Source organism: Pseudomonas sp. BNK-7, assembly GCF_048072025.1.
Lineage (GTDB): Bacteria > Pseudomonadota > Gammaproteobacteria > Pseudomonadales > Pseudomonadaceae > Aquipseudomonas > Aquipseudomonas danubii.
In genome coordinates this window covers 5889158-5999584 of record NZ_CP182252.1, presented here as the reverse complement: position 1 = coordinate 5999584, position 110427 = coordinate 5889158, and the positions used below count along the sequence as shown (strand labels likewise).

General features: G+C 59.2%; 107 protein-coding genes and 3 pseudogenes (2 of these 110 only partly in view). 60 read left to right on the top strand and 50 right to left on the bottom strand.

The features are described 5' to 3' along the window. From gmd to ACMGF8_RS26865, 13 genes and pseudogenes are all read left to right on the top strand, one after another. Positions 1 to 325, top strand: the final stretch of a protein-coding gene (gene gmd, locus ACMGF8_RS26925; RefSeq protein WP_102860854.1) for a GDP-mannose 4,6-dehydratase. It extends 800 nt beyond the left edge of the window; the window shows 325 of its 1125 coding nt (coding positions 801-1125); its start codon lies off the left edge, out of view; it ends in the stop codon at positions 323 to 325. A 1-nt stretch (position 326) separates the two neighbouring features. Continuing rightward, positions 327 to 1304, top strand: coding sequence for a GDP-L-fucose synthase (gene fcl / locus ACMGF8_RS26920; protein WP_102880473.1), 978 nt, complete (start codon positions 327 to 329; stop codon positions 1302 to 1304). Positions 1305 to 1365: 61 nt separating this feature from the next. Continuing rightward, the gene (locus ACMGF8_RS26915) at positions 1366 to 1926 is read left to right on the top strand and encodes a DapH/DapD/GlmU-related protein (RefSeq protein WP_242553879.1); all 561 of its coding nucleotides are present in this window, start codon (positions 1366 to 1368) and stop codon (positions 1924 to 1926) included. Further along, the gene (locus tag ACMGF8_RS26910; protein ID WP_416757841.1) at positions 1923 to 3110 is read left to right on the top strand and encodes a glycosyltransferase; all 1188 of its coding nucleotides are present in this window, start codon (positions 1923 to 1925) and stop codon (positions 3108 to 3110) included. Before ACMGF8_RS26915 ends, ACMGF8_RS26910 begins: the two co-directional genes overlap by 4 nt. Beyond that, positions 3107 to 4261: a glycosyltransferase family 4 protein gene (locus ACMGF8_RS26905; RefSeq protein ID WP_102860858.1), complete on the top strand. Its 1155-nt coding sequence runs from the start codon at positions 3107 to 3109 to the stop codon at positions 4259 to 4261. The genes ACMGF8_RS26910 and ACMGF8_RS26905 overlap by 4 nt, the downstream gene beginning before the upstream one ends. 6 nt (positions 4262 to 4267) lie before the next feature. Further along, the gene (locus tag ACMGF8_RS26900; protein WP_207166355.1) at positions 4268 to 5353 is read left to right on the top strand and encodes a glycosyltransferase; all 1086 of its coding nucleotides are present in this window, start codon (positions 4268 to 4270) and stop codon (positions 5351 to 5353) included. A 39-nt stretch (positions 5354 to 5392) separates the two neighbouring features. Next, positions 5393 to 6802 (top strand): mannose-1-phosphate guanylyltransferase/mannose-6-phosphate isomerase, encoded by a 1410-nt coding sequence (locus ACMGF8_RS26895; RefSeq protein ID WP_102860860.1) that lies wholly within the window; start codon positions 5393 to 5395, stop codon positions 6800 to 6802. 9 nt (positions 6803 to 6811) lie between these two features. Next, the gene (locus tag ACMGF8_RS26890) at positions 6812 to 7579 is read left to right on the top strand and encodes a glycosyltransferase family 2 protein (protein WP_207166354.1); all 768 of its coding nucleotides are present in this window, start codon (positions 6812 to 6814) and stop codon (positions 7577 to 7579) included. Beyond that, a complete protein-coding gene (locus tag ACMGF8_RS26885; protein WP_207166353.1) occupies positions 7579 to 8523 on the top strand; it encodes a UDP-glucose 4-epimerase family protein in 945 nt (314 codons plus the stop codon). The genes ACMGF8_RS26890 and ACMGF8_RS26885 overlap by 1 nt, the downstream gene beginning before the upstream one ends. Positions 8524 to 8937: 414 nt before the next feature. Then, complete coding sequence (locus tag ACMGF8_RS26880; RefSeq protein WP_416757837.1) at positions 8938 to 9954, top strand: MraY family glycosyltransferase; 1017 nt, start codon at positions 8938 to 8940, stop codon at positions 9952 to 9954. Between the two features lie 84 nt (positions 9955 to 10038). Further along, positions 10039 to 12033 carry a polysaccharide biosynthesis protein gene (locus tag ACMGF8_RS26875; RefSeq protein WP_102860864.1) on the top strand — a complete coding sequence of 665 codons (1995 nt, stop codon included), beginning with the start codon at positions 10039 to 10041 and terminating at the stop codon, positions 12031 to 12033. Positions 12034 to 12144: 111 nt separating this feature from the next. Beyond that, positions 12145 to 12474, top strand: coding sequence for a ComEA family DNA-binding protein (locus tag ACMGF8_RS26870; RefSeq protein WP_102860865.1), 330 nt, complete (start codon positions 12145 to 12147; stop codon positions 12472 to 12474). A gap of 172 nt (positions 12475 to 12646) precedes the next feature. After that, positions 12647 to 13087 (top strand): annotated as a pseudogene (locus ACMGF8_RS26865) (SDR family NAD(P)-dependent oxidoreductase); the annotation flags it as partial. A 23-nt stretch (positions 13088 to 13110) separates the two neighbouring features. Here ACMGF8_RS26865 and ACMGF8_RS26860 read toward each other — a convergent pair. After that, positions 13111 to 13671, bottom strand: coding sequence for a TetR/AcrR family transcriptional regulator (locus ACMGF8_RS26860; protein WP_102860866.1), 561 nt, complete (start codon positions 13669 to 13671; stop codon positions 13111 to 13113). 192 nt (positions 13672 to 13863) lie between these two features. On the opposite strand from ACMGF8_RS26860, the gene ACMGF8_RS26855 reads away from it, so the two are divergent. Then, positions 13864 to 14517, top strand: a complete 654-nt coding sequence (locus ACMGF8_RS26855; RefSeq protein ID WP_102860867.1) for a GntR family transcriptional regulator — start codon at positions 13864 to 13866, stop codon at positions 14515 to 14517. Positions 14518 to 14532: 15 nt separating this feature from the next. Then, entirely contained in the window at positions 14533 to 15384 is an 852-nt protein-coding gene (locus tag ACMGF8_RS26850) for an urea carboxylase-associated family protein (RefSeq protein ID WP_416757834.1), read from the top strand. Positions 15385 to 15429: 45 nt separating this feature from the next. On the opposite strand, the gene ACMGF8_RS26845 is transcribed toward ACMGF8_RS26850, so the two are convergent. Next, positions 15430 to 15597 (bottom strand): DUF2897 family protein, encoded by a 168-nt coding sequence (locus tag ACMGF8_RS26845; RefSeq protein WP_020796133.1) that lies wholly within the window; start codon positions 15595 to 15597, stop codon positions 15430 to 15432. A gap of 132 nt (positions 15598 to 15729) precedes the next feature. Continuing rightward, positions 15730 to 17094 carry an ethanolamine permease gene (gene eat / locus ACMGF8_RS26840; protein ID WP_110594591.1) on the bottom strand — a complete coding sequence of 455 codons (1365 nt, stop codon included), beginning with the start codon at positions 17092 to 17094 and terminating at the stop codon, positions 15730 to 15732. A gap of 344 nt (positions 17095 to 17438) precedes the next feature. Between eat and kdpF the strand changes: the two genes are divergently transcribed. The 6 genes from kdpF (at position 17439) to ACMGF8_RS26810 (ending at position 25436) form a co-directional block, all read left to right on the top strand. After that, positions 17439 to 17528 (top strand): K(+)-transporting ATPase subunit F, encoded by a 90-nt coding sequence (kdpF, locus tag ACMGF8_RS26835; protein ID WP_016964080.1) that lies wholly within the window; start codon positions 17439 to 17441, stop codon positions 17526 to 17528. Positions 17529 to 17539: 11 nt separating this feature from the next. Then, entirely contained in the window at positions 17540 to 19234 is a 1695-nt protein-coding gene (gene kdpA / locus ACMGF8_RS26830; RefSeq protein ID WP_115580644.1) for a potassium-transporting ATPase subunit KdpA, read from the top strand. 10 nt (positions 19235 to 19244) lie between these two features. After that, positions 19245 to 21329 carry a potassium-transporting ATPase subunit KdpB gene (gene kdpB, locus ACMGF8_RS26825; RefSeq protein WP_102880457.1) on the top strand — a complete coding sequence of 695 codons (2085 nt, stop codon included), beginning with the start codon at positions 19245 to 19247 and terminating at the stop codon, positions 21327 to 21329. A gap of 36 nt (positions 21330 to 21365) precedes the next feature. Continuing rightward, positions 21366 to 21911: a potassium-transporting ATPase subunit KdpC gene (gene kdpC / locus ACMGF8_RS26820; protein WP_102860871.1), complete on the top strand. Its 546-nt coding sequence runs from the start codon at positions 21366 to 21368 to the stop codon at positions 21909 to 21911. Positions 21912 to 21985: 74 nt separating this feature from the next. Further along, positions 21986 to 24637: a sensor histidine kinase gene (locus ACMGF8_RS26815; RefSeq protein ID WP_102860872.1), complete on the top strand. Its 2652-nt coding sequence runs from the start codon at positions 21986 to 21988 to the stop codon at positions 24635 to 24637. Positions 24638 to 24740: 103 nt separating this feature from the next. After that, positions 24741 to 25436, top strand: a complete 696-nt coding sequence (locus tag ACMGF8_RS26810; RefSeq protein ID WP_102860873.1) for a response regulator — start codon at positions 24741 to 24743, stop codon at positions 25434 to 25436. Positions 25437 to 25465: 29 nt separating this feature from the next. Here the strand turns inward: ACMGF8_RS26810 and ACMGF8_RS26805 are convergent, their stop codons facing one another. After that, positions 25466 to 26500: a patatin-like phospholipase family protein gene (locus tag ACMGF8_RS26805; protein ID WP_102880454.1), complete on the bottom strand. Its 1035-nt coding sequence runs from the start codon at positions 26498 to 26500 to the stop codon at positions 25466 to 25468. 221 nt (positions 26501 to 26721) lie between these two features. On the opposite strand from ACMGF8_RS26805, the gene ACMGF8_RS26800 reads away from it, so the two are divergent. From ACMGF8_RS26800 to ACMGF8_RS26790, 3 genes are all read left to right on the top strand, one after another. Beyond that, positions 26722 to 27000 carry a hypothetical protein gene (locus tag ACMGF8_RS26800; protein ID WP_102860875.1) on the top strand — a complete coding sequence of 93 codons (279 nt, stop codon included), beginning with the start codon at positions 26722 to 26724 and terminating at the stop codon, positions 26998 to 27000. A gap of 143 nt (positions 27001 to 27143) precedes the next feature. After that, positions 27144 to 27911, top strand: a complete 768-nt coding sequence (locus ACMGF8_RS26795; protein WP_102860876.1) for a CHAD domain-containing protein — start codon at positions 27144 to 27146, stop codon at positions 27909 to 27911. A gap of 109 nt (positions 27912 to 28020) precedes the next feature. After that, positions 28021 to 28818, top strand: coding sequence for an acyl-CoA thioesterase (locus tag ACMGF8_RS26790; RefSeq protein ID WP_102860877.1), 798 nt, complete (start codon positions 28021 to 28023; stop codon positions 28816 to 28818). A 4-nt stretch (positions 28819 to 28822) separates the two neighbouring features. Here the strand turns inward: ACMGF8_RS26790 and ACMGF8_RS26785 are convergent, their stop codons facing one another. The 3 genes from ACMGF8_RS26785 to ACMGF8_RS26775 all read right to left on the bottom strand — a co-directional run bounded on the left by ACMGF8_RS26785 (position 28823) and on the right by ACMGF8_RS26775 (position 31703). After that, on the bottom strand, positions 28823 to 29185 hold the full coding sequence (locus ACMGF8_RS26785; protein WP_102861005.1) for a terminase: 363 nt from the start codon (positions 29183 to 29185) through the stop codon (positions 28823 to 28825). 144 nt (positions 29186 to 29329) lie between these two features. Beyond that, positions 29330 to 30811 (bottom strand): methyl-accepting chemotaxis protein, encoded by a 1482-nt coding sequence (locus ACMGF8_RS26780; protein WP_416757826.1) that lies wholly within the window; start codon positions 30809 to 30811, stop codon positions 29330 to 29332. An 85-nt stretch (positions 30812 to 30896) separates the two neighbouring features. Beyond that, positions 30897 to 31703, bottom strand: a complete 807-nt coding sequence (locus ACMGF8_RS26775; protein ID WP_102860879.1) for a TatD family hydrolase — start codon at positions 31701 to 31703, stop codon at positions 30897 to 30899. Positions 31704 to 31938: 235 nt separating this feature from the next. On the opposite strand from ACMGF8_RS26775, the gene ACMGF8_RS26770 reads away from it, so the two are divergent. From ACMGF8_RS26770 to ACMGF8_RS26760, 3 genes are all read left to right on the top strand, one after another. Beyond that, positions 31939 to 33360 (top strand): transglycosylase SLT domain-containing protein, encoded by a 1422-nt coding sequence (locus ACMGF8_RS26770; RefSeq protein ID WP_416757824.1) that lies wholly within the window; start codon positions 31939 to 31941, stop codon positions 33358 to 33360. A gap of 102 nt (positions 33361 to 33462) precedes the next feature. Then, complete coding sequence (locus ACMGF8_RS26765) at positions 33463 to 33897, top strand: DoxX family protein (protein ID WP_102860881.1); 435 nt, start codon at positions 33463 to 33465, stop codon at positions 33895 to 33897. Between the two features lie 298 nt (positions 33898 to 34195). Beyond that, complete coding sequence (locus tag ACMGF8_RS26760; RefSeq protein ID WP_102860882.1) at positions 34196 to 34504, top strand: hypothetical protein; 309 nt, start codon at positions 34196 to 34198, stop codon at positions 34502 to 34504. 144 nt (positions 34505 to 34648) lie between these two features. Here the strand turns inward: ACMGF8_RS26760 and ACMGF8_RS26755 are convergent, their stop codons facing one another. After that, the gene (locus ACMGF8_RS26755; protein WP_102860883.1) at positions 34649 to 35278 is read right to left on the bottom strand and encodes a response regulator transcription factor; all 630 of its coding nucleotides are present in this window, start codon (positions 35276 to 35278) and stop codon (positions 34649 to 34651) included. Positions 35279 to 35580: 302 nt separating this feature from the next. Between ACMGF8_RS26755 and greB the strand changes: the two genes are divergently transcribed. Beyond that, the gene (gene greB, locus ACMGF8_RS26750) at positions 35581 to 36054 is read left to right on the top strand and encodes a transcription elongation factor GreB (protein ID WP_102860884.1); all 474 of its coding nucleotides are present in this window, start codon (positions 35581 to 35583) and stop codon (positions 36052 to 36054) included. A 33-nt stretch (positions 36055 to 36087) separates the two neighbouring features. On the opposite strand, the gene ACMGF8_RS26745 is transcribed toward greB, so the two are convergent. Together ACMGF8_RS26745 and ACMGF8_RS26740 are read right to left on the bottom strand one after the other, a co-directional pair. Continuing rightward, positions 36088 to 38592, bottom strand: coding sequence for an ABC transporter permease (locus tag ACMGF8_RS26745; protein ID WP_416757821.1), 2505 nt, complete (start codon positions 38590 to 38592; stop codon positions 36088 to 36090). After that, complete coding sequence (locus tag ACMGF8_RS26740; protein ID WP_102860886.1) at positions 38592 to 39275, bottom strand: ABC transporter ATP-binding protein; 684 nt, start codon at positions 39273 to 39275, stop codon at positions 38592 to 38594. Before ACMGF8_RS26740 ends, ACMGF8_RS26745 begins: the two co-directional genes overlap by 1 nt. A 10-nt stretch (positions 39276 to 39285) precedes the next feature. On the opposite strand from ACMGF8_RS26740, the gene ACMGF8_RS26735 reads away from it, so the two are divergent. The 3 genes from ACMGF8_RS26735 to ACMGF8_RS26725 all read left to right on the top strand — a co-directional run bounded on the left by ACMGF8_RS26735 (position 39286) and on the right by ACMGF8_RS26725 (position 41350). After that, positions 39286 to 39891, top strand: coding sequence for an arylesterase (locus ACMGF8_RS26735; RefSeq protein WP_102860887.1), 606 nt, complete (start codon positions 39286 to 39288; stop codon positions 39889 to 39891). 56 nt (positions 39892 to 39947) lie between these two features. Further along, positions 39948 to 40241: a hypothetical protein gene (locus tag ACMGF8_RS26730; protein WP_007931378.1), complete on the top strand. Its 294-nt coding sequence runs from the start codon at positions 39948 to 39950 to the stop codon at positions 40239 to 40241. A 134-nt stretch (positions 40242 to 40375) separates the two neighbouring features. Further along, positions 40376 to 41350, top strand: a complete 975-nt coding sequence (locus tag ACMGF8_RS26725) for a L,D-transpeptidase family protein (RefSeq protein WP_207166345.1) — start codon at positions 40376 to 40378, stop codon at positions 41348 to 41350. Positions 41351 to 41477: 127 nt separating this feature from the next. Here ACMGF8_RS26725 and oprI read toward each other — a convergent pair whose 3' ends face one another. Further along, positions 41478 to 41729: an outer membrane lipoprotei OprI gene (gene oprI / locus ACMGF8_RS26720; RefSeq protein ID WP_003448337.1), complete on the bottom strand. Its 252-nt coding sequence runs from the start codon at positions 41727 to 41729 to the stop codon at positions 41478 to 41480. A 633-nt stretch (positions 41730 to 42362) separates the two neighbouring features. Here oprI and ACMGF8_RS26715 point away from each other — a divergent pair. Beyond that, positions 42363 to 42644, top strand: a complete 282-nt coding sequence (locus ACMGF8_RS26715) for a GNAT family N-acetyltransferase (RefSeq protein WP_011062548.1) — start codon at positions 42363 to 42365, stop codon at positions 42642 to 42644. A gap of 61 nt (positions 42645 to 42705) precedes the next feature. Here the strand turns inward: ACMGF8_RS26715 and ACMGF8_RS26710 are convergent, their stop codons facing one another. Both ACMGF8_RS26710 and ACMGF8_RS26705 read right to left on the bottom strand, forming a co-directional pair. Beyond that, positions 42706 to 43782 (bottom strand): 3-deoxy-7-phosphoheptulonate synthase, encoded by a 1077-nt coding sequence (locus tag ACMGF8_RS26710; protein WP_016967428.1) that lies wholly within the window; start codon positions 43780 to 43782, stop codon positions 42706 to 42708. Between the two features lie 140 nt (positions 43783 to 43922). Then, positions 43923 to 44357: a PilZ domain-containing protein gene (locus ACMGF8_RS26705; protein ID WP_102860889.1), complete on the bottom strand. Its 435-nt coding sequence runs from the start codon at positions 44355 to 44357 to the stop codon at positions 43923 to 43925. Between ACMGF8_RS26705 and ACMGF8_RS26700 the strand changes: the two genes are divergently transcribed. The 5 genes from ACMGF8_RS26700 (at position 44356) to cysB (ending at position 48311) form a co-directional block, all read left to right on the top strand. Continuing rightward, positions 44356 to 44742 (top strand): thioredoxin, encoded by a 387-nt coding sequence (locus ACMGF8_RS26700; protein ID WP_207166344.1) that lies wholly within the window; start codon positions 44356 to 44358, stop codon positions 44740 to 44742. The two genes, ACMGF8_RS26705 and ACMGF8_RS26700, sit on opposite strands and share 2 nt — an antisense overlap. Beyond that, the gene (locus ACMGF8_RS26695) at positions 44742 to 45698 is read left to right on the top strand and encodes a putative 2-dehydropantoate 2-reductase (RefSeq protein WP_102880445.1); all 957 of its coding nucleotides are present in this window, start codon (positions 44742 to 44744) and stop codon (positions 45696 to 45698) included. The genes ACMGF8_RS26700 and ACMGF8_RS26695 overlap by 1 nt, the downstream gene beginning before the upstream one ends. A 25-nt stretch (positions 45699 to 45723) precedes the next feature. Then, positions 45724 to 46629 (top strand): 5'-nucleotidase, encoded by a 906-nt coding sequence (locus ACMGF8_RS26690; protein WP_102860892.1) that lies wholly within the window; start codon positions 45724 to 45726, stop codon positions 46627 to 46629. A 95-nt stretch (positions 46630 to 46724) separates the two neighbouring features. Continuing rightward, positions 46725 to 47225: a universal stress protein gene (locus ACMGF8_RS26685; RefSeq protein WP_102860893.1), complete on the top strand. Its 501-nt coding sequence runs from the start codon at positions 46725 to 46727 to the stop codon at positions 47223 to 47225. 111 nt (positions 47226 to 47336) lie between these two features. Further along, complete coding sequence (gene cysB, locus ACMGF8_RS26680) at positions 47337 to 48311, top strand: HTH-type transcriptional regulator CysB (RefSeq protein ID WP_102860894.1); 975 nt, start codon at positions 47337 to 47339, stop codon at positions 48309 to 48311. A 6-nt stretch (positions 48312 to 48317) separates the two neighbouring features. Here the strand turns inward: cysB and ACMGF8_RS26675 are convergent, their stop codons facing one another. Continuing rightward, entirely contained in the window at positions 48318 to 48800 is a 483-nt protein-coding gene (locus ACMGF8_RS26675) for a GreA/GreB family elongation factor (RefSeq protein WP_102860895.1), read from the bottom strand. Positions 48801 to 48802: 2 nt separating this feature from the next. Then, positions 48803 to 49198, bottom strand: coding sequence for a hypothetical protein (locus ACMGF8_RS26670; protein ID WP_207166343.1), 396 nt, complete (start codon positions 49196 to 49198; stop codon positions 48803 to 48805). A 124-nt stretch (positions 49199 to 49322) separates the two neighbouring features. Here ACMGF8_RS26670 and earP point away from each other — a divergent pair, with 124 nt between their 5' ends. Both earP and ACMGF8_RS26660 read left to right on the top strand, forming a co-directional pair. After that, positions 49323 to 50456 (top strand): elongation factor P maturation arginine rhamnosyltransferase EarP, encoded by a 1134-nt coding sequence (gene earP, locus ACMGF8_RS26665; RefSeq protein WP_207166342.1) that lies wholly within the window; start codon positions 49323 to 49325, stop codon positions 50454 to 50456. Between the two features lie 48 nt (positions 50457 to 50504). After that, on the top strand, positions 50505 to 51077 hold the full coding sequence (locus ACMGF8_RS26660; protein WP_007931398.1) for an elongation factor P: 573 nt from the start codon (positions 50505 to 50507) through the stop codon (positions 51075 to 51077). A gap of 71 nt (positions 51078 to 51148) precedes the next feature. Here the strand turns inward: ACMGF8_RS26660 and ACMGF8_RS26655 are convergent, their stop codons facing one another. From ACMGF8_RS26655 to ACMGF8_RS26645, 3 genes are all read right to left on the bottom strand, one after another. Beyond that, a complete protein-coding gene (locus ACMGF8_RS26655; RefSeq protein ID WP_102860898.1) occupies positions 51149 to 51568 on the bottom strand; it encodes an organic hydroperoxide resistance protein in 420 nt (139 codons plus the stop codon). 214 nt (positions 51569 to 51782) lie between these two features. Next, positions 51783 to 52244: a MarR family winged helix-turn-helix transcriptional regulator gene (locus ACMGF8_RS26650; RefSeq protein ID WP_102860899.1), complete on the bottom strand. Its 462-nt coding sequence runs from the start codon at positions 52242 to 52244 to the stop codon at positions 51783 to 51785. Between the two features lie 75 nt (positions 52245 to 52319). Next, positions 52320 to 53270, bottom strand: a complete 951-nt coding sequence (locus tag ACMGF8_RS26645; RefSeq protein WP_102860900.1) for a LysR family transcriptional regulator — start codon at positions 53268 to 53270, stop codon at positions 52320 to 52322. Positions 53271 to 53375: 105 nt separating this feature from the next. Between ACMGF8_RS26645 and ACMGF8_RS26640 the strand changes: the two genes are divergently transcribed. Continuing rightward, positions 53376 to 54125 carry a sulfite exporter TauE/SafE family protein gene (locus tag ACMGF8_RS26640; RefSeq protein WP_102860901.1) on the top strand — a complete coding sequence of 250 codons (750 nt, stop codon included), beginning with the start codon at positions 53376 to 53378 and terminating at the stop codon, positions 54123 to 54125. On the opposite strand, the gene ACMGF8_RS26635 is transcribed toward ACMGF8_RS26640, so the two are convergent. Then, positions 54115 to 54969 (bottom strand): LysR substrate-binding domain-containing protein, encoded by an 855-nt coding sequence (locus tag ACMGF8_RS26635; RefSeq protein WP_102860902.1) that lies wholly within the window; start codon positions 54967 to 54969, stop codon positions 54115 to 54117. The genes ACMGF8_RS26640 and ACMGF8_RS26635 overlap by 11 nt on opposite strands. A 97-nt stretch (positions 54970 to 55066) precedes the next feature. Here ACMGF8_RS26635 and ACMGF8_RS26630 point away from each other — a divergent pair, with 97 nt between their 5' ends. Further along, entirely contained in the window at positions 55067 to 55288 is a 222-nt protein-coding gene (locus tag ACMGF8_RS26630) for a DUF1127 domain-containing protein (protein WP_102861006.1), read from the top strand. A gap of 65 nt (positions 55289 to 55353) precedes the next feature. Further along, on the top strand, positions 55354 to 56568 hold the full coding sequence (locus ACMGF8_RS26625) for a winged helix-turn-helix domain-containing protein (RefSeq protein ID WP_102860903.1): 1215 nt from the start codon (positions 55354 to 55356) through the stop codon (positions 56566 to 56568). A gap of 67 nt (positions 56569 to 56635) precedes the next feature. Here the strand turns inward: ACMGF8_RS26625 and ACMGF8_RS26620 are convergent, their stop codons facing one another. Next, positions 56636 to 57982, bottom strand: coding sequence for a class II 3-deoxy-7-phosphoheptulonate synthase (locus ACMGF8_RS26620; protein WP_102860904.1), 1347 nt, complete (start codon positions 57980 to 57982; stop codon positions 56636 to 56638). Positions 57983 to 58142: 160 nt separating this feature from the next. Here ACMGF8_RS26620 and ACMGF8_RS26615 point away from each other — a divergent pair, with 160 nt between their 5' ends. Further along, the gene (locus ACMGF8_RS26615; protein WP_102860905.1) at positions 58143 to 58898 is read left to right on the top strand and encodes a spermidine synthase; all 756 of its coding nucleotides are present in this window, start codon (positions 58143 to 58145) and stop codon (positions 58896 to 58898) included. Positions 58899 to 58950: 52 nt separating this feature from the next. Here ACMGF8_RS26615 and ACMGF8_RS26610 read toward each other — a convergent pair whose 3' ends face one another. Beyond that, positions 58951 to 59742 carry a crotonase/enoyl-CoA hydratase family protein gene (locus ACMGF8_RS26610; protein ID WP_207166341.1) on the bottom strand — a complete coding sequence of 264 codons (792 nt, stop codon included), beginning with the start codon at positions 59740 to 59742 and terminating at the stop codon, positions 58951 to 58953. A 95-nt stretch (positions 59743 to 59837) separates the two neighbouring features. Continuing rightward, on the bottom strand, positions 59838 to 60053 hold the full coding sequence (locus tag ACMGF8_RS26605) for a hypothetical protein (protein ID WP_162884077.1): 216 nt from the start codon (positions 60051 to 60053) through the stop codon (positions 59838 to 59840). Positions 60054 to 60129: 76 nt separating this feature from the next. On the opposite strand from ACMGF8_RS26605, the pseudogene ACMGF8_RS26600 reads away from it, so the two are divergent. Further along, positions 60130 to 61837 (top strand): annotated as a pseudogene (locus ACMGF8_RS26600) (DEAD/DEAH box helicase). A 138-nt stretch (positions 61838 to 61975) separates the two neighbouring features. Here ACMGF8_RS26600 and ACMGF8_RS26595 read toward each other — a convergent pair. Then, positions 61976 to 62743: a DODA-type extradiol aromatic ring-opening family dioxygenase gene (locus tag ACMGF8_RS26595; RefSeq protein WP_207815055.1), complete on the bottom strand. Its 768-nt coding sequence runs from the start codon at positions 62741 to 62743 to the stop codon at positions 61976 to 61978. Positions 62744 to 62844: 101 nt separating this feature from the next. Here ACMGF8_RS26595 and ACMGF8_RS26590 point away from each other — a divergent pair, with 101 nt between their 5' ends. Next, positions 62845 to 63513 carry a thiopurine S-methyltransferase gene (locus ACMGF8_RS26590; protein WP_102860908.1) on the top strand — a complete coding sequence of 223 codons (669 nt, stop codon included), beginning with the start codon at positions 62845 to 62847 and terminating at the stop codon, positions 63511 to 63513. Between the two features lie 65 nt (positions 63514 to 63578). Here ACMGF8_RS26590 and htpX read toward each other — a convergent pair whose 3' ends face one another. Both htpX and ACMGF8_RS26580 read right to left on the bottom strand, forming a co-directional pair. After that, the gene (gene htpX, locus ACMGF8_RS26585; protein ID WP_016965069.1) at positions 63579 to 64466 is read right to left on the bottom strand and encodes a protease HtpX; all 888 of its coding nucleotides are present in this window, start codon (positions 64464 to 64466) and stop codon (positions 63579 to 63581) included. Between the two features lie 304 nt (positions 64467 to 64770). Then, positions 64771 to 65982 carry a pyridoxal phosphate-dependent aminotransferase gene (locus tag ACMGF8_RS26580; RefSeq protein WP_016965070.1) on the bottom strand — a complete coding sequence of 404 codons (1212 nt, stop codon included), beginning with the start codon at positions 65980 to 65982 and terminating at the stop codon, positions 64771 to 64773. Between the two features lie 223 nt (positions 65983 to 66205). On the opposite strand from ACMGF8_RS26580, the gene msrB reads away from it, so the two are divergent. From msrB to ACMGF8_RS26565, 3 genes are all read left to right on the top strand, one after another. Beyond that, the gene (msrB, locus tag ACMGF8_RS26575; RefSeq protein WP_102860909.1) at positions 66206 to 66598 is read left to right on the top strand and encodes a peptide-methionine (R)-S-oxide reductase MsrB; all 393 of its coding nucleotides are present in this window, start codon (positions 66206 to 66208) and stop codon (positions 66596 to 66598) included. Positions 66599 to 66701: 103 nt separating this feature from the next. After that, entirely contained in the window at positions 66702 to 67187 is a 486-nt protein-coding gene (locus ACMGF8_RS26570) for a glutathione peroxidase (RefSeq protein ID WP_102860910.1), read from the top strand. Further along, positions 67184 to 67645 carry a MarR family winged helix-turn-helix transcriptional regulator gene (locus ACMGF8_RS26565; RefSeq protein WP_115580629.1) on the top strand — a complete coding sequence of 154 codons (462 nt, stop codon included), beginning with the start codon at positions 67184 to 67186 and terminating at the stop codon, positions 67643 to 67645. Before ACMGF8_RS26570 ends, ACMGF8_RS26565 begins: the two co-directional genes overlap by 4 nt. On the opposite strand, the gene ACMGF8_RS26560 is transcribed toward ACMGF8_RS26565, so the two are convergent. After that, positions 67629 to 69950 carry a hybrid sensor histidine kinase/response regulator gene (locus ACMGF8_RS26560; RefSeq protein ID WP_207815053.1) on the bottom strand — a complete coding sequence of 774 codons (2322 nt, stop codon included), beginning with the start codon at positions 69948 to 69950 and terminating at the stop codon, positions 67629 to 67631. The two genes, ACMGF8_RS26565 and ACMGF8_RS26560, sit on opposite strands and share 17 nt — an antisense overlap. Positions 69951 to 70115: 165 nt before the next feature. Here ACMGF8_RS26560 and ACMGF8_RS26555 point away from each other — a divergent pair, with 165 nt between their 5' ends. Then, positions 70116 to 71006 carry an ATP-binding protein gene (locus tag ACMGF8_RS26555; RefSeq protein WP_102860913.1) on the top strand — a complete coding sequence of 297 codons (891 nt, stop codon included), beginning with the start codon at positions 70116 to 70118 and terminating at the stop codon, positions 71004 to 71006. Beyond that, complete coding sequence (locus ACMGF8_RS26550) at positions 71003 to 71485, top strand: GAF domain-containing protein (protein ID WP_207815050.1); 483 nt, start codon at positions 71003 to 71005, stop codon at positions 71483 to 71485. Before ACMGF8_RS26555 ends, ACMGF8_RS26550 begins: the two co-directional genes overlap by 4 nt. A gap of 6 nt (positions 71486 to 71491) precedes the next feature. Here the strand turns inward: ACMGF8_RS26550 and ACMGF8_RS26545 are convergent, their stop codons facing one another. The 10 genes from ACMGF8_RS26545 to ACMGF8_RS26500 all read right to left on the bottom strand — a co-directional run bounded on the left by ACMGF8_RS26545 (position 71492) and on the right by ACMGF8_RS26500 (position 88700). Further along, positions 71492 to 74440, bottom strand: a complete 2949-nt coding sequence (locus ACMGF8_RS26545) for an HD domain-containing phosphohydrolase (protein WP_416757802.1) — start codon at positions 74438 to 74440, stop codon at positions 71492 to 71494. A gap of 185 nt (positions 74441 to 74625) precedes the next feature. Then, a complete protein-coding gene (locus ACMGF8_RS26540; protein ID WP_207166336.1) occupies positions 74626 to 76341 on the bottom strand; it encodes a response regulator in 1716 nt (571 codons plus the stop codon). 43 nt (positions 76342 to 76384) lie between these two features. Next, a complete protein-coding gene (locus ACMGF8_RS26535) occupies positions 76385 to 77011 on the bottom strand; it encodes a response regulator transcription factor (RefSeq protein WP_102860916.1) in 627 nt (208 codons plus the stop codon). Positions 77012 to 77260: 249 nt separating this feature from the next. Continuing rightward, entirely contained in the window at positions 77261 to 82219 is a 4959-nt protein-coding gene (locus ACMGF8_RS26530; protein WP_416757799.1) for a hemagglutinin repeat-containing protein, read from the bottom strand. A 101-nt stretch (positions 82220 to 82320) separates the two neighbouring features. Further along, positions 82321 to 84045: a ShlB/FhaC/HecB family hemolysin secretion/activation protein gene (locus ACMGF8_RS26525; RefSeq protein WP_102860918.1), complete on the bottom strand. Its 1725-nt coding sequence runs from the start codon at positions 84043 to 84045 to the stop codon at positions 82321 to 82323. A gap of 765 nt (positions 84046 to 84810) precedes the next feature. Then, complete coding sequence (locus ACMGF8_RS26520) at positions 84811 to 86142, bottom strand: deoxyguanosinetriphosphate triphosphohydrolase (RefSeq protein ID WP_102860919.1); 1332 nt, start codon at positions 86140 to 86142, stop codon at positions 84811 to 84813. A 139-nt stretch (positions 86143 to 86281) separates the two neighbouring features. Then, a complete protein-coding gene (locus ACMGF8_RS26515; RefSeq protein ID WP_102860920.1) occupies positions 86282 to 87445 on the bottom strand; it encodes an EAL domain-containing protein in 1164 nt (387 codons plus the stop codon). A gap of 211 nt (positions 87446 to 87656) precedes the next feature. After that, a complete protein-coding gene (locus ACMGF8_RS26510; RefSeq protein WP_102860921.1) occupies positions 87657 to 87998 on the bottom strand; it encodes a hypothetical protein in 342 nt (113 codons plus the stop codon). Then, complete coding sequence (locus ACMGF8_RS26505; protein ID WP_102860922.1) at positions 87995 to 88384, bottom strand: phage holin family protein; 390 nt, start codon at positions 88382 to 88384, stop codon at positions 87995 to 87997. Before ACMGF8_RS26505 ends, ACMGF8_RS26510 begins: the two co-directional genes overlap by 4 nt. Position 88385: 1 nt before the next feature. Continuing rightward, the gene (locus tag ACMGF8_RS26500; RefSeq protein ID WP_011062506.1) at positions 88386 to 88700 is read right to left on the bottom strand and encodes a DUF883 family protein; all 315 of its coding nucleotides are present in this window, start codon (positions 88698 to 88700) and stop codon (positions 88386 to 88388) included. A 333-nt stretch (positions 88701 to 89033) separates the two neighbouring features. Here ACMGF8_RS26500 and ACMGF8_RS26495 point away from each other — a divergent pair, with 333 nt between their 5' ends. After that, positions 89034 to 90242, top strand: coding sequence for an ammonium transporter (locus ACMGF8_RS26495; protein WP_416760382.1), 1209 nt, complete (start codon positions 89034 to 89036; stop codon positions 90240 to 90242). Positions 90243 to 90292: 50 nt separating this feature from the next. On the opposite strand, the gene ACMGF8_RS26490 is transcribed toward ACMGF8_RS26495, so the two are convergent. After that, positions 90293 to 92248 (bottom strand): monovalent cation:proton antiporter family protein, encoded by a 1956-nt coding sequence (locus ACMGF8_RS26490; RefSeq protein ID WP_102860923.1) that lies wholly within the window; start codon positions 92246 to 92248, stop codon positions 90293 to 90295. A gap of 299 nt (positions 92249 to 92547) precedes the next feature. Between ACMGF8_RS26490 and ACMGF8_RS26485 the strand changes: the two genes are divergently transcribed. From ACMGF8_RS26485 to ACMGF8_RS26470, 4 genes are all read left to right on the top strand, one after another. After that, on the top strand, positions 92548 to 92784 hold the full coding sequence (locus tag ACMGF8_RS26485) for a glutaredoxin family protein (protein WP_102860924.1): 237 nt from the start codon (positions 92548 to 92550) through the stop codon (positions 92782 to 92784). Positions 92785 to 92896: 112 nt separating this feature from the next. Further along, a complete protein-coding gene (locus ACMGF8_RS26480; RefSeq protein ID WP_102860925.1) occupies positions 92897 to 93343 on the top strand; it encodes a S24 family peptidase in 447 nt (148 codons plus the stop codon). 40 nt (positions 93344 to 93383) lie between these two features. Next, the gene (locus ACMGF8_RS26475) at positions 93384 to 93704 is read left to right on the top strand and encodes a transcriptional regulator (RefSeq protein WP_416757794.1); all 321 of its coding nucleotides are present in this window, start codon (positions 93384 to 93386) and stop codon (positions 93702 to 93704) included. 78 nt (positions 93705 to 93782) lie between these two features. Then, a complete protein-coding gene (locus tag ACMGF8_RS26470) occupies positions 93783 to 94673 on the top strand; it encodes a pseudouridine synthase (RefSeq protein ID WP_416757792.1) in 891 nt (296 codons plus the stop codon). 72 nt (positions 94674 to 94745) lie between these two features. On the opposite strand, the gene ACMGF8_RS26465 is transcribed toward ACMGF8_RS26470, so the two are convergent. Continuing rightward, positions 94746 to 94967 (bottom strand): YgdI/YgdR family lipoprotein, encoded by a 222-nt coding sequence (locus ACMGF8_RS26465; protein WP_102860928.1) that lies wholly within the window; start codon positions 94965 to 94967, stop codon positions 94746 to 94748. Between the two features lie 284 nt (positions 94968 to 95251). On the opposite strand from ACMGF8_RS26465, the gene moaB reads away from it, so the two are divergent. Together moaB and glp are read left to right on the top strand one after the other, a co-directional pair. Beyond that, on the top strand, positions 95252 to 95791 hold the full coding sequence (gene moaB / locus ACMGF8_RS26460; protein WP_102860929.1) for a molybdenum cofactor biosynthesis protein B: 540 nt from the start codon (positions 95252 to 95254) through the stop codon (positions 95789 to 95791). After that, complete coding sequence (glp, locus tag ACMGF8_RS26455) at positions 95775 to 97001, top strand: gephyrin-like molybdotransferase Glp (RefSeq protein WP_102860930.1); 1227 nt, start codon at positions 95775 to 95777, stop codon at positions 96999 to 97001. The genes moaB and glp overlap by 17 nt, the downstream gene beginning before the upstream one ends. 54 nt (positions 97002 to 97055) lie before the next feature. Here the strand turns inward: glp and ACMGF8_RS26450 are convergent, their stop codons facing one another. The 3 genes and pseudogenes from ACMGF8_RS26450 to ACMGF8_RS26440 all read right to left on the bottom strand — a co-directional run. Next, on the bottom strand, positions 97056 to 97310 hold the full coding sequence (locus tag ACMGF8_RS26450; RefSeq protein ID WP_102860931.1) for a hypothetical protein: 255 nt from the start codon (positions 97308 to 97310) through the stop codon (positions 97056 to 97058). A gap of 245 nt (positions 97311 to 97555) precedes the next feature. Further along, positions 97556 to 99013 carry a mannose-1-phosphate guanylyltransferase/mannose-6-phosphate isomerase gene (locus tag ACMGF8_RS26445; protein ID WP_416757789.1) on the bottom strand — a complete coding sequence of 486 codons (1458 nt, stop codon included), beginning with the start codon at positions 99011 to 99013 and terminating at the stop codon, positions 97556 to 97558. Then, a pseudogene (locus ACMGF8_RS26440) lies at positions 99014 to 99180 on the bottom strand (sugar transferase); the annotation flags it as partial. A gap of 227 nt (positions 99181 to 99407) precedes the next feature. On the opposite strand from ACMGF8_RS26440, the gene yegS reads away from it, so the two are divergent. Next, positions 99408 to 100307 carry a lipid kinase YegS gene (gene yegS, locus ACMGF8_RS26435; protein WP_102860933.1) on the top strand — a complete coding sequence of 300 codons (900 nt, stop codon included), beginning with the start codon at positions 99408 to 99410 and terminating at the stop codon, positions 100305 to 100307. A gap of 1 nt (position 100308) precedes the next feature. Here the strand turns inward: yegS and ACMGF8_RS26430 are convergent, their stop codons facing one another. The 3 genes from ACMGF8_RS26430 to ACMGF8_RS26420 all read right to left on the bottom strand — a co-directional run bounded on the left by ACMGF8_RS26430 (position 100309) and on the right by ACMGF8_RS26420 (position 102830). Further along, entirely contained in the window at positions 100309 to 100968 is a 660-nt protein-coding gene (locus ACMGF8_RS26430; RefSeq protein ID WP_102860934.1) for a response regulator transcription factor, read from the bottom strand. Continuing rightward, positions 100965 to 101858, bottom strand: coding sequence for a sensor histidine kinase (locus tag ACMGF8_RS26425; protein ID WP_102860935.1), 894 nt, complete (start codon positions 101856 to 101858; stop codon positions 100965 to 100967). Before ACMGF8_RS26425 ends, ACMGF8_RS26430 begins: the two co-directional genes overlap by 4 nt. Before the next feature lie 534 nt (positions 101859 to 102392). Beyond that, positions 102393 to 102830 (bottom strand): hypothetical protein, encoded by a 438-nt coding sequence (locus ACMGF8_RS26420; protein WP_102860936.1) that lies wholly within the window; start codon positions 102828 to 102830, stop codon positions 102393 to 102395. A 563-nt stretch (positions 102831 to 103393) separates the two neighbouring features. On the opposite strand from ACMGF8_RS26420, the gene ACMGF8_RS26415 reads away from it, so the two are divergent. Both ACMGF8_RS26415 and ACMGF8_RS26410 read left to right on the top strand, forming a co-directional pair. Continuing rightward, on the top strand, positions 103394 to 104329 hold the full coding sequence (locus tag ACMGF8_RS26415; RefSeq protein ID WP_102860937.1) for a chemotaxis protein CheV: 936 nt from the start codon (positions 103394 to 103396) through the stop codon (positions 104327 to 104329). A gap of 94 nt (positions 104330 to 104423) precedes the next feature. After that, positions 104424 to 105227, top strand: a complete 804-nt coding sequence (locus tag ACMGF8_RS26410) for an MOSC domain-containing protein (RefSeq protein ID WP_416757785.1) — start codon at positions 104424 to 104426, stop codon at positions 105225 to 105227. An 81-nt stretch (positions 105228 to 105308) separates the two neighbouring features. On the opposite strand, the gene ACMGF8_RS26405 is transcribed toward ACMGF8_RS26410, so the two are convergent. The 6 genes from ACMGF8_RS26405 to atuC all read right to left on the bottom strand — a co-directional run. Further along, a complete protein-coding gene (locus ACMGF8_RS26405) occupies positions 105309 to 105593 on the bottom strand; it encodes a pyrimidine/purine nucleoside phosphorylase (RefSeq protein WP_416757783.1) in 285 nt (94 codons plus the stop codon). A gap of 74 nt (positions 105594 to 105667) precedes the next feature. Beyond that, positions 105668 to 106207, bottom strand: a complete 540-nt coding sequence (locus ACMGF8_RS26400; protein WP_102860940.1) for an exonuclease domain-containing protein — start codon at positions 106205 to 106207, stop codon at positions 105668 to 105670. A gap of 62 nt (positions 106208 to 106269) precedes the next feature. After that, complete coding sequence (locus ACMGF8_RS26395; protein WP_416757781.1) at positions 106270 to 108255, bottom strand: acetyl/propionyl/methylcrotonyl-CoA carboxylase subunit alpha; 1986 nt, start codon at positions 108253 to 108255, stop codon at positions 106270 to 106272. Positions 108256 to 108312: 57 nt separating this feature from the next. After that, positions 108313 to 109110 carry an enoyl-CoA hydratase/isomerase family protein gene (locus ACMGF8_RS26390; protein WP_416757779.1) on the bottom strand — a complete coding sequence of 266 codons (798 nt, stop codon included), beginning with the start codon at positions 109108 to 109110 and terminating at the stop codon, positions 108313 to 108315. Next, complete coding sequence (gene atuD / locus ACMGF8_RS26385; RefSeq protein WP_102880409.1) at positions 109107 to 110264, bottom strand: citronellyl-CoA dehydrogenase; 1158 nt, start codon at positions 110262 to 110264, stop codon at positions 109107 to 109109. The genes ACMGF8_RS26390 and atuD overlap by 4 nt, the downstream gene beginning before the upstream one ends. Before the next feature lie 41 nt (positions 110265 to 110305). Beyond that, a protein-coding gene (gene atuC / locus ACMGF8_RS26380) for a geranyl-CoA carboxylase subunit beta (RefSeq protein WP_305948732.1) crosses the window boundary here: on the bottom strand, positions 110306 to 110427 show its 3' portion. Its footprint extends 1495 nt past the window's final position; the window shows 122 of its 1617 coding nt (coding positions 1496-1617); its start codon lies off the right edge, out of view; the stop codon is at positions 110306 to 110308.

The following is a 110427-nucleotide window of genomic DNA, read 5'->3' as shown; positions in this document are numbered from 1 at the left end:
TGCCGCCGAGCTAGGAATAAAAATTCGTTTTGAGGGAAGTGGCCTAGAAGAAAAAGGCTTCATTGAGTCTATCGTGGGGGATAGCGCTCCGTCGTTGAAGCCAGGCGACGTGATTGTGCGTATCGATCCGCGCTACTTCCGTCCTGCCGAAGTGGAAACATTGTTAGGTGATCCTACTAAAGCTAAAGTGAAGTTAGGCTGGACTCCAGAAATTACGGCTCAAGAAATGTGTGCTGAGATGATCTGTGAAGATCTTAAGGTAGCCAAACGGCATGCGCTGCTGAAGAAGCATGGTTACGATCTGCCTGTTTCTTTGGAGAACTGATATGACTAATTATCAGGAAGACGGCATATTTATTGCTGGTCATAATGGGATGGTTGGCTCCGCCATAATGCGTCGGTTGCAAAGTCTGGGTTATAAAAATCTAATCACTCGAGATAGAAACGAATTAAATCTTCTTGATCAGCGGGCTGTTGAAGCTTTTTTTTCTAAAAATAAAATTAAACAAGTTTACATGGCTGCGGCGAAAGTAGGGGGTATTCATGCGAATAATACCTATCCCGCAGAATTCATTTATGAAAACTTGGTAATGCAGACTAATGTGATTAACTCTGCGCATATGAATGGTGTGCAGAAATTGCTCTTTTTGGGGTCCTCTTGCATTTATCCTGTAGCAGCTCCTCAGCCAATGGCTGAAAGTGATTTGTTGCAGGGGAAGTTGGAGCCAACAAATGAGCCCTATGCGATTGCGAAGATCGCTGGAATCAAGTTGTGTGAAAGTTATAACCGTCAATATGGTCGAGACTATAGAAGTGTAATGCCGACTAATTTGTATGGCCCTAATGATAATTATCATCCAGATAATTCTCATGTGATACCTGCGTTACTTCGTCGCTTTCATGAGGCTGTTTTGTATAATAAGGATGAAGTGGTTATTTGGGGGAGTGGCTCGCCGAAGCGTGAGTTTCTACATGTCGACGATATGGCCAGCGCGTCAGTCTATGTTATGGAACTGTCGCGAGATGTTTATGAGCGGCACACTCAGCCTATGCTCTCACACATTAATGTTGGAACTGGCGAAGACTGTACTATTCGAGAGTTGGCAGAGACAATTTCTCAGGTTACTGGATTTAAAGGTAGGGTGATATTTGATGCCACTAAACCTGATGGGGCTCCTCGAAAGCTAATGGATGTTTCACGTATTGAACTTTTAGGCTGGAAGTCAAGTATCAACTTGAGATCAGGGTTGCGTGAGGCGTATGAATGGTTTTCAGAAAATGGGCTTAAAGCTCGCTCAAGCTGATTAACAATCAGTCTGTTAGTTATGTGTAATTCGACCACCGCATATTCTTGCAGAGCGAGAGTTGGGGTGGTCAGTTTTTTGTTTCTTTGTATTATTATCCAAGGTGCTCATTTTAGATGAGTTGAGTATTATGCTGAGGCATTTAATAAATTTAGTTCTTTCTATATTACCTCCTTCTCGTTTTTTTGGCCTACGATACTTGCTGTGGCGTATTGCCGGTGTGAATCTTGCGAGAGGAGTGAAGTTTTGTGGCCGCGGCTGGATATATGGTCGAGGTTCTTTAAGCATTGCAGAGAGAACCTGGTTGAGTCCAGGTGTTGTTTTTCATACTAACATAGAAGCTGAAATAAGATTAGGTTCTGATTGTGATATTGGGCCAGGCGTAGAGTTTGTTTTAGGAAGCCATGCCATTGGTGGTGAAGCTCGACGAGCTGGTCAGGGTATTGCTCGTCCAATATTAGTAGGCAATGGTTGTTGGATTGGGGCAAAAAGTTTGATTCTTGGTGGTGTGACAATTGGTGATGGGGCCATTATCGCCGCTGGTTCTGTTGTGGTTCGCGATGTTCCTAAAAATACATTAGTTGCGGGTGTCCCCTCCATTGTAAAGAGGCAATTGCAGTGAAAAAACCAGTTGTGCTCATAGTTTGTAATGCATTGGATGATGCAACTCGTACCGAAAGGGGAATTGGTAGCGACAGTCCTGCAGCATCTCGTAAAGTATTTATGCTGTGTCAGGCATTGCGTACCGCCGGAGCGAGGCCCTATGTTTTGAGCTTGGGTCGAGGTAGTACTAATGGGGCACTTAAATATTACGGCCGTAAGGCTAAGAGAGTTAATGGTATATCTGTTATTTATTCTTCTTTCTCTCATATCCGTTTTTTTTCTCAAGTGCTTTCTCTATTCTCATTGATTGGAATGTTGTTTCGTCTTTCAAAAAGTCCCTCAAGGTCAGTTGTTTTTTATAATAGGATGAGTGCCTATCTGCCTCTTCTTTTTATTTCTGTTTTTACGGGTTATAGACGTTTCTTGGACTTAGAAGATGGTGAAAATTTCAATGCAAAGCAAACTGTAATAAAAGTTCGATGGAATCGCTTCTTGGTGTGGGTTTATGATCGGTACTGTTCGAATGGGGCCCTTCTTGCTTGTAGCGCTTTGGCCAGTAGAACGGCTATTCGACCTATTCATTGCTACTATGGTTCTGTCTCAACTCCTAAAGTTAAGTGTATTTCATGGTTGGAGCCTGAACGTCATGTTTTGATGGGGGGAACTCTTAGCGCGGATACGGGCGTAAATTTACTAATTGATACTGTTCGTATGCTTCGTAGAAGTGAGGAGCTCTGGGTTAAAAAACTGTCCTTTCAAGTTACCGGTAAAGGTGAAGGGTTAGATGCTCTTAAGCAGCTAGCGTTAGAAGATGGTTTTCCTAAAGTTACGGTTCATGGCCGTACAACTAATCTTGAATATATAGAAATCCTTGAGCGATGCTGTGCTGGTCTGGCATTGAAACCTATCGGCGGCGAGATGGCCGACACAACTTTCCCATCAAAGGTCATTGAGTTTGCGGAAGCTGGGCTATTGGTGATAAGTACGGATATCAGTGATGTCCGTAAAGTTTTGGGGGAGGGTGCCTTATACTTAGGATCAAATGATCCGAAAGAGCTAGCAGATATATTGAAGCTGGTTGTCGATGACACGGATTTAGGCCGAAGTTGTGCTGAGAAAGGTAGCTTGATTGTCCTTGAGCGTTGTTCACCTTTGTCGGCTGGTCAGGCGGTCCTTGATTTCATTACTGGGGAGATATCATGACTCAACCCCGTTCTTTCATCACTTGGCAACCAGTTTTGACTGATCATCAGGCTTATACTTATGAGGAGCTTTCCCAACAAGCAAAGTCTCCTTTGTTAGCTTATGTCTTGACACTTGAGGATAATACTCGTCGTTCTCAAGGTTGGCTTGATACTCAAGTCGGGTCTATAGATAGAAGATTAATCCCACAAAAAAAATGGATGCAATATTGTTACAGGCATATGCGTGAGCATCAAAGGGATGTTCATATATTTGGAAGTGCCTTCCAAAGTATTAAGATGATTTACTGTTTGTTACTGGCAATTTGGTTCAAGGTCGAATTTTATCTCGTGTCCGAACCATACTCACCTATTTCTCTTGGCTATTTTTCTGAAGATAAGTTTGCTATTGCAAATATTAAAGCTAGAGCACGACCTTATATCTACAGGCTTTATGCCTTAGTGCTTAATCGTTGGGTTTCAGGGGTGTTTGCAATATCAAAAAAAGCAATTATTCAATACACTAAAGCCGGTATCTCTAGTGATAAAATATTTCCATTTGGCTATTTTATACCTTCATTGAAGTCTGATTCTCCAGGGCCGTCAGGGGTATATTCAAAGAATGAAAAACTTCGAATTGTTTTTGTGGGAGCCTTGATTGCAAGAAAAGGGTTGGACTTGCTAATAGATGCTGTTAGCAGCTTAGGTGATCGTGTTGTGCTTGATGTCTATGGTTCAGGGGAGCCACGACTTTACAATATTGATGGTGTGACGGTTAGGTACTGTGGAGTAATTCCTTTTGGCTCCGCTCAAGAAGTGATTGCACGATATGATGTTTTGGTACTACCGAGTAGGCACGATGGCTGGGGAGTTGTCGTGAATGAGGCTATATGCGCTGGCGTTCCTGTAATTTGTAGTGATCAAGTTGGAGCAAGTGTTATTTTAGAGCGTTTTACTGCTGGTATGATTTTTAATATTCAAGAACCTCATTCACTTAAAAAAACGCTTGAGGTTTTTTTACAGGACTCACAGCTCTCTCAAGAGCTAACCTCTGCTACAAATGTCGCGGCTATCGCAATTCAACCTGATGTTGCTGCAGGTTACATGCTGTCTATAATGCAGGTAAAGGGTTTAAAGCGAAAAGAAGTTTCTTCGCCCTGGTATTTGGAGTAGTTTTTTATGAGCGTAAAGAGCGTTCGTTTACATCTAACAAATATTGCGGGATTGGGGGCAGTGCAATTGCTGAAGTCGTTGCTACCAGCACTTGAGCAATGTGAAAGTATCAGACTTAAGGAACTCTATCTTCCAAGTGTTGGAGAGCTTTCTGAGTATGTGGTCGATGATAACTCTATAAATAAATTCTACTATAGAAGGTATCTCCCGAATTCGATTTCTCGTTTTTTGGAATGTGTATTCTTCGGTAGACGCTTTGGTGGAGACACTCCTCTTTTGGTTATGGGGGATCTGCCTATTCGTTGTAGTGCAAAACAAACAGTTTTTGTGCAAAATTCGCACTTGTTAGTTCCTGATAAGATTAGTTGGAATAAATCAAGTCTAAAGTTTTTGGTTTTTCGGTGGATATTTTCTCTTAACATAAGATATGCACAAGCATTTATAGTCCAGACAGCGCTAATGCGTGATGCTCTTATTAAATCTTATCCTTCGTTAAGAGCACGAGTACATGTTGTACCTCAACCTGTACCTAACTGGCTTCTTAACGCAGGAGTAGTGCGTGGGGGACGAGTCGTGGCAACTGATGCTCCGTTACGTTTGTTTTATCCAGCTGCCGACTATCCACATAAAAATCATAAACTACTGGATAGTATACAAGCTAATAGTGCATCACAGTGGCCAGTCGAGAGCCTTGAGTTAACCATTGAGCAAGAGGCTCACCCTGCTAAGGATATTTCCTGGATTCATTGCTGTGGGCGGCTATCGTCGCAGAGAATGTTAGACTCTTATAATCTTGCTGATGCTCTTTTGTTTTTGTCTAAAGATGAAAGCTATGGTTTTCCGCTTGTTGAAGCGATGTTTATTGGCATTCCTATAGTTTGTCCCGATCTTGAATACGCCAGAGCCCTGTGTGGAGATCAGGCTATATATTTTGTGGTTGATGATGTCGAGTCTTTGAGATGTGCAGTTGATGAGTTACATAGAAAGCTATCTACTGGGTATTGGCCCGATTGGAGCGAGCAATTGAAGATGATTCCAAAAGATTGGGAGTCTGTTGGGCGAAGAATTCTAGAAATTGCTGTTGAAAAATAAATTACTGCTATGATTTTAATTTAGTTGAAGAGAAAATCTATGTTAGTTCCGATAATTATGGCAGGTGGTTCGGGCTCTCGTCTATGGCCGCTCTCCCGCCAGCTAAATCCTAAGCAGTTCCTGTGTTTGGCAGATGCTGAAATGTCCATGTTGCAAGCGACTATCGCTCGCTTGAACGGTTTGGAAACGGCTACGCCACGCGTGATTTGTAATGAAGATCACCGTTTTCTGGCAGCCGAACAGTTAAGGCAACAAGGTCTAGAAAAGTTTAATATTCTATTGGAGCCCGCTGGTCGGAATACCGCACCTGCAGTTGCGTTAGTTGCAATTCAAGAATGTTTGAATGGTCAAGATCCTATATTGCTTGTTTTGGCGGCTGATCATTTAATTAATGATGTTGTAGCCTTTCAATCCTGTATTCATAAAGCACTGCCATTAGCTATTGATGGAAAGTTGGTTACCTTTGGCATTAACCCTACTCATCCTGAAACAGGCTATGGTTACATCCAGAAGGGTGCAGGCTTAGAAAGTGGTGGTTTTGAAGTGGCTCGATTTGTCGAGAAACCACCTCAGGAATTGGCTAACTCGTATTTGGAGAGTGGCTGTTATCTCTGGAATAGTGGCATGTTCATGTTTCGTGCCAGCCGTTATTTGTGTGAGCTAGAGCATTTCCGCCCTGACATCCTGAGCGCTTGTCGTGAAGCTTTGTGCAAGGGGGAGCAGGACATGAATTTCACTCGGGTGGGACGTGATGAGTTTGAAAAATGTCCAGATGAGTCGATTGACTATGCGGTGATGGAAAAAACGAAAGATGCAGTTGTTGTGCCAATGGATGCTGGCTGGAGTGATATTGGTTCTTGGGCCGCATTATGGGATGTAGGAGATAAGGATTCTCAGGGAAATATTTGCCGTGGTGATGTAATAGTAGAAGGCTCTACTAATAACTATATCTATTCTGGAAGTCGTTTGGTTAGTACTGTTGGAGTCGATAATCTAATCGTTGTAGAGACCAAGGACGCGGTTCTGATCGCTCATAAAGAGCATGTTCAAGAAGTAAAGAAAATTGTTGAAAAGCTAAAGTCCTCTGGTCGTTCCGAATATAAGAATCATCGGGAAGTATATCGACCTTGGGGTGTCTATGATTCTATAGACAATGGTGCTCGCTATCAGGTCAAGCGTATTACGGTTAATCCTGGTGCTAAATTGTCATTGCAAATGCATCATCATCGAGCGGAGCATTGGGTTGTTGTTAGTGGTACAGCAAAAGTTACTAATGGTGATAAAGTTTATCTAGTTGCAGAAAATCAATCTACTTATATCCCTATAGGGCAAATGCATACTCTTGAAAATCCAGGTGTAATTCCATTAGAGCTGATTGAGGTACAGTCTGGTTCCTATCTTGGGGAGGATGATATTGTAAGGTTTGAAGATTTGTATGGCCGTGTCTAAGAGGTGTGCTTGAAAGTCTCTATTGTTACCGTTTGTTATAATAGTTCTTCTACTATTAAAGATACTATTGAGTCGGTTTTGTCTCAAGATTATGTCGATGTTGAATATATAGTTGTGGATGGTGGTTCTAATGATGGAACTATCGATATAGTCAAATCTTACGGAAATAAAATAAGTACTTTTGTAACAGAAAAAGATAACGGGATCTACGATGCGATGAACAAAGGTGTCGCTTTAGCTACTGGCGATATCGTAGGGATATTGAATTCAGACGATTTTTACGAAAGTGAAAGCATATTGTCTTATGTGGTTGGTGCATTTGATAAAAAACCAGAAGTTGATATTGTTTTTGGCGATGTTGTTTTTGTTGAACCGTCCGACCTAAAGAAAGTTACGCGGTTTTATCGTGCTAATAGATTTTCTGTATGGCGATTGCGTTTTGGCTGGATGCCTCCTCATCCTGCTACTTTTATTCGTAAATCTGCATATGAAAAGGTTGGTGCTTATTCGCTTAAATACAAAATTGCTGCTGACTACGAAATGTTCGTTCGTCAGCTTTATGTACATGGTTTGAAGTATTTATATATTAATAAAGTCCTTGTGCGTATGCGCTCGGGCGGTGTTAGTACTTCTGGGTTTAAGAGTAGTTTGAGGCTTAATTTAGAGATAGTGACTGCTTGCAGGAACAATGGTTTGTATACGAATATATTTATGGTGCTTTTAAAGCTCCCCTTCAAACTGTATGAGTTGTTCCGTAAGCCTAGGAGTATGAGGTAATGATGCATGTGTTTCTAACTGGGGCAAGTGGTTTTGTCGGAGGGGCAGTTTTACAGCGCTTAGCTTCACTTAATGATATTAAAGTTACCGCCGCTGTTCGTAAATCTAGTTCTCCTTTGCAATGTGCTATACATGATGTCGTTAATTTAGAAACTGAAAACGTCTCGCTGCTTGGTGTTGATGTTGTCATCCATGCTGCTGCAAGGGTTCATGTAATGGATGAGTATTCGCCCAATGCTTTGTCCGAATACCGTAAGGTGAATACCGAGTGGACATTAAATTTGGCGCGGGAGGCATTGGCGAGTGGAGTTAAAAGATTTATTTTTTTAAGTTCAATCAAGGTCAATGGTGAAGTTACAAGCTCCGATCGACCATTTCGTGCCGATGACGAGCCTGCGCCTTCTGATTATTATGGAATCTCGAAGCTTGAGGCGGAACAGGGTTTACTGGAGATAGCCGCTGATTCAGAAATGGATGTTGTGATTATCAGGCCTGTTTTAGTTTATGGTGATGGAGTAAAAGCTAACTTTTATAATATGATCTCCTGGTTAGATCGCGGAATTCCATTACCTTTTGGCAGGCTGGTGAATAAACGTAGTTTTGTTGCATTGGATAATTTGGTTGATTTGATTTTTACTTGTATGAATCACCCTGATGCATCTAATCAAGTATTTCTTGTCAGTGATGATGAAGATTTAACTGCGACTCAGCTTTTTCAACGTGTTGGAAGGGCTTTGGGGCGTAATACTTGGTTGCTGCCAGTTCCTACGTTTTTACTACGTGCGATTTTTCAGGTTCTTGGTAAAAAGTCTCAGGCTCAGCGTCTTCTTGGTTCTTTGCAAGTTGATGTCGAAAAAACTAGGAAGGTTCTTGGATGGCAACCGGTGATTGGGGTTGACGAGGCATTGAGAAAAACGGTTGATGGGTTCAAGCGTAGAAAATAATTAAATCAGTTGTAGAGCTTGAATTAAGTGCTTTTTACGTGGAATTGCTTCTGTCGTTACTAATGGATTTGCAAGTTTTAATGGCGGGGTTTGTTTTTTATCTTTTTAGTCATATTTTTGTTTTTTTGAGGATGGTTGAAGATAGTCAATATCTGCTTTTTTTGGTTTTATGCGAGTAAGATAACGCGTTGCAGACGGTCTACTTGATCTTGAAGTTGGCTGTCTTAGGAGTATTAGTCTCTGAATATCGATTTTTTGTGAGTTGTTTTTTGAGGCTATAGTGCTAAAAATGTTTTTTAGCTCATTGGTCGCTGGTATAGGTTTCGCCATTTTTGTCTAGTCGTGTAAAATCAAAGACCACTCCTGGCCATCGATGTAGCTTTATCAGGTATTGGTAATGTTTCGGGGAAACTCATGATTGTTGTTTTTTTTGTGGCGGTTCTCGTCTGTTCGCTGCTTTTGACCGGATCTCTACGTAGATATGCTATCGCTCGCAGTTTGATCGACATACCTAATGAGCGAAGTTCTCATTTGTTGCCAACACCTCGCGGTGGTGGGGTGGCTATTGTCGTGAGTTATCTGGCAGCTCTGCCTCTACTAGCTTTGGAAGGCTTTGCGGCTTGGCCTAGCGTTATAAGTTTGGTAGGCGCCGGAACGCTGATTGCCATGGTTGGATTCCTTGATGATCATGGGCATATCGCTGCCAGATGGAGATTACTTGCCCATTTTTCTGGGGCGGGTTGGGCCTTGTGTTGGCTGCAGGTGGTCCCCTCCGTTGATGTATTTGGCGTTGTTCTTGATCTGGGGTGGGTAGGATATTTATTGGCTGCCGTCTATCTTGTCTGGTTGCTTAATCTCTATAACTTCATGGACGGAATTGACGGGATTGCCAGTATTGAGGCAGTGAGTGTTTGTATTGGCGCTTGCTTGGTTTATTGGTTGAGTGGAGAAAACGAGCTCGTTTCAACTCCTTTATTGTTAATTGCTGCTGTATCAGGGTTTCTGTACTGGAACTTCCCTCCCGCACGTATTTTCATGGGGGATGCAGGCAGTGGTTTCTTGGGATTGATCCTTGGGATTCTGTCTCTTCAGGCAGCATTGGTATCCCCTCATCTAATATGGGTTTGGCTAATTCTGCTCGGCGTTTTTATTGTAGATGCGACGTTCACGCTGCTCCGCCGTTTTATTCGTGGAGATAATATCTACGAAGCGCACCGTAGTCACGCTTATCAATATGCATCTCGTCATTTTAAAGGTCATTTACCCGTTACTCTTGCTATTGCTACTATAAATACTCTTTGGTTACTACCTATTGCCATATGCGTAGGTGTATTCGGGCTGGATGGAATATTGGGTCTTGTGATTGCTTATTTTCCTTTGGTTTTTCTTGCCGTAAAATTTAATGCGGGAGCTACAGAGAAATCCAGTTGACTTGATATGTGCCTTCTAGATGGTTGATTTTTGTTGTGCATTATTCTTGGGCTGGTTTTTGAGGGATTGAGGTGAAGTTAAGATATGGAAAAGATACGGTCATTTTTATTGAGTCGTTCTCGTAGAAAAAAACGTGTGCTCCAGGTGGTTGTTGACGTTTTTCTGGTGTGGGCTGCGTTGTGGATGGCTTTCGTTGTTAGGCTGGGGTTTGAAGAGTTAGATAACCTTTTTTTTCTTCATCTTTGGCTGTTCATAAGTGCACCGATAATTGCTATTCCTCTATTTGTTCGGTTTGGAATGTATCGGGCCGTCATGCGTTACTTTGGTAATGATGCTCTTATTACGATTGTAAAGGCGGTAACTTTATCTGCTTTGATTCTTTCATTGGTTGTTTATCTTTATAGCAATCACCAGGTCGTGGTTCCACGTTCAATCGTGTTCAACTACTGGTGGTTGAGTCTAGTGATGATTGGTGGTTTAAGATTGGCTATGCGCCAATATTTTCTCGGTGATTGGTTCACGACCGCACAGCACGTACCATTCACCAACCGGGATGATGGTTTACCCAAGGTAGCTATCTATGGCGCTGGTTCGGCAGGTAATCAGCTAGTTGCAGCGCTACGATTGGGACGTTTCATGCGTCCAGTTGCATTTATCGATGATGACGACAGTATTGCCGATCGGATGATTGCTGGTTTGCAGGTATACAAGCCCAAGCACTTGCAACAGATGATAGACGAAACGGGAGCAGAAGAAATACTTCTAGCGATTCCCTCATCTACTCGTAGTCGTCGTAGAGAGATTCTTGGTTTTCTTGAGGACTTTCCCCTTCATGTTCGAAGTGTTCCTGGCTTTATGGATTTGGCCAGTGGGCGAGTGAAGGTTGATGACATTCAAGAAGTGGACATTGCGGACTTGCTTGGGCGTGACTCTGTACCTGCTCAAGGCGATTTGTTGGCGCACTGTATAAAAGGGAAAACTATTCTGGTGACAGGTGCCGGCGGATCTATTGGATCTGAGCTTTGCCGACAGATTTTGTCCTTGGGCCCCACTGCTCTGATTCTGCTCGATCATAGCGAGTTCAATCTCTACAGTATTTTGTCTGAGCTTGAACTGCGTGTGTCGCGGGAGGCTCGTATTGTAAAATTGCTCCCTATTCTAGGCTCCGTGCGTAATTACGAAAAGCTGTTATCTGTCATGAAAACCTGGAGTGTCGAGACGGTTTATCATGCTGCTGCTTATAAGCATGTACCGATGGTTGAGCATAATATTGCTGAAGGTGTACTTAATAATGTGATGGGTACGCTCAACACGGCGCAGGCCGCTTTGCAATCCGGTGTGGCTAATTTTGTACTGATTTCTACTGATAAGGCTGTTCGCCCAACTAACGTAATGGGCAGTACCAAGCGTTTGGCGGAACTTACTCTGCAGGCGTTGAGCAAAGAAGTCGCGCCAGTGTTATTCAATGACTCTTCAAATATTTCAAGGGTAAATAAAACCCGTTTCACCATGGTGCGTTTCGGTAATGTATTGGGCTCTTCAGGCTCAGTCATTCCACTGTTTCGCAAACAGATCAAATCAGGTGGTCCGCTGACGGTCACTCATCCGAAGATTACGCGCTATTTCATGACTATTCCGGAAGCTGCTCAGCTGGTTATCCAGGCTGGATCGATGGGGCAGGGCGGTGATGTTTTTGTGCTGGATATGGGTGAGCCGGTGAAAATCGTCGAGTTGGCGGAAAAGATGATTCATCTCTCCGGGCTGAGCATACGCTCGGAAAAAAATCCTCATGGCGATATCGCTATCGAGTTTACCGGCCTTCGTCCTGGTGAAAAGCTTTACGAAGAGTTGCTGATTGGCGACAACGTAGTGGCGACTCAACACCCAATGATCATGAGCGCCAATGAGGATCATCTGTCTTGGGATGTGCTTAAGGCCAAGCTCAGCGAACTCCTTGCAGCGCTTGAGTTAGATGATTATGCAAGAGTTCGACAACTGCTTCGTGAGACGGTGAGTGGTTATACCCCGGACGGTGAAATCGTCGACTGGGTTTATCAACAGCGGCGTCTCAAACCTTGAATCTACACAACCGGTAACCCTCCTGCTTTTGACTTGCCTGCGGCATCACCTAGGTTTGGAAGGCAGCTTCGGAAAAGCTGTTTTCCTTACTCGATGTCATGGAGCGTCACTATGCGTAACTCTTATCTCTCCTCGCTGATCTTTGCCGTTCTAGCCAGCCTTTCGCTTGCAGCTCAAGCAGCGCCTGCTGTCAAGGCGCAGACTGTTGCTCCTGAGGCAGTGGAGCAGGCAACGCCTCAAGTCAGCAAAATCAACCTCAATACCGCCGATATGGCTGTCCTGCAGCGCGAGCTATTTGGAATTGGCGAGGCCAAGGCCAAGGCGATTGTCGCTTATCGTGAAGAGAATGGTCCCTTTGCTTCGGTGGATGAACTGCTTGAGGTCAAGGGTATCGGCAAGACTATCCTGGAGCGCAATCGAGACAAGCTCGTCGTCAACTGACTTGATCAAGTAGCAATCGAAGGTCGGTCAGTGACCGGCCTTCTGTATTTCGGGCGGGTTTGGTGCCTAGCCATGAATCTCAATCAACAGGCAATTTTTTCATGGTGCTGCAAGAGTATTGTGCATGTAATATTTTTCGCTCTCCGGATGTTCCAATCGGAGGCGTCCATTACTTTCAAGATTGTCAGGAGCGGCCGCGACGAGTTTTTTCGCGGTCGGGCGCAGGGCGATCATCAAAATTGTCTCAGTGGTCGCGTTAATCCCGGAGCGTTTCAATGCGACTTACAGTGCCGCCAAGGCTTACGTGCTAAGCCTGACTCAGTCACTGCCGGCTGAGTTGAAAGGCAATGACGTTCAGGCTCAGGGGAGCTTGCCTGGCGTTACTTGTACCGAGATCTGGGAGCGTTCAGGCTTGGAGGCTAAGGCCATCCCCCTAGAGATGGTGATTGAGGCGACTGAGATGGTGGACGCGGCATTGAGTGGTTTCGACCAGAGAGAGTTGATCACGCTACCTTCGTTTCCCGCTCCGGCGGACTGGCAAGCACTGGTCGCCGCGCGCCTAGCCTTGGGGCCCAATCTTTCCAGGAACAGTGCCGCCGCGCGTTCCAATTAAGGCGGCCCATGGAGCGGGTTGTATTATTCCTGCTCCTGTTTCTTCAGGCCCTCACTGACGACTTCCAGTATCTGTACCGCCAGTTCAGGACTTTCCACGCTGCGCGAGAGCATCAACGCTCCCACCAGGGTCGACATGATCATCAGGCTGCGTTGCGCCTTATTTTCACCTTCCAGAGTCGCTTCCACTTGGGCAAGTCTGGCATTGAGCACTGCATCGGTGGTGGGGCTGGGTTGGCCGCGCTGGCCGAGTTCCGAGCTCATGGTTGGTAGTGGGCAACCTTGATGGGGTGAGCTGCGATGCCACTCGGAAAGGTAGTTGTCGATAAACGCCTGCAAGGGCTGTTCTTGTGCGAACAGAGTTGCGCAGTGGGCGTCCAGGTCTTGGGCAGCTGCGCAAAGGGCTTCTTCTACCAGCTCATCCTTGGACTTGAAGTGGGAGTAGAAACCGCCATGGGTCAGGCCCAGTGCCTTCATCAGTGGTTGTAATCCCGTTCCCCCTATTCCATCACGACGAAAACGTTCCGAAGCTTCTTTGATAATGCGTTGATGTGTCTGGGCTTTATGGTCTGCTGAATAACGCATTTGAGAAACCTCCACAACTAGAGCGCTATTTTAACCAAGGATCATCAGATCACGCCCCTACTTATCAGTGGGTGTTTTGCGTATTTACAGCGTTCCGACAGGTAGGGCGAGTGTTTGCAGGACCCTCAGGAATTGGCACGATAAGTGATTAAAGTTTGATCACGAATTGTTGAACAATCTCGAGGTGTTGCCATGAGCAACGGTTTATCCCTTGCGGACCAGATCAGGGTGGAACTGCGTGCCGACATTATCGGTGGTCGCCTGTTGCCTGGCATGCCGTTGGTAGAGAGCGAGCTGGTCAACACCTACAACGCTTCGCGCAACACCATACGTGAAGCGTTGCACGGCTTGGGCCAGGAGGGGTTGACCCACTATGTCCGTTATAAAGGCGTGGTGGTCAGACGCCTGAGCAGCGATGAGGTAAAGGATCTGTTCCGAGTACGTCGGACTCTGGAGTTGCAGGCGATCGCCAGTGCAAAGCCGCTGAGCGAGTGCCAGGCTGATCGTATGCTCGACGCCATCGAGGCGGCCCAATTGGCCCGAGATCGCGAGGACTGGCGTGCTGTCGGGACTCATGGTTTGCGCTTTCATCAGCAGGTGGTAAGGCTACTGGATTCTTCCTTGTTCGATGAATTTTTCACCAATGTAGTCGCGCAATTGCGTCTGGTGTTTTGCGCCGCGCCGGATGAAGCGTTGTTCCAGGCGCCCTGGCTGGTTCGTGACCGGCAGATTCACCAATGGCTGGTGGAGGGTGACAAAGCCCGCGCCGGCGAGGCAATGGAGGCATATCTGGACGACTCCGAGCGCCTACTGCTGAACATGTTCAGTCAATCCTTGCGTCACTGAGTGAGGGCGATACCCATGTACAAAGACTATCCAGCGGCTTATCAGGTCAGCAAAGGCTCGGCGCTGCAGGTGGATACGACCTTTTATGAACGTATCCGTGATAACCGGGCACAACGTACGCTGATCGAGCAGTTCGAGGTGCCGATTCGTACGGGCCGGGCCTGGAAGGTGCCCGCCGGTCATGTGTTTCGAGTGACCACACCCGTAGGCCCGCAAGTGGGAGACTTCAACGTCTGGAATGCCAATGACCCGCGAGAACGCCTATGGGCCGCACGTACCCGGCAGTTGCAGGGAGCCCATGTCAGCACCCATGACCGGCTCTGGTCGAACCTGCCTTTCTTGCGGCCGCTGGTCACGATCACCGATGACAGCCTGGCGAATTATGGTATCGACGAGCATGGCGGGCGCCTGCACGATTTATTGGGTACCCGTTGCGATCCCTATGTGAACCGAATGCTCACAGGCGAGGATTTTCATCATCACTGTCACTCCAATCTGACACGGGCGGTTCTGCCCCATGGCCTCACCGAATTCGACGTGCATGACGTATTGAATATCTTTCAGTGCACCGGCCTTAATCATGACGACATGTATTTCATGAAGGCCTGTCCGGCGCAAAAGGGCGACTATCTGGAGTTTTTTGCTGAAATCGACCTGCTGTGTGCACTGTCGACCTGCCCGGGGGGCGATCTGTCCTTGCCGATGTGGGGCCCCGAGGCTCAGGACCCCTTGAGTGTTTGCCGGCCACTGGGAGTGGAGATCTATCGTCTCGAAGAGTCACTGCTTGAAGGCTGGAGCCAGCCGGAGCGGGCGGCCTACAAAGGCCAGCACGGCTTGTGCATCGCCAAGGCCGAATGGGAAAAGTAGGGCCTTGAGCAGTCCCTTCAATGCAGGACGAAGGGGCTGACGGGATTAACGATCCTGCGCTTCTTTGGCATCCATTTCCGCGTTGCGTTCGGCTACGCGTTTACGTTGCTCATCAGTCAGTTCCACCTTGTGGGCGGTGTCGCGCAGCATCATCAAGCCGCCGACGATCGAACCGATAGCAACCACCAGAATCAACCAGGCATACCAGGGCATAGGGCTCTCCTTGAACGGCAGTTTCCCGAGGACGAAGGTTCGCCCTCGGGACTGCCTGTAATGCTTTGAGTTAAAGCGTTTCGCACTGGTTCCATTGTATGCCTGATTGTTCTGGCCAGTAGTGCCCGATGCTTACAGACCGGTGAGCATGGCATCCGCCGGGGCATCGGCCCGCAGTTGTGCGGTGAGCTGAAAGTAAATGAAACCCAGCACCATGAAGCCGAGGAAGATCAGGCCAATCAGCGCGTTGAACCAGGCCATGGCCACCAGGCACACCAGCGCCAGTGCCAGTGCGATGGCGGGTACCAGCGGGTAGCCCGGGGCGCGGAAGCTGCGTGGCAGGTCCGGTTCGGTCCGGCGCAGTTTGAACAGGCTGAGCATGCTCATGATGTACATCACGATGGCGCCGAATACCGCCATGGTGATCATTGCGGCGGTCAGGGTCATGCCGCCCAGGTTGATCAGGCCATCGCTGTAGATCGCGGCGATACCGATCAGGCCGCCGGCGATGATCGCCCGGTGTGGCGTCTGGAAACGTGACAGCCTGGCCAGGGATGCTGGCAGATAGCCGGCGCGGGCCAGGGCAAAGAACTGCCGCGAATAGCCGAGGATAATCCCGTGGAAGCTGGCCACGAGGCCAAACAGGCCGATCCACACCAGCATGTGCAGCCAGCCGGAACTGTCGCCCACCACGGCTTTCATCGCCTGGGGCAACGGGTCGTTGATATTGGCCAGGGTGCGCCAGTCACCCACTCCGCCAGCGAAGAACATCACCCCCATGGCCAGCAGTACCAGGGTCAGAATGCCGCTGATGTAGGCCTTGGGAATGGTGCGTTTGGGGTCCTTGGCTTCTTCGGCGGCCATGGCCGCACCCTCGATGGCCAGGAAGAACCAGATGGCGAAGGGGATGGCGGCGAACATCCCGGCAATCGCAGGGGCTCCGAAGGTGTCGGCTCCGGCCCAGCCGTTGAGGGCGAAATTGCTGAAGCTGAAGGCCGGTGCTACCACGCCCATGAATACCAGTAGCTCTGCCACCGCCAGTACGCACACCACCAGTTCGAAGGTAGCTGCCAGTTTTACCCCGAGGATGTTCAGGCCCATGAAGACGAGGTAGGCCCCCACGGCGGCATGCTTGGGGTCCAGCGCCGGAAACTGCACATTCAGGTAGGCGCCAATGGCCAGGGCAATCGCCGGTGGCGCAAAGACGAATTCGATCAAAGTGGCCAACCCGGCAATCAAGCCGCCTTTCTCACCAAAGGCGCGTCGGCTGTAGGCAAAGGGGCCTCCTGCATGGGGAATGGCCGTGGTCAGCTCGGTGAAACTGAATATAAAGCAGGTATACATGGTGGCGACCAGTAAAGAGGTCACGAGGAAACCAAGGGTTCCGGCCACGCCCCAGCCATAGCTCCAGCCGAAGTATTCCCCGGAAATCACCAGACCGACCGCGATACCCCATAAATGCAGCGTGCCCAGAGTGGGCTTGAGTTGTGTGTTCATCAGTTGCTCCCTGAACGGTTGGAAGTGCTCGGGACTGGCCTGTGCAGCGCCCATGCCAGTCTCGTGGCGACCGTCGTAAAGCCAGGAAAGCGGTCGTATCGAGGATGTTTTCCAGGTTTTTGTCGTCGATCGATATCAGTCTGGTGCATCCCGGTGCCTTCGATTGGGGCAGGGGGAGCATGGGGGCAGCCGCTGTCGTCTTCCAACTGCCCAGGTAAACGCCGCATAAAGCCATTCTTTACGCTTTCTTTATGGGCCTCCCACCCCGTCGATCTCGTTCCTTTACAGGCACCCTGCGGACAATGGCTGCATTCGCGGCAATCGCCGTACCTCGGAGACATTCCATGAACATTCTGGACGCGGTGTCATTGCTGCTGGCAGTGGGCCTGTTCGTTTATCTACTGGTTGCGCTGCTGCGCGCGGATCGGAACTAGGAGCTGCGGTTATGCACAGTTATGACTATTGGCTGCTCCTCGCCTTCTTTGCCCTGGTGCTGCTGCCCGCGCCCTGGCTGGGACGTTTCTACTACAAGGTCATGGAAGGCCAGCGCACCTGGCTGACCCCGGTCCTGGGGCCGGTGGAGCGTGCGTGCTACCGGATTTCCGGGGTCGACCCACAAGACGAGCAGAGTTGGCAGAAATACACCCTGGCCTTGTTGGCCTTCAACCTGGCGGGGTTTGTCCTGCTGTTTGCCATCCTGCTGTTCCAGGGGTATCTGCCACTCAACCCGCAGAATCTTCCGGGACAGGAATGGACCCAGGCGTTCAACACCGCCGTCAGTTTCATGACCAATACCAACTGGCAGTCCTACAGTGGTGAGGCCTCCCTGAGCTACCTCAGCCAGATGGTCGGCCTGACCGTGCAGAACTTTGTCAGCGCTGCTACCGGGCTGACGGTGCTGGTTGCCTTGTGCCGCGGCATTGGCCGGCGTTCGGTGCGCACCCTGGGCAACTTCTGGGTCGACATGACCCGCGCGACTCTCTATGGCTTGCTGCCGCTGAGTCTGCTGCTGGCGTTGTTCCTGGTCTGGCAGGGCGTGCCCCAGACCTTTGCCCACTACGTGGATGCCCTGACCCTGCAAGGTAACGACCAGGTGATTCCGCTGGGCCCGGCGGCGAGCCAGATCGCCATCAAACAGTTGGGCACCAATGGTGGTGGCTTCTTCGGTGTCAACTCGGCTCACCCGTTCGAGAACCCCAGTGCCTGGAGCAACCTGTTCGAGCTGGTGTCGATCATCTTGATTCCCGTGGCCCTGGTGTTCACTTTCGGCCACTACGTCAAGGATCTGCGCCAGAGCCGCGCGATCATTGCCTGCATGTTTGCCCTGTTCCTGATTGGCGGTGCCACCTCGCTGTGGGCGGAGTATCAACCCAATCCGGCGTTGCAGAATGCTGCGGTGGAGCAGGCGGCACCTCTGGAAGGCAAGGAAGCGCGCTTGGGCACCACTGCCACGGTGCTCTGGTCGGTGACCACTACGGCCGCGTCCAATGGCTCGGTGAACGGCATGCATGACAGCCTGAATCCTCTGAGCGGCATGGTGGCGCTGATCAACATGATGGTGGGGGAGGTGATCTTCGGCGGTGTCGGCGCGGGTCTCTACGGCATGCTGTTGAACGTACTGATCGCGGTATTTCTTGCCGGGTTGATGATCGGTCGCACCCCGGAATACCTGGGCAAGAAGCTTCAGGCCAAGGAAGTGCAATTGCTGGTAGTGACCCTGATGGTCATGCCCATTGGCGTCCTCGTCCTCGGTGCCCTGGCCGCCAGCCTGCCTGGTCCGGCCGGAGCCATCAGCAATCCAGGGCCTCACGGTTTCAGCCAGTTGCTGTATGCCTACACCTCAGCCAGCGCCAACAACGGCTCGGCCTTCGGTGGCTTCAGTGCCAACACCCCCTTCCATAACCTGATGCTGGGCCTGGGCATGCTGATTGGACGTTTCGGCTACATCCTGCCGGTGCTGGCCCTGGCTGGCAGCCTGGGGCTGAAGAAGCCCGCCCCCATCGGCCAGAACAGCTTTCCCACTCACGGCCCGTTGTTCGTGGCCTTGTTGACCGTGACCATTTTGCTGGTGGGCGGCCTGACTTTCCTGCCGACCCTGGCGTTGGGCCCAATCGCTGAACACTTGAGCATGGGCTTCTGAGGACCTGATGATGAATATGCATGTTCCTGCCTCGAACAAGGCTGTTGACTCGGCCGCCAAGGCCAAGCGCACCCAGGCCGAATCTTCGAGTACCGCGATCTCTGCTCTGTGGCGCCCGGCGCTGATTCAGGCCTTCGTCAAGCTCGACCCTCGCCAGTTGCAACGTTCGCCGGTGATGTTGGTGGTGGAGTTGACGGCAATCCTGACCACTGTGCTGTGTTTCGTGCCGGATACCTCGGTATCGACGTTCGTCGCGGCACAGATAGCCCTCTGGCTGTGGTTTACCGTGCTTTTCGCCAACTTTGCCGAAGCTCTGGCAGAGGGCCGTGGCAAGGCCCGGGCCGACAGCCTCAAGGCCGGCAGCGAAGGCTTGAGTGCTCGCCGTCGCACCAGCGAGGGCACCTATCAGGTGGTGCCGGCGATCAACCTGCGCAAAGGCGATGTGGTGCGGGTTGAAGCCGGGGAAATGATCCCGGGGGACGGCGAGGTGATCGAGGGCATTGCCGCGGTCAATGAGGCGGCGATCACCGGTGAGTCGGCGCCAGTGATCCGCGAGTCCGGTGGCGATCGCTCAGCGGTGACCGGCAACACCCGGCTGGTTTCCGACTGGCTGCTGGTGCGCATCACCAGCAATCCCGGCGAGTCGACCCTGGATCGCATGATCGCCCTGGTGGAAGGTGCCAAGCGGCAGAAGACGCCCAACGAAGTGGCCCTGGATATCCTGCTGATCGGCCTGACCCTGATCTTCCTGCTGGTGGTGGTGACCCTGCAGCCCTTCGCCCACTTTGCCAATGGCAGCCTGCCGCTGGTGTTCCTGGTGGCGTTATTGGTGACCCTGATTCCCACCACCATCGGCGGCCTGCTGTCGGCCATCGGCATTGCCGGGATGGATCGTCTGGTACGCCTCAATGTGATCGCCAAATCCGGGCGTGCGGTGGAGGCCGCGGGGGATGTGCATGTGTTGTTGCTGGACAAGACCGGCACCATCACCTTCGGCAACCGTCGTTGCAGCGCCATTCATCCGGCTCCCGGCGTGAACGCTCGTGAGCTGGCCGAAGCAGCATTGCTGGCTTCACTGGCGGATGACACTGCCGAAGGCAAATCCATCGTCGAGTACTTGCGGGAGCTTTATCCACAACCTGAACCGGCTCCTGAAGTCTTGACCGCCGTGCCATTCAGTGCGGAAACCCGCCTGTCCGGCGTCGATTACCAGGGCCGGATCTATCGCAAGGGGGCGGTGGATTCGGTGCTGAACTTTGTTGGCCTCAAACGCAGCGACCTGGCGCCGGCCCTGTCCCGGGAAATCGACAAGATCGCCCAGAGCGGTGGTACTCCACTGCTGGTGTGCGGCGAAGGCCGGATGCTTGGGGCCATTCACCTCAAGGATGTGGTCAAGCCGGGTATCCGCGAGCGTTTCGCCGAGTTGCGCAAGCTGGGGATTCGCACTGTCATGGTGACCGGCGACAACCCGCTGACCGCTGCCGCCATCGCCGCTGAAGCCGGGGTCGACGACGTACTGGCCGAAGCCACGCCGGAAAAGAAACTGGCGCGCATCCGTCACGAGCAGAACGACGGACGCCTGGTGGCGATGTGCGGCGACGGTGCCAACGACGCCCCGGCGCTGGCCCAGGCCGATGTCGGCATGGCGATGAACGACGGCACTCAGGCGGCTCGCGAGGCGGCCAACATGGTCGACCTGGACAGTGATCCGACCAAGCTGCTGGACGTGGTGCAGATCGGCAAGGAGCTGCTGGTGACCCGTGGCGCCCTGACCACCTTTTCCATCGCCAACGATGTCGCCAAGTACTTCGCCATTCTGCCGGCGCTGTTCGCAGCGATTTATCCACAGCTGGGCGTGCTCAACATCATGCACCTGACCAGCCCGCAGAGCGCGATTCTCTCGGCGATCGTATTCAACGCCCTGATCATCGTGGTGCTGATCCCTCTGGCGTTGCGCGGGGTCAGGGTCCAGGCCGCCAGTGCCGCCCACCTGCTGCGGCGCAACCTGCTGATCTACGGTGTGGGTGGGATCGTGGTGCCCTTTGTCGGGATCAAGCTGATCGACATGCTGCTGACCGCCTTGCACCTGGTGTAACTCGCCTGCGGCATTGAATGAATCGAGGATTGAGAAATGACTAGCGTATTGCGTCCGGCCTTGAGCCTGATTGTGTTGATGACTGTGATTACCGGCGTGGCCTATCCACTGGTGGTGACCGGTGTGGCCCAGGTGGCGTTCCCGGATCAGGCCAATGGCAGCCTGGTGCGTGATGCCCAGGGCAAGGTGCGTGGTTCGACCCTGATTGCCCAGGATTTTGTCGGTGATGCCTGGTTTCATCCACGCCCATCGGCAGGAGCCTTTGCCACGGTGTCCAGTGGTGCCAGCAACTTGGCGCCGAGCAACCCGGCCCTGGCCACGCGGGTGATCGACGATGCCCAAAAGCTCCAGGTGCCAGGTCAAGGGCCAGTGCCGCTGGCCTTGCTGACCACCTCCGGCAGCGGCCTCGATCCGCACTTGCCACCCGAGGCGATTGACTATCAACTAGCGCGGGTCGCGGCGGCGCGCAATCTGCCGGCGGCTAAGCTACAGGCGCTGGTGCAGGCACATATCGAGCGGCCGCTGGTGGGGCCGCCGGTGGTCAATGTACTGGCCCTGAACCAGGCCCTGGAGAATCTGTAAGCGCTGCCGTTCGTGCGGGTGACAGCGTCTAGCGTGCGGATTGAACCGATTGTTTTGTTGCAGAGAGATAACCCATGAGTGATTCCGGCCGCGCCGACGCGCTGCTTGCTGATCTGCCCCGGGATGGCCGCGGTCGGCTCAAGGTCTTTCTTGGCGCCGCTCCTGGAGTCGGCAAGACCTACGCCATGCTTCAGGCCGCCCACACGCAAATGCGCCAAGGGGTCAAGGTGCTCGCCGGGGTAGTGGAAACCCATGGTCGTGCCGAGACCGAAGCGCTGCTGAGCGGCTTGCCGCAGCAGCCCCTGGTGCGCTCGGAGTACCGTGGGGTGGTGCTCGAAGAGATGGACCTGGATGGTCTGTTGAAGGCCCGGCCCAAGCTGGTGCTGGTGGACGAACTGGCCCACAGCAATGCGCCGGGCAGCCGGCATGCCAAGCGTTGGCAGGATATCCAGGAGCTGCTGGCGGCGGGTATCGACGTGTTCACCACGGTCAACGTCCAGCACCTGGAGAGCCTTAACGATCAGGTGCGCGGCATTACTGGGGTCCAGGTCCGCGAGACGCTGCCCGACTGGGTGCTGCAGGAAGCCTATGAATTGCTGCTGGTGGACCTGCCGCCGCGGGAGCTCCTGGAGCGCCTGCGGGACGGCAAGGTCTATGTACCGGAGCAGGCGCGGGCGGCCATCGATGCCTTTTTCACCCAGACCAACCTCACCGCGCTGCGGGAGTTGGCGATGCAGACTGCTGCGGCCCAGGTGGATAACGACCTGGCCCTGGGCTATCGCCAGTTGGGGCAGGCGGCTCCGGCGGTGCGTGGGCGTTTGCTGGTGGGCATTGATGGCGATGCCCAGGCCGAGCGTCTGGTGCGCCATGCCAGTCGTGTGGCCCAGCGTCGGCATTTGCCCTGGAGCCTGGTGCATGTGGACAACGGCCGGCTGCGGGACGAGCAGTCGCGCCTGCGCTTGCAGGCGGCGCAGCAATTGGCTGAGCGCCTGGGCGGGGAGGTGGTTCTGCTGCGGGCTGGCGAGGTGGCCAAGACCCTGATCCAGCACGCCAGCGAACGCCGCGCCAGTCTGTTGCTGGTGGGGCAATCCAGCCGCCGCTGGCGTCGGCGCTGGTTTGGTGGTGGCCTGGCGGCGCGCCTCTTGCGTAATGCCGATGGCCTGGAAATCAATGTCCTGGACAGCGAGCCACAACCCCATCAGCCGGGTTTGCGAGCCAAGCATTCGCTGTTGTGGTTCGACTATGCCCTGGCGCTGTTGGCGACCGTGTTGGCCAGTGCCCTGGCCTGGGGGGTGGCCAGTGTGCTGCCGTTGCCGAACATTTCCCTGGTGTTTCTTGCCGCAGTGTTGCTGGTGGCCGTGCGCAGCAGCCTGGGGCCGGCCCTGGCTTGCGCGGCGCTGTCGTTCTTGAGCTATGACTTCCTGTTTATCCCGCCGAGTTTCTCTTTTGCCATCCAGCGTGAAGAGGATGTGCTGACTCTGCTGTTTTTCCTGCTCATGGCTGCGCTCACCGGCAACCTGGCGGCGCGCCAGCGGCGGCAGTTGCAGGCCCTGCGCGAGACCCAGGAGGAAACCGGTGAACTGTTGGACCTGTCACGCAAGCTCACCGCTGCCACTGACCGGCAAGCGGTGATCAGTGCCGCAGCCCAGCACCTGCATGGGCGTGATGAGTTGCGTATCTGCCTGCTCAATCGCGACGGGCAGGGGGGCTGGAAAGTCGAAACCGGTGGCTCGCCGCAGTTCTCCGAGGCTGAGCGTGCGGCGGCCGATTGGGCCTGGCAGCACGATCAGCCTGCGGGGCTGGGGACCGGGACCTTGCCCTTCGGGCGTTGGTGGTGGTGGCCATTATCGGTGGATGACGGCCCCTTGGGGTTGTTGGGTGTCTGTCCCAGGGAAGGCGAAGAGTTCAGTGGCCAGCGTCGCCGCCTGCTCACCGCCCTCAGCCAGCCCCTGGCCCAGGCGCTGGCTCGGGCGCGTTTGGCGGAGGATTTGGAGGCGGCGCGACTGCACGGTGAAACCGAACAGTTACGCAGTGCCTTGCTGGCCTCTGTGTCCCACGATCTGCGCACACCGCTGACTTCGATGCGCGGCAGCATCGACAGCCTGTTGGCGCTGGGAGAGGCGATTCCCCTGGAAGACCGGCGTGAACTCCTGGAAGGCACGCGGGATGAGGCCGAGCGCCTGGATCGCTACATCCAGAACCTCTTGGACATGACCCGGCTCGGCCATGGTGCGTTGAAACTGGCTCGCGACTGGGTCGCGCCTGGGGACATAGTCGGCAGCGCCCTGAACCGCCTGCGTGCGGTGCTGGCGCCGCTGCAGGTGAGCACCGAATTGCCACCGGACCTGCCGTTGCTCCATGTGCATGCCGCCCTGATCGAGCAGGCACTGGTCAATGTCCTGGAGAACGCCGCACGCTTTTCGCCAAACCAGGGTCGCCTGCAACTCAAGGTCAGTGCCGATGAGCATGAATTGAGCTTTGCCGTCAGCGATGAGGGCCCGGGGATTCCCGAAGAGGAGCGGGCGAAGATCTTCGACATGTTCTATACCGCTGCCCGTGGCGATCGGGGAGGGCAGGGAACGGGGCTGGGCCTGGCGATTTGCCAGGGCATGGTTGGTGCCCACGGCGGGCATATCAGTGTCGCCGATGGCATTGACGGCCATGGCACCTGCATCACCTTGCACTTGCCATTGCAAACCCAGCCGGAGCTTGAGCAGGATCTGTGAATACCTGTAGAACGCAGTCATACCTCGTAACGCAAGCGCTACCGGGATTACCGGAGCAGCCTTGCGCTACTCTTTTGCCTCTTATTTGTCTTGAATTGAACCCATGAGCCAGACCGCGACCATCCTGGTCATCGACGACGAGCCGCAGATCCGCAAGTTCCTGCGCATCAGCTTGGCGTCCCAAGGATACAAAGTGATTGAAGCCGGTACCGGTACCGAGGGCCTGGCCCAGGCGGCACTGAACAAGCCGGATCTGCTGGTGCTCGACCTGGGGCTTCCGGACATGGATGGCCAGCAGGTACTGCGCGAGTTTCGTGAGTGGTCGACGGTGCCCGTGCTGGTGCTTTCGGTGCGTGCCAGCGAGGTGCAGAAGGTCGAAGCCCTGGACGGTGGCGCCAACGATTACGTGACCAAGCCTTTCGGCATCCAGGAGTTCCTGGCACGCATCCGCGCCCTGTTGCGCCAGGCGCCGGTGGGGGAGGTGCAGGAAGCGGCGTTGCAAGTTGGGCCGCTGACGGTGGACCTGGCCTACCGTCGGGTACTGCTCGATGGCCAGGAAGTGGCCCTGACGCGCAAGGAGTACGCTGTGCTGGCGCAACTGGCACGACACCCCGGTCGGGTGATCACCCAACAGCAGCTGCTCAAGGACATCTGGGGGCCGACCCACACCGAGGACAGTCATTACCTGCGGATCGTGGTCGGGCATTTACGCCAGAAACTGGCGGATGATCCGACCCAACCACGGTTCATCGTCACCGAAGCGGGGGTTGGCTACCGTCTCTTGGGGAGCGAGCCCTGAGCCTTAGAGGGCTGGAATGTCGGGGCTTGCTATTGTTCCTGTTCGTAGCGGTCCAGGGTATCGCTGGCGATTTCACGACCCAGGGCGATCAGTTCCGGGGCCTTGTAGAACTCGAAGAACCGGCACACACGCTTGGGCACGTTGATCAATATGTCCGGTGGATAGCCGGCGATCTTGTATTGGGCCAGGGACGTCTGCATGACCTCGAAGCTCTGGTTCACCAGGTCCAGTAGCGAGGCCGGACCGACGTTGTCGATGATGAACGAACCGCTGGCGGACTTGGGCGCGCCGTCGGTTTCAGGCGCAGCAGCCGGTTGCTGGGATTCCGGTTCGGCACCTTCGACCCAGGGATTGATCTCGGCGGCTTGGCTCTTGAAGGCCTCCTGTTCCAGCAGCAATAGTTGTTCGGCCTGTTTACGCCGGAACGGCAGGTGCGAGCCCAGGGAGTTGATCAGGCTGTCAAAGCGGCTTTTGAACGCCGGGGGGCGCTGGATCACCGGTAACTGATAATGGCGCTGGTTGGTGGAGTTGAGGTTGACCGCGATGATCAGGTCGCAGTGGCTGGAGACCACTGGCACGATCGGCAGCGGGTTGAGCAGACCGCCGTCCACCAGCATGCGGTTACCCTGCATCACCGGGGTGAACAGGCTTGGGATGGCTGCGGACGCGCGCATGGCTTGATGCAGGCAGCCTTCCTGGAACCAGATTTCCTGTTGGTTGGTCAGGTCAGTGGCTACCGCGGTGTAGGGAATGCGCAGCTCTTCGATATTCACTTCACCGACGATCTTGCGGATCTGGCCGAAGACTTTCTCCCCGCGAATCGCCCCCAGGCGGAAACTCACGTCCACCAGGCGCAGTACATCAAGGTAATCCAGGCTTTCGATCCACTCCCGATACTCGGCGAGCTTGCCTGCGGCATAGATGCCGCCCACCACGGCGCCCATGGAGCAACCGGCGATGCAGGCGATGTCATACCCGCGTCTTTCGATCTCCTCGATGACCCCGATATGGGCGTACCCGCGAGCGCCTCCCGAGCCGAGGACCAATGCGACACGTTTGTTCATGATTCGTCCCTTCGCCAAACAGGTTGCAACAATGCACCCATAGCGGCCTGGGGTTCAATTGCTGATGTAAGGCCGGACCTGTCCGGTGTTTTTTCCTTGGGGGGCTCGGGCCGCGCGGCTATGCTCCTGCGGCTATATTTTCCAAGGGTTGCGTCAGGCACTTTTTTACGCGGCCATCGTCTTACCCTGTACGACTGTTTTCTTTTCTTGAGGTGTCATTGATGAAAGCCTGGATCTGCTTGCCCCTGATGGCATTGGTACTGACCGGTTGCGCAGGCAAGACCGCCTACCGCGACAGCTGTGGCACTCAGCTGGACGCCGCCTGGCGCGAGCTGGACCTGGCCAAGGCTGAAGGTTTCGCCGGCACTGTGAGTTATTCAAAGGCCTTGTCGTTGCTGACGGGGGCCAAGACTCAGCAGCAATTCGAAGCCTTTGAAGGGTGCACCAAGAAAGCCGAGAAGGCGCGCTTCTATATTCGTGAGTCCCGCGCCGGGCGCTGAGCCGCGCCAGCCGCTACGCTGAAGCGGTGAATCTCCACCCTGGACCCCAATGATATGGCGCAACGCCGTTCTTGGGCCTGGGGTGTCATTCTTGAGTCGGATAAGCCCACATCGGGCTTGTGAGCCGTATTGGGGAAAGCCTGATGTCTGCCTTGGTTGATCGATTGGTGGTTCAGATCCTGAGCCTGGAAGTGAGCTTGCTGGCTTGTCAGGCGCGGCTGGCTGCCGCCACTGATGCCGAGGCACTGCATGACTTGCGTATCACTGTGCGCCGCTTGCGCAGCTTGTTGCGTCCATTGCGCGGTTTGCCTGGTGTCGAGCAGTTGGAGGCTGCAGCCAGTGACGTGGGACAGCTGACGACGCCGATTCGTGACCGCGAAGTGTTGGCCGCTTATCTGTATCAGCATGGCCTGCATGCTGCCGCCGAGCGTCGTACCGCTCAGTTGCAAGGGGAGTATTCGGCGATCGCCGCCGGGCCGCCGTTGGCGCAGTTGTTTCTGGTACTGGATGCGTTTCCGCGGTTTCTACGGGCCTCCGAACGTCAGGGTCTGCTGCGTGGTTTACGAGGAAAGATTGAAAAACGCTTGTCCAAGCAGTGGAAAGCCCTGGGTGAGGCGTTGCGTGATCCCGCCCACGACCGGCATCGCCTGCGACTGTTGATCAAGCGTGTGCGCTACGCCGCCGATGCATACCCCGAACTGGATCGTTTGCCACCCCAAGCCATGAAACGCCTCAAGGCAGCCCAGGGGGCATTGGGGGATTGGCATGATTGCTGGCAATGGCTGGCTCAGGCCGAACAGCAGATGGACTTGCTGCCCTGTGTCGCCACCTGGCGTAAAACCATGCACAAGTCCCAGGCCCGCGCCGACCAGGTACTGGACAAGCTTCATGGCGATTGCTTCAGGAACTGACTACCGTTGTGCGGCTTATCTGTCCGCTGCTTTGGCCAGAATAGTGGCTGTGCGGCTCTGCGACGCTGGTTAAGATCCTTGAGTCTATTTTTTGCCCCTCGAGGTTTTCATGCGTTTTTACGATTTGCTTGAGGCCGTACGCGGCCAGCCCCAGGCGTTGACCATTCCGCCCGAGTGGGCTCAGGGGCGTGCCAGTTTTGGTGGCCTGGTGGTTGCCTTGCAGTACGAAGCGATGCGGGCCAAGGTCCCGCTGGACCGGCCGGTACGTTCCTTGGCGGTCACCTTTGTCGGCCCAGTGTCACCGGATGTACCGGTCAGTTTTGAAGTGGATGTGCTGCGCGAAGGCAAGGCTGTCAGCCAGGTGCTGGGACGCGTCATGCAGGACGGCCAAGTGGTGACCCTGGTGCAGGGCAGCTTTGGCGCTTCCCGCGAGTCTGTGGTCAGTGTCGGCGCACTTCCGGCGCCTGAGATGAAGCATTGGGAGGAGTGCCAGGAACTGCCCTACATCAAGGGCGTGACGCCGGAATTCATGCGTCATTTGGCAATGCGCTGGAGCATCGGCGGCATGCCCTTCACTGGCAACCGTTCCCGGGACATGGGGGGCTGGGTGCGCCTGCGGGGGGATGTCAAAGAGGAGCCGGTGACCGAGGCGCATATCCTGGCGCTGGTGGATGCCTGGCCGCCGGCCCTGTTGCCGCATTTGAACAAGCCAGCGGCGGGCAGCACCCTGACCTGGACCATCGAATTCGTCCAGCCGTTGTTGTCAATCAGCACCCTGGACTGGTGCAAGTACCGGGTGGAAATCGAGCATGCCCGTGATGGCTACGGGCACGCTGCCGCCGCGTTGTGGAGTCCTGAGGGGCAACTGATTGCCCTGAGTCGGCAGACGGTAACCATCTTCGCCTGATCCGTCAGTGACGGTGGCGTTGCCGCCAGGCGCGCCACCAGGCACCGCTGAGGACAAAGCGTGGAAAGGTCACGAACTGCTCCATCAGCAGGCGTTGCACTGCATCTTTGCGATCGCTGAATGGTTCGCCGGCTTGTGCCTCCAGGCTATGGCCGTGACGCTGCAAACCGAGGGCAGCCAGCACTCCGAGCACGCCAATGGCCAGGCTCAGGAAACTCAGGGAGAACACTCCCGAAGCAATCAGCAGAAAACCGACAATGAACAGCGGGACGGCGATCAGGTGCAAAACCAGGTTGGTCGGATGCTGGTGGCTGTGCGGGTAGACGCGCCATTGCCAGGCGGGGAGGTTGGGGTGACGTTTGCCCATGATGATCATCCTTAGTGCTTGAAAACTCATGGACTAAGAATAGGGCGCAGTCGGTTTGGCGGCGAATCAAGGCTGGCTATCGGTTCGATAGCCAGTGGGGTGAGGGCAGGTGGCTGCTGCGGGGTAGCGGCTCATGCTGGCGGATCAGAGCTTCAACTGGCCGATGGCCTTGCTCAATTCGCCGGCCAGGGTCGCCAGTTCACTGCTGGTCGTGGCGGAAGCAACGGTCTGTTGCACGGTGTTTTCGGTAACATCGCGAATGCTGACCACCGCTCTATTCATTTCTTCGGCCACCTGGCTCTGCTGTTCCGCGGCGACGGCGATCTGAGTGTTGCTTTCGCGCATCTGTGCCACCGCGCCGGTGATTTCCGCCAGTGCCGTCCCGGCTTCCTGTGCCTGTTGCACGCAGTCGTCGGCTTTGAACGAGCTTTCCTGCATGAAGTCCACTGCATCGCGGGTACCGGCTTGCAGGGCGGACACCATGCCGGTGATTTCGTCGGTCGAGGCCTGTACGCGTTTAGCCAGGTTGCGTACTTCATCTGCCACCACGGCAAAGCCGCGACCCATTTCGCCGGCCCGTGCGGCCTCAATGGCGGCGTTGAGCGCCAGCAGATTGGTTTGCTCGGCGATGCTGTGGATGACGTTGACCACGCCGTTGATTTTCTGGCTGTCCTCGGCGAGTTTCTGAATCATCTCGGCAGTTTGTTGCACGCCACTGGACAGTCCAGCGATGGATTTCTGCACTCGGCCGACCACTTCATGGCCAGTGCCGGCCAGGGTGTCGGCAGTTTGCGACAGGTCACGAGTGGCACCTGCATGCTGGGCAATGTGGTAGACGGTGGCGGACATTTCGTTGATGGCGGTGGCGGCCTGATCGGTTTCGCTCTGCTGGCCGAGCATGCCGTGGCGTACATCATTCATGCTTGAGGCTAGGCGCGCGGCGCCCTGATCCAATTGGCGAGCGGTATTGGCCACGGTATTCACCACCCGTTGGTAGCCGGCCTGCATGGCGTTGAACGCGCTGGCCATCTGGCCCACCTCGTCCTTACAGGAGAGCGGTACGCGGGCAGACAGATCACCGGTCTTCTCAACATGCAGCATGACGTCCTTGAGGGTATTGAGTTGGCTAAGGAGAAAGCGAATCAGCAACTGCGAGGCGCAGAGCATGGCGAACATCAGGATGAATACGGCCGCTGCATAGTTGGTGAAGCGGTCACTGAAGACCTGGGCCAGGCTTGGAGCGCGGGCCAGGACTGCAACCTGCTGGCCGTCGGCGCGATGGACGACTTCGGCGCCCAGCAACGGGTTGGTACCGAACAGCGGCATGTGGTTGATCTCGATCCAGCCGTTCGCGCCGTTCAGCTCGGGCAACGCCTGGTCGTTGAAACTGGGCGTCTGTCCCTGGGAGAAAGTCAGTAGGTGTTCATCGGTGGGCAGGGGCTGTCCTGCAGGCCAGGCATTGAGCAGCAGGGCCTGGCTATGGGCGGCGGCCTGGGCGGTCTGGCTACGTGCCTGCTGCTCCAGTTGCACGGCGTACAGCACCAATAGCAAGGTGGTGACAAAGGCGACCGCATTGACCGCCCAGAATTTGTATTTCAACGAGATATTGCTAAGCCAGGCACCCATAGAAGGTTTTCTCTGATTGAGCGGAACAGTATTGGCAAGGTGCCATTATTGTGCCGTCATGATCTCGGAAAAATCTTGATATGAGTCAAGCAATCTCTGGCAAGCGGAAGAAAGCTCTGGAGCAGGCGGTGCTGTGGTTGGCCAGGTCTTTCGGGGTCTCTTCCCGGTGCTGTGCCACTTCCCTCAAGACCTCGGTCAGATAGGCCGGTTCGTTACGGCCGCTCTTCGGTTTTGGTCGCAGACTGCGCGGCAGCAGATAGGGAGCATCGCTTTCCAGCATCAGACGCCCGCGGGGAATGTTGCGTACCAGTGGGTGCAGGTGGGTGCCCCGGCGTTCGTCGCAGATCCAGCCGGTGATGCCGATGTGCAGGTCAAGATCAAGGTAACTGAACAGCGCCCGTTGTTCACCGGTGAAACAATGCACCACGGCTGCTGGCAAACGGTCACGAAAGTCCCGCAGGATATCCAGCAGACGCTGATTGGCGTCGCGCTCGTGGAGGAACACCGGCAGTTGCAGCTCGGCCGCCAGGGACAAGTGTTCTTCCAGGACTTTTTCCTGTTGTGGGCGGGGGGAGAAGTCGCGATTGAAGTCCAGTCCGCATTCGCCCACTGCACGTACCCGTGGCTCGCTGAGCAATGCGCGCAAACGCCGCGAGCTGTCGGCATTCCAGTCGCTGGCAGCGTGAGGGTGCAGGCCCGCGGTGGCGAACAGTCGCTGCCCGTTGCTGTCCAGTTGCTGGCACAGTTCCAGGGCCTGTTCGCTACCTTCGACGCTGGTTCCGGTCAGGACCAATTGGCAGATCCCAGCCTCATAAGCACGATCGAGAACGGCTTGGTGTTTTTCGGCAAAACAGGGATTGGTCAGGTTGACGCCGATATCGATGAGTTGCATGGTGCTATCTCCGCCTGCGGCCGGAAAGCATATCAGAGCTGTAGATTTATAAGAAAAACCAAGAACTACAACGAGTTAACGCTGTCTTTTGTTGCCGGAAGAACGTAGTGCTCAGGCTTTTTACTGTCATTGCGTTTGTCTTTCGCACCTTGCCAGTGCTCATGGCGCTCTGTTTCTGTCGATCAATTCTTCAAAAAACGACGAAGGGTTGAACAGTATTCTTTGCGGAGAACGGATGACCCGACCCTCGATATTGCTCGCGCTGTGCCTGACGTTGCTACTGCCATTGCCGGCCATGGCGCGCTTGGCGGGGCCGTCGGAAACCCAGGCTGCGGGAAAGGTCCGCGACCTGGCGGAGATCCGCAGCAGTCGGGTTCTGCGGGTACTGGTCAACCAGAGCCGCAATAGTTCCGGTGAAGTCCAGGGCCAGGCCATTGGCGTCGAGTACCATCGTCTGCGCTCGTTCGAGCAGTATCTCAACGGCCATGCCCGTGACGGTCAGGAAATCAGCCTCAAGATCATTCCCAAAGCCAAGGATCAACTGCTTGGGGCCTTGCAGCGAGGAGAAGGGGATCTGGTGGCTCCCGGTGAGTTGTTGGAGGCTCAGCCAGGGCATGCGGTCAGTTCCAGCGATCCGATCGTCAGCAATGTTCCCTTACTGCTGGTGGGGATCAAGGGCGAGCGTCGTTATACGCGTATCGAACAGCTGTCCGGCAAGACTCTGACCCTGACCACCGGTAGCGTCGCAGGGGATGCGGTGAGTCAGATCAATCAGAAACTTGCGTTGCACAAGCTGGCGCCGATCAAGGTCGAGTGGGTGGACCCCAGTCTGGCGGTGGAAGATGTGCTGGAAATGGTCCAGGGCGGGATCTTCCACCTGACCATTGTCGAGCAGCCGATTGCCGAGCGTTGGAGCAAGATCCTGCCCAAGTTGCGTTTTGACAGGCAATTGAAGATCAGTGAGCCGGGAGAGGAGCACTGGTTTGTCCGGCGCGATGCCTCGATGTTGCGGGCAAGTATCGATCGTTTCCTCAAGACCTATAAGACTCCAGCGGACCAGGATGTAGCCTTCTTGCGCATCTATCGTCGCCAATACCAGGTGCATTACCCCCTGGCTCGGGCCGATCGACAGCGCCTGGAAAAACTGCGGCCGGTGTTGCAGAAGCATGCGGGGGAGCAGGGTATGGACTGGCTGAATCTGGCGGCCCTGGCTTTCAAGGAGTCGGCCTTGCAGCCCAGCGCCAGGAGCGGCAGTGGCCCAACCGGGCTGATGCAGATCACGCCTTCGGCGGCGCAAAGGGTCGGGGTCAACAATATCCAGTCTCTGGACAACAATGTTCAGGCCGGTGCCAAGTACCTGGCGATGATCCGCCGTAAGTTCTTCTCCAGCCCCAAGCTTAACGAACGCGAGCGCATGGCGTTCGTCCTGGCGGCCTACAACATGGGCCCGGAACGGGTACAAGGAATGCGCAGCGAGGCCCGGCGCCGTGGACTGAATCCCAATCAATGGTTTTTCCAGGTTGAGCGTATTGCCATGGAGCAGGTGGGCATGGGCGCGGTCAGCTATGTTAATAGCGTCAATAAATACTATCTGGCCTTTGACCGTGAGCGAGGCTCTCTGGAGCCTCAGGAGCGAAAAGTTGCGTCTCGCAAATAATCGAAAAAACTGATTTTTATCTTGGGTTTTTTGCGCTTTTAGCATGATAAAAATTGATTAATATGGCGACCAACTTCCCCACCATACACAGGACTACAGAGCATGAGCACATTGATCAAAAACCTACTGAGTACTCGCGCCGGTTACGGCTTGAGCGTCTTGCGGATCTTCGTCGGTATCATCTTTGCGGCCCACGGTTCGCAGAAACTCTTTGGCTGGTTCGGGGGAGGCGGTCTGGCGGGAACGGCTCAGTGGATGGAAAGCATTGGTCTGGCTCCTGGGTATCTGATGGCGTTGTTGGCAGGTGGTACCGAGTTCTTCGCTGGTTTGGCGCTGGTCATTGGCTTGCTGGCGCGTCCGGCAGCTCTGGGCTTGTCCTTTACCTTGTTGGTGGCGATCTTCTCGGTGCATATCGGCAATGGTTTGTTCATGGCCAATAACGGCTATGAGTTCGCCCTGGCTCTGCTGGGCGGTACTGTCGCGGTCCTGTTCGAAGGTGCTGGCAAGTTGTCTGTGGATGCAGCAATAACCAAGTGATTTGACGAGCTCGATTCATCCGTCAAGTTGGTCTTCGGCGGCTCTGGATCAACTGCCAGGAAAATTTCCAAGGCCTGCCAATGCAGGCCTTTTTCGTTGTTGGGAAATCTTGACACTGACCTGCTGGCTTCTCTAGGATGCTGCTCATGCGCCGATTTAAACAGCTACTTGCGGGGCGCCAAGTGAGTCGAAAGATCACTGTTAGAAGCGATATTCTGGCTTCGAAATACCGCTAAAGCGCTGGTTCGGTGTTGCCTCTCACCTGCCCGGCAGAAACTTGAGGCAGAGACACAATACGATGAATGCACCACGCCCCCTTGTACGTCTTGCGCCGATCACGGCGAGTCTTTCCCAGCGCAACCCGAAAATCCTTCTTGGCGGCAAACATCAACCCACCTTGTTGCGTTACCTCGACGGCTGGCCACGGCGTTCCCCGGGCCCGGCGGCCTTTTTGATTCAGTTTGTTGAAGAGGGCGAGTCTCTGGCACGTTTTGCCAGCGATAGCTTTGATCTGGCGGTCATTCCGGCCCCCAGTGCAGCGGATGCTGCTGAAGTCATCAAGCAACTGACCCGCGTCGCTCGCCAAGGCCTGATCATTCGCCGCTAGTTACATAGAGGTTTCGGCGGCGCTGTACAGTTTGTTGCTGAACTGCGCCGTATTCAGATTGTGACCCCACCTAACAAGCACTGATTGGGATAGTCCCGGTTGCAGTTACTGCTGGTCATGAGTGAAGCGACAACGGGTTAATGTTCAAACTACGGCGTTACGTTTTGCCAGATCGGCCAGCGCCACGAGGTTGGAAATGTTGAAGCGCTTGAGCAAGCGAACCTTGTAGGTACTGACGGTCTTGTGGCTGATCAACAGAGCGTCGGCAATCTGCTGGTTGTTGAGGCCGCTTGCCAGGAGCTTCAGCACCGTGATCTCGCGATCGGTCAGGCGCGAGATCAACACGCTCTCCTGACTGGCGGCATTGGTGTTTTGCTGCAGGATATTGATGGTGTCTTCCGGGAAGTAGCTGTACCCGGACAGAATGGCTTTAACCGCATTGGCCAGCTCGTGAAGGTTTTCAGTCTTGCACAGAAATCCCGCGGCTCCCGCTTGCAGGCATCGCAGGGCGAAGTTCTTCGAGTCACTGGAAGTCAGAACTAGGGTTTTTACAAGCAGGTCCGCGGACTTGATATGGGCGATGACCGAAAAGCCGTCCAGGTTGGGAATACCCAGGTCGAGGATCAACAGGTCCGGCATGTGCTTTCGCACCAGTTGCACCGCGTCCGCACCGTTGTCGGCTTCGGCAACGATGGTGTGATGGTGGGGTTCCAGCACCGACCTGATGGCCAGTCGAATCAGAGGATGGTCATCGACGATAATGATGTTGCCCATTTAGTGCGTTCCCTTTGTTTTTAGAGGTGTTGGTCAGTATTGGCGGGTGCTTTGGATAAGTAGGTTTCAAGTTGTGCCTCAGGCTGGGTGCAAACACTGTTACTTAAGGTGTGTCTTGTGCCGTAAGCCTCAGCTGTTTGGCTCTATGATTGGCTGACCTCTCTGAAATCTAAATCGGACAAATCTGATAGTGCTGACTGGCTGGGAGAAGGGGGCGTAACAACCCTCCCATGACGGGCCGAGTGCATTAGCTCATTCAAATAACAGAACAGCATGTACAAGGCTGGAAGGTGACAAGCCAATTGAGTACTAAGCTCATCACACAGGATGGTTACGACGCTCTGAAGCAGGAGTTGGATTATCTGTGGCGGGAGAAGCGCCCGGATATTACCCAGAAGGTCACTTGGGCCGCGTCATTGGGTGACCGCAGTGAGAACGCGGACTATCAGTACAACAAAAAACTCTTGCGGGAAATTGATCGCCGGGTGCGTTACATACGCAAGCGTCTGGAAGACATGAAGGTGGTTTCCTACGCGCCAGAGCAGGAAGGGCGAGTGTTCTTTGGCGCCTGGGTAGAAGTGGAAAACGAGGCTGCCGAGATCAAGCGCTTTCGTATCGTTGGATACGACGAGATCTATCTGCGCAAGGACTACATTTCCATCGACTCGCCCATGGCCAGGGCGCTGCTGAAGAAGGAAGTGGGCGACGAGGCCATTGTTCATACGCCGGCTGGCGAAACCTGCTGGTGGATCAATCAGATCGACTATGAGAAGTAGGCTCGCCAGCCTGTGCTGGCGAGCTGTTGCTCTTCACCCTTCGCGCAGGACGCTCAACGGGCTGGCGTTCAATGCCCGGCGGGTGCCGAAAACCCCGGCCCCGCCCACCAACAGGGCGCCTATCAGCGGCAGCAGCAATAGCCAGGGATGTGGGTGCCAGGGCAGGTCGAAGGCGAATCGGTAAAGCACCAGGCTGACCAGTTCGCTACCCAGGGCTGCCAGCAGGCCGCTGACGGCGCCGAGAAGACCGAACTCGATCCGCCGAGCCTTGACCAGCAACCGCCTCTCGGCACCGAGCGCGCGTAATAGGGCGCCTTGGCGAATGCGCTCGTCCAACGTGGCCTGCAGGCCGGAAAACAGCACTGCCATTCCCGCCGCCAGGACAAACAGCAATACATACTCCACTGCCAGAGTGACCTGGGCCAGGATGCTGCGCAGTTGCTCCAGCAAGGCCTCCACTTGAAGAATAGTCACCGCTGGAAAGGCCCTGGATAGCTCGATGACCTGCTGGTCGTGTCCCGGGCTCAGATAAAAGCTGGTCAGGTAGGTGGCAGGCAGGTCTTTCAGGGTGCCTGGCTGGAAGATCATGAAGAAGTTCGGTTGGAAGTTGTCCCAGTTGATGCTGCGCAGGCTGGTAACCCGGGCTTCCCGATTAACGCCCGCGACCGTGAAGCTCAGTTGGTCGCCCAGCTTCAGTTTCAAGCTTTGTGCAACCTTGGCCTCCACCGATACGCCGGGCACAGCGTCGGCGGGCTGCGCTGACCACCAGTTGCCTTCGGTGATGCGGTTGCCGGCCGGCAGGTCGGCGGCCCAGGTCAGGCTCAGGTCGCGCTGTACCGCGCGGTCGCCACTGGAGTCCTTGCTGACTATCTCCCTTACGGGCTCGCCGTTGATGCTCACCAGGCGTCCGGGAACCACTGGATACAGCGGCGCCGAAGGGGCTGAAAGTTGTACCAGGCGTTCGCTAAAAGCCTGTTTTTCGGCGGGTAGGATATTCAGTGCAAAGTAATTGGGGGCATTTTTCGGCAACTGGTTCTGCCAGGTATCGAGCAGTTCGCCCCGCAGCAGGGCGATCAGAGCCATGGACAGCAGAATCAGACCAAAGGCCAGGGACTGTCCGGCTGCCGCCAGGGGATGCCGCAGCAACTGGCCCAGCCCCAGGCGCCAGGGCAGGGAGGAGCGGGCCAGCAGACGACGCAGGCTTTGCAGCACCAGAAGCAGTAACCCACCCAGTACCAGTGCAGCTATCAGCCCACCGCCGAGCAGTGCAAAGGTCAGGATCAGATCCAGACTCAGGCGCCACATGATCAGGCCCAGGGCAAACAGGGCAGCGCCGTAGATCATCCAGGTACTGGAAGGAATTGGCAGCAGGTCACGACGTAACACGCGAAGTGGCGGGACCCGCCCCAAGGCAGCCAGGGGCGGTAGGGCAAACCCTGCCAGGGCCACCAACCCGGTGCCAATGCCGGCAATGGCCGGGAGCAGGCCACCTGGAGGCACATCGCTGGGCAGCAGGTCATGCAGCAGATAGAACAGGCCACGTTGGGCCAACCACCCCAGCAGTGCGCCGCTGACGCTGGCCAGGAGCCCCAGAAGTCCCAATTGCACGCTGAACAGCAACATGGTTTCCCGTCGCGACAGACCGAGGCAGCGTAGCAAGGCGCTGGCATCGAAGCGCCGGGCTGCGAAACGATTGGCCGATAAGGCGACGGCGACCCCGGATAGCAACACGGCTACCAGACTGGCCATGTTCAGGTAACGCTCGGCCTTGCCCAGGGCGCCGCCAATCTGCTGGTTGCCATCGCGGGCATCCTGCAGTCGCTGGTTGGGCGCCAGGCCCGGCTTGATCAGTTGGCGATAGCTCTCTAGGGCCAGTGCCGGGCCGCGCCAGAGCTCCTTGTAGCTGACCCGGCTACCCGGCTGGACGACGCCGGTGGCTTGCAGGTCGTCCAGGCTGATCAGCACTCGAGGCGTCAGGCTATAGAAGTTGCCGGCTCGGTCGGGCTCATAGGTCAGGACCCGAGCCAGCCGCAGGGGGTGCGTGCCGACGTCGATGCTGTCGCCGATCTTCAGATTCAGCGCGGTCAGCAGGCGTGATTCGACCCAGGCTTCACCGGCCTTTGGACCTCCACCGGGCTCTTCAATGCCGTAGGGCGCTGCCGCGCTCTTGAGTTGGCCGCGTAGTGGGTAGGCATTGTCCACTGCCTTGATACTCGACAGCTGGATGCCATTGTCGGTGGCGATAACGCTGGCGAATTCGACTATGCGGGCATGATCGAGTCCCAGTGCACGCCCGCTGTCGACCTGCTCCGGGCGTGCCGGTGAGCTGCCCTCCAGAAGCAGATCAGCCCCGAGAAACTCGGTGGCCCGCAGCAGCATGGCGCCGTTCAGGCGGGCGCCGAAATAACCAATGGCGGTGCTCGCCGCCACAGCCACCAGCAAGGCAAAGAACAGCACCCGTAACTCCCCGGCGCGGGCATCGCGCACCAGCTGGCGCAGGGCGAGGCTGAACAGACGCAACAGCGGCAGACGTGTCATCAAGGCTCCAGAGGGGCGACCAGCAAGCCCGCTTCAAGACGGATCAGGCGCCGGCAACGATGGGCCAGGCGTTCATCATGGGTCACCAGCACCAGGGTCGTGCCGCTCTCCTTGTTGAGTTCGAACAGCAGGTCGCTGATGCGTTCACCGGTGTGGCTGTCGAGGTTGCCGGTAGGTTCGTCGGCAAACAGCACGTCGGGTTCGGCGGCAAAGGCCCGGGCGATGGCTACTCGTTGTTGCTCACCGCCGGAAAGCTGGCGAGGCGAGTGGCTCAGGCGCTGGCCGAGGCCGACCCGTCGCAGCAGCTCGGTGGCGCGCTCACGGGCGTCGCGGCGCCCATCCAGTTCCAGGGGCAGCATGACGTTTTCCAGGGCGTTGAGGCTGTCGAGCAACTGGAAGGATTGAAACACGAACCCAACGTGCTCGGCCCTGACCCGTGCTCGCTGATCTTCATCCAGGCGACTCAAGGCCTGGCCGGCGAGGGTGACCTCACCACTACTGGGCAGGTCGAGTCCTGCCAGCAAACCGAGCAGTGTGGATTTTCCGGAACCCGAGGCGCCGACTATGGCCAGGCTGTCGCCCTGGTTCAGCTCCAGGCTGAGTTCATGAAGGATGGTCAGTTCACCTTCCGCGCTGGGAACCACTTTGCTAAGGTTCCGCGCAGTGAGAATGCTTGCGCCCATGGAGAATCCGATGCGTGTATGGTTTTTGAGTGCCGGCCTGGCCTTGATGTGCATGGCCCAGAACGCAGCGGCGGGTACGGTCCTGATCGTGGGCGATAGTATCAGTGCGGCTTTCGGCCTGGATACCCGCGAGGGGTGGGTGGCTCTGTTGGAGAAGCGGCTCAAGGACCAGGGTTTCACCGACAAAGTGATCAACGCCTCGGTCAGTGGCGACACCAGTGCCGGTGGCCTGGCGCGGCTGCCGCCGCTGCTTGCAGAGCATAAGCCTGAGGTGGTGATCCTCGAGTTGGGCGGCAACGATGGTCTGCGCGGCCAGCCGCCTCAGCAATTGCAACAAAATCTTGCGTCGATGATCGACAGTGCCCAGGCCAGTGGTGCCAAGGTGCTGCTGTTGGGCATGCAGTTGCCGCCCAACTATGGTGTGCGCTACACCCAGGCGTTCGCTCAGGTTTATGGCCAGTTGGCCAGTGACAAAAAGGTGGCGCTGGTACCGTTTTTTCTTGATGGGGTCGGTGGTCATCCCGAACTGATGCAGGCAGACGGTCTGCACCCTGCAGCAGCGGCTCAGGACAAGTTGCTGGAAAATGTCTGGCCGACGCTAAAACCGCTGCTTTGACGCTTTTCTAGTGGCAGTGTTTCGGCTAATGTGGCGCCCCCGATTTGGAGCCCCCGATGCCGCGTCCCGCCTGGTCACTGTTTGCCTATCAACTGATCGAGCCTGATGAACAGCTTGACCTGTTCGCCTGCCAGGAAGTTCGAGTGCATCTGGTGACGCGTCAGCTGGAGTTGGGTGGTTCTGCCGATCGGACCTTGTGTGGCACTTTGTTGCCCGCGCAGCCGCGCTGGTCGAGTGTGGATCGGACGATTTTCCAGGATCAACGACTCTGCCCTTTGTGCCGGGCAATCCTGGAGTCGCAAAAGCGCGGCACTCCGCCGATCTGGCCGGAGTTGCGCTTCGAGCTGTAGGCGGTCGATAGCGGACCGTTTCGACAGGGATTTCATGTGCCTGCGCTTGTGTCTCCCGCTTGGCTCCCGCAGCCAGGGGGCGGGGTGTACAATCGCGTTTCTATCACTCGTTTTTCATGCGAAGGATTATCCGGATGTTGCCGCGTCTCCCCGTCGTCACCCGCTGCCTGACACTTGCCGCATTGTGTGTGGCCGGTCCCGTTGCAGCATTGGAATTGCCTCTACCGCCGCCCGGTGAAGATATTGTCGGTCAGGTGCAGGTGATCAAGGCCAAGTACGAAGACACCTTCGCCGACCTGGGCACTGCTCATGACCTGGGGTATCTGGAGATGGTGGCGGCCAATCCGGGAGTCGACCCCTGGTTGCCGGGGGCGGGGACCGAGGTCATCTTGCCCACCCGTTTCATCCTGCCTCCCGGGCCCCGTGAGGGCATCGTGATTAACCTGGCGGAGTATCGTCTTTACTACTTCCCCAAGGGGCGGAATGTGGTTTACACCTTCCCGTTGGGCATTGGGCGCGAGGGTTGGGGGTCGCCGATCGCTCATACCAGCATTACTGCGAAAACCCCGAATCCAACCTGGACTCCACCAGCGTCGATCCGGGCCGAACATGCTGCCGATGGTGATCCGCTACCGAGCGTGGTACCGGCAGGACCGAATAACCCGCTGGGGCCGTTCAAGTTCACCTTGGGCACGCCTGGTTACCTGATCCACGGTTCGAACAAAAAGTTCGGCATCGGCATGCGCACCAGCCATGGCTGTTTCCGTATGCTCAACAACAACGTGCTGGAAATGGCCGGGATGGTTCCGGTAGGAACTTCCGTGCGTATCATCAACGATCCGTACAAGTTCGGTATCAGCGGTGGCAAAGTCTATCTGGAGGCGCATACACCTTTGGATGACAAGGGTAATCCTTCAGTGGTCGACAAGCACACTGCGGTGATCAATGCTTTGCTCAAGCGCGAAGATCTGGCCAACAACCTGCGCATGAACTGGGATGTGGTCAGGGATGTAGTGGCGGCCGAAGATGGCTTGCCAGTGGAGATCGCAATACCGACCACTGCGCCTGCAACATCGTTGTCCAGTGCTCCGTTCGATCTGCAGCAGTAAGGGTTAGAACAACAACCCGTCGAGACCTGCCGGTGTCGACGGGTTTTTTATTGTCAGTGGAAAATCCCAGGCAATAAAAAAGCCGATCCAAAAAATGGATCGGCTTGATAACAATCCCGAGGGACTATTACTTGCGGCTAGCTTTTTCCAGCATACGCAGAGCGCGCTCGTTAGCTTCGTCAGCAGTCTGTTGTGCTTTTTGAGCAGCAGCCAGAGCTTCATCAGCTTTACGATAGGCTTCGTCTGCACGAGCCTGAGCACGAGCTGCTGCATCTTCAGTAGCAGTCAGACGAGCTTCGGTTTCTTTGGATACGCTGCTGCAACCGGTAGCCAGAACTGCGGCCAGAGCCAGAGCAGAGAATTTCAGAACGTTGTTCATCGTGTTCCCCTTCAAGGACTTTCTATTAGTAGCTATCACCTCAGAGTGAGGAAATAGCCGGCGTACATACTACCCATTACTTGTAGTAAGTAAACTGACGTAGCGCAAGAAGCAAAAAAAATTCTAGGCGGTGATTCTTTTTCGAGCAACTTTTTAAGCGATTGTATAAAAAACATTCAGCGGCAAGGCTCTGTCAGAGGGTGCTGGTTGTTTGCCAGCATTCTCCAGGCGCTGTTTCAGAGTCTAGGCTAAAGTGGCCTATATTCTGTCGATGGCACTTTTCTTCAGAATCTGCCCAGCCTTGGCCTATCTTTATCCATCTTGCCGGTGACTTTAAGAAACGGTGCTCGTCTTAAGTTTCAGCATCCGGCGATGTATAGCCTCAACGCATTTTTACACTGGGCCTGACGGTGCTTTCTGCAAGGCTTGCTGAGGGCGTTTTACGTTGATCTGTGACGAGTGTGGCTTGAGCATTTATGCCCAGGGCGCCTACTATTTTGTAACGTGCTCGCGATGTAAGGGGGATGCCTTCTACGGTGGTGTCCGACAGGCACGAGGTGGCGTAAGTTGTTCCTTCGCCGGAAAAACATCGGTAAGGTATGGGTCAGCATTCCAGACCCGCAAGGAGTAGTGATGAGCGAGGCGTTGTCCATCCACCATGACCAGGCTGGTCATCAGTTCGAGACCAATGTGGACGGTCATCGTGCCTACCTGACCTATATGGACCTGGGTAAGCAGACTCTGGATATCTACCGCACCTTCGTGCCCAACGCATTACGTGGGCGCGGCATTGCCGCGGCGTTGACCGAGCAGGCGCTGGAGTACGCCGAGCGTATGGGTTACACAGTGATTCCATCCTGTTCTTATGTAGAACGCTACATGGAACGCCATCAGCGTCACGCAGCAAAGCTCTGATCGGGGCGACCATAAAAAACGCCGGGCTTGGCCCGGCGTTTTTGTGTCTGACGAAAAGGAATCAGCTGCGATCGCGTTTCGGCAATACGTCCTTGAGCTTGGCGTGCATGCTGCGCAGGGTTTTCTCGGTGCTTTCCCAGTCGATGCAGGCGTCGGTAATCGATACGCCGTACTGCAGGTCTGACAGGTCCTTCGGAATCGCTTGGCAACCCCAGTTCAGGTGACTTTCCACCATCAGACCGATGATCGACTGGTTGCCTTCCAGGATTTGGTTGGCAACGTTTTCCATGACTAGAGGTTGCAGCGCCGGGTCCTTGTTGGAGTTGGCATGGCTGCAGTCGATCATGATGTTCGGCTTGATCTTGGCCTTGCTCAGGGCTTGTTCGCAGACAGCGACGCTCACCGAGTCGTAGTTCGGCTTACCGTTGCCGCCACGCAGCACCACGTGGCCGTAGGCGTTGCCTTTGGTGGTTACGATCGATACGCCACCTTGTGGGTTGATCCCCAGGAAACGATGCGGGCTGGATACCGATTGCAGCGCATTGATCGCCACGGTTAGGCCACCGTCGGTGCCATTCTTGAAGCCCACGGCCGACGACAGGCCGGAAGCCATTTCCCGATGGGTCTGGGATTCGGTGGTGCGTGCACCGATGGCCGACCAACTGATCAGGTCCTGCAGATATTGCGGGGAGATCGGGTCAAGGGCTTCAGTGGCGGTAGGCAGGCCCATTTCAGCCAGGTCCAGCAACAACTGCCGCCCGATATGCAAACCGTCCTGAATCTTGAACGAGTCATCCAGGTAAGGGTCGTTGATCAGGCCTTTCCAGCCAACGGTAGTACGGGGTTTCTCGAAGTACACCCGCATTACCAGATAGAGAGTGTCAGAGACTTCCGCCGCCAGTGCCTTGAGACGTTCAGCGTACTCGTGCGCTGCCTTGATGTCGTGGATCGAGCAGGGCCCAATGACGATAAACAGACGGTGATCAGTGCCATCGAGGATGTTGCGGATCACTTCGCGACCCTTGGTCACGGTGCGCAAGGCGGTGTCGCTAAGGGGGATGTCTCGCTTGAGTTGATCAGGGGTGATCAGGGTCTCGTTGGAGGCGACGTTAAGGTCGTTGATCGGTAAATCAGCCATCGTGTTACTCGTCAGGTCACGGGTGCCGGCCGCCAGCGATCCCCGCGCGGCGGAGCACAGCGGATTTGAGCGCGTCGGGGAGCGGAACCTTAGCGCGTTACCCGGTGACTCTACAATGGGCAGACGGCGGTTTTATTGGGCTAAGGCTGCACAAAAGCCTGGTGTACGCGGTCCTCGGAATAGTCCTCTGCGTGCTGCTCGACCCAATTCAGGGCCAGGGCCTCGATGCATTGTTGTTCGCTCTGAGGTTCATGCAGGCGGCAGTATCGGGCGATCTGGCACACCTGTTCGCCCATGCGGGCGCCGAACAGCGTTTGTTCATCGACGAAAGCGATCCCCACCAGGTAGCCACGCTTGCGTTTCAGGCACCAGGCGACATAGCCGTTGTAGCGCGCATTTTCCCCCAGCGTCGGCATATACACCTCTAGTGCGGTGCCGTGGCGCCAGGCGCGGTGGTAATTGCACGCCATGCCACCGAGGCTGATAGTGTGCAACCGCTGACGCGAAATGCAGGCGTATTTACGTAGGGTCAGTTCAACCGGAACATCATCAGGATGAGGCAAAAAACGTCCCATGACCGCAGACTCCGAGTGTCGTCCATTTGACATTGTTTCCCCCAGTATAGTGGTCGAATTGGAACTGACAGACTTCGATATCGACCAGCAATTGCTGGGTCTGGATGGTGTTTCCCTGGTGGTTTTCACCAGCGTTGGCTGTTCCAGTTGCCGTTGGGCGCGGGCGCAACTGCCGGGGCTGGGCTTGCCGGTCGAGCGCTTGTGCTGGGTCGACGCCGCTGACAACGGAGGCGCCGTGGAGCGCTATCAGGTGTTTCACCTGCCGGCCCTGTTTGTGGTGAGCGACGGTGAGTTTTATGGGGCGTTGCAGTCGCGGCTGACGTACAAGGAGCTCACTGAGGGCTTGCGTCGGTCGCTCAATCGAATTCCAGAGGAGTTGCCTTGATGGATGCAGGTCGTAAACCGCGTGTGGGCATTATCGGGACCGGAGCGATCGGAGGTTTTTACGGGGTGATGCTGGCACGCGCCGGTTTCGACGTGCACTTTCTATTGCGTAGCGAGTTTTCGACGGTGGTGGAGCAGGGGCTGCAGGTCAACAGCGCTCAGTACGGGGCGTTGAGCCTGAAACCGGTGCAGGCATACGCCAGCGCTGAGGAGATGCCGCTTTGTGACTGGCTGCTGGTGGGAGCCAAGACCACCAGCAACCTCCAGTTGGCGCCGGCGATCATTCAGGCGGCGGCGCCTGATGCCAAGGTTCTGTTGCTGCAGAACGGCCTGGACGTTGAAGATGGCCTGCGCGCCGTGCTTCCTGAGTCGCTGCACCTACTGGGTGGCTTGTGCTTTATCTGTGTCCATCGTGCGGGTCCCGGCCAGATCGAGCACCAGGCTCTTGGTGCAGTCAATCTGGGTTACCACAGCGGTCCAGCAAGCGCTGATCCGGTGTTGAGCCAGGCTATTGTCGAAGAAGGGGCGGCGTTGTTTCGTGAGGCCGGGCTTGATTCCAAGGTCATGGGCAACCTGCAGCAGGCGCGTTGGCAGAAGCTGGTGTGGAATGTGCCTTACAACGGTCTGTCGGTGCTGCTCAAGGCCAGCACCACGCCGTTGATGGCCGATCCGGACAGCCGCGAGTTGATTCAGAACCTCATGCAGGAGGTGCTTCTGGGGGCCGCGGCTTGTGGTCATGTCATTCCAGATGCCTACGCACAGCAACTGTTCAAGTCCACCGAGCACATGCCCGACTACTGGCCGAGCATGTACCATGATTTCCTGCATCAGCGTCCTCTGGAGTTGGCAGCCATCTATGCCGCACCTTTGGCGGCAGCCAGGGCCGCTGGCTGTGAGCTGCCGAAAATCCAGGCGCTTTACCAGGCCTTGAGTTTCATCGACCGGCATCACGCTTGAGCTGATTACCTGAAGGGGACGGAATATGGCAAATGGCCTGGATGGCAAGCTGGTGGTGGCGATTTCGTCGCGGGCGCTGTTCGATCTGAGCGACAGCCATAAGGTCTATCTGGCCCAGGGGGTCGAGGCTTATAGGCAGTACCAGATCGAACACGAAGAGGAGATCCTCGAACCGGGCGATGCCTTCCCATTGGTGAAGAAACTGCTCAGTCTCAATGCCAGTCTGGGGCGTGCGCGGGTCGAGGTGGTGCTGGTTTCACGCAACAGTGCCGACACCGGCCTGCGGGTGTTCAACTCGATCCAGCATTACGGCCTGGGTATTTCCCGTGCGGCCTTCGTCGGCGGTCGCAGTCCCTATCCCTATCTGGCGGCCTTTGGCAGCGATCTGTTTCTCTCTACCCATGCCGACGATGTGCGCAGTGCTCTGGAGGCTGGGTTTGCTGCCGCGACCATCCTCTCAGGCGGCGCCCGGCGTGCCGCCAATGGCGAGTTGCGCATCGCCTTCGACGGGGACGCCGTGCTGTTTTCCGATGACTCGGAACGGGTCTATCAAACCGGTGGCCTGGAGGCCTTTCAGGCCAGTGAGCAGCAGTCGGCTCGGGAGCCATTGCCGGGCGGACCGTTCAAGGGCTTTCTGGCGGCACTCAATCTGCTTCAGGGCGAGTTTCCCAACGATGCCTGCCCGATTCGCACGGCCTTGGTCACGGCCCGTTCGGCGCCGGCCCATGAGCGGGTGATCCGCACCTTGCGCGAGTGGGACATTCGTCTGGACGAGTCCTTGTTTCTGGGCGGCCTGGAGAAAGCCGCCTTTCTTGAAGCCTTCGCCGCCGATGTTTTTTTTGATGATCAGGCCGGTCACTGCGAGTTGGCCCGCGAGGTGGTTGCCACCGGTCACGTGCCCCACGGCATCAGCAACGAAGCCAGGGATTGAGCCCTAAAATCCCAGGCTTGGCGTCGAACCTCCCACAGTTCCAGGCACTGCTAAGCTGAATCAATCTCCGCCATCTTGGCAGTTGAGGAGGTCATATGATTCGTTCGATGCTGTATGCCACCGACCTCGGTCTGTATGCGCCCTTTGTCATGCAGCATGCCTTGGAGCTGGCTCGAACGTTCAATGCCGACTTACATGTAGTGCACGCAGTGGAACCCATGGGGCTATTTGCCGAATCGGTGTTGCAGAGCTATCTGGATGAGCAATCCTTGAACGAGTTTCACCGCCAGGGCTTGAGCACGGTAATGGCCAATATCGAGCAGCGGGTGCTGGACAGTTTTCGCGAGGAGTTGGGGGAGGGCATGCAGGACCTGACCTTGATCCAGTCGGTGCGGGTGCTTCAAGGGGACCCATCCCAGGTGATTCTGGATCAGGCGGCGAAACTCTCGGTGGATTTGCTGATCGTAGGAAGTCACAGCCACGGGGGCGGTGCGCAAACCCCTTTGGGGCGTACGGCCGCACGGGTTTTACAGCTGGCCAAAGTGCCGGTTTATCTGGTGCCTCTGGTACAGCGTCGGCGTCAGGGGGATGTCTGAGAGCGGAATGGAAAATTCTGAATAAAAGTTCTAGATTTATTCTCCTGACCATTAATATAGTTATATACCGTCGCTGATACCCGTGGCGTCTACCTGCTTTGAGGGATTGATATGAAGCTTCAACAATTGCGCTACATCTGGGAAGTGGCGCACCACGACCTCAACGTCTCCGCTACCGCCCAAAGCCTCTACACCTCACAACCGGGTATCAGCAAGCAGATCCGTCTGCTCGAAGACGAGCTTGGGGTCGAGGTCTTCGCTCGCAGCGGCAAGCATCTGACCCGTGTGACCCCGGCCGGTGAGCGAATCATCACTACCGCTGGCGAGATCCTGCGCAAAGTCGAGAGCATCAAGCAGATCGCCCAGGAGTTCTCCAACGAGAAGAAGGGCACCCTGTCCATCGCCACCACCCATACCCAGGCACGTTACGCCCTGCCGCCGGTGATCAGTAGCTTCATCAAGCAGTACCCCGATGTGGCCCTGCACATGCACCAGGGCTCGCCGATGCAGATCGCTGAGATGGCCGCTGACGGCACTGTGGATTTCGCCATCGCCACCGAGGCGCTGGAGCTGTTCGGTGATCTGGTGATGATGCCGTGCTATCGCTGGAACCGTTGCGTGGTTGTGCCTCAGGGCCACCCGCTGACCAAGCTGCCGAAGCTGACCCTGGAAACTCTGGCCGAATACCCCATCGTTACCTACGTGTTTGGTTTCACTGGCCGCTCCAAGCTCGATGAAGCCTTCAGCCATCGTGGCCTGACGCCAAAGGTGGTGTTCACTGCGGCTGACGCCGACGTGATCAAGACCTATGTGCGCCTGGGGTTGGGAGTGGGTATCGTCGCCAAGATGGCGGTCGACACCAAGCTCGACAATGACCTGGTGGTACTGGACGCCAGCGAGCTGTTCGAGTCGAGCATCACCAAGATCGGTTTCCGTCGCGGTACATTCCTGCGCGGCTTCATGTGCGACTTCATCGAGAAGTTCGCCCCGCACCTGACGCGCGAAGTCATGGCCAAGGCGATTCAATGCCATAACAAGCAGGAACTGGAAGAACTGTTCGACGGCGTTGAACTGCCGGTTCACTGATTACAGCTAGCGGACCTCGGTGACAGTGAACTGTTGCCGGGTCCCCGCCACTACGATCTCCACCTCGTCGTCCTCGAACTTGCCCATCAGGCTCTTGCCCAGCGGTGACCGCGGGGTGATGACGGTCACCAGTTGCCCCACCACATAAACCTTCAAGCCTGCCCCGTCGGGACCAAGAAACAGCCATTGTTCGTGGCCGTTTTCATCCTCCAGCCCCAGCAACGCACCGACCTGGATTCCGGCCTGTGGGTCGTAGGATCGCAAACTCAGATTCTGCCAGAGACTCAATGCCTGACGGATTTCCTCGACCCGCCGAGCCTGGCCGGCCGCCAGGTAGGAGGCTTCCAGCCCCAGGGTGTCGTACTTGTTCTCGGCGATATTCTCTTCGTGAGTGGCGGTTTCGTAGGCGGTTTGCGCAGCGCGCACCGCGACTTCCAGATCCTCTCGGAGCTGTTGCAGAATCAGTTGGCAGACAGACTGTTTATTCATGATCAATTACAGAACTGCAGAACGTTGGCGCGACTCTTTTCGCTGGGCGCTGTCTGGTCCTGTTGCAACCAGAACTGGCATTTGGGATTGGACAGGTTGCGCAGGTTGCTACGAGCGTTATCCAGGGATTGCAACTCTTCGTTCTTGCGCAGGTTTTCCTGATACTGCTCGAACAGCCGATTGGGCGGCTCAGGCGCAACCACCGGCGGCTTCGCCAATTGCTGCACGGCTTGCGCTACAGGAGCCAGTTGCTGGCTGAAGAGAAAGTGCGAGGCTAGCCAGCAGGTCAGGGCAATCGCCAGAAAACCCAGCCACAGGCCCAGGGCAATGCTGCCGCTGAGCGCCAGGGCATTGAAGCTGATGCGCAAGGAGCGACGAGCGGGCGGGCGATAAGACATGGTTGCCTCCTGGCGGGCGATAGTGGGCGAGGGCTGATTGTCGCATGAAGATTAATCGAGGTTGGCTCTTCTGCGCAGGAGCATTTATGCGGACAATCGGCGCCTTTGCCAATCGGGGACTGGAATGAAAGCCTCCTGGGATATTTTTTGCAGCGTGGTCGACAACTACGGCGACATCGGTGTGACCTGGCGCCTGGCCCGACAATTGGTGGCCGAGCATCAATGCACGGTGCGTTTGTGGGTCGATGATCTGCGGGCCTTTGAAAAGATCTGTCCAGAGATCGATTTCCAGCGACACAGCCAGTATCAGGATGGGGTCGAGGTGCGCCACTGGCCGGCCCAGTGGCAGGATGAAGTTGCAGCCGATGTGGTGATCGCTGCGTTTGCCTGTCAGTTGCCCCATGCCTATATGGAGGCGATGGCCGAGCGCCAGCGTGCACCCTTGTGGCTGAATCTGGATTACCTGAGCGCGGAGGACTGGGTCAGCGGCTGCCACGGCCTGCCATCAGTGAAGTTTCGTGGTGTACAGAAGTACTTTTTCTTCCCCGGATTCCAGGCTGGCACGGGCGGCTTGCTGCGCGAAGCCGGATTGCTCGAGCGCCGCCGGCAATTTCAGGCCGATCGCCAGGTCCAGCTGGATTTTCTTCAAGGACTGGGAGTCACTCCCGCCGCCGATAGCCGCTTGATATCACTGTTTGCCTATGAGAACGCCAGTCTTGGTGGTTGGCTGGATGCCTTGGCCCTCGATACGCAACAGACCCATTTGCTGGTGCCCGAAGGGCGCATCCTGGGAGATGTGCAGCGCTGGCTGGGAGACGCGTCGTTGAGTGTGGGCAGCCTGCAGATCCGGCAGTCCCTGACGGTCCAGGTCCTGCCTTTTGTTCGCCAGGAAGATTACGACCGTCTGTTGTGGTGCTGCGATTTCAACGCGGTGCGTGGAGAGGACTCCTTTGTTCGGGCGCAATGGGCCGGGCGGCCGATGCTCTGGCATATCTACCGCCAGGACGAAGACATCCACCTGGACAAGCTCGAGGCCTTTCTCGCCTTGTACACCCGGACTCTTTCACCTGACGCCCAAGCGGCGGTGCGGGCCCTGTGGCAGGTCTGGAATACCGAGGCAGCGATGACCGAAGCCTGGAAAAACCTGCTGCAACACTGGCCCGAAGTCGCCGCGCACGCCGAACAATGGTGTCTGGAACAAGGCTTGCAAGCCGATCTTGCTGCGGCGCTGGTGCAGTTTTACCTAAATTGGATATGATACGCGGCCTAGATTTTTGTAAATCCCATCCAAATTCGGATATTCGCAATGAAAACTGGTAAAGAACTCAAACCCGGTACCGTGATCCGTATCGACAACGATCCTTGGCTGGTTCAGAAAGCTGAATTCACCAAGTCCGGTCGTAACAGCGCGATCATGAAGACCAAGCTGAAGAACCTGCTGACCGGTTACAAGACCGAAACCGTTTACGGTGCGGACGACAAACTGGACGACGTGATCCTGGATCGCAAAGAAGCGACCCTGTCGTTCATCAGCGGTGACACCTACACCTTCATGGACACCACCGACTACACCATGTACGAGCTGAACGCCGAAGACATCGAGGCCGTTCTGCCGTTCATCGAAGAAGGCATGACCGACGTTTGCGAAGCCGTGTTCTTCGAAGACCGTCTGGTTTCCGTTGACCTGCCGACCACCATCGTACGTCAGGTTGACTACACCGAAGGTTCCGCTCGCGGCGACACTTCGGGCAAGGTGATGAAGCCTGCCAAACTGAAAAACGGTACCGAGCTGAGCGTTGCGGACTTCATCGAAATCGGCGACATGATCGAGATCGATACCCGCGAAGGCGGTTCCTACAAGGGCCGCGCCAAGGTTTAATCCTGGTTCGATCTTGTCGATGAAAAAGCCCGACCTTGAGTCGGGCTTTTTTATGCCTGGCGTTTACCGTTTCAGACGTTCACGTGCAGGCGTACATCAACATTGCCGCGGGTGGCGTTGGAGTAGGGGCAGACCTGATGTGCGGCATCCACCAGGCTTTGCGCCTCTTCCTGAGCCACGCCCGGAAGGCTGACATGCAGATCGATATCCAAGCCAAAGCCGCCAGGGATCTGACCGATACCGACATGGGCGGTGATCGAGGCGTTGTCCGGGATCTTGCGCTTGCTCTGGCTGGCAACGAACTTCAGGGCACCGATAAAGCAGGCCGAATAGCCGGCAGCGAACAGCTGTTCCGGGTTGGTCGCCTGTCCACCGGCCCCGCCGAGTTCCTTGGGGGTGGCCAGTTTGACGTCGAGGATGTTGTCACTGGAAACAGCGCGGCCATCACGGCCACCGGTGGCGGTTGCAACTGCGGTGTAGAGAGTTTGCATGGTGAAAACCTCGTGCTGGGTTGTTTTTGCGCTAATTATTTGCGCGCTAAGTAAGTGCGAAATAAATGTATCGCTCAAATATTTAGTGCGCAAGATATATTTTATGCAAACTCTTGTCTGAAGCCCTGTTTCTGGCTCAACTCATTGTTTTTTATAAATATATTTTTTTCTCAAAACCAGCCCCAGCCATAGGCGCTGGCTTGTCGGCGAAGCCTTAGAGACTGTCCTGCAAATGCCCCCGCAGCATCTGTAAATCTTCTTGCAGCTGCCGCAACTGCTCCACTGTCCGACCGCTGGCGCCGAGGATGCACTGTGGGATGTTCCGGGCTTGTTCGCGCATCGCTCGGCCCTGTTCCGTCAGCTCGACAATGACCACTCGCTCATCTTCCCGGCTGCGAGTGCGGCTCAGCAGGCCCTCGGCTTCCAGGCGCTTGAGCAAGGGAGTCAGCGAGCCGGGGTCGGTCAGCAGGCGCTGGCTGATTTCGCCGACGGTCAGGCCATCCCGCTCCCAGAGCACCAGCATTGCCAGGTACTGCGGATAGGTCAGCCCCAGTTGCTGCAGCAACGGTTTATAGACCTTGGTCAGTAGCAGCGATGTGGAGTGCAGGGCGAAACACACTTGGTTGTCCAGCAGCAGCTGTTCGCAGGTATCCGGGGTAGAGCGGTCGGTGGTCATGTCGGGGGCCTTGGTCGTTAATGGTCCTGAATCTAGCGGGCGAGTCTTTAATGCACCAGATAATTTTCTTCGACGTCAGTTCATTGCACTCTGCAGTGCCAGGTCCCATGGCGGAACCGGACTGAAGCGACTTTTCAGGTACTCCAGCAGCAGGCGGCTACGGGCATTGGGATGCTGCTCCATACGCAAGGCATAGATACCGGCGGTTTCCGGCTTGGGTAGACCGTTATCACAGAACAACGGCACCAGTTCTCCGCGCAACAGGTACTCACTCACCAGCCAGGTGGGCAAGTGAGCAATTCCCAGCCCGGCCAAGGCTCCCGAAAGCAGGGCTTCGGCATTGTTGGCGCTGAGGCGGATGCGTTGTGGGCGATGACTGTGCAGCTGTCCGTCCCGTTCAAAGCGCCAGGCGAACAAGGGTGCCAGGCCATCCCAGTCGAGGCCGTCGTGCTGGCTGAGCTCAGCGGGTTGAGTCGGGGTGCCACGGCTCTTCAGGTAGGACGGACTGGCGCAGGCAATGCGTACGATGCTGGCCAGGGAGGTGGCCACCATCCGGGTATCCACCTGTTGCCCGGCCCGCAGTACCAGGTCCACTTTGCCCAGGTGCGAGCCCTGCATGTCGACGAAGCTGTCGATCAGGTGCAGTTGTACATCCAGGCCGGGATAGAGCACCAGGAAGTCGGCGATCGCCGGTGCCAGATGACGGCGGCCGAAGGCGGCCGGGGCATCGATGCGGATCAGGCCTTCCGGCGCATGGCTCAGGGACACCGCCTCGGCCCGGGCCAGTTGCAGTTCAGCGACAATGCGCCGGGCCCGTTCGGCGAAGGCCAGGCCAGCGGCTGTGGCAACCACGGCATGGGTGGTGCGCATGAACAACGTGGTGCCCACGGCACTTTCCAGGCTGTCGATACGCCGGGCCACGGCGGAGGGCGTCAGTGGATGGCGGCGAGCCGCGGCGGAAAAACTGCCGGCTTCCAGCACATCGAGAAACAGCCCCAGTTGTTCGGTGAGAGTGTTGGGATTCATGGTCAGAGCGCTTATGCGAAAACGGCACAGCCATTGTGCGTTGCTGTGCGTTTCCGTGCCAGGGCCGACTGCGTAGCATGCAGCTCTCAGGTGAGGAGAGCGGCTGTGATCGAGTTAGTGATGTATCTGCTGTTGGGCGCGGCCCTGGGCACTGTGGGTGGTTTGTTCGGTATCGGCGGCGGCTTGATCGCGATTCCCGTGCTGGGGGTGTTGTTCGGCCTGGATCAGCAGATTGCTCAGGGCACCGCGCTGGTGATGGTGGTGCCCAATGTGATGCTGGCGCTGTGGCGTTATCACCAGCGCAACCGCATCGAACTGCGCCATGCCCTGCCACTGGCGCTGATGGGCTTTTGTTTCGCCTGGCTCGGCTCGATCTGGGCGGTGGGCATCGACGCACAGAAGATGCGTATCGGCTTTGTCGTCTTTCTCCTGGTGCTGTCGGCCTACAACCTGCTGCGCATGTTCATGAGCAGCGCGCCGGCCAGCACGCGGATGCGTTATTCCTGGCCTTGGCTGGGGGTTCTGGGCGCTGCCTCCGGGGCCATGGGCGGGTTGTTCGGCGTAGGCGGAGCGGTAGTGGCCACGCCAGTATTGACCAGCGTCTTTGGCACCTCCCAGGTGGTGGCACAAGGGCTGTCCCTGGCTCTGGCGTTGCCGAGCACCGGGGTGACTCTGGTGACCTACGGCGTCCATCACCAAGTGGACTGGATGATTGGTCTGCCGTTGGCGGTCGGCGGCCTGTTGAGCATCAGTTGGGGAGTGAAGGTGGCTCATGCTTTGCCCGAGCGCCTGCTGCGGGCGCTGTTCTGCGGTTTCCTGGTGGTGTGCGCGGTGATGCTGGCCTTCAAAGTTTGAAGCCTTCGACAATGTGCTCCGCCAGGCATTCGGTGATGGGGGAGGGCGTATTGAGGTTGCGCAGCAGCATGATGCTCGCCTCCGGCAATTGGGGCAGGCCCTGTGCCTCGCCGAGAATGCGCATGTCCGGTGTGATCAGGCTTTCCAGTTGCGCGGTGATTGCCAGCCCGGCACTGACCACGGCCATCAACGCCGCCAGGCTCGAGCTGTTGTAGGCAATCCGGTAGTCGAGTCCGGCGGCGTCCAGGGCGTTGCAGGCCCAGAGTCTGCAAAAGCAGTCGCTGTTGAACATCGCCAGGGGCAATGGCGATTGCTCGTGGGGATTGAAGCCCTGGGCCACGGCCCAGACGAAGCGCTCCTTGCGCAGCAGTTGGCCGATCTCGCTACCCGGCTCGCGGGTGACGATGGACAGGTCCAGGTCCTGGCGTTGCAGCAACTGTTTGCTGGATTCGCAATGCACCTCGATCTGGATCAGCGGGTAGCTTTGGGCAAAGCGCGACAGGATTCCCGGTAGAAAGCGCATCACATAATCATCCGGAGTGCCGATGCGAACCAGGCCCACCATGTGCGGCTCGCGCAGGGTGTTGAACACCTCGCTGTGCAGTTTCAGGATGCGTCGGGCGTAGCCCAGCAGCACCTGGCCCTCGGCGGTGAGCTTGACCTGGCGCCCGTCGCGCTGGAACAACTGGCGTTGCAGCACATCTTCTTCCAGGCGTTTCATCTGCATGCTCACCGCCGACTGGGTGCGATTGACCCGTTCGCCGGCCCGGGTAAAACCGCCTTCATCGGCGATGGCGACAAAGGTGCGCAGGACTTCGGTGTCGATGCTGGGGAACTGGGACATTCCATCAAATCCTGAGATGAATGACATAAGAAACATTCGTTGGATTGATCTTAATCCTAAGCAGAGACTGGCGTCATCCCCACTGGAGGGCAAGATGATGAAAGGTCAAAAGGGTTATGTGCTGGTCCACAAGCTGTCATTTCAGGCGCTGTCATTGAGCGGCTTATGGCGCAGGGTCATGCGCTGGTATGAGCTTGGGCGTGAGCGCCGGATGCTCGCCGGGCTGAGCGATGAGGCGTTGAAGGACCTGGGCCTGACGCGGGCCGATGTCGAGCATGAGCGGGTCCGCCCGTTCTGGGACGACCCGATGCATAAATAGCGGCAAGGGTGCTACACAAGCCGCTTCCCGGTGCGCTAGCGTGCGGGCAGACAAGGAGAACTCCCATGCCTGCACAATGCTCTTTCTCTCTTAAACAGGCTCGCCGACTGGCGCTGGCCGCCCAGGGTTTCGGCGGGCGCCAGCCGTCGGCAACGATCAAGGCCGCACGCCTCAATCTGCAAATAGAACGCCTGGGCCTGTTGCAGATCGATTCGGTCAACGCCTTGGTGCGGGCCCATTACCTGCCGCTGTTTTCCCGCCTGGGCAGTTATCCACAGGCGTTGCTCGATCAGGCCGCCTGGAGTCAGGGCCGGCAACGCACGTTGTTTGAATACTGGGGGCATGAGGCGTCGTTGCTACCCATGTCCATGTACCCGCTGATGCGCTGGCGGATGCAGCGGGCAAAACAAGGGCAGGGTATCTACTCCCAGTTGACGCGCTTTGGTCAGGAGCGCCAGGCCACTGTCCGTCGGGTAATGGCCGCGGTTCAAGAGCAGGGCGCGCTAGGCGCCGGCAGCCTGTCCACCCGTGAGGAGCGTGCCGGGCCCTGGTGGGATTGGAGCGATGAAAAGCATGCGTTGGAATGGCTGTTCGCGGCCGGTGAGGTAACGGTGGCGGGGCGCCGCGGCTTCGAGCGCCTGTACGATTTGCCAGAGCGGGTGATCGCGCCGCAGATCCTTCGGCAACCGCTGCTGGATGAGGCTCAGGCCCAGCGTCGCCTGATGCTGCATGGCGCAACCGCTCTGGGTGTGGCCACGGAAAAGGACCTTCGGGATTATTTTCGTCTCGATCCAGGCGACAGCCGTGCACGACTCGCCGAACTGGTGGAGTCCGGTGAGTTGCTGGCCTGCGAGGTTCAGGGTTGGCGTCAGCCGGCCTATTGCCTGCCGCAGGTCAAGGTGCCGCGCAAGGTCGAGGCCAGTGCGCTGTTGTCACCGTTCGATTCACTGATCTGGGAGCGCAGCCGCACTGAGCGACTGTTCGATTTCCGCTATCGGCTGGAGATCTATACGCCCCGACACAAGCGGGTCTATGGCTATTACGTGCTGCCGTTCTTGCACAACGAGCGGATCGTCGCTCGGGTCGATTTGCGGGCGGAGCGAGCTCAGGGGCGTTTGGCGGTGCATGGGGTGCATGAAGAGCAGCCCGGTCTGGACGAAGAGGGCATCCGGGCATTGGCCGTGCAATTGCGCAAGATGGCCGATTGGCTGGGGTTGGAGCAGATTCAGCTCAATTGCCAGCGTGATGCTGCGCGACATCTGCGTGAGGTGCTGGAGTGAAGCGCTTCGCGGGCAAGCCCGTTCCTACAGTGGCCTTGCAGGAGCGGGTTTGTCCGCGACAGCGCTTTTAGCGTTTGACCTGCTTCAAGGTCTCGGCAATCAGGAAGGCCAGTTCCAGCGACTGGTCGGCGTTCATCCGTGGATCGCAATGGGTGTGATAGCGATCCGATAGGCCGTCTTCGGTAATAGGCCGTGCGCCGCCGATGCACTCGGTGACGTTCTGACCGGTCATCTCGATATGGATGCCGCCGGCATAGCTGCCTTCGGCCTGGTGCACCTGGAAGAACTCCTTGACCTCGGTGAGGATCTGCGCGAAATCCCGGGTCTTGTAGCCGCTGCTGGCCTTGATGGTGTTGCCGTGCATCGGGTCCGAACTCCAGAGCACCTGCTTGCCTTCGCTTTCTACCGCACGGATCAGTTGCGGCAGATGATCGCCGACCTTGTGGGCGCCCATGCGCACGATCAGGTTGAGGCGCCCGGGATCGTTGTCCGGGTTGAGGATGTCGATCAAGCGGATCAGTTCCTCGGTGTTCATGCTCGGGCCGACCTTGACCCCGATCGGGTTGTTCACGCCCCGCAGGAACTCGACGTGGGCACCGTCGAGCTGGCGAGTGCGGTCGCCGATCCACAGCATGTGCGCCGAGCAATCGTAATAGTCGTTGGTCAGGCTGTCGCGGCGGACAAAGGCCTCTTCGTAATTGAGCAGCAGCGCTTCATGGGCGGTGAAGAAGCTGGTCTCGCGCAGTTGCGGCGAGCTGTCCATGCCGCAGGCACGCATGAAGGCCAGGGTTTCATCGATGCGGTCCGCGAGCTGGCTGTATTTCTCGGCCAGAGCCGAGTTGGCGATGAAGTCCAGGTTCCACTTGTGCACCTGGTGCAGGTCGGCAAAGCCGCCTTGGGCGAAGGCCCGCAACAGGTTCAGGGTGGCCGTGGCCTGGTGGTAGGACTGCAGCAGGCGGTCCGGGTCCGGTATCCGGCTTTTTGCATCAAAGCCGATGCCGTTGACGATGTCGCCGCGATAGGCCGGCAAGGTCACGCCATTGATGGTTTCGTCGTTGGCCGAGCGCGGCTTGGCGAACTGGCCGGCCATGCGTCCAACCTTGACCACCGGGCAGCCGGCGGCAAAAGTCATGACAATGGCCATCTGCAGCAGCACCTTGAAGGTGTCGCGGATCTTCGCGGCGGAGAATTCGGCAAAGCTTTCGGCGCAGTCGCCGCCCTGCAGCAGGAAGGCGCGGCCCTGGGTCACTTCGGCAAACTGGCGGCGCAACTCCCGGGCTTCACCGGCAAACACCAGCGGTGGATAACTGGCCAGGGTTTGCTCGACCTGCAGCAGATGCGCAGCGTCGGGGTACTGGGGTTGTTGCTGGATCGGCAAGGCGCGCCAGCTGTCGGGGCTCCAGGGTTGGCTCATCGCGGACTCGAGTGCGTTACGGTGGGAGGGGCATGTTAGCAGCAAATTAGTGCGTGACCTGCTCCTCTCGCTTGGCCGACAATCGCGCCTTTCCCGCTCGCTGCCGAGCGGTTGGTTTATCGCGCCGGCTCGATTGCGAGCCCCGCGACTAGGAGATGAAATGACTGAGGAGCGCGTCGAGCGTGTGCTCGCCGAGGTTCATGACCAGTTCGGCATGATTCGGGTATTGGAAGTGGCGGACTACCGCTTCCTCGAATTTGGCGACGCCATCGAGCAAAGCTGCGTGTTCACCGCCGACCCCAGCTGGCTGGAGTACGACTACACCCGGGCCATGCTGATCGGTGCCCTGTGTCATGAGGCGCCGGAGAGCGCACTGTTTCTCGGCCTGGGCGCCGGGACCCTGACCCAGGCCTGCCTGAAGTTCCTGCCCCTGGAAGACGTCGAAGCCATCGAACTGCGCCCGGATGTTCCACGCCTGGCCATCGAGTACCTGGGCCTGGACGATGATCCGCGTCTTTATATAAGAGTCGGTGACGCCCTGGAGTTGCTGGACAGTGCCGAATCCGCTGACCTGATCTTCGTCGACCTGTACACCGATGTCGGCCCGGGCGTCGGTCATCTGGCCTGGGGCTTCCTGGAAAACTGCCAGAAGCGCCTCAATCCTGGAGGTTGGCTGGTGATCAACCAGTGGGCTACCGATGACGGCAAGCCTCTGGGCGCAGCCTTGTTGCGTGGCCTTTATCACCGCCACTACTGGGAGCTGCCGGTGAAGGAGGGCAATGTGATTCTGATCGTGCCATCCGACCTGGAGCAGGACCTGGACCTGCCGAGCCTGACCGCCCGGGCTGAAGCCCTGGCCCCGCGCCTGGGCTATTCCCTGCAGTCGCTGATCAAGGCCATTCGTCCCGCTACCTGATATTTGCGCAGGAGCCGGTTTGTCGGCGAGGACGATCTGCCGGCCACCTGGTTCAGCAACCCTTGAACACCCCCGGTCGCTTCTCGATCATCGCCCGCACGCCTTCCTTGGCGTCCTCACTGTTCATCAGGTTGTGTATCAGCGGTGGCAAGCCCTGAGCGGCCAGCGTCTCGCCTTCGAGCCTGGCCTGGCGCGCCGACATCAGCGTCGCCTGCACCCCCAGCGGCGCCTGTCGGGCAATCCGCTCGGCCAGTTCAATGGCCCGGGGCAGCAGGTCCTCACTGGCCATCACTTCCTGGACCAGCCCCAGGCGCAGGGCTTCATGGGCATCGAACTCGTCACCGGTCAGTAACCAGCGCATGGCATTGCCCCAGCCGGCCAGTTGATGCAGGCGCAGGGTTGCGCCGCCGAAGGGAAAGATGCCGCGCTGCACTTCCATCTGGGCAAAGCGCGTATTGCTGGCGCAGAGGTTGATGTCCGCCGCCAGCATCAACTCGATGCCGATGGTCAGGCAGTAACCCTGTACGGCGACTATCACCGGCTTGCTTACCCGTGGTCCGGCGAACACGCCCCAGGGGTCGCAGCCGCCGGGCGGTGCCTGCCAGCCCTGAGCCAGGGCAGCGCCGACATTGGCCAGGTCCAGCCCTGCGGTAAAGTGTTCGCCGTGGCCGAACACCACGGCGATCCGCGCTTGGCTGCTGGCTTCGAACTCGCCATAGGCCAGGCTCAGCTGGTTGAGCAGCTCCAGATCGAAGGCATTGCGCTTGGCGACCCGGTCCAGGCCGATCAGGAATAGATGACCGCGCAGTTCGCGGCTGACACGGCTGGCACTGGGCTGATTCATGGGCGCGATCCTCAAGGGGGAAAGAGGGAATGGGCGAGACGGCTTTCAAGCACCAGGGTGAATCGTTTTAGCGGTGGCGACCAACAACGGCGGGCTCAAGCAAAATAGCGCGCCCTTCGAGTCTGCGCAAAGCCCGTGACCATCGGGCGTTCAGCGGATTTTTCCGATAAAAAAAACTCCCTTTTTTGAGTAATTCCGGTATAGTGCGCGCCGGCCTTTAGCCGGGCCACGTTTAGGTAATGCAATTCCCCGAAGTCAGCTTCGGCTGCTTGTCCGCTGCGCGGACTATCCTTGACGATCCATTCATCCAATCGTTTTCGCAAATCCCCGCCGACAAAGCTGCCAGGGTGACTCTTGAGTCTTACACGGCATGCGCAGCTTTGGAGCATGGGTCTTTGCGGATGCACTTAGAGGCAGACCCATGACCCAGGAAATCGGCGGCTTCGCCGCTCTTGAACTTCATCCCAATATTGTCGCTGCAGTAGTCGCTACCGGCTATGAAGAGCCTTCGGCTATTCAGCAGCAGTCGATCCCGATCATCCTTGCCGGTCACGATATGATTGGTCAGGCGCAAACCGGTACCGGTAAAACCGCTGCCTTTGCCCTGCCTATCCTGCACCGCATTGATCCGTCCAAGCGCGAGCCGCAAGCTCTGATCCTGGCCCCAACCCGTGAGTTGGCGCTGCAAGTTGCAACCGCTTTCGAAACCTACGCCAAGCAAATGCCGGGCGTGACTGTTGTGGCCGTCTACGGCGGTGCGCCGATGGGCCCACAACTGAAAGCAATCCGTAATGGCGCACAGATCGTTGTCGCCACTCCGGGCCGTCTGTGCGACCACCTGCGTCGCGACGAAAAAGTGTTGGCCACCGTGAACCACCTGGTTCTCGACGAAGCCGACGAAATGCTCAAGCTGGGCTTCATGGATGACCTGGAAGTCATCTTCAAGGCCATGCCTGAGTCCCGCCAGACCGTACTGTTCTCGGCCACTCTGCCGCAGTCGATCCGGGCCATTGCCGAGCGTCACCTGAAGGACCCGAAGCACGTCAAGATCCAGAGCAAGACCCAGACCGTCACCGCGATCGAGCAGGCTCACCTGCTGGTTCACGCTGACCAGAAGACCTCTGCTGTTCTGAGCCTGCTGGAAGTTGAAGATTTCGACGCCCTGATCATGTTCGTGCGCACCAAGCAAGCGACCCTGGACCTGGCCAGTGCCCTGGAAGCCAAAGGCTACAAAGCCGCTGCGCTGAACGGTGACATCGCCCAGAACCAGCGTGAGCGCGTGATCGACTCCCTCAAGGATGGCCGTCTGGACATCGTTGTGGCCACCGACGTCGCCGCTCGTGGTCTGGACGTACCGCGTATCACCCACGTATTCAACGTGGACATGCCGTACGACCCGGAATCCTACGTGCACCGTATCGGCCGTACCGGCCGTGCCGGTCGCGAAGGTCGTGCGCTGCTGCTGGTGACTCCGCGTGAGCGCCGCATGCTGCAAGTGATCGAGCGTGTGACCGGTCAGAAGGTTGCCGAAGTTCGCCTGCCGGACGCCCAAGCTGTTCTTGATGCACGCATCAAGAAACTGACCAACAGCCTGTCGCCGCTGGTAGCTGATGCTGAAGCCACCCACGGTGAGCTGCTGGATCGCCTGACTGCCGATATCGGTTGCAGCCCGCGCGCCCTGGCCGCGGCCCTGCTGCGCAAGGCCACCAATGGTCAAGCGCTGAACCTGGCAGCCATCGAGAAAGAGCGTCCACTGGTGCCCAACAGCGCGCCACGTGGTGATCGTCCTGAGCGTTCCGGCGATCGTCCTGATCGTGGTGATCGTGAGCGTCGCGCGCCAATGCCTCTGGGCGAAGGCCGTGCTCGCTGCCGTACCGCGCTGGGTGCCCGTGACGGTATCGCTGCCAAGAACCTCTTGGGCGCGATCCTCAACGAAGGTGGCCTGGCCCGTGAAGCCATCGGTCGCATCCAGGTGCGTGACAGCTTCAGTCTGGTCGAGCTGCCGGAAGACGGTCTTGACCGTCTGCTGACCAAGCTCAAGGACACTCGCGTGGCTGGCAAGCAGCTGAAGCTGCGTCGCTACCGCGAAGATTGATCCGCCCTCGGGCTGATTGATCAGGCATAAAAAATCCCCGACTGGTTCGGGGATTTTTTTTGCCTGGAGTTCGGGCCGGGACTGTTCGCCGGCAAGCCGGTTCCTGCGGGGTTGTGTAGCAGCCCTGCCGTTGAGGCTTCAGCCAAAGCGGTAGATGTCCATGCCCAGCGCGCCCAGGGTGAAGCCCTGGTGGGCCACGCTGAATTCGCCACCGGCACCTCGGGCGAAGTACAGCGGCAGCAGGTGTTCATCGCTGGGATGGCTGCGCACGGCATGCGGTGCCTGCTGCCGGTAATCATGCAGGGCCGTTTCATCATTGGCCGCCAGTTTTTCGATCATCCAGTCACGAAAGGCCTTGGCCCAGGGTTCGACGCTTTCCGGGCCGGCGTGCCAGTCCAGCTCCCGCAGGTTGTGGGTGATGCTGCCGGAGCCGATCAGCAACACGCCCTGTTGCCGCAGGCCTGCCAGGGCGTGGCCGATGCGGGTCTGCAGGGCCGGGCCCAGACGAGTGGGCAGCGATAGCTGGATCACCGGGATGTCCGCTTGCGGGTACATCAGCGACAGCGGCACCCAGGCGCCGTGGTCGAAGGGGCGCTGGTTGTCCAGCTGCGCCGGCAGGCCGTCGGCCTTGAGCAGCTCCACCACTTGTGCCGCCAGTTCAGGATCGCCGGGAGCCGGGTATTGCACGGCAAACAGTGCAGCGGGAAAGCCGCCGAAGTCATGCCAGGTTTCCGGATGAGGGTGGGCGCTGACTCGCAGATCCTGGCTTTCCCAATGGGCTGAAACCACCAGGATCGCCTTGGGGCGTGGCAGCTGTGCCGCCAGGTTGGCCAGGGCAGGACCGCTGGCACCGGGCTCCAGGGCCAGCATGGGAGAACCGTGGGAGATAAACAGGCTGGGGAGCATGAGAAGGTCCTGAAGGTTAAGATGCGCCATCTTCAATCAGATCATTGATCTAAATCTAATATAAGTTTTAGGGCTTTTTGATCGAATTTTAAGGACTTCTCATGCAAGCGGACTTTTGGCACAAGCGTTGGGAGCGGGATCAGATCGGCTTTCACCTGGCAGAGGTCAACCCCTACCTGCAGCAGTACTGGCCGGCTCTGGGGCTGGCGGCACAAACCCGTGTGCTGGTGCCGTTGTGCGGCAAGAGCCTGGACCTGATCTGGCTCGCCGACCAGGGCTTCGAGGTGCTGGGCATCGAGCTGGCGGAAAAGGCGGTGGAGGATTTCTTCCGTGAGCATCAGTTGCAGCCGCAGATCAGCCAGCACGGAGAGTTCAAGGTCTATGCCCAGGGTCCGATCCAGCTCTGGTGCGGCGATTTCTTTGCCCTGACTGCCGAGGACACGGCTGGTTGCACAGCCCTGTACGACCGTGCGGCCATGATTGCCTTGCCCCCGCCGATGCGGCAGCGCTACACCGCCCACCTCAATGGCCTGTTGCCGGAGGGCAGCCAGGGGCTGCTGATAACCATGGACTACGCCCAGGAGCAACTGGACGGGCCGCCATTCGCGGTGCTCGACGATGAAGTTCGCCAGGGCCTGGGGGATGTCTGGCAGCTGCAGGTCGAAACGGAGCGCGACATTCTGGGAGAGAGCTGGAAGTTTCTCCAGGGTGGCGTGACCCGGCTGGTGGAGCGGGTCTATCGCCTGAACAAGCAAGGTGTCCGTGAATAGGCTTTATTGGCGGCCATGCAAAAGGGCGACTCGCGTCGCCCTTTTGGGTATGGCCTTGCAGCGGATCAGCCGCGACGACGCAGGGCGTCGATACGCTCTTCCAGCGGCGGGTGGCTCATGAACATGCGAGCCAGACCCTGTTTGATGCCGCCATTGATGCCGAAGGCGTTCAGGGTGTCGGGCATATGCACCGGCAGGCCCTGTTCCGAACGCAGGCGCTGCAGGGCGCCGATCATGGCGTTGGTGCCGGCCAGGCGGGCACCGGCTTCGTCGGCACGGTATTCACGCTTGCGCGAGAACCACATGACGATGGCGCTGGCCAGGAAACCCAGGACCAGCTCGGCGAAGATGGTCGCCACGTAGTAGGCAATGCCCTGGCCCTCTTCGTTCTTGAAGATCACCTTGTCGACGAAGTTGCCGATGATCCGCGCGAAGAACATCACGAAGGTGTTCACCACGCCCTGGATCAGCGCCAGGGTCACCATGTCGCCGTTGGCAACGTGACCGATCTCGTGGGCCAGTACGGCTTTCACTTCATCGGGCGAGAAGCGTTCCAGCAGGCCCTGGCTGACCGCCACCAGGGCGTCGTTCTTGTTCCAGCCGGTGGCGAAGGCGTTGGCCTCGTAGGCCGGGAAAATACCCACTTCGGGCATCTTGATCCCGGCTTCGCGGGACAGTTGCTCAACGGTTTGCAACAACCATTGCTCATGGCGGGTGCGCGGTTGAGTGATGATCTGCGTGCTGGTGCTCATCTTCGCCATCCACTTGGAGATGAACAGCGAGAACAGCGAACCGGCAAAACCAAAGACGGCACAGAAAATCAGCAGCTGATTGAGGTTGAGATCAACCCCATTGGCCGCCATGAACCCGTTGAAGCCGAAAAGGCTCAGGGTGATGCTGGCAATCAGCACGACCGCAAGGTTAGTGGCCAAAAACAGCAGGATTCGCATCATGGTTGTAGAAATCTCCTCAAGCTAAAGATGTAGCGTACTGCGGGGTATATAAGGTGCGGCAACGGCCTATTCAATACGGCTTCTATTTCAAACTGTGTCGTCTAGCCCCGGGGTTAGACGCTTGCATTGACGCGGCGCGGGCGATTGTCGGATGGGGCAATCAACCGGCTGCGGTGCAGGATTTGTGACAATGGGCCGGACGGAAAGTGCAAGCTTATAGAAGGGGCGTGGTGCAGGGCAGCGAAGATGTGTTGCTGAATTAATCGCAGTGCGACCGGGTAAGGATCGCACTGCGTGATTCGGATTACTGGCGGTAGGACTTGAGGAAACTTCCGATCCGCCCAATGGCCTGTTCCAGGTCATCGACCCGCGGCAGGGTGACCACGCGGAAGTGATCCGGCCAAGGCCAGTTGAAGGCGGTGCCCTGGACCACTAGGAGTTTTTCCGAAAGCAGCAGATCGAGAACGAACTTCTCATCGTTATGGATCGGGCAGACTTTCGGGTCGATCCGGGGGAAGGCATACAGCGCGCCCATGGGTTTCACGCAGCTGACCCCGGGAATGTCGTTGAGCAGCTCCCAGGTACGGTTGCGCTGTTCCAGCAGGCGGCCGGGCGGCAGCACCAGGTCATTGATGCTCTGGTAGCCGCCCAGGGCGGTCTGGATCGCGTGCTGGCTGGGCACGTTGGCGCACAGGCGCATGTTGGCCAGCATGTCGATGCCTTCGATATAGCTCAGGGCATGCTGCTTGGGACCGGAAATGGCTACCCAGCCGGAACGGAAGCCCGCCACCCGATAGGACTTGGACAGGCCGTTGAAGGTCAGGCACAGCAGGTCCGGCGCCAGGGAAGCGGTGCAGATGTGCACGGCGTCATCGTAGAGGATCTTGTCGTAGATCTCGTCCGAGAACACCACCAGGTTGTGCTGGCGGGCCAGTTCCAGCATGCCCAGCAGCACTTCCTTGGGGTACACGGCGCCGGTGGGGTTGTTCGGGTTGATGATCACCAGGGCCTTGGTGTTCGGGGTGATCTTGGCCTTGATGTCGGCCAGGTCCGGCCACCAGTTGGCCTGCTCGTCGCACAGGTAGTGCACCGGGTTGCCGCCAGCCAGGCTCACCGCGGCGGTCCACAGCGGATAGTCCGGGGCCGGCACCAGCACTTCGTCGCCGTTGTTGAGCAGGGCCTGCATGGCCATCACGATCAGCTCGGAAACACCGTTGCCCAGGTAGATGTCTTCAATGCCGATACCTTCTACCTGCTTTTGCTGGTAGTACTGCATCACCGCCTTGCGCGCACTGAACAGGCCCTTGGAATCGCTGTAGCCCTGGGCGGTGGGCAGGTTGCGGATCACGTCTTGGAGAATCTCGTCCGGCGCTTCGAAACCAAAGGGCGCCGGGTTGCCGATGTTCAGCTTGAGGATGCGATGGCCTTCCTCTTCCAGACGCTTGGCGTGCTTGAGCACTGGGCCGCGAATGTCATAACAGACGTTGGCGAGCTTGTTCGATTTGCTGACCTGCATGGCGATGTGTTCCCGAAAATGAACGATCCAGGCGGAGGATGAACTACCGTACTGGGAATCCTGCCGTGTCACACCGGCCTGTAGCCCGCACCGGCGCGGCAAAATCCGTTTGAATGGGTGTAACGCGGCTGCCAGACTGGCGTCTGACGAGGCGCAATCATACGTGCCGCCCGATCCGTGGAAAAGACACAGATCGGGCTTTTTCCGTTGCAGAGGAAGGACCATGGAAAAGCTGGAAAAAACCCTGGAAGAGTGGCGGGCGATGCTCGATCCGGAGCAGTACAACGTCTGCCGGCTCAAAGGCACCGAACGGCCCTTCTCGGGCAAGTACAACGGCACCAAGACCGATGGGATCTATCATTGCATCTGCTGCAATGAGCCGTTGTTCGACTCCAAGGCCAAATTCGACTCCGGGTGCGGCTGGCCGAGTTTCTTTGAACCCATTGCCGACAGTGCCATGGTCGAGATTCGGGACGTGAGCCATGGCATGATCCGGACCGAAGTGGTCTGTGCCAGATGCGACGCGCACCTTGGCCATGTTTTCCCGGACGGCCCGCCGCCCACCGGCTTGCGTTATTGCATCAATTCGGTTTGCCTGGATCTGGTTCCGCGCTAAGCACCAGGGCGATTCTTTGGAGTCGCCCTTTGTTCAATTAAATTGCGTGCAATTTAATTGAGCGCTATTTTTACCGCCTCTTATCTTGAATGGAATTGCTGCCATGACCGATTCGCTGCTGACTATTCCCTGCACCACCATCAAGGGTGAACACAAGACCCTGGCAGACTTCTCCGGCAAGGCCGTGCTGGTGGTCAACACCGCCAGCAAATGTGGCTTCACGCCCCAGTACAAGGGATTGGAGGAGTTGTGGCAGACCTACAAGGACCAGGGCCTGGTGGTACTGGGGTTTCCGTGCAACCAGTTCGGCAAGCAGGAACCGGGTGACGAAGGGGCGATTTCCGAGTTCTGCGAGCTGAACTACGGTGTCAGCTTCCCGCTGTTCAAGAAGATCGAAGTCAATGGCGCCGCCGCTCACCCGTTGTTCGTCCAGTTGAAGAAGCGTGCGCCTGGGGTCCTGGGTTCCCAGGGCATCAAATGGAATTTCACCAAGTTCCTGATTGGCCAGGACGGCAAGCTGGTCAAGCGTTTTGCGCCGACCACCAAGCCCCAGGACCTCGGCCGCGAGATTGAAGCCCTGCTCAAATGAACGACCTGTCGGCTGATTCACTGAAACTCGATTCCCAGCTGTGTTTCAAGCTGTACGCTGCCTCGCGGGCGGTGGTTCGTGGCTACAAGCCGATGCTCGACCGCCTGGGCCTGACCTATCCGCAGTACCTGGTGATGCTGGTGCTGTGGGAGTGGCATGCGGTGCCTGTGCCGCAGCCGACGGTGAAGGCGCTGGGGGAGCGTCTGTCCCTGGACTCCGGCACCCTGACCCCATTGCTCAAGCGTCTTGAACAACTGCAACTGGTGCAGCGCCAACGCTCAGGGCGTGATGAGCGGGAAGTGCACCTGAGCTTGAGTGAAACGGGCCTGGCGCTGCGCGATCAGGTGCCGCCGCTCAAAGCGGCGCTATTGTGCGAGAGCGGCGTTGACCTCAACAGCCTGGACCAGTTGCGCGACGGCCTCGATCACCTGCTGCAGCAGATCAGAGCCTTGTCGTAGTGGGCACCCACAGATCCAGCAGGGTGATCAGTTCCTCGCGGCGAAATGGCTTGGCCAGGTAGTCGCTCATGCCCGCCGCTCGGCAGCGTTCGCGCTCCTCGGGCATGGCGTTGGCGGTCAGGGCAATGATCGGCAAGTCCGGCCAGCGCCCACTGCGGCGGATCTGTCGGCTGGCTTCATAACCGTCCATGACCGGCATGTTGCAGTCCATCAGCACCAGGTCGAAGCGGTTGTGCTCCAGCTGGTTGAGGGCCTCGGCGCCATGGACGGCCACGGTCACGGCACACCCGAGCTTGCTGAGCATGCCTTTGGCCACCAGTTGATTCACCGGGTTGTCTTCCACCAGCAGAATGTCTGCCCGGCGGATCTGCGCCGGCATTTCCAGTTGGGCGTCATTGAGGGTAATGGTTTCCGCCAGCAACGAGCGGCGCAGGGTCTGATACAAGGCATTGCGCGCCAGGGGGCGAGCCTGTTGCTGCAGCGGTGCCAGGGCGCTGGCCTCTTCGCTGGGCAGGAAGCTGCCATAGGCGGTCACCAGCAGGATCGGCGCGGTAATGGCCGGGCGCAGGCCGAACAGGCATTCCGGGCAATCCGTGATCAGCAGGTCGGGGTCACGCCCGGCCAGCGAGTCCTCGATGTCGTAACGCTGGTAGTCGAGCCCCCAGGTCGGCAGCAGGGAACCCAGCAGTTCAGCCAGGCCGCTGCCGGCGTCGGTGATGGCGATGATCTTGCCGGACAGCGCCGGCGGCGCAATGGCCGGGGTGTGGCAGGGCAGCGGCAGATCGGCGCAGAACTGACTGCCGAAGCCCACTTCCGAGCTGATGCTCAAGCGCCCGTTCATGGCCTCGCAGAGGTTGTAGGTCAGGGCCAGCCCCAGCCCCGTGCCGCCGTATTGGCGGGTGATACCGGCGCCCGCCTGGGTGTAGGGCTGGAAGATCCGCACCTGGGCTTCCTGGGCGATGCCGATCCCGGTGTCGCAGATTTCGATACGCACCCCGTCGCCCTGGGTGCTCAGGCGCACATCGACGCGGCCGAAGCGGGTGAACTTGAGGGCATTGGACAGCAGGTTGCTGACGATCTGTCGTACCCGCATCGGGTCCCCTAGCACCAGGGCCGGAAAGTCCGGGGCGATCAGGCAGGCCAGTTCCACGCTGGCTGCCGCGTTCTGCGACAACAGGTTGGCGGTGTCTTCCACCAGCACCCCGAGGTCGAAGGGGATGCGCTCCAGCTCCAACTGCCCGGCGTCGAACTTGGACATGTCGAGAATATCGTTGAGCAGCTCCACCAGGACTTTGCCGGAGTCGTGGGCGATAGACAGTTGCTGGCGCTGTTCGGGGGTCAGCGGGCTGTCCAGGGACAGGGCGATCATCCCCAGCAGGCCGTTGAGCGGGGTGCGGATCTCGTGGCTCATGTTGGCCAGGAATGCGGCTCGGGCCTGGGCCATGTCCAGGGCAGTGCGCCGGGCGATCTCCAGCTCCTCGTTGGACTGGCTGAGCCGGGCGTTGCTGGCCTTGAGCTCGGTGGTGCGTGCCGAGACCATGTTTTCCAGCTGCCCGAGGTATTCGGTCAGACGGTTCTCGGCATTGCGTCGTTGCTGGATCTCGGTGGCCATGATCTCGAATTGCTGGTTGGCCACCTTGACCAATACCCCGACTTCATCGTTCTCGTGGCCATGGGGAAACTCCAGTTTGGTCTGTTGCGGGCTGCGCGGGTCACGGCTGCTGAGCTCGCGGATCACCCCCACCAGAGGCTTGGTCAGCATCACATAGAACAGTGCCAGGAGAATCCCGGTGAGGATCAGGCTACGGGCGAAGCCGTTGATCAGGGTGACCTCGGCGCGGCGCAGGAAGCGGCTGCCGAAGGCATAGGTGTCGACGTCCAGATGCAGCGTGCCGAGGGACTCCTCGGGCAGGTGGCTGAGGTACAGGCGATTTTCGAACTGCCGGTCAGCACCGAACAGGAAGTCGCTGAGGGCCCGGTAGGGGCTCTGTTGCGCGGGCCGTTCGACGTTGGCCAGCAGGGTATTGTTGTTGTCGATGAGCTGCGCACGAATGATCGCCGGGGAACGCAGCAGGCCCAGGGTCAGTTCCTGGGCCAGTTCGGAGTCGATGTTGTAGGCAATGCGTGAGGCCGGGTTGTGACTGATTTCCAGCAGTGACTGAATTTCACGATTGATGGAGGCATCTTCGCTGGCATAATCGATGCCGATTTGCAGCAGACTGAGCGCGGTCCCCAGAATGAAACCCACCAGCACGGTGAGCCGGGCCTGTTTATAGGACAGGCGATTGGTGAACTTGATATCCATGGGGGGCTGAACCACTTTCGTTTCCCTTCGCTGCGCAAGCATAGCTGATCATCTTTGGTTGCCGGCCTGGCCTGGCAGCAGCTGATAAGGCAATAGACCCTTTGATCAGGACGGCGTTTGGTCTGTGTGACGCATCATTACCTTGAACGTGCCTGAGGAAAAGTCGTGGATGCCCGATTGAATGCATTTCTTGAACGTGCCGATGCCGTCCTGGCCCGAATCGAACCGCTGCTACCTGCCTTGCGCCAGAGCATCGACTGGAATCAGTGCCTGGCAGCCCGCTGGCAGCGTGAAGGCCGCGGTGGCTTCCTTCTGCCCCTGGAAGTCAGCCTGGACATGCGCCTGAGCGATCTGATCGGGGTCGACAAGCAGCGCGAGCAGTTGGCGCGCAATACCCAGCAGTTTCTTGACGGCCTGCCGGCCAACCATGCCTTGCTCTGGGGCTCGCGTGGCACCGGTAAATCCTCCCTGGTGCGAGCCTTGCTGGCCGAGCACGCCAAGGGCGGCCTGCGGTTGATCGAGATCGAGCGTGATCACCTGGCGGACCTGCCACGGGTGGTGGAGCAACTGGTCAAGCTGCCCCAGCGTTTCGTGCTGTTCTGCGACGACCTGTCGTTCGAGGCCGGCGAGGGCGACTACCGGGTGCTCAAGAGCGTACTCGACGGTTCCCTGGAGCAGGCTCCGGAAAACGTGCTGTTGTACGCCACCTCGAACCGCCGGCACCTGGTGCCGGAAAAGGAAAGTGACAACGAGAACTGGAAGCGCGTCGACGGCGAGCTGCACCCCAGCGAAGCGGTGGAAGACAAGATCGCCCTGTCGGACCGCTTCGGCCTGTGGCTCTCGTTCTATCCCTTCACTCAGGAACACTTTCTCAATGTGGTGGAACACTGGATCGGCGAACTGGCGCGCAAGGCCGGCTTGAGCTGGCAGCGCACTGAAGAGCTGGACATTCTGGCGGTACGCTGGGCCACGGGCCGGGGCAACCGCAACGGCCGATGTGCCTATCAATTTGCCCGCTATTGGGTGGGCTTGCAGTTGTTGGAGCAAAAAGCATGATCGATTTGCAAAGTGCCGGCCAAGGCCTGGATGGCTACGGGCTGCTGTGTGCCCAGATGGAGTCGCTGTTGGCCGATGAGCGTGACTTCATCGCCAATGCCGCGCAGTTCTCGGCGTTCCTGTTCAGCCAGCTCGATGACCTGAACTGGGCCGGCTTCTACCTCAATCGCAACCAGGAATTGGTGCTCGGCCCGTTCCAGGGCCAGATCGCCTGCGTGCGGATACCCTTCGGTCGTGGCGTTTGCGGCACCGCCGCGGCCACCCTGCAGACTCAACGGGTAGAGGATGTGCATGCCTTTGCCGGACACATCGCCTGTGACAGCGCGTCCAACAGCGAGCTGGTGGTGCCCCTGGTCAAGGACGGCCGGTTGATCGGCGTGCTCGACCTGGACAGCCCGAAGCTGGCCCGCTTCAGCCCGGCGGACCAGGCCGGGATCGAACAACTGGCGGCGATCTTCCTGCGCCTGAGTGACTGCTGACCGCCATCAGGCGGTCAACCCTGCCTTTTTCAACAGAGCGTCACGATCCACGGCATCGATCTGCTGTGGCACCAGGAAGCGCTCGGCGTAGCGCTGATAGATCTGCTCCTGAAGAAACAGCTCGAACAATTCGGGATCGATGTGGGCGTCGCGGCACATCATGGCCATGATGTTCAGCGCTTCGCTGAGGGTCTTGCCCTTCTTGTAGGGGCGGTCTGCCGCGGTCAGTGCCTCGAAGATATCGGCAATCGCCATCATCCGCGCCGGCAGGCTCATCTGTTCACGCTTGAGCTGTTTGGGGTAGCCGCTGCCGTCCATTTTCTCGTGATGGCCGCCGGCGATCTCCGCCACGTTCTGCAAGTGGCTGGGAAAGGGCAGGTGGTTGAGCATGATGATGGTCTGCACGATGTGGTGATTGATCACATAGCGCTCCTCGGCGGTCAGTGTGCCTCGGGGGATGCTCAGGTTGTACAGCTCGCCACGGTTGTACTTGTGAGCTGGCACCTGGAGCTTGAAGCCCCAGGGATTGTCCGCGGTCATGATCTCCACGGCGCTGCGTTCCAGCAGGTGTTCCGGCTTGTCCGCCAGCAGATGCTCCTGCACCGGCAGGCTGGGCGCCGGGGTGCGGTTCTGACGCTGCAGCTCTTCCCAGGAAACCCCCAGGCGATCGTCCAGGGTCCGGCTCCAGGTGCGCTGGGCGATGATCTGCAGGCGCTGCTGGTCGGCCTCGGCCATGAACTCGGCCCCCAGATTGCAGTGCGCGACAAAAGCGAAATCCTCGTCCAGGGCCCGCAGGTGCTCGTCGCGCTCGGCGGCCTGGGCGGTGGCCTCGGCCCCTTCGGCCACGGCCCGCCAGTAGTCGATCCAGGCATCGCGCTTGAGCACTTCGAAGCGGGTGCGGATTTCATGAATCCGGTCATTCAGGGTTTCCAGCTTGGTGGCTTTGTCCACCACGTATTCCGGGGTCGTGACCTTGCCGCAGTCATGCAGCCAGGCGGCGATATGCAAGGCTTCCCACTCGTCGTCGCTGGGTTGATAGGCGGCGAACCTCGGGTCCTGGCTGGCGGCAGCGGCTTCGGCCAGCATCAGGGTCAGGGCCGGCACGCGCTGGCAGTGGCCGCCGGTGTAGGGACTCTTGGCATCGATGGCCCCGGCCAGCAACTGGATAAAGGCGTCCAGCAGATGCTTTTGCTTGTTCTGCAGGCGCTGGCTCTCGATGCACAGCGCGGCAGTGGCGGACACCGCCTGGATAAAGGCGATACGGTCCGGGCTGAGTTTTTCCAGGTCTGCCTCGGTGCCGCTGTCCACCAGAAACAGTAGGAGCATGCCCACCGTTTCGTTGTGCCGATTGCGCAAGCGGATGCCCACCAGATGGGAGCTGGGACTGTCCAGGGCCAGCAGTACGCTTTGCAGGCTGCCGGCCTGTTCGAAGCCCAGGGTAGTGACCACGTTGTCGTTGTCGGTCAATTGATGCAGCCAGTCCGGGAGCCTCGGGTCCGTCAGGTCTTTGGTGGCGATATCGAAGCGCTGCAGGTCCTGGAGTTGTCCATCGATGATCAGGCCATAGGGTTGCAGGCGCGAACCCTTGCTTTCCGTGAGGTAGATCAGCCCGGCCTGGGCCTGGGCGATCTTCACGGTCTCGAACAGCACCCGTTGCAGCAGGGGATCGAAGCGGGTTTCGGCGGACAGGCTGGCGTTGATCTCGAAAAAACTGGCCAGGGTATCTTTCATCCGGGCCATGGACAGGCTCAGTTGGTCCACCTCCAGCACAGGTGAGCGCCGCGACACCGGGTAATCGAAATTGAAGCTGCGGATGGCGTCCGCTTCCTGCACCAGAGCGTGCAGTGGCCGCACCAGAATGCGCGAGATCAGCCAGCCCAGGGGCAGGCACAGCAGCAGGGTGGTCAGCGTGATCAAGGCCCCTTGCCAGCGCAGGCGGTAGGCATCGACCAGCAGTTCGTCCTCGGGCACCAGCAATGCCAGTCGCAGTCCGCCGGGCCCGCCTTCGGCGATATGGCTGCTGGCGACTATCCAGTTGCGTCCCAGGGCCTGCAAGTGACCGTCAACGGTCTGTCCCTGCAACAGGGCATCGAGCATCGGGTTCAGGTCATTGCCCTTGATCAGGCGCGCGCTGCGCTGTTCCAGCAGCAGCTTGTGGCTGTCGGGGTAGGCCACGACTTTGCCCTGGTCATCCAGCAGTGCCACCTCGGTGGCCGGTGTGACCCGGTTCTTGGCCAGGGTCGATGACAGTTGTTCGAGGGTCAGATCGGCACCGATCACTGCCATTCTGCCGCTGCGCCGGGCCAGGGTGGTGCCGACGTTGAGGGTGGAATAAAACACATAGGGCCGGGTGGTGATCTGGTCGGCATCGCCCCGGGCGCTGGAGAACCAGTCACGGGTTCTTGGGTCGTAGCGCTCGTCGGCGTGGTGCCGACGGTCGATCAGGGACAACCCGGTGTCATAGAACAGCGACTGTGAGTGAACCTGGCCGTTGCTGGCATTGCGCTCGATGCTCCAGATTTCGTAGGCGCTGTCCGGCGGGGCATGGCGCTTGTCCTTGATCTCGGCGTTGCGTAGCGGACGCACCATGAAGAAGTCGCCATTGGCATATCCCAGGTACAGCGAGGCCAGGTTCGGGTTGTCCTGCAACGACTGGCTGAACGGCTTGAGCAGCGCCAGACGCTGTTCCAGGTTGGAAGCCTGGGCTGCCGGGTTGTCCGCCAGCAGGCTGAGCAGGTGGCGTATGGGGTCATAGGTGGATTTCAGGTCGCTGCGCACATCCTGTTCGATGCGCTGGAAGAGTTTTTCACTGCTGCCCAGGATGATGCGGGTGGTCTGTTGGTAGTTGTAGATGCCCAGTACCACGCCAGTCAGGAGCAGCAGCAGGGTGAACATCACGCTGATATGGATATGAAGAGGAAAGCGGCGTTGTGTCGGTTGTGGCGTGCTCGGCATTCCAATTCTCTCCAAGGGCACATCAGGCATGGCTCAGGAACCAAGCATAGTTAAGGCCGGTATTCTCTGCCTTGGCTTTGCCTGGGGATTGAGGATGTCGGGAAGTCCATGGGCATGGACCCCATGGAGGTGAACTACTGCGCTGAAATACTGGCCCTTTGATATATACCTGGCAAGAGGCTTGATCATCGGTGATCCGCAAGGTCCGAAGCCTCCGGGGCCACGGCGGGGCAGGTGGCAGTCGGTGTCCATTGCTGGTCCAGATGCTGCAGCAGGGATTGGGTAAAGCGCAGCAGGGCCCGGTCCAGGGCGTTGCTTGCGGCGCGACAGGCCTCGATCCCGGCGTTGTCCTGACAGACCCGCTCCAGGGCTTCGCAACAGGCCAGCAAAGAGGTAGCACCGAGCATTTTCGCCGAACCCTTGATCTTGTGTGCCAAGGCTGCCAACGCTTGGGAATCGCCGGCCGGAATCAGTCCCAGGGCGAGGCGGTCCTCGCGACAGCACTGCAGGAGGGCCTTGAGCATGCGCAGGGCAAGCAGTGGCTGGTTGCGGGTCAGGGTGCGCAGGGTCGATATGCTGAAACTGTCCGCCCTGGGCAGCGCCTTGAGTGTCTCCAGTGTCTGGCTCAGCAGGTTCAGATCCAGGGGTTTGAGCAGGCAGTCGTGCATGCCGGCATTCATGCAGCGCTGGATCGTCTGGGTATCGTCGCTGGCGCTGCAACCGAGGAGTGTCACCGGCGGCCGTTGCTGCAGCGCTTCATGTCGGCGGATGGTCTCGGCCAGTTGATAGCCGTTCATCAAGGGCATGTTGCAATCGACGATCAGCAAGTCGAAATCACCTTCTTGCCATTGCTCGTAGGCCTGCACTCCATCCCCCACGCAGGTGACCCGGTGCCCGAGGTACTCCAGTTGTTCCTGCAGCAGTGTCAGGCTGGCGCGGTGGTCGTCCGCCAGCAGGATGTCCAGAGGCAGGCGGTTGGCCTGGGGTACAGGGGCCGGGCTGGCTCGGGCTGCCCCCTCCCGCCCGGCCAGGGGCAACTCCACCCGGACTTCGCTGCCGGGGCCGCGGCGCCCGTGCAGGCTCAGCTTGCCCCCCATCTGCTGGCACAGCTGATGGCTGATGGGCAGCCCGAGCCCGGTACTGTCCCGTGGCGACTGGCTGTGCGGGTCAACCTGGGCAAAGGGTTGCAACAGTCGTTGCCGCTCCTCCCGGGGCATGCCTATGCCGGTGTCCAGCACCTGCAGTAGCAGCTTGTAGTGCCCCTTACGCATCGTGGGTTGCAGTTGCAATCTGACCAGGACCGTACCCTGGTGGGTGAACTTGATTGCGTTGCTCAGCAGATTTGCCAGCACCTGCTTGAAACGCAGGGTGTCAAGCAGCACCAGGGGCTCTGGCTCAGGGGCCTTGAACTCAAGGCTGAGGTCCAGGTTCTTCTGCCGGGCCAACGCCTGGAACACCCCCATCACCCCGTCGACGCTGCCCCGCAGGTTGCTCCAAGTCGGGTTCAGTTGCAGGTGGCCGGATTCGAGCCGGCTGATGTCCAGCAGGTCCCCGAGCAACTCGCGCAAATCCCTGGCTGCGCCCAGGGCCAGTTCCAGGGAGGCGTGGTTTTGTGGATGGTCCCTGGTTCGTTGCAGGATCAGTTCCAGCAGGCCGATGAAGGCGTTCAGCGGAGTACGGATTTCATGGCTCATGCAGCCCAGGAACTGGATTTTGCACCGGTTGGCTTCTTCGGCTTGGCGCTTGCCGGTTTCCAGTGCCGCCACCGATTGTTCCAGCCTCCCGGATTGCTGCCGAAGACTGTGCCGTTGTCGGTAGAGTCGCGCCTGGTTCAGCCATGACGCCAGCAGCAGGACCAGCAGCGTGATAACGCCGGATGGCGAGAGCAGGACCTCGATCATCGCCGCGGCGCTCGACGGGGCCAGGGCATGAGGAGTTGGCGCTTCATATCAGTTCATTGCGCTTGGCCATGTCCACCAGTTCATTCATGGAGGTGGTGGCGAGTTTTTGCATGATGCGCTTCTTGTAAGTACTGACAGTCTTGTTGCTGAGAAACATGCCCGTGGCAATTTCCTTATTGGTTTGGCCCATTGCAAAAAGCTTCAGAACCATCAACTCCCGATCATTCAACGAGTTGAATTGCGCCAACTCCAATGTTTCACCAAGAGCACTTCGATCAACTTGCAGCGCCTGGCTGGGAAAGTAGTTGTAGCCACTGCAGATGGCCTTGATGGCGCTGAGCAATTCACTCAGGTCTTCCTGTTTGCAGACATAGCCGCTGGCCCCGGCGCGCATGCAGCGATTGGCGAACAAGGCCGCCGACTGGGCGGTGAGGACCAGGATTCGCAAGGGCCTGGGCATGTTGCTCAAGCGTTCCAGCAGCTCCAATCCGTCGAGTTTTGGGATGCAGATATCGAGTATGACCAAGTCCGGTTCGCCTTCACGAACCATTTGCAAGGCATCGACTCCATTATCGGTTTCCCCGAAGACTCTATAACCCTCGTGTTCCAGCAGAATACGAATGGCCATGCGTATGACAGGGTGATCATCAACGATAAGTACTGTGCCCATACTGGTCTCCTACCGATAAATGGAAGTTCGAACAGTAGCCCAGCTGATGGAATGGAAGTAGCTGTGAAAGTATGGAAAAACCCAATCTAAGACGGGTCCTACAGCGAATAAGGGGAGGTATTACAGCCAGTTGGCATAGAAGGGAAGTTAAAGCGGGATTGACCTGCATCGGGCCGCCGGCTACGGCGGTAAAAAGTCGCTGGCGAATGCCATCGCAGGCCGCCCCCCGGGAGGAGGGCGGCCTGAGCCTCATGGCGTTTTCTGATCGATACCGGCTTGCAGCAGCTGGCTGTCACTGTGGGCGCCGACACGCAGCGGGCCGAGGTTGAACAACTGGTCCTTCTGGGTGGCGTCATCCTGTTTGCGGGTCAATTCGGCCACGCTGCCCGTGGCAATGTTGACCGGTGACTTGGACAGGTTGGCGCCGACGTCCACGCGCAGTTCCGAGCCGGCCAGGTCGGTTTTGCTGACCTTGGAACCTCCCAGTTCGACGCGACCCTCGCTGGCCCCGATGCGCGCACCGGTGAGCTGGGTTTCGCCGCTGACCTTCAGGTTGACGCCCTGCTGGGTACTGATCCCCGAGGCCTGTTCCACGCGGTTCTTGCTCTCGTGGCTGACGTTCAGGTTCAAGGTCGGGGTATAGGAGGTCTGACCGCTCTTGTCGCCAAACAGTACGCCTTCAGCGGTATTGGCCACTTTGCTGCCGGCGGTGTTCTTCTCGCTGACCGAATAGCTGTCGCTGGTTTTTGGCCAGAAGCGCTCTTTCAGGCTGGAGAGACGATTGCCCACGGCGTCGGCCTTGTCGGCCAGGTAGTTCTTGGCCTTGTCCACGCCGTTGCCAATAGCGCCGCGGGGTTCGGGGTTGACGTCGTAGCTGCCGCTGCGGCTGAGTTTCTCCCCCAGGCGCTCCTTGGCTTCGCTGGCCTTGGCGACCACGCTGTCCTTGGCCGAGCTGACCTTTTCCACCCCTTTGTCGACGGCGTTTTCCAGCTTCTCGCGGTGTTTGTCGAAACCTTTCTCGGCCTTGGCCTTCAGGTCGTCCTTGAGCGGACCGGCCGGCTTGGCCAGCTTGTCCACCAGCCCCGGCTGGTTCTTCGCCACTTCCAGCTTGGCGTCGATATTGACCTGGGTGCTGCGCAGCCGATCCTGGCGGCTTTCGATGTCGAGGTTGCCACCGATGGCACCGTCGAGGCGTTGCGCGTCGATGTTGGCGCCGGCCAGATGCACGTTGCCGGCACTATTGAAGGTCACCTGATCGGCCTTGATCAGGCTGTTGTGCTGAGTCGTGTTCTGGCGCTGATCGACGTCGATCTTGGCCCGGGCATTGATCCCGCGATCGACTTTCGGCGTGTCGTGCTCACTGGCATCGGCCAGGGTGGTCTTGCCCATGCTGCCACCGGCGCCCAGGGTCAGGCCCCAGTTGTTGTGGGCCTGGGTGGATTGCGCCGACTCCTGGTAGATGCCGCCCTGGGCCGCATCCAGCACCACCTTGGCGGCGTCGATGCGCGTGCCTTGCAGGTGAATGGCGCTGTCGCCCTCGGCTGCGCTGGCCAGGCGTACCTGGCCCTGGCTGTAGAGCTGGGCGCCGCGCTGGCTCTGGTCGTTTTCATTGACCCGGCCGATGTTGAAGTTGGCGCTGAGGTTGACGCTCTTGCCGCTGCTCTGCTCGCTGCTGGTCTTGCTGCCACCGGCCGTGAGGCCGCCACCGAGGTTGCTGCCCTGGCTGTGGTGGGTGTCCACCGCGGCCTGCAGGTCGAGCTTGCCGCCGGCGTCCAGGGTGATATCGCCGGCCGGACGCGCGGCGTTGCCGATCTGCGTGCCTTGCAGCGTCAGGTCGCTTGCACTCTTGAGGTTGACCGGCCCCTGGCCCTGGATGCTGGCGACCCGCGCCTGGCTGTCCTGCTGCTCGAGGCTCTTGTGATCCAGTTGCAATCCGGCGCCGACGTTGAGGTTGGTGCCGCTGCTACCTGGAGTGGTGCCCAGGGTCAGGGAGGCATCGCCACGCAGGCTGGAGTTGCTGCTGCTCTGGCGATCATTGGCCTGATTGAGTGCCAGCTTGCCGTCAGTCTTGATGTTGACGCCGCCCAGGCCGCCATTGAACTGGCTGCCTTCGAAGCTGGCATCGCCACCGACCTTGATGTCCACGCCCTGGCTGCCGGCGTAGCTGCCGACCTGGGCCTTCTCGGAGCTGCTGGTGACGTTGCTGCTGCCACCGGCACCGCTGCCACGGATGTTCAGGTCTTCACCGGTGTTGGTGTAGACCCGTACGCCGGCCTTGGCGTCCACGGCCTGTTCGCTGCTGCTGTGGGTATCGCTGGCGGCACTGGCCACCAGGCTGCCGGCGCTGATCTGCACGGCGCCGTCGGTGGCGCGGTACTGGGTGCCCTGGTCCTTGAGTTGCCCATCGGCCTTGACCGCGACCTGGGCGCCGCTCAACTGGCTGACCACAGCGGTGCTGGCGTTTTCGCTGCGTTGGCGGTTCTGGTGGCTGACATCCACATCGAGCCCGACATTGGGCTGTTCCAGGGCATCGAGTACCCCAGGCTGGTGGAACTTGCGCTGGGCCACACCCTGGATGGCTTTTTCGATGGGGCGGGTGACGCCCTTGTATTCGACGTTGGCGCCGACATCCACCGCCCAGTTGTTCTCCTTGTGGCTGCTGCTTTCGCGGTTGTGTGCGGCCTGGTTGTCGATCTCGGCTGCATTGACCTGCAATGCACCGCCGGCCTTGACCTGGGCGCCTTCGGTGGTGAGGCGGTTGCCGGCATTGATGGTCAGGTTGCCGCTGGCGGCGATGTTGCTGGTCTGGGCAGTGCTCTTGCTGCTGCTGTCCTGGCTGCTGGTGTGGGCCACTTCCAGGCCATTGCCGGCGCGGTCGAGGCCGCCGGTGTAGTAGAAGCCGCCACCGGTGGTGGTGCTGTCGCTGTGCTTGTCGGTGGTGTTGTCCGCCGCCAGCAACTGCACATTCTTGCCGCTCAGGCTGGCATCGCCGGCCGTGGCCGCAAGGTCGCTGCCTTGCACCTTGAGGTCCTCGCCGGCGGTGACCGCCAGGGTGCCGCCAGTGAGGCTGGAGGCCTGTTGCCGGGTGCTGTCGCTGCTGTCGTTGCGTTGCTCATCCTGGTAGCGCACCCCGGCCCGGTACTGGCTGGTGCCCGGGGCGTTTTCCTTGGCGTAGGCGTCGAAGCCGCGCTTCTGGGTGCTGCTGCTGTCGTGCTGGGTGTCTGCGGCGGCCGCGACCTTGACGGTGCCCTTGGCGCTGGCGTCCAGTGCTCCCGCAGCGGTCACCTGGGAGCCGCTGATGGTCAGGTCCTCGGCACTTTGCAACTTGAGGTTGCTGTCCGAGCGCACCTGGCTGCTGACGGTGGTGCTGTCCTTGTGCTGCTGACGGCTCTCATCCTTGGTGATGCCGAAGAACTTGCTGTCCTTGCTGTGGCTGTTGCGGTGAGAAGTGTCCTGCACGCCGTCGATGGTCAATGAACCCTTGTCGCTGATAACGCTGGCCTGGGTGCCGCCCCGGGCCTGGCTGCCGCTGATGCGTACGCTGTCGGCGCGCACAATCAGCTTGCCGTCGGCGATGACCTTGCTGCCCTGGTTCTCGGTCTTGCCCTGGTCGCCGTCGGCGTTCTTGCCGAAGAAACCACCGCCCACCAGGTCACCGGAGTAATGCTGGTTGCTTTGGCTCTGCCGGCGGCTGGCGCTGTTGATGTCGACGTCCTTGGCGGCCAGTTGGATGTCGCCCTGGCTGTGCAGTTCGGCGCCCTCAAGGCGCAGATTCTGCTGGCTGTCGAGTTGCAGTTGCTTGCCGCTCTTGAGCTGGCTGGTGACGCTGCGCTGCTGGCTGCTGGCGTTGTCCCAGTTTTCTTTCCACAGGTGCTTGCGGTGCTGGCCCTGGTCGCGCTGGGTCTGGGTTTCGGTGGCGGCAGTCAGTTGCAGGTCGCCGCCGCTGCGGGCACTCAGGCGATTGCCGGCTTCGACGCTGCTGCCCTGGATCCGGGTATTGGCGCCGGATTTCAGCTCGGCGTCATGCTGGGCCAGCACCTTGTTACCGTGCTGGCGTGTTTCGCTATCGGTCTGGGTAGCGTCGTAGGTCTCCCAGGTGATGCCGATGGTGCTCTTGTCCCACTGTTGGCGTTTTTCCTGGAGCTTGCGGCTTTCGATGCTGCTCAGGGTCAGGTTGCGCCCGGCATCGAGCTTGACGTTGCGGCCGCTGACGTCGGTGGCGGCCAGGGTCAGGTCCTTGGCACCGTGGAGTTCGATATCGCCCTGGCTGCGGACGCCGGCGCGCGTGGCGTCGAGGCTGTTGGCCACGGCCTCGCCGCGGATGTCCAGATCACCGGCGGAGCTCAGCTTGACTCCGTCGCGGCCATCCACCTGGACGGCGCCCACCCGGACTCCGGCACCTTCAGCGGTGCTGACGATGTTGATCCGCCCGGCCTGCATGGCACCGAACAGGCTGGCATCGATGCGCTGGTCCTGGGTGTGGCTGCTCGGGTCGACCTTCAGCACCTTGCCGCTGGGGTAGTCGAGCTGATTGCGGCCCACGGTCACGTTCAACTGGTCCCGGGCGGCGAGGCTGCCCTTGCTGTCGATGCGTGGGGCGATCAGGTTGATCGAGCCTTCGGCATTGCGCAGACCGCCGCCGTGGATATCCAACTGGCCCCGAGCGTCCTGGGTGTTGAGTCCCTGCAGCTTGCCGTCCTGGAGTTCCGGGCGACCCACCACCAGGCTGGCATTGGGGGTGTTGATGAAGCTGCCACCATTGACCGAGATGCCGTTGGGGTTGGCCAGCACGAAGTCGGCGGCGCGGCCGAAGATTTCCTGGGCGCCATTGAGTTGCGAGGCGTTGCGGCTGATCACCTCGTTGAGGATCACGCTGGCCGCCTGGCCCTGGAGTTGTGCGTTGGCCGCCAGTTGTCCGGCCAGTTGCGACTGCCCGGCCTGCAGGGCGTTGTTCAAGACCACGCCTTGTTGCCCGACGTTGTAGTCCAGGAACTGGTTATGGGACAGGCCACCGGCATTGGGCGCGACGATGTTGACGATGGGCACGCCGCCCTGGTTTTGCAGTTGCGGGGTGCCGCCGGGGCCCTCGACCACGGTGATTCCGCCGGCCAGGGCCAGGGGCAGATGGGACACCAGCAGCAGGCCGGCGATGGTCCAGCGCAATGTGCCTTGGGGTGAAAGGTTGAATCTATGAGTGTTGTCAGGCATGAGAACCTCGTGCTGAGTGGGTGAGCCGGGCGTTGCTTTCTTGGGTGCAACGGCGCGTTGTGCTCAGGTTCATCGGGTGTTTCAGGCTAATCGGCGGTTGATCAAATCTGCAGGCTGAACCTGGCCAGCCAGACTTCCGGTTCTGTGCGAAAGCCCTGCGGGTTGGTGAGGCTGCGTTGGTAATCCAGGTCGACCTGGAGGTTTTTCCAGGCCAGGTTGAGGCCCAGGCTGGCACCGCCGAGATGGCGGCTCTGGGCGCCGTGCTCAGCCTTGATCCAGCCGTTGTCCAGGCCCAGGCGTGGGGTGATCTTGACCGGCAGGTCGCTGTTGAGCGGCAGACGCAGGGTGTTGCGCCACACCGCGCCGATGGCGCCGGAGGCACTGTTGACGCGGTAGCCGCGCACGGCCGAGTCATCGGTGCCCAGCAGTTGTTCGATGGCCGGCAGCGGGTCCGGGCTGTATTGGGCCGAGAGCTGGCTCTGCCACTGCCAGCGCTGCTCGCCCAGCTGGCCGTTGCGCCACTGGCTGAGGCCGGCGCGGTACTTGCGGAACTGCGCCTGGGGCAGGTTGCGTTGCACCTGCTGCGAGTCACGGTCGGCGCCGAACCAGGTCAGGCCCTGGGCGTAATTGACATCCAGGTTCCATACCGCGCTGTTGAGCCAGAACAGGTTGAGCCCGGCCTCGGCCACGGTCAGGGTCGGGCTCTGGATCTGCAGGTGGGCCTTTTGCAGGTAGCTGTCCACGTCCTTGTAGGCCAGTTGCAGGTTGGCGCTGAGCTGGTGGCTCTGATCGCGCCACAGCACCCGGTCGGCGCGGCCGCTGACCATGTCGGTGCGGCCGCTGTTGTACAGGGTGGTGCGGGCCAGCTTCAGCGGGGCGCGGTATTCGGCGTGGCTGGCGAACAGGCTGTAGGTCCAGTAACCGTAGGGCACCGAGTAGAACAGGCTGCTGCTGCGGCTGTAGCGCGGGCCGTGGTTGAGGGTGTCGCTGTAGTTCAGGTTCAGCGCGTCGTTGATCTGCAACGGGCTGTCGAGGTTGAGGTTGATCGACTGGCGGTCGCGGCCGGTGCCGGCGCTGCCGAGGTTATCCACACCCAGGCCGAGGCCCCAGCGCGCGGCGCTGCTGCGCGAACGCAGGATGATCCGCGAGGCGCCGGGCTGGCTGCCGGGGGCGATGTCGGCGGTCAGGTCCAGGGAGCGCAGGCGGTTCAACTGGTCCAGGCCCTGTTCCAGGTCCCGCAGGTTCAGCGGCTTGCCGAGCATGCCGGGGAAGGCCCCGCCCAGGGACACCGGCAGGCTCTGGTCGGCCAGTTCGATGGCTTCGACGTAGCCTTCCTCCACCAGGATATCCAGGCTGTGCCCGGCGGCCGGGGTGCTGGCCAGGTACGGGCGGCTGGCAATGTAGCCGGCCTCGACATAGAGGCGAGTGATGGCCGCCAGCAACTGGTTGATCTGATTGACCCCCATGCACGGCGCTACGTACGGCTTGATGGCGTCGTTGAGCCGGGTTTTGCCGAACAGGCTGACACCGCCGATGCGGGTGCCGCTTAAGGGCCAGCAGCGGCTGTCGCTGGCGGTCTGCTCCGGCAGGTTGGGCGTGGCCGGGGTGCTGCTGAAGCTGCCGCGCTGCATCTGCCGCTGGCGCTGCTCCAGTTGCAACTGTTGCAGGTCCCGTTGCTGTTGCTGCTGCAGGCGCAGGGCTTCCTGACCCGGTTGCAGATCGTCGGCCAAGGCCGGGGCCAGGCAACTCAGACCCAGTACCAGTCCCAGGCACCAGCTGCCGGAGTGGGCAAGAAGGGAGCGGTCGGTGCGTGATGAATAGGGCACTTGGCATCCTTACTGTAAAAAGACCAAGTGACGAACAACAGAAAAGCCGATCGTTGAGGCTCAACTAGTGACGTCGCTTTAAGTTCTGCACGGTGAATATGAGGTGCCGTCGATTGCTATATCGTTGGCCTATGTTCAAGTGCTCGCGAGTGACAATTCCTGAGTGAGAGCCGGGTGCTTCAATCTAAAATCAGGTATGACAAAAGGGTTGAGTGAGTTGCAGTGCAAACGTTACAGCGCAGTGTGAAATTAATTTTTCCGAGGGCGGTCAGCGGGGAAATATCTTATTGAAATCGAGACTATCCGAAACTAAAAACTCGATTTGTACGTAAATTGTAAATGCATAGAAGGCTAACAAAAATTCCTGGCGGCCTTGATTGGCAAGGGGTTCAGGGAGTTCGTGAGAATCTGCAAAGGTAGGATGTTTGGTTGAATCAAGAACAGGTGTTCGAATTTGTGAAAGCAACGCAATATCTGCGCCCCGCACACCAAGTGTTTACGGCTAGTTGCTCTTTCTGTCTGAGTAGTTGCTCTAATCGTGTTGTTCGTTAATTGAAGTCATGTTGGTCGGGGAATGCCTTAGAGTCGGGCTCTTGAATGAAATGCCCGTAGCGCCGAGTGTTTTTCCCCTTGTACTGGCGTATATCCGGAGTTTGTCGGCTGCTGTTGCGGCGGCCGGGCTAGGGGAATCCCTTAGTTGTTGATTGGATGTTGCAGGTCATATCAAGTGCCTGGCGCAGCGGCCAGGCACTTGATGAACGAGGGTCATTGCGGACTTGAGCGTCCGGTCATTTCCCGAGCCATTTCACTGGCGTAGCTGTCGGTCATGCCGGCGATGAAATCGATCATGCGCAGGAACGAGGTGTGCAGCGGCCAGTTCGGGTCCGGTGCGTTATTGCCCAGCAGATCGAGAATCCGCCGGTTCTTGAACGACGGGGTCTTGCCGCCGTGCTGCTCCAATGCCGCGCCGCAAAACGAGTTCAGGAGAATTTCCAGGGTGGTGTAGGCGCCGATCTCGTGCAGGGTCTTGCGCTTGTCCTGAAAGATCTTGCGCCGCGCCACGTCCTTGGCATTGAGCACACAACGCTTGGCCGGGCCATGCATGTGCTCCACCAGATCGCCGTGCAGGGTGCCGGCCAGCAGGGCGTCCTGCTGTTCGACAAAGGCCCGGGCGGCGGCGTTGGTCAGGTGCTCGATGGCCTTGCCCCGCAGGATCGCCAGGCGCCGCCGGCGCGAATCCCCCGGGCCCAGCTGGCGATAGGTTTCCGGCAGGTCGTCGCCCACCAGCCCCAACAGCAGGGACTCGACTTCGGCGTACTCCAATAGGTCCATCTCCAGGCCGTCTTCCAGGTCGATCAGGGCGTAGCAGATGTCGTCCGCCGCTTCCATCAGATACACCAGCGGATGCCGGGCCCAGCGCTGTTCCTCCAGTTGCGGCAGGCCCAGCTTGTGGGCGATCTGTTCCAGCAGCGGCAATTCGCTCTGGTAGCAGCCGAACTTGTGCTTCTTGTAGCCCAGGGAATCGGCGTGGCGCGCGGTCCAGGGGTACTTGAGGTAGGTGCCGAGGGTGGCGTAGGTCAGCCGGGTGCCGCCATCGAACTGATGATATTCAAGCTGGGTCAGGACCCGGAAACCCTGGGCATTGCCTTCGAAATTGAGGAAGTCCTGGCGTTCGGCCTCGCTCATCGCGTCCAGCCAGCCACGCCCGGCGGCCTGCTGGAACCAGTGGCGGATGGCGTCTTCGCCAGAATGGCCGAAGGGCGGGTTGCCGATGTCGTGAGCCAGGCAGGCCGACTGCACGATCATCCCCAGGTCGCTGGGGTCGCACCAGTCGGGCAAGGCGCCGCGCAGGGTCTCGCCGACGCGCATGCCCAGGGAGCGACCGACGCAACTGACTTCCAGGGAGTGGGTCAGGCGAGTGTGGATATGGTCGTTGCTGGACACCGGGTGCACCTGGGTCTTGCGCCCCAGGCGGCGGAAGGCGCCGGAGAAGATGATGCGGTCATGGTCTTTATGGAAAGGGCTACGGCCGAGTTCTTCCGGGCTGTGCACTGGCTTTCCGAGGCGTTCGCGGTTGAGCAGGGTCTGCCAATCCAAGGCGGGGTCTCTCCGAAAAAAAACTGAAGGGCAGAGCTTCCGGGTTCCTGGGCGTGGCCGCAAGAGGGGCGTGGCCTGCGCTCGTGTATCCATCGCGTCGCCGCGTTCGTCGGCAAGCCGGCTGGAAACAAGGCGAGGGCTACAGGCCGGCGGCGTCGATATCGATCAGCAGCAGGCGCTGGCCGTTGTCGAAGAACTGGCCGGCAGTCAGGCAGTACTGGTTGCTGGTGGCGTCGCGGTAGGTGTTGGACAGGGTCAGGCGGCGCTCCTCCCAGCCTTCGGCCAGCAGGTGATAGAAGTACGGGCGCCACGACCAGTTGTGGCCGACGTAGCTGCTGTCGGCCTGCCAGTGGTCATGCCGCCATTCCAGGTTCGGGGTCAGTTGGGTGCCGTGGCGGTCGCACTGGTAGAAACGCAGCAGCCAGGGAAAGGCCTCCACGGCGGGCAGTTGGCTGATGGGAGCCTGAGCCTGGGCCCAGGCCTGCAACAGGTTCATCAGCTCTGCCAGTTGCTGGCGCATGCGCATCAGGCGGTTGCGTTCGGCCAGCTTGTGCCGCACATAGCGCTCGCGCAGGCGGGCGAAGGGCTGGACGAAGGCATCGCTGGCGAACAGCTGTTCTTCGGCCCGGGCAAACAGGAAGCCCTGTACGTAACGCGAGCCGCACTCCAGGGCGAAATCCAGTTCGGCTTCGGTTTCCACCCCTTCGGCGATGATCCAGCAGCCGGTTTTTTCCGCCATCTGTGCCAGGGCCTTGACCACATCGCTGCTGGGCCCGCCCCGGGCTGCGGCCTGGAACAGGCGCATGTCGAGCTTGAGAATGTCCGGTTGCAGCGCCAGCACCCGGTCCAGTTGCGAGTAGCCGGCGCCGAAATCGTCGATGGCGATTCGCGCCCCCGCCTGGCGATAGCGCGCCACCACCTCGGTCAGGCGCTGGCTGTTGCCCCCCAGCTCGGTGATCTCGAAGACGATGCGCCGCGGATCGACCTCGTTTTGCTGCAACTGCTTGAGGCTGGGCAACGGCTGTCCTGGCCGCAATCGACTGATCCAGCGTGGGGAAATGTTCAGGCTCAGGAACCAGTCCGCCGGGGCTTCGTGCAGGCGGCGCAAGGCATCGTCGCGGACCAGGCGATCAAGACGGCGCAAGGCGCTGGAAGGGGTGCGGGGATCGGCGAACAGCGGCCCCACCGACGCCAGTTGCCCATTGCCCTGGCGCAGGCGGCCCAGAGCTTCGACTCCGGCGATGCGCCCGGTAGCGGTATCGATGAATGGCTGGAAGCAGGCGAGCGGTTGCCCGTCGATCACAGGGCCTCCTTATAGAGTCTTGTTGGTAGGGGGGCTGTGGCTGTCGGGTAGACAGACAGGCGTCCAGGCTGGGTGAACATTGCCGCGTTCGACAATACGGCGTTTTCACCCACCCTGGGTCGACCCCTTGGTAAAGGGGCCGATCCGGGTTGCTTAGCAAGAATGCAGCCAGATCAGCCGTTGCCTGTTGCAGGCGCTTGCCGATGCTCGCTCAGGGTTTGCGCGAGGCGCCTTGCAGCGCCAGTCTGATCAGAGGCAACAGGCTGGTGCCCAGGCGTATCAGGCGGGTGAGGCTGCTGGTGCCGCCGCTCTTGGCACCCTTGCCGGTGATGAACCCCAGCAGGGTCACCGCCGCCACGCCCCAGAGTGGGGCGTGCTTGATGCCAAAGCCTTCCTGCCAGCTTTGCCCAAGGCCGCGAACCCGTTGCAGGGGTTGCAGCAATTGCTGGGACTCGTGACGGATTTCCTGGCGGTGCATTTCCATGCGCAGGCGGATCAGTACCTTGCGCATTTCCCGGCGTGAGGTGTTCTGCGGAATGTCCGGCAACTTCATGGCAGCAGGCGCTCCCGATCATTGGCCAGCTCTTCGAGCGTGGCGTGGAAGGGCGAAGATTCATCAAAGATCGCCGACTTCAGGCGCAGGCCGCAGAACACTGCCGCCAGGGTGTAGAACACGCACAGGCCGATGATCCCGGCCAGGCGATAGCTGTCCCACAGCAGGATCAGCACCAGCGCCGACAACCCCACCAGCAACAGCAGGGCAAACACCAGAGCCAGGCCGGCAAACAGCAGCAGGCTGACGGTGCGGGCTTTCTGTTCCTGTAACTCGATGCCGAACAATTCGACGTGGCTGTGCAACAGGCCCAGGACAGCGGCCCCCAGGCGCCGCGAGGACGCGCTTGGACCGCTGCCGGACGAAGTGGATTCGCCGATAGCCATATCAGCGCCGCGTCGCCAGCAGGCCGATGAGAAAGCCGACGCCGGCAGCAATCCCGACGGACTGCCAAGGGTTGCTCTGTACATAGTCTTCAGCAGCCGTGACTGCAGCCTGGCCACGCTGGCGCAGGGAGTCCTCGGTCAGTTGCAGGGTTTCCCGGGCCTTGAGCAGGCTGTCGTGGATCTGCTCGCGCAGTTCATCGGCCTGGTCGCCGGCCAGGGTCGCGGTGTGTTCCAGCAGACGCTCCGTGTCACTGACCAGTGCCTGAAAATCCGCCATCAGTACTTCTTGAGCCGTCTTCGCCGTTTTGCTGGCCATGGTTGTTTCTCCGTTGATTGCTTGTGTGAGCTATGAGTGTGAGCCCCGAGTGAAGGTTCACTGTAATTGTCTGGTACAGCTTTTGCTTTGTCCTGGTGCGCAAGGCGTGACGCTTGCGCCGAAAACGAGCAAGGGTGGCGCTCTAGCCCGCGTCAACCCTGGGCAAAAAAATCACAACCTCAGGTCAATCTCCTTCCCGTGGTTTCGCGTGCGGCCCCTGGCGCGCCAAAACGGTTCACCGATTACGCGTGATGGCGTGTCCCGGAGCCAATTTGGTGCAAGGCCGGCCGTGGAGCCGGGGAGATGATGGCCGATTTCGGATCTGCCTACTCCATGGAAAATCTGCAAAGCGCTGTGGACACCCTGGTCCACGGTTCCAACACCCTGTTCATTCTGATCGGGGCGGTCATGGTCCTGGCCATGCACGCCGGTTTTGCCTTCCTCGAAGTGGGCACGGTCCGGCAGAAGAATCAGGTCAATGCGCTGTCGAAAATCCTCAGCGACTTCGCCGTCTCGACCCTGGCCTATTTCTTTATAGGCTATTGGATCTCCTACGGCGTGAGCTTCCTGCAACCGGCGGCGGTGATCAGTGCCGACCACGGCTACGGTCTGGTGAAGTTCTTTTTCCTGCTGACCTTCGCCGCAGCGATTCCGGCGATTATCTCCGGCGGCATCGCCGAGCGTGCGCGTTTTGTACCGCAATTGTGCGCCACGGTGCTGATCGTGGCATTCGTCTATCCATTCTTCGAGGGGCTGGTGTGGAACGGCAACTTTGGGGTGCAAGCCTGGTTGCAGCAGCGTTTTGGCGCCGGCTTCCATGATTTTGCCGGGTCCGTGGTGGTGCACGCCATGGGCGGCTGGCTGGCGCTGGCAGCGGTGCTGTTGCTGGGGCCGCGCAACGGCCGTTACCGCGACGGCAAGCTGGTGGCGTTCGCGCCGTCGAGCATTCCCTTCCTGGCGTTGGGCTCGTGGATCTTGATTGTCGGCTGGTTCGGCTTCAACGTGATGAGCGCCCAGACCCTGCAAGGGGTGAGTGGGCTGGTGGCGGTGAACTCGCTGATGGCCATGGTTGGCGGCACCGTGGCGGCGTTGATCGTCGGGCGCAACGACCCGGGCTTCCTGCACAACGGGCCGCTGGCCGGGTTGGTGGCGATCTGCGCCGGCTCCGACCTGATGCATCCGGTGGGCGCCTTGGTCACCGGGGCGATGGCCGGGGCCTTGTTCGTCTGGTGCTTCATGGCCGCCCAGAGCCGCTGGAAGATCGACGATGTGCTCGGAGTCTGGCCGCTGCATGGCCTGTGCGGTGTGTGGGGCGGGATTGCCTGCGGGATCTTCGGCCAGCGTGCATTGGGTGGGTTGGGCGGTGTCAGCCTGGCCAGCCAGTTGATTGGCACCGGCCTTGGGGTACTGGTGGCGCTGCTGGGCGGATTCGCCGTGTATGGCGTGATCAAGGCCGTCTGCGGGCTGCGCCTGACCCAGGAGCAGGAGTATTACGGCGCCGACCTGTCGCTGCACAAGATCGGTGCGGTGAGTCAGGACTGAGGGGCCACGGGCCCAGGCAGCGAACTGCTCAGGGCCGCGGCGGGACGGCCTCAACCGCCCTGCAGGCGTGCTTCGCAGGCCTCGATCGCGGCCTGGGAACCGGACACCAGTATCCGGTCTCCGGCTCGCAGGCGCGGGGCCGGATTGAGCGGCAGCTCGCTGCCATTGCGTTGCACGCCTTGCACATCCACGCCCAGTGCTTCCAGTCCCAGCTCTTGCAGCAGTCGGTTGCAGGCGTGGGCGTCGGCGTCGAGGTTGACCGCGTGCATCTGCACCGCGGGTGGCTCGTGATTGTCCTGGGTGCTGCTTTGCGCCCCATGGTAGAAACCGTGCAGCAGGCGATAGCGGCTGTGACGCACCTCGTCCACGGTGCGTTGTACCCGTTGCTCCGGCAGGCCAAGCATGATCAGGGCGTGGGAAGCCAGCATCAGGCTCGACTCTAAAAGCTCTGGCACCACTTCATTGGCGCCGGCGGCCTTGAGTTCCGCCAACTGGCTGTCATCCCGGGTCCGTACCAGGATCGGCACGTTGCGGTCCAGGCGTCGCGCTGCCTTGAGTACAGTCAGCGCTATATCGGTTTTATCCACCGCGATCACCAGCAGTCGCGCCCGCTCCAGGCCTACCGCCGCCAGCAGGTCGCTGCGCCGGCAGTCGCCGTAATGCACGCAGCTTTCCGCCGCCGAGGCTTCCTGGACCCGCACCGGGTCATCGTCCAGGGCGATATAGCGCAGTTGCTCATGGTGCAGGAAGCGCCCGATGGATTGGCCGACCCGGCCGTAACCGCAGATCAGTACGTGGCCCTGCAACTGGGCGTTCTGCGCGCTGATTTCCTCCAGTTGAGCGGCCTGGTTGGGCTTGCGGTGCAGGCGGGCAGTGATCAGCGGGGCGGCGCGCAGCAGCAGCGGGGTCAGCAGCATGGAGCAGAAGGTGGCGGCCAGCAGCAGGCTGCTGATCTGCGGCGGGATCATCTGGCTCAGTTGCATCTGCGCCATGAGGGCGAAGCAGAATTCACCACCCTGGGCCAGGGCCAGGCCGCTGCGCCAGGCGGTTTCGCCGTCACTGCCGCGCAGCTTGAGCAAGGCGGCCACTACCGAGCCCTTGATCAGTAGCAGGGCCAGGGTCAGGCCGAGGATCAACAGGCTGTGGTCGATGAACAGTTGCAGGTCGATGAGCATGCCGATGCTGACGAAGAACAACCCCAGGAGAATGTCGCGGAACGGACGGATATCGGCTTCGATCTGGTGCCGGTAGTGGCTTTCTCCCAGCAGCATGCCGGCAAGGAAGGCCCCCAGGGCCGGCGACAGGCCCAGCAAATGGGTGAGCCAGGCGGTCAGCAGCACAATCACCAGGGCCAGCAGTACGAACAGCTCGGCAGAGTGGGAGGCGGCGACTTCGTGGAACAGCCGGGGCAGCAGCCAGCGGCTGGCCAGCAGCAGGCCGAAGAACAGCACCAGGGTCTTGCCCAGGGTGACAGGCAGGGCCCAGTACCAGGCCTGGTCGCTGTGGCCGGCGAAGACCGGCACCAGGGTCAGCAACAGCACCGCCACCACGTCCTGGAACAGCAGCACGCCGATGGCATTCTGTCCGTGGCTGCTGAAGATCTCGCCGAGGCTGGTCAGCTCCTTGCTGACGATGGCGGTGGACGACAGGGCCAGGCCGGTGCCGAGCATCAGCGCCGAGGTCAGGGGCATGCCGAACAAGGCCAGGAGCACGCCGAGGATCAGGCCACTGCACAGCACTTGCAGGCTGCCCAGGCCAAACACCACGCGGCGCAGGGCGAGCATCTTCGACAGGGAGAATTCCAGGCCCAGGGAAAACAGCAGGAAGACCACCCCCAGTTCCGCCAGGTCCGGCAGGTCCTCGCTGTCATTGACCCAGTCCAGGGCGGTGGGTCCGACCATCAGCCCCACTGACAGATAGCCCAGGACCGGTGGCAGGCTCAGGCGCCGGAACAGCGCAATGACCACCAGTGATGAAGCGAGAATGATCAGCAGATTGGCAAACAACGGGCATCTCCGGACAAGGGGCGGGCAGGGCAAAGCCTAGAGGCAAAAAGGCCGCGAGGATCGCCCGGTTGGCGGTAAATAATGCTGACTCATGTCATTTTTTGTTGAGAATTTCGCATATTCGCGAGCCTTGGCCAGGCTCATAAAGTGTCTATCGAGGTGCTGTACGCCTGTCGGAGCATTCTCTGCGCAGGGCCGCAGAGGGGCAGGGGGCCTGGGCATATCTGGACAGAGGCGGGTCGACGGCTTTCGCGCTCGGGCCTAAAATAAGCACCCGTTCTTCACACGGTTGCCCTGTCATGCCCCCTGAATGCCAATTGTTCGGCACCCTTGGTTGCCACCTGTGCGAACTGGCCGAGGCCGAGTTGATGCCGCTAGTGGAGCACGGCCTGATGGTCGAGCTGGTGGACATCGCCGAGAGTCAGGAACTGTTCGAAAGCTATGGCCTGCGTATCCCGGTGTTGCGCCGGGTGGACAATGGCGCCGAGCTCGGCTGGCCCTTCGACGCCGAGCAGGTGGTGGCGTTCCTGCGCTGACACTTGGCTTGCAACATCCGAGGCTTCCGCCTGTCGCCCGTGGTCAGAATTCATTGGCGAGATCTGTCGATTGGTTTACTGTATGCATATACAGCTATCGAGGAGTCTCGCCATGTCTCTCACTTTCCTGACCGGTACCGAACGCTCACAGCCGTTGCCAACCTGTTTTCTGGAACTGGGTGATAGCGGCTGCGCTGCCGTTGCCAATGAGCCCACCGGTAGCGGCTTTTCCCTGGATCGGACCCTGGGTCTGGGGTCTCCCCAGATCCACGGCCTGTTGGTGGACGACGACAACCTGCTGGGGTTCGGAATCTACCCCGGGGATCGGCTGATCGTCGATCGCTCAGCCAATCCGGTGGTGGACCAGTACCTGGTGGTACGTCCCCAAGGCGCCCATGAATACTCGCTGCGCCTGCTGGCTCCCGATCCTCGTGGCGGTCTTTTGCTCAAGGCGGCGCGCCCTTCAATCCCTTCCTTGGTGCTGGATGACCTAGGCTCGATCGAGATCTGGGGCGTGGTGTTGTGGGTGGTCAGTTATGTGGGACGCAAGCAGCCCTGATGGATATGGCGGACGCTTCAAACGGTTAAAGGAATAAATGATGGTCAATGTCGAACAACTGAAAAACAGCGTGAACAGCATGTCCACTGATGTGCTCCGTGAGGCGGTGCTTGAGTTACGCATGGATGGGTTGGTCACCGAGGGCAAGACCCCCTTCAACAAGCTGCACTTCAATACCTGCTTTGCCGAGATCGAAGCCCTGTTCCAGCGAGCGGGTTACCACCGGCAACTGGATGTGGTGGGTTATCAGGGGCTGCTCTATGCCCTCTATGATCCGGGTCGCTGGGAGGCTGTGGACGTGCTGCGCTGGCTCAAGGAGTTCACCGAGACAGCGGCCCAGGCCAAGCACTCGTGTGCCTGAGGTCGGGAAAACTGCTTCTAGGTTCCTGAGGGGCGCTGTTGGATAATGCCGCCTTGCATTGATCTTTCGAGCTTTTGTATGTCCACCGCGAGCTTTTCCGCTGCACAGCATCAGGCCAGTACCTTGTATCTGCCCCCTGGCTCCTGGCCGACGGTGCTGGATTGCCTGTGTGATCACTTCAAGGCCATCAGTCGTGAACAATGGCTGGATCGTATCGCCCGCGGCCGAGTGCTGGACGGGCAGGGCCAGCCCATCAGTCTGGACCTGGCCTATCGCGAAGGCTTGCGGATTCATTATTTTCGCGAGGTGCCGGATGAGAAGGTGATCCCGGTGCAGGAGACCATCCTCTATGCCGACGAGCATCTGGTGGTGGCGGACAAACCGCATTTTCTTCCGGTCACCCCTGCGGGCGAGTACGTCGAGCAGACTTTGCTGCGTCGCCTTATCCGCCGCCTGGACAACCCGAATCTGGTGCCCCTGCATCGCATTGACCGGCATACGGCAGGGCTGGTGCTGTTTTCTGCCCATCCCGGCAGCCGCTCGGCCTATCAAGCGTTGTTCCCTACCCGGCAGATCGAGAAACGCTATGAAGCCATTGCTGGCGCCTTGCCACACCTGAGTTTTCCCCTGGTGCACAAAAGCCGATTGGTGGACGGGGAGCCCTTCTTCCGCATGCAGGAAGGCGAGGGGCCGAGCAATACCGAAACCGCCATCGACGTCAGGGAAAGGCACGGCGATCTGTGGCGCTATGCCTTGTACCCGGTGACCGGCAAGAAGCATCAGTTGCGGGTACACATGAGTGCCCTTGGAGCGGCGATCTGCAATGACCCGTTCTACCCCGAGGTGCTCAAGGACGCCGAGGATGACTATGACAATCCACTGAAGCTGCTGGCTCAGGGCCTGCGCTTCATCGATCCGCTGACTGGGCAGGAGCGCGATTTCGAAAGCCGTATCAGTCTGCAGTGGTGAAAAACCGTCTCGCAGAAACAATAAAACCCGCAGCAAGCGGGTTTTATAACATCAGAGCAACCACCGTCGGACTTACAGCTCCTTGACGGTACGAACCTGATCCTTGTTGATGCGAGTGTGTTTGCCGTCCAGCTGTTCAAACTCGTAGAAGCCGGAATCCTTGTCGTATTCAGGGGTATCGACGGCCTGGATTTCGCGACCGTCATTCAGGGTGATCACTGTCGGCGAGGCGCAACCGGCGAGAGTGGCCAGGCCCAGTGCGAGCATGAGAGTGGCGAGGGTCCGTTGAGTCATTGTGTGTCTCCGAAATGAGTACTTTTGAGTGCTGGTCTTCAGACGTATACAACGTCTGCAAGTTCCTTGGCCAGGGACATTCTGTCACGTTGCCGGGCGGATCGCAGGCGTTGGCGGCTGCAGCTTAGCTCACAGCGCCTGTTTGTCCGCGGTCTGGCTTTCTCGACGGCCGGACTGCGTGTGCTGGCAGTCCGGGGCAAGGTGAAGGCCGACCCCGCAGCGGCGCCGGATCAAAGCGCTGTGATATAACACCGGGCTGTGTCTCCTACCTCTGGATCGAGCCTATGAAAGCCAAGGCTGATGTACCTTTTGCTCCCCTGAATATTGCGGTGCTGACCGTCAGTGACACCCGCACCCTGGAAACCGATACCTCCGGCCAGGTCTTCGTCGAGCGCCTGGGCGCCGCGGGCCATCGATTGGCGGCGCGGGTGTTGCTCAAGGACGATCTGTACAAGATCCGCGCCCAAGTCGCTACCTGGATCGCTGATGACGTGGTGCAGGTGGTGTTGATCACCGGCGGCACCGGTTTTACTGGTCGCGACAGTACTCCGGAAGCTGTGGCCTGCCTGCTGGACAAGCAGGTCGATGGTTTTGGCGAGCTGTTCCGGCAGATATCGGTGGCGGATATAGGTACTTCCACTGTGCAGTCCCGTGCCTTGGCCGGGCTGGCCAACGGCACCCTGGTGTGCTGCCTGCCGGGTTCCACCAATGCGGTACGTACCGGCTGGGACGCAATACTGGCCGAGCAATTGGATTCGCGGCATCGGCCGTGCAACTTCGTCCCTCACCTGAAACAGGCGGCGCCTTGTGAATCCCGTGGGTAAGCCGGGCAAGCAGGGGGCCTTGATGCCGGTGGAGCAGGCATTGGCGCGCCTGTTGGCCATGGCCGAGGCTGCGCCCATTGTCGAGCGTGAACGGCTGCCATTGGCAGCCACTGAGGGCCGGGTCCTGGCTGAGGCGCTGGTATCCAGCCTGGATCTGCCGCCTTGGCCCAACAGCGCCATGGATGGATACGCCTTGCGCGTGGAGGACTGGAAGGGCGAGCCCTTGCCGGTCAGCCAGCGGATTTTCGCCGGGCAGTCCCCCGAGCCCTTGCAGCCGGGAACCTGTGCGCGGATCTTCACTGGCGCTCCGGTGCCGGCAGGTGCGGATTGCGTCGAGATGCAGGAAAACACCCAGGTTCAGGATGATCAGCGCGTACGTTTTACCGAGCCATTGAAGGTCGGCCAGAACATCCGTCCCCAGGGCCAGGAAACCACCATAGGCGAGCAGGTCTTGGCTGCCGGTACGCGCTTGGGGCCCATCGAGCAGGGCCTGGCAGCGTCCTTGGGATGTGCCGAGCTTGAGGTGCTGCGTCGAGTCCGTGTGGCGGTGTTGTCCACTGGCGACGAACTGGTGGAGCCTGGTCAGCCTCTTGGTCCGGGGCAGATCTACAACAGCAATCGAGTGCTGCTGTGCAGTTGGTTGAAGCGTCTGGGTTGTGAGGTGCTGGATGCGGGAATCCTTCCCGACGATCTTCCCGCGACCCGTCAGCGCCTGGCGGAGTTGGGGGATGTGGACCTGATTCTTTCCACCGGCGGTGTCTCTGTGGGGGAGGCGGACTTTCTCGGCATCGCCCTGCGGGAAGCCGGTGAACTGGCCCTGTGGAAACTGGCGATCAAGCCTGGCAAACCCCTGACCTTCGGACATTTTCGTGGGGTACCGGTGATTGGCCTGCCGGGCAATCCGGCATCGACCCTGGTGACTTTCGCCCTGCTGGCGCGGCCTTATCTACTGCGGCGCCAGGGCGTGCAGCAGGTGCAACCATTGAGTTTCCAGGTGCCGGCAGGCTTTGTCTGGCCCAAGCCCGGCAATCGTCGCGAATACTTGCGTGGCCGCCTGGAGAATGGGCGAGCGATCATCTATCGCAATCAGAGCTCTGGCGTACTGCGCAGCGCTGCCTGGGCGGAAGGTCTGGTAGAGGTGCTGGAAGGTCGGACCCTGGAGGAAGGTGACGTGGTCAATTTCATTCCCTTGAGTGAAGTGCTGGAGTGAAATGTAGGATTGATCGGCCACGGGCCCGGTTCGGCGCCGGGTCCGTGCTTTGCTTCAGCGCAGCAGCAATAACAGCAGCAGTCCGAAACGGCTGTGGAAACCCCAGGTCACCAGCCCTGCCATTATCGAGGCCGCAAATGTCAACCAGGCCAGGCGTTTGATTATCGATAGCGGCCTGGAATGAGGCGGATGTGCTTCGGACGAGAGTGGCACATCGAACTCCCGAAGTGGAGGAGCCGCCAGCCAGGAGCTGTCGTTGATGCGATTGAGCGTTGAATGCCCTTGTGGATAAAACCCCTTGTCGTTCATGACGGTGCACTTCCTTGTATGAGGCGTCAGCGCCTGGCATGCACAGTCACTGATTGGCTCCGCAGGGTCAATTCAGGCAAATCTCATTCTTCGGTCAGAAAATTCACTTTGAGTCCTACGTCTCGTTTCAGGCGCCTGTACTGAGGCTGCCCGACGCCTGGGCCTGGGTTTATTTATCGGGCGAGTTGCCTGGCGAGCAGCTTCGTCACTTGCCGTTGTGGCAAATTCACGGGGCCAACGCTGTTTCAAGTGCTACCGGGGGCGGCGGGAGCTCGGCCATAAATGTCGTTGAAGCGCACGATGTCGTCTTCGCCCAGGTACTCCCCGCTTTGCACTTCGATCATTACCAGGTCGATCACCCCGGGATTGCACAGTCGATGAGGGCGACCGGGCTTGATAAAGGTCGACTCATTGGTGTCGAGCAGAAACTCGTCTTCTCCGTTGGTCACCCGGGCCATGCCGCTGACCACGATCCAGTGCTCACTGCGGTGGTGGTGCCTTTGCAGCGACAGCGAGGCGCCGGGTTTGACTTCGATACGCTTGATCTTGAAGCGCGGTCCTTCCTCAAGCACGGTATAGGTGCCCCAGGGGCGGTTCACGGTGCGGTGCAGGCGGTAGGCGTCGTGGCCCAGGCGCTTGAGCTCCTGGGCGATCAGTTTGACCTCCTGGCTGCGCTTGCCGTCGGCGATCAGCAGGGCGTCCGGGGTGTCGATGATGATCAGGTTGTCCAGGCCGATACCGCCCACCAGGCGCTGGCGTGAATCGATGTAGCAGTTGCGGACGTCATGCAGCACGGTCTCGCCGTTGCACTGGTTGCCGTGTACGTCCGCCGGGCTCAGCTCGCGCACTGCTTGCCAGGAGCCGATATCGCTCCAGCCCAGCTGGCAGGGCACCACGGCGACCTCCTTCGATCGCTCCATCACCGCGTAGTCGATGGAGATGTCCGGCGCCAGGGCGAAGCTGTCGCGGTCCAACTCCACTTGCACTTCGCGTTGGCCTTGCCTGTGGTGGCTCAGTTCCAGGCAGCGCTCGACGGCATTGACCACCTGTGGCGCGAATTTGCGCAACTCACGGAGGATCACATCAGCGCGCATGCAGAACATGCCGGCGTTCCACAGGTGCTGGCCGCCGTCGACGTAACACTGGGCAGTGGCAGCATCGGGCTTTTCGACGAAACGGCTGACCTGGAAGCTTTCACCGTGCAAGCCCAGGCCTTTCTCGATATAGCCGAAACCGGTTTCGGCATGGCTCGGCTCGATACCGAAGGTCACCAGCCAGCCTTGCTCGGCCAACTGCCGGGCGCGCGCCACCGCGGTGGCGAATGCCTGGAGGTCATTGATCAGATGATCGGCGGGCAGCACCAGCAGTTGTGCGTCAGCGCCGTAGTGCTGGTTGACGTGCAGCGCTGCGGCGGCAATGGCCGGCGCGGTATTGCGGCCGAAGGGTTCGAGGATGAAATCCAGTTCAAGCTGAGTCTTGTTCAGCGGGCGGTAGTCATCCAGGGTGCGAAAGAGCACTTCACGGTTGGTCACCGTCAGCAACCGGCCGACGTCTTTCAGGGCCGTGGCACGCACGAAGGTCTTCTGCAGCAGGCTCTCGCCGTCTGGCAGGCGCATGAAGGGTTTGGGCATCGCCTCACGGGACACCGGCCACAGGCGGGTGCCGGCGCCGCCAGCAATGATGCAGGGAATGAGCGGGCTCATTTAGAAGGCCTCGTGGATCATGATGACGGACGCGATGGTGCGGAACAGAATGTGCAGTTCAAGCCAGGCTGACCAATTTTCGATGTATTCCAGGTCGAATTCGACACGTTTTTCGATTTTTCCAGGGTATGAGGCTCATCACGGTAGTTATTGACCGGCGCCAGCCCGGCAGCGGCAGATTGCGCAGGATCAGTTGCAAGCGCAGCCGGTTGTCGAAGAACGACTCGGCGTACTAGCTATGAAAGATTTTCCTCGTTGGCAGGCTAACCTGGGTCATGAGTGGTGAGGTACGAGCCAGGCTGGCTTGGGCAAAAAAATAATCGATGGGACAGACTTATTTTGCTGTGCCCGAGGTCAACATCCCTCAAGGAACCCATAACCGGAGTCATGGTTGATGAATGAGCGCAAGGCACTGTTGATACTGCACGGCAAGCAGGCCCTCAACGATGAGGTGCGCGCTGCGGTTGAGGCCAAGCGTGCTGCCGGCTGGGAGGTTTCGGTGCGTCTGACCTGGGAGGCGGGAGATGCCCAGCGTCTGGTGAGCGAGGCGCTGGACGCCGGGCATACCCGGCTGATTGCCGGAGGCGGCGACGGTACGCTGCGCGATATCGCCGAGGCCCTGGCCAACGCGTCGACCCAGGCCAGTCTGGCGCTGCTGCCATTGGGCACGGCCAATGACTTTGCCCGGGCTGCCGGTGTTCCCCTTGATCCGGCGGCGGCCCTGGAGCTGCTGGACGTCCCGGCCCGGACGATCGACCTGGGGGAGGTTGGCGGGCAGATTTTCCTCAATATGGCCACCGGCGGCTTTGGTAGCCAGGTCACCGCCAATACCTCTGAAGACTTGAAGAAAGTCCTTGGCGGTGCCGCTTATCTGTTCACCGGGCTGTCGCGCTTTGCCGAGTTGAGTGCGGCTTATGGCGAGTTGCAGGGGCCGGATTTCCATTGGCGTGGTGAGTTGCTGGCCCTGGGCATCGGCAACGGCCGGCAGGCGGGAGGCGGGCACGAGCTTTGCCCGGGAGCCATGGCCGACGACGGCTTGCTGGATATCAGCATTCTGCCGGCGCCTCAGGAGCTGGTGGGCACTCTGAAGAGTCTGCTGGCCGGTGGCTTGGGGATCGACAATATGTTTGTCCGCGCGCGTCTGCCCTGGGTCGAGATCAAGGCCTCAAGAGGCCTGGACATCAATCTTGATGGCGAACCGCTGCAGGGCGACACTTTGCGGTTTACCGCCCGTCCTGCGGCCTTGCAGGTGCATTTGCCGGCGGATTCGCCGTTGCTCGGCGCCGCTCGCTGAGTCAGTCGTCGAGGCTGATGATGCGCTCGCGCACGGCGAACAGCACCAGCCCGGCGACGTCGAAGATCTGCAGGCGTTTCATGATCTGCGAGCGATGGGTTTCCACGGTCTTGATGCTTAAACCCAGGCCCAGAGCGATCTCCCGGGTGGACTTGCCCCGCACGATCAGCCGCAGTATTTCCAGCTGGCGAGCCGTCAGGTTGTGGTTTTCCGCAGGCTGGGGCTGGTGCTTCTGGGCTCGGGTCAGCGCCTGGTTGATCACGGTATGAGCAATGGCCGGACTCAGGTAGCGCTCGTTGTTGCGCAAGGCTTCCAGGGCGTGTTCGAGTTCGGTGGCGGTGGTGTCCTTGAGCAGATAGCCGTGGGCGCCGGATTCCAGGGCCTGCATGATCAGGGAGGGGTCGGTATGCATCGACAGAATCAGGACTTTGCTCTGGGGCCGCATTGCCTTGAGCCGGCGCAGGGCGTCCAGGCCGCCGATGCGTTTCATCGACAGGTCCAGCAGGACGATGTCCGGATGCAGTTTCTCGACCATTTCCAGCAGTTGCGCGCCGTCATCGGCTTCACCGATCACCGCGTATCCGGGAATGTCCGTGACCAGGGCACGCACGCCAGCCCGGATAAGCGAGTGGTCATCCACCAAGAGTAAATTACAGGTCAATGTGAAACCTTATTCGTGCTGGCCCGCTCCAGGGTGCGAGGGGCCCAGGGAAAGAGTGCTTCGATCTGGGTGCCTTGGTCGAGCTCGCTGGTGATCTGTAACAGGCCGCCCAACTGGCTGATTCGTTCCTGCATCCCGGCCATGCCTCGCTGGCCCAGGGCGCCGGGATCGCTGGCCGGGGCGAACCCCTGGCCATCATCGCTGATGAACAGCGAAAGGCCTTCCGGCAGTCGCTGTATTCGTACCAACAGGTTTTTCGCCTGGGCGTGGCGCAGCATGTTGGTGACCGCTTCCTGGGTGATGCGGAACGCTGCGACGGCCATCTCCTCCGGGATTCCCGACAGGCGCTGGCGGCATTCCAGGCTCCAGTGCACCGATGTGTTTTCCAGAGTCTTGAGCAGGTGGGCGCGCAGGCTGGCCTCCAGTCCCAGGCTGGCCAACTGCCGGGGATTGAGGATTGCGGACACGTCACGCACTTTGGCCAGGGTCTCTTCCAGAGTGGTGCCGAGCACCGCGCAGGAGTCCTGCAGGTCGTCCGGCAGGCGACGCTTGAGCCAATCGGTCTGCAGTTTTGCCGCTGTCAGCAACTGGCCGATGTCATCGTGCAGTTCACGGCTGAGGCGGTGTCGCTCATTTTCCTTGACCTCTAGCAGGCGTTCGGCGAGCTCCTGGGGCTGAAAGCGGATGGACTTTCGCGAATAGCCGTATTGCACCCAGATACAGGTCAGGGCCGCGATGTTGAGCAGCAGCAAGATCAGCGGCAAGGGCCGGTCCAGGCAATAGATCAGTGCGTTGCCCAGGGTCGAGCAGGAACACAGCAACAGGCTGAGCCAGCGCAGATGATCTAGAGAGAGGGGCCAAGAGAAGAGAGACTTGAGGCTGGCGTACATAGCGGATGGAGCCAATGAATGTTCGCTGCGAGAGCCCTGTCAGAAGTGGATGACGAGGCTTGTTTGAGAAACGGTGTTATTTGAATACTCGGTTTCAATCAACGTTGTCTGTTTGTCTTGTACAAGCCGAGTAGTGACTGCCGACATTGGAATCAAAGTGCCATTACTGTGTCCGTTTATGGGCGACATAATACCACCGAAGATACCGTTGGTCGCGTTTATACGCACAGTTATATATGTCCTGAAAGTCAGGAATATGGATCTGCTGCACGTTTGTTCCATTTCCTCCATGGACTTCGGGAGGGGCAATGAAAGCGCGGGATATGGGCGATGTTGCGGGCCCATACAGGGCTCTGAACAGTAAGTCCCGGGGCTGGCGCTAGTTGGAGTTGGTGAATCGATAATGTCGCTCTTGGGTATGAAATACTCAATAACGACCAGATAGTTGACCCTGAGTCTGAAGTTCTAGTGATATTTCGGATTGGCTATTGTAACTGCGGGTTTTATCTGCCAGCCAGCGGCACAAGTGCAACTTCAATGGGTGCAGGATGGATAAGCGCAGGTACAGTTTTGCGCCACTTGATCGGTCAGTTCGTTGATCAGCAGGGCCTGTTCGCTGTCATCCAGATTGAGTTGGCCGTTGTGCGGGTCGATCAATTCCAGTTGCCAGGCCATCAGGGTCAGGCAGCTTTTCAAGGCGTCGAGGATCGGATCGTTGAGGTCCACTGGATGGGCTGTACGTTTCAACACGCCATGAATGTGCAAGGCGAATTCGGCCAGCGGGCTGATGGAATGGCGTGCTGCCGTCTGGGCCAGGCACAGCAGGCTGGCGAGCAGGCAGTTGATCGCTTCTTCGTCATTCCTGATCAAGTGCAGATGGCTCAGGCAATCTTCCGATTTAGCCAGTAGAGCCTGAGCTTCAAGCAGGAACTCAGGCAGGGGGGGAGCGCACTCATGGCCGTCCTTTAGCATGCTTATCTCCATGACTTCGAGTCCGATGGCGGGATAGGGCCTTGGCTGAACGGTTTTAAGGTATGACGCGTTTTTTGCGTTTGCATATCAGATATATCTGATTTTTTTTCAGGTGGCGCGAGCGGCTGTGAGAGTGGTTGTTCATCGCTTTTGCAAGCAGCCCGAATACCGGCCACAGCAATGCGGCGCACTTGCGCTGGGGCTTGATGGGCGTGGGTGCTGAGGCTTGAAAGGGTGCTGGGCCACCTTTCTGCGATCACAAACAAAAGCCTGACTCCGTTCATGCAATGAGAATGGCGTCACATTAATGGCTATTGGATATTGCGAATATCAGGATGGTCCTGATTGTTGCTAGGGGAAACCCTTAGGCGCGGGAACTTCACGCCGCGAAGGAGGTCGCGCCGTCGGAGAGTCGTGCTGATGAATTGACCGGCTCAGTAAAGCATGATGTTAATGTGACATCAATGGCTTTCATGCGGCAATTTGCATGCGGGTCAAGATCCGGCGGATCCCGCCGATATCTGTCTTTAGTGAATTCATCAGAACAAGCCCAGGAGTCATTAATGGCCGGCATTCTCGACACGGTAGATCAACGCACGCAGCTGGTGGGTGAGAATCGCCTGGAAATCCTCATGTTCCGCCTGGCCGGTCGGCAGTTGTTCGCGATCAACGTCTTCAAGGTCCAGGAAGTCCTGCAGCTGCCCAAGCTGACCCTGATGCCGCAGCGCCACCCGTTCGTTTGCGGTGTGGTCAACCTGCGTGGCCAGACCTTGCCGGTCATCGACCTGTCCCAGGCCATCGGCATGCGCCCGCTGGTTCCGGGGCCCAACAGCACCATCATCGTCACCGAGTACAACCGTTCGGTGCAGGCGTTCCTGGTGGGCGGCGTGGACCGCATCGTCAACATGAACTGGGAAGCCATCATGCCGCCGCCCACCAGCGCCGGGCGCCAGCATTACCTGACGGCCATCAGCAAGGTTGACGAGCAACTGGTGGAAATCATCGACGTCGAGAAGGTCCTGGCGGAAATCGTGCCCTACAACGCCAAGGTTTCCCGGGACAAGCTGGAAGATCCTGTGCTCGAACGTGCTCGCGGCCGTGAAGTGCTGCTGGTGGATGACTCCAACGTGGCGCTTTCGCAACTGCGCGACACCCTCGGCCAGTTGGGGGTGAAGATGCACATCGCCAGCGATGGCCTCAAGGCTCTGAACATGCTCAAGGCCTGGGCCGACACCGGGGTCGACATGACCGACAAGTTGTTGATGGTATTCACCGATGCGGAAATGCCTGAGATGGACGGCTATCGCCTGACTACCGAGATCCGCAACGACCCACGCCTGCGTGGGCTGTATGTGGTCCTGCACACATCCTTGTCCGGCAGTTTCAACGAATCGATGGTGAAGAAGGTCGGTTGCGACAACTTCCTCTCCAAGTTTCAGCCGGACAAACTGGTGGACGTGGTCCGTCAGCGTTTGATGCTGGATGAAGTCAGCGTCTGATTCATGAGGATGTCCGGCTGCTTTTCCCTTGCACCTTTGTTTCGTCGAAGCGCTGGTATAGGGTGAGGCTTTTTGCCCACACAGGGAGCTGGACATGCGTCTTAGTGCGCTTTATCGATACCCGTTGAAATCCGCAAAGGGTGAAACCCTGCAACAGATCGGCCTGGACAAGCTCGGCCTGGAGGGGGATCGCCGCTGGATGCTGGTGGACGAGGCCAGCGGGCGCTTCCTCACCCAGCGTGCCGTGGGCCGCATGAGTCAGCTCTCGGCGTTGTGCAATGAGCAGGGTGGCCTGACCCTCAGCGCTCCAGGGTTTTCCACCCTTGACGTGCCCCTGCCAGCGGCCGATGCCGCACTGCGCGGCGTGACCATCTGGCATGACAGCCTGCGGGTGCCTGATGCCGGTGACGAAGCGGGCGCCTGGGTCAGTGACTTCATCGGCAAGCCCACCCGCCTGGTGCAGGTACCCGCGGAACGGGCGCGAAGCACCGCCGCCGGTTACGGCAGGGACGATGATCAAGTGGCGTTCGCCGATGGTTTTCCACTCTTGTTGATTGGCCAGGCATCCCTGGAGGACCTGGCCGGTCGCGTCGGGCGGCCTCTGGAGATGCTGCGTTTTCGACCCAATCTGGTGATCGAAGGCAGCGAGCCCTTTGCCGAGGACCAGTGGCGGCGCATACGGATTGGCGATGTCGAGTTTCGTGTGGTCAAGCCGTGCTCGCGCTGCATCCTGACCACCATTGACCCACAGACTGGCGAACGCAGCGCCGACCGCGAACCCCTGGCCACTTTGCAGAAATATCGCGCCCAGGCTGACGGGGCGATGTTCGGGCAGAATCTGGTCAACGACGGCAATGGTCGCTTGCAGGTGGGGATGCCAGTGACCGTCCTCGAATAGCGTTTCTTGGCCCCATGAAAAATGCCCGTCTCTTATAGGAGACGGGCATTTTTTGTCAGCGCGACAGCCGTGACAGGTGAATCAACCGCGGTATTCGCACAGGTAGGCGGTTTCCACGGCGACTTTCAGTTGGAACTTGCTGTTGGCCGGTACGTTGAACTGGCTGCCGGCAGGAAAGGTTTTCCAGTCGGCGCTGTCGGGCAGGCGCACGGTCAGGGCGCCGGACACCACGTGCATGATTTCCCGTTGCGCCGTACCGAACTCGTATTCGCCCGGGGCCATGACGCCAATGGTGGCTGGACCTTCGGCCGTGCCGAAGGCAATCGACTTGACGGTGCCGTCGAAGTACTCGTTGACTTTAAACATGGGCGATTCCTCAAGAAAGGGTCAAAAAGGTCGGCCAGTATGCACAAGGCCTCAAAGGCCGTCACCTGCCGCCATCATGGAAGAATCAGCGGCAATAAGCGCGCGGTATTGCGTGCATCTTCCAGGGCTCGATGCTGCTGGCCGTTGAACTGCATGCCGGCCAGTTGCAAGGCTGCATTCAGGCCCAGGGGGCGCTCCAGACGCCTGGCCTTGGCAAAGCGCTGCTTGAGGTTCATGTGGGGGACGTCATTCAACAGGCTGTGCAGTTGCTGGTTGTGCCACTCCAGTTGCAGTTGCTTGCGGTCATAGTCGCCCCAACTGGCCCAGCCCTCCAGGCGCGACTGATGCTGGCCCAGCCAGCGTTCGAACAGGGTCCAGACTTCGCCCAACGGTGCGGCGCTGTCGATATTGGCCTGGGTGATATGGGTCAGCTCGCGACAGAACGGCGTCAGCCTGGGACGTCGCAAGGGGCGGACGAAACGCTGGAAATGGTCCTGTTCCCGACCCTGACGGTTGACCAGTGTGGCTCCGATTTCGATGATTTCCATCTCGCTTACCGGCCAGCCCCCTTCATCCGTCGTGGCTTCCAGATCTATTACCAGCCAGTGGGGCATCGCTATTTCCAGCCTTCAAGCTCCTGATGAGGCTTGAGCGTAGCCAAAGCTGAGGCATCCGCCTAGTGCTCCATTTCCGCGGCGGGGGCGGCTTGCTCCACCTCCAGCAGAATCTGCCGGTTCTTCACCTGGTCCCCGAGGTTGACCTGGACCCGGGTGATCACTCCGTCGATCCCGGCCTTGAGCGGGTGTTCCATCTTCATCGCCTCCAGCACCAGCAGCAGTTGGCCCTTGCTGACACTCATGCCCTCGCTGACCAGTACGTCGACTATGGCCCCGTCCATGGGCGCCTTGAGGGTGCCGGAATCGGTGCTCAGTTGGCCCTGTGCCAGCGCATGGGTGCGGTCCTGCAGATGCAGGCTGCCCTGGCGGCTGCTCAGCCAGAGTTCGCCGTCGTGCAGTTGATAGATGTAGTGCCGGCGAATGCCCGCGACCTCCAGCGTGGCCCGGCGGCCATCGGCGGCCATGACCTTGATTGCCCACACGCCATCCCCCTGCCGCACGTGCAACAGGCCCGATGCCGAGGGGCTCAGTTCCAGCGACCATTGACTGTCATCCAGACCAATGCGGTAGCCCAGGGGCACACTGGCGTTGTTGCTCCAGGCACTCAGGTTTGAGCGGTGTGCGCTGGCGCTGTGGTGATAGAAGAGCGCAGCGGCAATGGCCAGTTCCTCAAGGCTGGGGCGCTGCGGTTGCAGGCTCAGGTCCTCGGCAAAATGTTCGGCGATGAAGGCGGTGCTGAACCGACCGCTGGCAAATACCGGGTGCCTGAGCAGACCGGCCAGCAGCCGGCGATTGCTCTCAAACCCTAGCAGCACGCAGTCCTCGACCCCGCGCAACAGCTTGCGCCGGGCTTCCTCGCGGGTGGCACCGTGGGCGATCAGCTTGCCCAGCATCGGATCATAGAAGGGGCTGACCCATTGGCCCTCCTGCAAGCCGTGGTCGGTGCGTATCCCCGGCGCCGGCTGCCAACGCAGGACCTGGCCGGTCTGGGGCAGAAAGTTCTGCGCCGGGTCCTCGGCGTACAGGCGAACTTCGATGGCATGGCCGTTGAGCTGCACCTCTTCCTGGGTCAAGGGCAGGGGCTCGCCGGCAGCGACTTGCAACTGCAGGGCCACCAGATCCAGGCCGGTGACCAGTTCCGTGACGGGATGCTCCACCTGCAGACGGGTGTTCATTTCCAGGAAGTAGAACTGACCGCGGGCGTCCAGCAGGAACTCCACAGTGCCGGCGCCGACATAGTTCACCGCGCGCCCGGCCTTGAGCGCCGCTTCGCCCATGGCTCGGCGCAGTTCCTCGGTCATCACCGGGCAGGGTGCCTCTTCTATGACCTTCTGATGGCGGCGCTGAATCGAGCAGTCCCGTTCACCCAGATAGATCAAGTGACCGTGCTGGTCGCCGAAGACCTGCATTTCCACGTGCCGCGGCTCGATCAGCGCCTGCTCCAGAATCAGCTCGTCGCTGCCGAAGGCATGCAGGGCTTCCGAGCGTGCGGTACGGATCTGCTCCAGCAGGTCTTCGTGCTGCTGCACCAGACGCATGCCGCGTCCGCCACCGCCGGCGCTGGCCTTGATCATCAGCGGATAACCGATGCGCTGGGCCTCGCGCTGCAAGGTGGCGTCGTCCTGCTCCTCGCCCTGGTAACCCTGGATGCAAGGCACGCCGGCTTCGAGCATGGCGATCTTCGAGCGGCGCTTGCTGCCCATCAGTTCGATGGCGGCGGCACTGGGGCCGATGAAGGTGATACCGGCGGCGGCACAGGCCGTGGCGAACTCGGGGTTTTCCGAGAGGAAGCCGTAGCCCGGATGAATGGCGTCGGCACCGCTGCGCCGGGCAGCGTCGAGGATCGCCTCGCTGTTGAGGTAGGACTGCTGCACCGGGGACGGGCCGATGTGGATGGCTTCGTCGGCCATGTGCACATGCAGGGCCTCGGCGTCGGCATCGCTGAACACGGCCACGGTGCGATAGCCCAGGGCCTGGGCGGTGCGCTGGATGCGGCAGGCGATTTCGCCACGGTTGGCGATCAGGATCTTGCTGAAGGTGGGCATACAGGCTCCCGGGAATCGGTGGGGGGCATTCGCCGGCAAGCCGGCTCCTACAAGGGCTCAGCTGGCCCAGGCCGGTTTGCGTTTCTGCACAAAGGCCAGGGTGCCTTCGAGGCCTTCGGCGCCGGTGACGGCCTGGGCGAAGTCTTCGGCGGCCTGATCCAGCAGGGGCCCCAGAGGCTGGTCGACGCTGGCCAGGAGCAGGGCCTTGGTCGCAGCGTTGGCCCCGGGCGCGCAGCGCAGGACCTGTGACAACTGCTGTTCAAGGCGTTCTTCCAGGGCCCGGGGATCAGCTTCGACAAAGTGCACCAGGCCCAGCTGCAGGGCCTCGGCACCGTCGAAGCGGGCGGCGGTCAGGGTCAGGCGTCGGGCCTGGGTCAGGCCGATGCGCCGCACCACGAAGGGGGCGATCTGCGCTGGCAGCAGCCCGAGGCCGGTTTCCGGCATGCCGAACTGCGCAGTGTGTTCGGCGATGGCGATATCGCTGACGCACGCCAGGCCGAAGCCGCCGCCCAGCACCGCGCCTTGCAGCACGCAGACCAGCACCTGGGGCGTCTGCTGGGCTTCTTCCAGCAGTGCACCGAAGGCCCGGTTCAGTTCACGGTAGGCAGCGCTGCCTCGGGTGCGGGCGCCGGCCATGTCCTTGAGGTCGCCACCGGCACAGAAATGGCCACCGGCGCCCCGCAGGACCAAGGCGCGGATGCTCCGCCGATCTCGCACGGCGGCGAGTACGGTACGCAGTTCCGCCACCATCTGCAGGCTCATGGCGTTGCGGCTCTCGGGGCGGTTGAGAGTAATGAACAGCACGCCGTGGCGTGGCTCCAGCAGCAGGGTCTGGCAGGTCGGGAGCGGGCTCATTTCTTTTTCCCCGGCAGGATGCCCATGAGTTTGCAGATGATCCCCAGCATGATCTCGTCGGCGCCACCGCCAATGGAAACCAGGCGCACATCGCGATAGGCGCGGGCCACCGGGTTGTCCCACATGAAGCCCATGCCGCCCCAGTACTGCAGGCAGCTGTCGCTGACTTCGCGACCCAGGCGCCCGGCCTTGAGCTTGGCCATGGAGGCCAGGCGGGTCACGTCCTGGCCGCGCACATACTGCTCGGTAGCCTGGTAGACCAGGGCCCGCAGGCACTCGATCTCGGTGGACAGTTCGGCCAGGCGGAAGTGGATCACCTGATTGTCGATCAGCGGGTTGCCGAAGGTGCGGCGCTCCTTGCAGTACTCGATGGTGCTGTCGACGCAGTACTCCAGGCCCTTGATCATGTTCGCTGCGCCGAACAGCCGCTCCTCCTGGAACTGCAGCATCTGCATCATGAAACCGGCGCCTTCATGACCGATTCGATTGCGCTGGGGCACCCGCACGTCGTCGAAGAACACCTGGGCGGTTTCCGAACTGCGCATGCCGAGCTTGTCCAGATGCGAACTGAGGCTGATGCCCGGGGTGTTCATCGGCACCATGATCAGCGACTTGTTGATGTGCGGCTTGTCGTCCGAGGTATTGGCCAGCAGACAGATGAAGTCGGCGCTGGGTGAATTGGTGATCCACATCTTGCTGCCGTTGATCACGTAGTCGTCGCCGTCCTTGCGGGCGTGGGTCTTGAGCCCGGCCACATCGGAACCGGCGCCGACTTCGGAGACGCCGATGCAGCCTACCTGCTCGCCCGTGATGGCCGGGCGCAGAAACTCGTCGCGCAGCTCATCGGAACCGAAGCGCGCCAGGGCCGGGGTGCACATGTCGGTCTGTACGCCGATGGACATGGGGATGCCGCCGCAATGGATGGTGCCGAACTCTTCGGCGGCGACGATGGAATAGCTGTAGTCCAGGCCCATGCCGCCGAATTTTTCCGGCTTGGAGATGCCCAGCAGCCCCAGCTCGCCGGCCTTGCGGAAAATCTCGTGGATGGGAAAGCGCCCGGCTTTCTCCCATTCCTCCACATGGGGGTTGATTTCGCGGTCGACAAATTGGCGCACCGTGCGCCGCAGTTCTTCGTGTTCCTGGGTGAAGATCATTGTTGTTCTCCTCAAGTGGGGTCAGACCGCGAAATGCCCTATCAAAACCGTGCCACACCGAAACTGTTGGGCTGCAAGACCCGGGCCTCGGCCTCATGGCAGATGTCCAGCAGATAGCCCAGCAGCGTGCGGGTATCCCGGGGGTCGATCAGGCCGTCGTCCC

Excerpts from the sequence above, each read along its gene's own strand:
- ACMGF8_RS26740 (WP_102860886.1), bottom strand. The coding sequence starts at position 39,275 with ATGGGCGCAAGCATTCTCACTGCGCGGAACCTTAGCAAAGTGGTTCCC.
- ACMGF8_RS26480 (WP_102860925.1), top strand. The coding sequence starts at position 92,897 with ATGTCTCTCACTTTCCTGACCGGTACCGAACGCTCACAGCCGTTGCCA.
- ACMGF8_RS26540 (WP_207166336.1), bottom strand. The coding sequence starts at position 76,341 with ATGATCGAGGTCCTGCTCTCGCCATCCGGCGTTATCACGCTGCTGGTC.
- ACMGF8_RS26470 (WP_416757792.1), top strand. The coding sequence starts at position 93,783 with ATGTCCACCGCGAGCTTTTCCGCTGCACAGCATCAGGCCAGTACCTTG.
- ACMGF8_RS26485 (WP_102860924.1), top strand. The coding sequence starts at position 92,548 with ATGCCCCCTGAATGCCAATTGTTCGGCACCCTTGGTTGCCACCTGTGC.
- kdpB (WP_102880457.1), top strand. The coding sequence starts at position 19,245 with ATGAATATGCATGTTCCTGCCTCGAACAAGGCTGTTGACTCGGCCGCC.
- fcl (WP_102880473.1), top strand. The coding sequence starts at position 327 with ATGACTAATTATCAGGAAGACGGCATATTTATTGCTGGTCATAATGGG.
- ACMGF8_RS26810 (WP_102860873.1), top strand. The coding sequence starts at position 24,741 with ATGAGCCAGACCGCGACCATCCTGGTCATCGACGACGAGCCGCAGATC.
- ACMGF8_RS26805 (WP_102880454.1), bottom strand. The coding sequence starts at position 26,500 with ATGAACAAACGTGTCGCATTGGTCCTCGGCTCGGGAGGCGCTCGCGGG.
- ACMGF8_RS26475 (WP_416757794.1), top strand. The coding sequence starts at position 93,384 with ATGGTCAATGTCGAACAACTGAAAAACAGCGTGAACAGCATGTCCACT.
- ACMGF8_RS26705 (WP_102860889.1), bottom strand. The coding sequence starts at position 44,357 with ATGGGACGTTTTTTGCCTCATCCTGATGATGTTCCGGTTGAACTGACC.
- ACMGF8_RS26415 (WP_102860937.1), top strand. The coding sequence starts at position 103,394 with ATGGCCGGCATTCTCGACACGGTAGATCAACGCACGCAGCTGGTGGGT.
- ACMGF8_RS26870 (WP_102860865.1), top strand. The coding sequence starts at position 12,145 with ATGCGTAACTCTTATCTCTCCTCGCTGATCTTTGCCGTTCTAGCCAGC.
- ACMGF8_RS26400 (WP_102860940.1), bottom strand. The coding sequence starts at position 106,207 with ATGCCCCACTGGCTGGTAATAGATCTGGAAGCCACGACGGATGAAGGG.
- ACMGF8_RS26815 (WP_102860872.1), top strand. The coding sequence starts at position 21,986 with ATGAGTGATTCCGGCCGCGCCGACGCGCTGCTTGCTGATCTGCCCCGG.
- ACMGF8_RS26875 (WP_102860864.1), top strand. The coding sequence starts at position 10,039 with ATGGAAAAGATACGGTCATTTTTATTGAGTCGTTCTCGTAGAAAAAAA.
- ACMGF8_RS26495 (WP_416760382.1), top strand. The coding sequence starts at position 89,034 with ATGGAAAATCTGCAAAGCGCTGTGGACACCCTGGTCCACGGTTCCAAC.
- ACMGF8_RS26845 (WP_020796133.1), bottom strand. The coding sequence starts at position 15,597 with ATGCCCTGGTATGCCTGGTTGATTCTGGTGGTTGCTATCGGTTCGATC.
- ACMGF8_RS26560 (WP_207815053.1), bottom strand. The coding sequence starts at position 69,950 with ATGGATATCAAGTTCACCAATCGCCTGTCCTATAAACAGGCCCGGCTC.
- ACMGF8_RS26410 (WP_416757785.1), top strand. The coding sequence starts at position 104,424 with ATGCGTCTTAGTGCGCTTTATCGATACCCGTTGAAATCCGCAAAGGGT.
- ACMGF8_RS26530 (WP_416757799.1), bottom strand. The coding sequence starts at position 82,219 with ATGCCTGACAACACTCATAGATTCAACCTTTCACCCCAAGGCACATTG.
- ACMGF8_RS26885 (WP_207166353.1), top strand. The coding sequence starts at position 7,579 with ATGATGCATGTGTTTCTAACTGGGGCAAGTGGTTTTGTCGGAGGGGCA.
- atuD (WP_102880409.1), bottom strand. The coding sequence starts at position 110,264 with ATGATCTTCACCCAGGAACACGAAGAACTGCGGCGCACGGTGCGCCAA.
- ACMGF8_RS26670 (WP_207166343.1), bottom strand. The coding sequence starts at position 49,198 with ATGTCTTATCGCCCGCCCGCTCGTCGCTCCTTGCGCATCAGCTTCAAT.
- ACMGF8_RS26505 (WP_102860922.1), bottom strand. The coding sequence starts at position 88,384 with ATGGCTATCGGCGAATCCACTTCGTCCGGCAGCGGTCCAAGCGCGTCC.
- ACMGF8_RS26905 (WP_102860858.1), top strand. The coding sequence starts at position 3,107 with ATGACTCAACCCCGTTCTTTCATCACTTGGCAACCAGTTTTGACTGAT.
- ACMGF8_RS26880 (WP_416757837.1), top strand. The coding sequence starts at position 8,938 with ATGATTGTTGTTTTTTTTGTGGCGGTTCTCGTCTGTTCGCTGCTTTTG.
- ACMGF8_RS26900 (WP_207166355.1), top strand. The coding sequence starts at position 4,268 with ATGAGCGTAAAGAGCGTTCGTTTACATCTAACAAATATTGCGGGATTG.
- ACMGF8_RS26535 (WP_102860916.1), bottom strand. The coding sequence starts at position 77,011 with ATGGGCACAGTACTTATCGTTGATGATCACCCTGTCATACGCATGGCC.
- ACMGF8_RS26390 (WP_416757779.1), bottom strand. The coding sequence starts at position 109,110 with ATGAGCCCGCTCCCGACCTGCCAGACCCTGCTGCTGGAGCCACGCCAC.
- ACMGF8_RS26655 (WP_102860898.1), bottom strand. The coding sequence starts at position 51,568 with ATGCAAACTCTCTACACCGCAGTTGCAACCGCCACCGGTGGCCGTGAT.
- ACMGF8_RS26760 (WP_102860882.1), top strand. The coding sequence starts at position 34,196 with ATGAATGCACCACGCCCCCTTGTACGTCTTGCGCCGATCACGGCGAGT.
- ACMGF8_RS26545 (WP_416757802.1), bottom strand. The coding sequence starts at position 74,440 with ATGCCGAGCACGCCACAACCGACACAACGCCGCTTTCCTCTTCATATC.
- ACMGF8_RS26895 (WP_102860860.1), top strand. The coding sequence starts at position 5,393 with ATGTTAGTTCCGATAATTATGGCAGGTGGTTCGGGCTCTCGTCTATGG.
- ACMGF8_RS26725 (WP_207166345.1), top strand. The coding sequence starts at position 40,376 with ATGTTGCCGCGTCTCCCCGTCGTCACCCGCTGCCTGACACTTGCCGCA.
- ACMGF8_RS26500 (WP_011062506.1), bottom strand. The coding sequence starts at position 88,700 with ATGGCCAGCAAAACGGCGAAGACGGCTCAAGAAGTACTGATGGCGGAT.
- ACMGF8_RS26425 (WP_102860935.1), bottom strand. The coding sequence starts at position 101,858 with ATGTACGCCAGCCTCAAGTCTCTCTTCTCTTGGCCCCTCTCTCTAGAT.
- ACMGF8_RS26645 (WP_102860900.1), bottom strand. The coding sequence starts at position 53,270 with ATGAATCCCAACACTCTCACCGAACAACTGGGGCTGTTTCTCGATGTG.
- ACMGF8_RS26745 (WP_416757821.1), bottom strand. The coding sequence starts at position 38,592 with ATGACACGTCTGCCGCTGTTGCGTCTGTTCAGCCTCGCCCTGCGCCAG.
- ACMGF8_RS26860 (WP_102860866.1), bottom strand. The coding sequence starts at position 13,671 with ATGCGTTATTCAGCAGACCATAAAGCCCAGACACATCAACGCATTATC.
- ACMGF8_RS26850 (WP_416757834.1), top strand. The coding sequence starts at position 14,533 with ATGTACAAAGACTATCCAGCGGCTTATCAGGTCAGCAAAGGCTCGGCG.
- ACMGF8_RS26625 (WP_102860903.1), top strand. The coding sequence starts at position 55,354 with ATGCCTGCACAATGCTCTTTCTCTCTTAAACAGGCTCGCCGACTGGCG.
- ACMGF8_RS26420 (WP_102860936.1), bottom strand. The coding sequence starts at position 102,830 with ATGCTAAAGGACGGCCATGAGTGCGCTCCCCCCCTGCCTGAGTTCCTG.
- ACMGF8_RS26465 (WP_102860928.1), bottom strand. The coding sequence starts at position 94,967 with ATGACTCAACGGACCCTCGCCACTCTCATGCTCGCACTGGGCCTGGCC.
- ACMGF8_RS26755 (WP_102860883.1), bottom strand. The coding sequence starts at position 35,278 with ATGGGCAACATCATTATCGTCGATGACCATCCTCTGATTCGACTGGCC.
- htpX (WP_016965069.1), bottom strand. The coding sequence starts at position 64,466 with ATGATGCGAATCCTGCTGTTTTTGGCCACTAACCTTGCGGTCGTGCTG.
- ACMGF8_RS26395 (WP_416757781.1), bottom strand. The coding sequence starts at position 108,255 with ATGCCCACCTTCAGCAAGATCCTGATCGCCAACCGTGGCGAAATCGCC.
- oprI (WP_003448337.1), bottom strand. The coding sequence starts at position 41,729 with ATGAACAACGTTCTGAAATTCTCTGCTCTGGCTCTGGCCGCAGTTCTG.
- ACMGF8_RS26620 (WP_102860904.1), bottom strand. The coding sequence starts at position 57,982 with ATGAGCCAACCCTGGAGCCCCGACAGCTGGCGCGCCTTGCCGATCCAG.
- ACMGF8_RS26445 (WP_416757789.1), bottom strand. The coding sequence starts at position 99,013 with ATGAGCCCGCTCATTCCCTGCATCATTGCTGGCGGCGCCGGCACCCGC.
- earP (WP_207166342.1), top strand. The coding sequence starts at position 49,323 with ATGAAAGCCTCCTGGGATATTTTTTGCAGCGTGGTCGACAACTACGGC.
- ACMGF8_RS26730 (WP_007931378.1), top strand. The coding sequence starts at position 39,948 with ATGCCGCGTCCCGCCTGGTCACTGTTTGCCTATCAACTGATCGAGCCT.
- ACMGF8_RS26595 (WP_207815055.1), bottom strand. The coding sequence starts at position 62,743 with ATGCTCCCCAGCCTGTTTATCTCCCACGGTTCTCCCATGCTGGCCCTG.
- ACMGF8_RS26800 (WP_102860875.1), top strand. The coding sequence starts at position 26,722 with ATGAAAGCCTGGATCTGCTTGCCCCTGATGGCATTGGTACTGACCGGT.
- ACMGF8_RS26630 (WP_102861006.1), top strand. The coding sequence starts at position 55,067 with ATGAAAGGTCAAAAGGGTTATGTGCTGGTCCACAAGCTGTCATTTCAG.
- ACMGF8_RS26570 (WP_102860910.1), top strand. The coding sequence starts at position 66,702 with ATGACCGATTCGCTGCTGACTATTCCCTGCACCACCATCAAGGGTGAA.
- ACMGF8_RS26700 (WP_207166344.1), top strand. The coding sequence starts at position 44,356 with ATGACCGCAGACTCCGAGTGTCGTCCATTTGACATTGTTTCCCCCAGT.
- ACMGF8_RS26685 (WP_102860893.1), top strand. The coding sequence starts at position 46,725 with ATGATTCGTTCGATGCTGTATGCCACCGACCTCGGTCTGTATGCGCCC.
- ACMGF8_RS26695 (WP_102880445.1), top strand. The coding sequence starts at position 44,742 with ATGGATGCAGGTCGTAAACCGCGTGTGGGCATTATCGGGACCGGAGCG.
- kdpA (WP_115580644.1), top strand. The coding sequence starts at position 17,540 with ATGCACAGTTATGACTATTGGCTGCTCCTCGCCTTCTTTGCCCTGGTG.
- yegS (WP_102860933.1), top strand. The coding sequence starts at position 99,408 with ATGAATGAGCGCAAGGCACTGTTGATACTGCACGGCAAGCAGGCCCTC.
- ACMGF8_RS26855 (WP_102860867.1), top strand. The coding sequence starts at position 13,864 with ATGAGCAACGGTTTATCCCTTGCGGACCAGATCAGGGTGGAACTGCGT.
- ACMGF8_RS26735 (WP_102860887.1), top strand. The coding sequence starts at position 39,286 with ATGCGTGTATGGTTTTTGAGTGCCGGCCTGGCCTTGATGTGCATGGCC.
- ACMGF8_RS26775 (WP_102860879.1), bottom strand. The coding sequence starts at position 31,703 with ATGCAACTCATCGATATCGGCGTCAACCTGACCAATCCCTGTTTTGCC.
- ACMGF8_RS26610 (WP_207166341.1), bottom strand. The coding sequence starts at position 59,742 with ATGAATCAGCCCAGTGCCAGCCGTGTCAGCCGCGAACTGCGCGGTCAT.
- ACMGF8_RS26450 (WP_102860931.1), bottom strand. The coding sequence starts at position 97,310 with ATGAACGACAAGGGGTTTTATCCACAAGGGCATTCAACGCTCAATCGC.
- ACMGF8_RS26650 (WP_102860899.1), bottom strand. The coding sequence starts at position 52,244 with ATGACCACCGACCGCTCTACCCCGGATACCTGCGAACAGCTGCTGCTG.
- kdpF (WP_016964080.1), top strand. The coding sequence starts at position 17,439 with ATGAACATTCTGGACGCGGTGTCATTGCTGCTGGCAGTGGGCCTGTTC.
- ACMGF8_RS26715 (WP_011062548.1), top strand. The coding sequence starts at position 42,363 with ATGAGCGAGGCGTTGTCCATCCACCATGACCAGGCTGGTCATCAGTTC.
- ACMGF8_RS26580 (WP_016965070.1), bottom strand. The coding sequence starts at position 65,982 with ATGCAGGTCAGCAAATCGAACAAGCTCGCCAACGTCTGTTATGACATT.
- ACMGF8_RS26785 (WP_102861005.1), bottom strand. The coding sequence starts at position 29,185 with ATGGGCAAACGTCACCCCAACCTCCCCGCCTGGCAATGGCGCGTCTAC.
- ACMGF8_RS26510 (WP_102860921.1), bottom strand. The coding sequence starts at position 87,998 with ATGAAGTTGCCGGACATTCCGCAGAACACCTCACGCCGGGAAATGCGC.
- moaB (WP_102860929.1), top strand. The coding sequence starts at position 95,252 with ATGAAAGCCAAGGCTGATGTACCTTTTGCTCCCCTGAATATTGCGGTG.
- ACMGF8_RS26780 (WP_416757826.1), bottom strand. The coding sequence starts at position 30,811 with ATGGGTGCCTGGCTTAGCAATATCTCGTTGAAATACAAATTCTGGGCG.
- kdpC (WP_102860871.1), top strand. The coding sequence starts at position 21,366 with ATGACTAGCGTATTGCGTCCGGCCTTGAGCCTGATTGTGTTGATGACT.
- ACMGF8_RS26405 (WP_416757783.1), bottom strand. The coding sequence starts at position 105,593 with ATGTTTAAAGTCAACGAGTACTTCGACGGCACCGTCAAGTCGATTGCC.
- ACMGF8_RS26615 (WP_102860905.1), top strand. The coding sequence starts at position 58,143 with ATGACTGAGGAGCGCGTCGAGCGTGTGCTCGCCGAGGTTCATGACCAG.
- ACMGF8_RS26790 (WP_102860877.1), top strand. The coding sequence starts at position 28,021 with ATGCGTTTTTACGATTTGCTTGAGGCCGTACGCGGCCAGCCCCAGGCG.
- ACMGF8_RS26690 (WP_102860892.1), top strand. The coding sequence starts at position 45,724 with ATGGCAAATGGCCTGGATGGCAAGCTGGTGGTGGCGATTTCGTCGCGG.
- eat (WP_110594591.1), bottom strand. The coding sequence starts at position 17,094 with ATGAACACACAACTCAAGCCCACTCTGGGCACGCTGCATTTATGGGGT.
- ACMGF8_RS26590 (WP_102860908.1), top strand. The coding sequence starts at position 62,845 with ATGCAAGCGGACTTTTGGCACAAGCGTTGGGAGCGGGATCAGATCGGC.
- ACMGF8_RS26550 (WP_207815050.1), top strand. The coding sequence starts at position 71,003 with ATGATCGATTTGCAAAGTGCCGGCCAAGGCCTGGATGGCTACGGGCTG.
- ACMGF8_RS26710 (WP_016967428.1), bottom strand. The coding sequence starts at position 43,782 with ATGGCTGATTTACCGATCAACGACCTTAACGTCGCCTCCAACGAGACC.
- ACMGF8_RS26795 (WP_102860876.1), top strand. The coding sequence starts at position 27,144 with ATGTCTGCCTTGGTTGATCGATTGGTGGTTCAGATCCTGAGCCTGGAA.
- ACMGF8_RS26660 (WP_007931398.1), top strand. The coding sequence starts at position 50,505 with ATGAAAACTGGTAAAGAACTCAAACCCGGTACCGTGATCCGTATCGAC.
- ACMGF8_RS26635 (WP_102860902.1), bottom strand. The coding sequence starts at position 54,969 with ATGTCCCAGTTCCCCAGCATCGACACCGAAGTCCTGCGCACCTTTGTC.
- msrB (WP_102860909.1), top strand. The coding sequence starts at position 66,206 with ATGGAAAAGCTGGAAAAAACCCTGGAAGAGTGGCGGGCGATGCTCGAT.
- cysB (WP_102860894.1), top strand. The coding sequence starts at position 47,337 with ATGAAGCTTCAACAATTGCGCTACATCTGGGAAGTGGCGCACCACGAC.
- ACMGF8_RS26675 (WP_102860895.1), bottom strand. The coding sequence starts at position 48,800 with ATGAATAAACAGTCTGTCTGCCAACTGATTCTGCAACAGCTCCGAGAG.
- ACMGF8_RS26765 (WP_102860881.1), top strand. The coding sequence starts at position 33,463 with ATGAGCACATTGATCAAAAACCTACTGAGTACTCGCGCCGGTTACGGC.
- ACMGF8_RS26565 (WP_115580629.1), top strand. The coding sequence starts at position 67,184 with ATGAACGACCTGTCGGCTGATTCACTGAAACTCGATTCCCAGCTGTGT.
- ACMGF8_RS26770 (WP_416757824.1), top strand. The coding sequence starts at position 31,939 with ATGACCCGACCCTCGATATTGCTCGCGCTGTGCCTGACGTTGCTACTG.